Source organism: Pedobacter paludis, from assembly GCF_003173575.1.
GTDB lineage: Bacteria > Bacteroidota > Bacteroidia > Sphingobacteriales > Sphingobacteriaceae > Pedobacter > Pedobacter paludis.
Window position 1 is genome coordinate 807022 of record NZ_QGNY01000001.1, and the last position, 115343, is coordinate 922364.

At 36.0% G+C, this 115343-nt stretch carries 90 protein-coding genes and 3 tRNA genes (1 of these 93 running past the window's edge); 42 read left to right on the forward strand and 51 right to left on the reverse strand.

Features of this window, described 5'->3' with window-relative positions; translation table 11 throughout:
* The 8 genes from DF947_RS03495 to DF947_RS03530 all read left to right on the forward strand — a co-directional run.
* Nucleotides 1-524: the end of a sensor histidine kinase gene (locus DF947_RS03495; protein WP_109928270.1), read on the forward strand. 565 nt of this gene lie to the left of the window's left edge; the window shows 524 of its 1089 coding nt (coding positions 566-1089); its start codon lies beyond the left edge, outside the window; the stop codon is at nt 522-524.
* Nucleotides 525-688: 164 nt separating this feature from the next.
* Complete coding sequence (locus tag DF947_RS03500; RefSeq protein WP_109928271.1) at nt 689-1450, forward strand: LytR/AlgR family response regulator transcription factor; 762 nt, start codon at nt 689-691, stop codon at nt 1448-1450.
* A gap of 130 nt (nt 1451-1580) precedes the next feature.
* Nucleotides 1581-1943 carry a response regulator gene (locus DF947_RS03505; protein ID WP_158526222.1) on the forward strand — a complete coding sequence of 121 codons (363 nt, stop codon included), beginning with the start codon at nt 1581-1583 and terminating at the stop codon, nt 1941-1943.
* A 5-nt stretch (nt 1944-1948) separates the two neighbouring features.
* Nucleotides 1949-2578 carry a hypothetical protein gene (locus DF947_RS03510; protein WP_109928273.1) on the forward strand — a complete coding sequence of 210 codons (630 nt, stop codon included), beginning with the start codon at nt 1949-1951 and terminating at the stop codon, nt 2576-2578.
* Nucleotides 2579-2762: 184 nt separating this feature from the next.
* A complete protein-coding gene (locus tag DF947_RS03515) occupies nt 2763-4136 on the forward strand; it encodes an exonuclease domain-containing protein (RefSeq protein WP_109928274.1) in 1374 nt (457 codons plus the stop codon).
* 261 nt (nt 4137-4397) lie between these two features.
* On the forward strand, nt 4398-4733 hold the full coding sequence (locus tag DF947_RS03520; RefSeq protein WP_205940727.1) for an MmcQ/YjbR family DNA-binding protein: 336 nt from the start codon (nt 4398-4400) through the stop codon (nt 4731-4733).
* A 98-nt stretch (nt 4734-4831) separates the two neighbouring features.
* Nucleotides 4832-5248, forward strand: a complete 417-nt coding sequence (locus DF947_RS03525) for a VOC family protein (RefSeq protein WP_109928276.1) — start codon at nt 4832-4834, stop codon at nt 5246-5248.
* 42 nt (nt 5249-5290) lie between these two features.
* On the forward strand, nt 5291-5722 hold the full coding sequence (locus DF947_RS03530; protein ID WP_109928277.1) for an SRPBCC family protein: 432 nt from the start codon (nt 5291-5293) through the stop codon (nt 5720-5722).
* 381 nt (nt 5723-6103) lie between these two features.
* On the opposite strand, the gene bioA is transcribed toward DF947_RS03530, so the two are convergent.
* From bioA to DF947_RS03545, 3 genes are read right to left on the reverse strand one after another with little or no spacing between them, the layout of a single operon-like run.
* Nucleotides 6104-7402, reverse strand: coding sequence for an adenosylmethionine--8-amino-7-oxononanoate transaminase (gene bioA, locus DF947_RS03535; RefSeq protein ID WP_109928278.1), 1299 nt, complete (start codon nt 7400-7402; stop codon nt 6104-6106).
* 5 nt (nt 7403-7407) lie between these two features.
* Entirely contained in the window at nt 7408-7863 is a 456-nt protein-coding gene (locus DF947_RS03540; RefSeq protein ID WP_109928279.1) for an NUDIX domain-containing protein, read from the reverse strand.
* Nucleotides 7850-8836, reverse strand: coding sequence for a cation diffusion facilitator family transporter (locus tag DF947_RS03545; RefSeq protein WP_109928280.1), 987 nt, complete (start codon nt 8834-8836; stop codon nt 7850-7852). Before DF947_RS03545 ends, DF947_RS03540 begins: the two co-directional genes overlap by 14 nt.
* 113 nt (nt 8837-8949) lie before the next feature.
* On the opposite strand from DF947_RS03545, the gene DF947_RS03550 reads away from it, so the two are divergent.
* Nucleotides 8950-10146, forward strand: a complete 1197-nt coding sequence (locus tag DF947_RS03550; RefSeq protein ID WP_205940728.1) for a pyridoxal phosphate-dependent aminotransferase — start codon at nt 8950-8952, stop codon at nt 10144-10146.
* A 207-nt stretch (nt 10147-10353) separates the two neighbouring features.
* On the opposite strand, the gene DF947_RS03555 is transcribed toward DF947_RS03550, so the two are convergent.
* Complete coding sequence (locus DF947_RS03555; RefSeq protein ID WP_109928281.1) at nt 10354-11595, reverse strand: ABC transporter permease; 1242 nt, start codon at nt 11593-11595, stop codon at nt 10354-10356.
* 200 nt (nt 11596-11795) lie between these two features.
* Here DF947_RS03555 and queA point away from each other — a divergent pair, with 200 nt between their 5' ends.
* Nucleotides 11796-12845, forward strand: a complete 1050-nt coding sequence (gene queA, locus DF947_RS03560) for a tRNA preQ1(34) S-adenosylmethionine ribosyltransferase-isomerase QueA (RefSeq protein WP_109928282.1) — start codon at nt 11796-11798, stop codon at nt 12843-12845.
* An 84-nt stretch (nt 12846-12929) separates the two neighbouring features.
* Nucleotides 12930-13595, forward strand: coding sequence for a 2-C-methyl-D-erythritol 4-phosphate cytidylyltransferase (locus DF947_RS03565; protein WP_109928283.1), 666 nt, complete (start codon nt 12930-12932; stop codon nt 13593-13595).
* Nucleotides 13596-13705: 110 nt separating this feature from the next.
* Here DF947_RS03565 and DF947_RS03570 read toward each other — a convergent pair whose 3' ends face one another.
* The 6 genes from DF947_RS03570 to DF947_RS03595 form a co-directional block, all read right to left on the reverse strand.
* Nucleotides 13706-13864: a lmo0937 family membrane protein gene (locus tag DF947_RS03570; RefSeq protein ID WP_109928284.1), complete on the reverse strand. Its 159-nt coding sequence runs from the start codon at nt 13862-13864 to the stop codon at nt 13706-13708.
* Between the two features lie 188 nt (nt 13865-14052).
* A complete protein-coding gene (locus DF947_RS03575; RefSeq protein ID WP_010603503.1) occupies nt 14053-14274 on the reverse strand; it encodes a DUF2795 domain-containing protein in 222 nt (73 codons plus the stop codon).
* Nucleotides 14275-14359: 85 nt separating this feature from the next.
* A complete protein-coding gene (locus tag DF947_RS03580) occupies nt 14360-14908 on the reverse strand; it encodes a cob(I)yrinic acid a,c-diamide adenosyltransferase (protein WP_109928285.1) in 549 nt (182 codons plus the stop codon).
* Between the two features lie 89 nt (nt 14909-14997).
* Nucleotides 14998-15756 carry an ABC transporter ATP-binding protein gene (locus DF947_RS03585; protein ID WP_109928286.1) on the reverse strand — a complete coding sequence of 253 codons (759 nt, stop codon included), beginning with the start codon at nt 15754-15756 and terminating at the stop codon, nt 14998-15000.
* 53 nt (nt 15757-15809) lie between these two features.
* On the reverse strand, nt 15810-16100 hold the full coding sequence (gatC, locus tag DF947_RS03590; RefSeq protein ID WP_109928287.1) for an Asp-tRNA(Asn)/Glu-tRNA(Gln) amidotransferase subunit GatC: 291 nt from the start codon (nt 16098-16100) through the stop codon (nt 15810-15812).
* A gap of 1 nt (nt 16101) precedes the next feature.
* Nucleotides 16102-16827 (reverse strand): lysophospholipid acyltransferase family protein, encoded by a 726-nt coding sequence (locus DF947_RS03595; protein WP_109928288.1) that lies wholly within the window; start codon nt 16825-16827, stop codon nt 16102-16104.
* Nucleotides 16828-17445: 618 nt separating this feature from the next.
* Between DF947_RS03595 and trpS the strand changes: the two genes are divergently transcribed.
* The 4 genes from trpS to kdsB all read left to right on the forward strand — a co-directional run bounded on the left by trpS (nt 17446) and on the right by kdsB (nt 20236).
* Nucleotides 17446-18444: a tryptophan--tRNA ligase gene (gene trpS / locus DF947_RS03600; RefSeq protein ID WP_109928289.1), complete on the forward strand. Its 999-nt coding sequence runs from the start codon at nt 17446-17448 to the stop codon at nt 18442-18444.
* 116 nt (nt 18445-18560) lie between these two features.
* Nucleotides 18561-19175 carry a deoxynucleoside kinase gene (locus tag DF947_RS03605; RefSeq protein WP_109928290.1) on the forward strand — a complete coding sequence of 205 codons (615 nt, stop codon included), beginning with the start codon at nt 18561-18563 and terminating at the stop codon, nt 19173-19175.
* Between the two features lie 72 nt (nt 19176-19247).
* Nucleotides 19248-19445 carry a DUF5808 domain-containing protein gene (locus DF947_RS03610; protein WP_109928291.1) on the forward strand — a complete coding sequence of 66 codons (198 nt, stop codon included), beginning with the start codon at nt 19248-19250 and terminating at the stop codon, nt 19443-19445.
* 2 nt (nt 19446-19447) lie between these two features.
* The gene (gene kdsB, locus DF947_RS03615) at nt 19448-20236 is read left to right on the forward strand and encodes a 3-deoxy-manno-octulosonate cytidylyltransferase (protein ID WP_109928292.1); all 789 of its coding nucleotides are present in this window, start codon (nt 19448-19450) and stop codon (nt 20234-20236) included.
* Nucleotides 20237-20287: 51 nt separating this feature from the next.
* Here the strand turns inward: kdsB and DF947_RS03620 are convergent, their stop codons facing one another.
* Nucleotides 20288-21241 carry a bifunctional helix-turn-helix transcriptional regulator/GNAT family N-acetyltransferase gene (locus DF947_RS03620; RefSeq protein WP_109928293.1) on the reverse strand — a complete coding sequence of 318 codons (954 nt, stop codon included), beginning with the start codon at nt 21239-21241 and terminating at the stop codon, nt 20288-20290.
* 111 nt (nt 21242-21352) lie between these two features.
* Here DF947_RS03620 and DF947_RS03625 point away from each other — a divergent pair, with 111 nt between their 5' ends.
* The 8 genes from DF947_RS03625 to DF947_RS03665 all read left to right on the forward strand — a co-directional run bounded on the left by DF947_RS03625 (nt 21353) and on the right by DF947_RS03665 (nt 31886).
* Nucleotides 21353-21925: a DUF3575 domain-containing protein gene (locus tag DF947_RS03625; RefSeq protein WP_109928294.1), complete on the forward strand. Its 573-nt coding sequence runs from the start codon at nt 21353-21355 to the stop codon at nt 21923-21925.
* A gap of 37 nt (nt 21926-21962) precedes the next feature.
* Nucleotides 21963-22535, forward strand: a complete 573-nt coding sequence (locus DF947_RS03630) for a DUF3575 domain-containing protein (RefSeq protein WP_158526223.1) — start codon at nt 21963-21965, stop codon at nt 22533-22535.
* Nucleotides 22536-22573: 38 nt separating this feature from the next.
* A complete protein-coding gene (locus DF947_RS03635; protein ID WP_109928296.1) occupies nt 22574-23116 on the forward strand; it encodes a hypothetical protein in 543 nt (180 codons plus the stop codon).
* 117 nt (nt 23117-23233) lie between these two features.
* On the forward strand, nt 23234-23728 hold the full coding sequence (locus DF947_RS03640; RefSeq protein ID WP_167397992.1) for a glycosyl-4,4'-diaponeurosporenoate acyltransferase CrtO family protein: 495 nt from the start codon (nt 23234-23236) through the stop codon (nt 23726-23728).
* Nucleotides 23729-24019: 291 nt separating this feature from the next.
* On the forward strand, nt 24020-25636 hold the full coding sequence (locus DF947_RS03650; protein ID WP_109928298.1) for a CTP synthase: 1617 nt from the start codon (nt 24020-24022) through the stop codon (nt 25634-25636).
* Between the two features lie 20 nt (nt 25637-25656).
* Nucleotides 25657-27450: a membrane protein insertase YidC gene (gene yidC, locus DF947_RS03655; RefSeq protein WP_109928299.1), complete on the forward strand. Its 1794-nt coding sequence runs from the start codon at nt 25657-25659 to the stop codon at nt 27448-27450.
* A 190-nt stretch (nt 27451-27640) separates the two neighbouring features.
* Nucleotides 27641-30496 carry a S9 family peptidase gene (locus DF947_RS03660; protein ID WP_109928300.1) on the forward strand — a complete coding sequence of 952 codons (2856 nt, stop codon included), beginning with the start codon at nt 27641-27643 and terminating at the stop codon, nt 30494-30496.
* Nucleotides 30497-30605: 109 nt separating this feature from the next.
* Nucleotides 30606-31886, forward strand: coding sequence for a nucleoside recognition domain-containing protein (locus tag DF947_RS03665; RefSeq protein ID WP_109928301.1), 1281 nt, complete (start codon nt 30606-30608; stop codon nt 31884-31886).
* Nucleotides 31887-31965: 79 nt separating this feature from the next.
* On the opposite strand, the gene DF947_RS03670 is transcribed toward DF947_RS03665, so the two are convergent.
* The 3 genes from DF947_RS03670 to DF947_RS03680 all read right to left on the reverse strand — a co-directional run bounded on the left by DF947_RS03670 (nt 31966) and on the right by DF947_RS03680 (nt 35339).
* Complete coding sequence (locus tag DF947_RS03670; protein WP_109928302.1) at nt 31966-32208, reverse strand: hypothetical protein; 243 nt, start codon at nt 32206-32208, stop codon at nt 31966-31968.
* A gap of 100 nt (nt 32209-32308) precedes the next feature.
* Nucleotides 32309-32749 carry a PaaI family thioesterase gene (locus DF947_RS03675; RefSeq protein WP_109928303.1) on the reverse strand — a complete coding sequence of 147 codons (441 nt, stop codon included), beginning with the start codon at nt 32747-32749 and terminating at the stop codon, nt 32309-32311.
* 133 nt (nt 32750-32882) lie between these two features.
* Nucleotides 32883-35339, reverse strand: a complete 2457-nt coding sequence (locus tag DF947_RS03680) for a TonB-dependent receptor (RefSeq protein WP_109928304.1) — start codon at nt 35337-35339, stop codon at nt 32883-32885.
* 159 nt (nt 35340-35498) lie between these two features.
* Here DF947_RS03680 and DF947_RS03685 point away from each other — a divergent pair, with 159 nt between their 5' ends.
* Together DF947_RS03685 and DF947_RS03690 are read left to right on the forward strand one after the other, a co-directional pair.
* The gene (locus tag DF947_RS03685) at nt 35499-35948 is read left to right on the forward strand and encodes a Fur family transcriptional regulator (RefSeq protein WP_240615314.1); all 450 of its coding nucleotides are present in this window, start codon (nt 35499-35501) and stop codon (nt 35946-35948) included.
* Between the two features lie 107 nt (nt 35949-36055).
* Nucleotides 36056-36129: transfer RNA gene (locus DF947_RS03690), tRNA-Arg, on the forward strand.
* 135 nt (nt 36130-36264) lie between these two features.
* On the opposite strand, the gene DF947_RS03695 is transcribed toward DF947_RS03690, so the two are convergent.
* Nucleotides 36265-36483, reverse strand: coding sequence for a hypothetical protein (locus tag DF947_RS03695; protein ID WP_109928305.1), 219 nt, complete (start codon nt 36481-36483; stop codon nt 36265-36267).
* A gap of 283 nt (nt 36484-36766) precedes the next feature.
* On the opposite strand from DF947_RS03695, the gene DF947_RS03700 reads away from it, so the two are divergent.
* Nucleotides 36767-37165 (forward strand): hypothetical protein, encoded by a 399-nt coding sequence (locus DF947_RS03700; RefSeq protein WP_109928306.1) that lies wholly within the window; start codon nt 36767-36769, stop codon nt 37163-37165.
* 165 nt (nt 37166-37330) lie between these two features.
* Here DF947_RS03700 and DF947_RS03705 read toward each other — a convergent pair whose 3' ends face one another.
* The 19 genes from DF947_RS03705 to DF947_RS03795 form a co-directional block, all read right to left on the reverse strand.
* Nucleotides 37331-37564 carry a hypothetical protein gene (locus DF947_RS03705; protein WP_109928307.1) on the reverse strand — a complete coding sequence of 78 codons (234 nt, stop codon included), beginning with the start codon at nt 37562-37564 and terminating at the stop codon, nt 37331-37333.
* Between the two features lie 138 nt (nt 37565-37702).
* Entirely contained in the window at nt 37703-38872 is a 1170-nt protein-coding gene (gene uxuA / locus DF947_RS03710; RefSeq protein ID WP_109928308.1) for a mannonate dehydratase, read from the reverse strand.
* Nucleotides 38873-38963: 91 nt separating this feature from the next.
* Nucleotides 38964-39788, reverse strand: coding sequence for an SDR family oxidoreductase (locus DF947_RS03715; RefSeq protein WP_109928309.1), 825 nt, complete (start codon nt 39786-39788; stop codon nt 38964-38966).
* A 24-nt stretch (nt 39789-39812) separates the two neighbouring features.
* Nucleotides 39813-41291: a glycoside hydrolase family 30 protein gene (locus tag DF947_RS03720; RefSeq protein ID WP_109928520.1), complete on the reverse strand. Its 1479-nt coding sequence runs from the start codon at nt 41289-41291 to the stop codon at nt 39813-39815.
* Between the two features lie 23 nt (nt 41292-41314).
* Complete coding sequence (locus DF947_RS03725) at nt 41315-42073, reverse strand: ThuA domain-containing protein (protein ID WP_109928310.1); 759 nt, start codon at nt 42071-42073, stop codon at nt 41315-41317.
* Nucleotides 42074-42078: 5 nt separating this feature from the next.
* Nucleotides 42079-43203, reverse strand: a complete 1125-nt coding sequence (locus DF947_RS03730; protein ID WP_109928311.1) for a glycoside hydrolase family 18 protein — start codon at nt 43201-43203, stop codon at nt 42079-42081.
* 2 nt (nt 43204-43205) lie between these two features.
* The gene (locus DF947_RS03735; RefSeq protein WP_109928312.1) at nt 43206-44381 is read right to left on the reverse strand and encodes a glycoside hydrolase family 88 protein; all 1176 of its coding nucleotides are present in this window, start codon (nt 44379-44381) and stop codon (nt 43206-43208) included.
* Between the two features lies 1 nt (nt 44382).
* On the reverse strand, nt 44383-45837 hold the full coding sequence (locus tag DF947_RS03740) for a hypothetical protein (RefSeq protein ID WP_205940729.1): 1455 nt from the start codon (nt 45835-45837) through the stop codon (nt 44383-44385).
* A gap of 101 nt (nt 45838-45938) precedes the next feature.
* Nucleotides 45939-47132, reverse strand: coding sequence for an alginate lyase family protein (locus DF947_RS03745; RefSeq protein WP_109928314.1), 1194 nt, complete (start codon nt 47130-47132; stop codon nt 45939-45941).
* Nucleotides 47133-47136: 4 nt separating this feature from the next.
* Complete coding sequence (locus DF947_RS03750; RefSeq protein WP_109928315.1) at nt 47137-49599, reverse strand: glycoside hydrolase family 2 TIM barrel-domain containing protein; 2463 nt, start codon at nt 49597-49599, stop codon at nt 47137-47139.
* A 12-nt stretch (nt 49600-49611) separates the two neighbouring features.
* Nucleotides 49612-50787 (reverse strand): DUF5009 domain-containing protein, encoded by a 1176-nt coding sequence (locus DF947_RS03755; RefSeq protein ID WP_109928316.1) that lies wholly within the window; start codon nt 50785-50787, stop codon nt 49612-49614.
* A gap of 16 nt (nt 50788-50803) precedes the next feature.
* Complete coding sequence (locus tag DF947_RS03760; RefSeq protein WP_109928317.1) at nt 50804-53392, reverse strand: glycoside hydrolase family 2 TIM barrel-domain containing protein; 2589 nt, start codon at nt 53390-53392, stop codon at nt 50804-50806.
* Nucleotides 53393-53976: 584 nt separating this feature from the next.
* The gene (gene bglX / locus DF947_RS03765; RefSeq protein WP_109928318.1) at nt 53977-56196 is read right to left on the reverse strand and encodes a beta-glucosidase BglX; all 2220 of its coding nucleotides are present in this window, start codon (nt 56194-56196) and stop codon (nt 53977-53979) included.
* A 15-nt stretch (nt 56197-56211) separates the two neighbouring features.
* On the reverse strand, nt 56212-57288 hold the full coding sequence (locus DF947_RS03770) for an endo-1,4-beta-xylanase (protein WP_109928319.1): 1077 nt from the start codon (nt 57286-57288) through the stop codon (nt 56212-56214).
* An 8-nt stretch (nt 57289-57296) separates the two neighbouring features.
* Nucleotides 57297-59126: a glycoside hydrolase family 2 protein gene (locus DF947_RS03775; protein WP_109928320.1), complete on the reverse strand. Its 1830-nt coding sequence runs from the start codon at nt 59124-59126 to the stop codon at nt 57297-57299.
* A gap of 105 nt (nt 59127-59231) precedes the next feature.
* Entirely contained in the window at nt 59232-60995 is a 1764-nt protein-coding gene (locus tag DF947_RS03780) for a RagB/SusD family nutrient uptake outer membrane protein (RefSeq protein ID WP_109928321.1), read from the reverse strand.
* 11 nt (nt 60996-61006) lie between these two features.
* Nucleotides 61007-64105 carry a SusC/RagA family TonB-linked outer membrane protein gene (locus DF947_RS03785; protein WP_109928322.1) on the reverse strand — a complete coding sequence of 1033 codons (3099 nt, stop codon included), beginning with the start codon at nt 64103-64105 and terminating at the stop codon, nt 61007-61009.
* Between the two features lie 38 nt (nt 64106-64143).
* Nucleotides 64144-65838 (reverse strand): RagB/SusD family nutrient uptake outer membrane protein, encoded by a 1695-nt coding sequence (locus DF947_RS03790; protein ID WP_109928323.1) that lies wholly within the window; start codon nt 65836-65838, stop codon nt 64144-64146.
* A 4-nt stretch (nt 65839-65842) separates the two neighbouring features.
* Entirely contained in the window at nt 65843-68908 is a 3066-nt protein-coding gene (locus DF947_RS03795) for a SusC/RagA family TonB-linked outer membrane protein (protein ID WP_158526224.1), read from the reverse strand.
* Between the two features lie 535 nt (nt 68909-69443).
* On the opposite strand from DF947_RS03795, the gene DF947_RS03800 reads away from it, so the two are divergent.
* The gene (locus DF947_RS03800; protein WP_109928325.1) at nt 69444-70457 is read left to right on the forward strand and encodes a LacI family DNA-binding transcriptional regulator; all 1014 of its coding nucleotides are present in this window, start codon (nt 69444-69446) and stop codon (nt 70455-70457) included.
* On the opposite strand, the gene DF947_RS03805 is transcribed toward DF947_RS03800, so the two are convergent.
* A complete protein-coding gene (locus DF947_RS03805; RefSeq protein WP_109928326.1) occupies nt 70454-71683 on the reverse strand; it encodes an MFS transporter in 1230 nt (409 codons plus the stop codon). The two genes, DF947_RS03800 and DF947_RS03805, sit on opposite strands and share 4 nt — an antisense overlap.
* A 170-nt stretch (nt 71684-71853) precedes the next feature.
* Here DF947_RS03805 and DF947_RS03810 point away from each other — a divergent pair, with 170 nt between their 5' ends.
* Nucleotides 71854-72297, forward strand: coding sequence for a MarR family winged helix-turn-helix transcriptional regulator (locus DF947_RS03810; protein ID WP_109928327.1), 444 nt, complete (start codon nt 71854-71856; stop codon nt 72295-72297).
* Here DF947_RS03810 and DF947_RS03815 read toward each other — a convergent pair.
* Nucleotides 72294-74075, reverse strand: coding sequence for a glycoside hydrolase family 9 protein (locus DF947_RS03815; RefSeq protein WP_109928328.1), 1782 nt, complete (start codon nt 74073-74075; stop codon nt 72294-72296). The two genes, DF947_RS03810 and DF947_RS03815, sit on opposite strands and share 4 nt — an antisense overlap.
* A 177-nt stretch (nt 74076-74252) precedes the next feature.
* Here DF947_RS03815 and DF947_RS03820 point away from each other — a divergent pair, with 177 nt between their 5' ends.
* The 4 genes from DF947_RS03820 (at nt 74253) to DF947_RS03835 (ending at nt 88479) form a co-directional block, all read left to right on the forward strand.
* Nucleotides 74253-75089 carry an MBL fold metallo-hydrolase gene (locus DF947_RS03820; RefSeq protein WP_109928329.1) on the forward strand — a complete coding sequence of 279 codons (837 nt, stop codon included), beginning with the start codon at nt 74253-74255 and terminating at the stop codon, nt 75087-75089.
* A gap of 799 nt (nt 75090-75888) precedes the next feature.
* Entirely contained in the window at nt 75889-82497 is a 6609-nt protein-coding gene (locus DF947_RS03825) for a polyketide synthase (protein ID WP_109928330.1), read from the forward strand.
* Nucleotides 82498-82521: 24 nt separating this feature from the next.
* Entirely contained in the window at nt 82522-87771 is a 5250-nt protein-coding gene (locus tag DF947_RS03830) for a non-ribosomal peptide synthetase (RefSeq protein WP_109928331.1), read from the forward strand.
* 12 nt (nt 87772-87783) lie between these two features.
* Complete coding sequence (locus DF947_RS03835; protein ID WP_109928332.1) at nt 87784-88479, forward strand: 4'-phosphopantetheinyl transferase family protein; 696 nt, start codon at nt 87784-87786, stop codon at nt 88477-88479.
* Nucleotides 88480-88484: 5 nt separating this feature from the next.
* Here DF947_RS03835 and DF947_RS03840 read toward each other — a convergent pair whose 3' ends face one another.
* Complete coding sequence (locus DF947_RS03840; protein ID WP_109928333.1) at nt 88485-89651, reverse strand: glycosyltransferase family 2 protein; 1167 nt, start codon at nt 89649-89651, stop codon at nt 88485-88487.
* A gap of 5 nt (nt 89652-89656) precedes the next feature.
* Nucleotides 89657-90568 (reverse strand): glycosyltransferase family 2 protein, encoded by a 912-nt coding sequence (locus DF947_RS03845; protein WP_109928334.1) that lies wholly within the window; start codon nt 90566-90568, stop codon nt 89657-89659.
* A gap of 247 nt (nt 90569-90815) precedes the next feature.
* Here DF947_RS03845 and DF947_RS03850 point away from each other — a divergent pair, with 247 nt between their 5' ends.
* From DF947_RS03850 to DF947_RS03865, 4 genes are all read left to right on the forward strand, one after another.
* Nucleotides 90816-92627 (forward strand): ABC transporter ATP-binding protein, encoded by a 1812-nt coding sequence (locus DF947_RS03850; protein ID WP_109928335.1) that lies wholly within the window; start codon nt 90816-90818, stop codon nt 92625-92627.
* A gap of 2 nt (nt 92628-92629) precedes the next feature.
* Complete coding sequence (locus DF947_RS03855; RefSeq protein ID WP_109928336.1) at nt 92630-93814, forward strand: glycosyltransferase family 4 protein; 1185 nt, start codon at nt 92630-92632, stop codon at nt 93812-93814.
* A 98-nt stretch (nt 93815-93912) separates the two neighbouring features.
* Nucleotides 93913-94926: a UbiA family prenyltransferase gene (locus DF947_RS03860; protein WP_109928337.1), complete on the forward strand. Its 1014-nt coding sequence runs from the start codon at nt 93913-93915 to the stop codon at nt 94924-94926.
* A 77-nt stretch (nt 94927-95003) separates the two neighbouring features.
* On the forward strand, nt 95004-95975 hold the full coding sequence (locus DF947_RS03865; RefSeq protein WP_109928338.1) for a glycosyltransferase family 2 protein: 972 nt from the start codon (nt 95004-95006) through the stop codon (nt 95973-95975).
* Between the two features lie 108 nt (nt 95976-96083).
* Here the strand turns inward: DF947_RS03865 and DF947_RS03870 are convergent, their stop codons facing one another.
* On the reverse strand, nt 96084-97127 hold the full coding sequence (locus tag DF947_RS03870; protein ID WP_240615315.1) for a UbiA family prenyltransferase: 1044 nt from the start codon (nt 97125-97127) through the stop codon (nt 96084-96086).
* 437 nt (nt 97128-97564) lie between these two features.
* A complete protein-coding gene (locus tag DF947_RS22175) occupies nt 97565-97708 on the reverse strand; it encodes a hypothetical protein (protein WP_158526225.1) in 144 nt (47 codons plus the stop codon).
* Nucleotides 97709-97878: 170 nt separating this feature from the next.
* Between DF947_RS22175 and DF947_RS03875 the strand changes: the two genes are divergently transcribed.
* The gene (locus DF947_RS03875; protein WP_109928339.1) at nt 97879-99096 is read left to right on the forward strand and encodes a hypothetical protein; all 1218 of its coding nucleotides are present in this window, start codon (nt 97879-97881) and stop codon (nt 99094-99096) included.
* 142 nt (nt 99097-99238) lie between these two features.
* A complete protein-coding gene (locus tag DF947_RS03880) occupies nt 99239-100345 on the forward strand; it encodes an acyltransferase family protein (RefSeq protein WP_109928340.1) in 1107 nt (368 codons plus the stop codon).
* Nucleotides 100346-100375: 30 nt separating this feature from the next.
* Here the strand turns inward: DF947_RS03880 and DF947_RS03885 are convergent, their stop codons facing one another.
* Both DF947_RS03885 and DF947_RS03890 read right to left on the reverse strand, forming a co-directional pair.
* Nucleotides 100376-102070, reverse strand: coding sequence for a GMC oxidoreductase (locus DF947_RS03885; RefSeq protein ID WP_109928341.1), 1695 nt, complete (start codon nt 102068-102070; stop codon nt 100376-100378).
* Between the two features lie 4 nt (nt 102071-102074).
* Complete coding sequence (locus DF947_RS03890; RefSeq protein WP_158526226.1) at nt 102075-102650, reverse strand: gluconate 2-dehydrogenase subunit 3 family protein; 576 nt, start codon at nt 102648-102650, stop codon at nt 102075-102077.
* Between the two features lie 144 nt (nt 102651-102794).
* Here DF947_RS03890 and DF947_RS03895 point away from each other — a divergent pair, with 144 nt between their 5' ends.
* Together DF947_RS03895 and DF947_RS03900 are read left to right on the forward strand one after the other, a co-directional pair.
* The gene (locus tag DF947_RS03895; RefSeq protein ID WP_109928343.1) at nt 102795-104153 is read left to right on the forward strand and encodes a lipopolysaccharide biosynthesis protein; all 1359 of its coding nucleotides are present in this window, start codon (nt 102795-102797) and stop codon (nt 104151-104153) included.
* 11 nt (nt 104154-104164) lie between these two features.
* On the forward strand, nt 104165-105040 hold the full coding sequence (locus DF947_RS03900; RefSeq protein ID WP_109928344.1) for a glycosyltransferase family 8 protein: 876 nt from the start codon (nt 104165-104167) through the stop codon (nt 105038-105040).
* A gap of 9 nt (nt 105041-105049) precedes the next feature.
* Here DF947_RS03900 and DF947_RS03905 read toward each other — a convergent pair whose 3' ends face one another.
* Nucleotides 105050-105574: a serine acetyltransferase gene (locus DF947_RS03905; protein WP_109928522.1), complete on the reverse strand. Its 525-nt coding sequence runs from the start codon at nt 105572-105574 to the stop codon at nt 105050-105052.
* 146 nt (nt 105575-105720) lie between these two features.
* Between DF947_RS03905 and DF947_RS03910 the strand changes: the two genes are divergently transcribed.
* Nucleotides 105721-106581 (forward strand): glycosyltransferase family 2 protein, encoded by an 861-nt coding sequence (locus DF947_RS03910; RefSeq protein ID WP_109928345.1) that lies wholly within the window; start codon nt 105721-105723, stop codon nt 106579-106581.
* Nucleotides 106574-107365, forward strand: a complete 792-nt coding sequence (locus DF947_RS03915) for a glycosyltransferase (protein ID WP_109928346.1) — start codon at nt 106574-106576, stop codon at nt 107363-107365. The genes DF947_RS03910 and DF947_RS03915 overlap by 8 nt, the downstream gene beginning before the upstream one ends.
* A 1-nt stretch (nt 107366) precedes the next feature.
* Here DF947_RS03915 and DF947_RS03920 read toward each other — a convergent pair whose 3' ends face one another.
* The 8 genes from DF947_RS03920 to DF947_RS03955 form a co-directional block, all read right to left on the reverse strand.
* Nucleotides 107367-108224, reverse strand: a complete 858-nt coding sequence (locus tag DF947_RS03920) for a beta-1,6-N-acetylglucosaminyltransferase (RefSeq protein ID WP_109928347.1) — start codon at nt 108222-108224, stop codon at nt 107367-107369.
* Nucleotide 108225: 1 nt separating this feature from the next.
* Nucleotides 108226-109419 carry a glycosyltransferase gene (locus DF947_RS03925; RefSeq protein ID WP_240615316.1) on the reverse strand — a complete coding sequence of 398 codons (1194 nt, stop codon included), beginning with the start codon at nt 109417-109419 and terminating at the stop codon, nt 108226-108228.
* A 61-nt stretch (nt 109420-109480) separates the two neighbouring features.
* Complete coding sequence (locus DF947_RS03930; protein WP_109928349.1) at nt 109481-110632, reverse strand: glycosyltransferase; 1152 nt, start codon at nt 110630-110632, stop codon at nt 109481-109483.
* 139 nt (nt 110633-110771) lie between these two features.
* Nucleotides 110772-112034 (reverse strand): O-antigen ligase family protein, encoded by a 1263-nt coding sequence (locus DF947_RS03935; RefSeq protein WP_109928350.1) that lies wholly within the window; start codon nt 112032-112034, stop codon nt 110772-110774.
* Between the two features lie 58 nt (nt 112035-112092).
* Complete coding sequence (locus DF947_RS03940; RefSeq protein ID WP_109928351.1) at nt 112093-114231, reverse strand: exopolysaccharide transport family protein; 2139 nt, start codon at nt 114229-114231, stop codon at nt 112093-112095.
* A 17-nt stretch (nt 114232-114248) separates the two neighbouring features.
* Nucleotides 114249-114929, reverse strand: a complete 681-nt coding sequence (locus DF947_RS03945; RefSeq protein ID WP_109928352.1) for a TolC family protein — start codon at nt 114927-114929, stop codon at nt 114249-114251.
* A gap of 214 nt (nt 114930-115143) precedes the next feature.
* Nucleotides 115144-115217, reverse strand: a tRNA-Pro gene (locus tag DF947_RS03950).
* Nucleotides 115218-115269: 52 nt separating this feature from the next.
* Nucleotides 115270-115343: transfer RNA gene (locus DF947_RS03955), tRNA-Pro, on the reverse strand.

Genomic DNA, 115343 nt, shown 5'->3' on the forward strand with positions numbered 1-115343 from the left:
TTAATACCTTAGATTTTATCTATCATAATGCGAGAGAATCATCTCCAATTGCTGCAGAAACTATTCTTTCCTTATCTGAAATGATGCGATATGCAGTAGATAGCAATCAAGATGGAGAGTTTATCTCTTTGGGAAATGAAATTGAACAGGTAGAAAATTTAATCAACTTACATCAGCTTAGACAAAATCATTCGCTACAGATTAGATTTGATTACGATGATGAAGTGAAGGACTTGAAGATTATACCACTGGTTTTAATTACGCTTGTTGAAAACATTTTTAAACATGGTAACCTAAATAATTTAAACCATCCAGCTGAAATAAGTATTAATCAAAATGACCACACCTTGATTATTGAAACTTCTAACTTGGCTAATTTGGTACCAAATAAAACCGGTTTAAACTCGGGAATGGAAAATATTCGAAAGCGTTTAGCATATACTTATAATAATTTAGCTACTTTTGAATACTATATTGATGATAATCAGTATTTTAGAGCAAAACTAACTATTTATAATTCTTAACATTAATTCAAGACAAAAAAATCACCTAAAACGGATTGTTTTTTAAGCTTAATAACACAGAAAGCACATATTCCTTTACCAACTAACTACAATACTTTACCAAATGCGCTAGTTTCAGTATTAGATAATGAAATTGTAATTTTGATTAACCAAAACTAAATTAAATGTCTATAAGTTGCATCGCAATCGACGATGACCCTCACGCTCTAGAAAGCTTAAAAGCATACATGACCAAGTTGCCTGATTTAAAACTTGTTCAAAGCTTTACAGAGCCACTAAAAGCACTCGCAGAAATTTCTGTTTCTAATCCAGTCGACATTATCTTTATGGATGTGGAAATGCCAGCCATTTCTGGAATCGAGTTGGCAGGCTTGCTCAGAAAAAAAACCAAACATCTTATTTTCACAACAGCCCATGCACGTTACGCAATTGATGCATTTAAAGTTGATGCCGATGCATATTTGTTAAAGCCTTATTCTATACTTCACTTTGCAAAAACAATAAACAACCTTTATCCCACAGGAAAAAAAACGCATTTGCCCTTTTCTATCTTTGAAGATCACTTTTTCTATATTCCATTACAAAATGCTGATGGTGATCTGGTAAGAATAGATTTAAACGAGTTGGTTGCCGTTGAAGAGCTTAAAGAAGAAATTCATTTTAGAACGGTTAAAAGTTCGTATTTAAGTTCGAAAATAAACTTTATCAAAATGATTAAAATGTTGAAAAAGCATCCTGCCTTTATCCAGATTAGTCAGTCTGCCATTGTATCTAAGCAACACATAAAGAGCGTGTTAGGAGATCAAGTTGTTTTATCTGGTGGTGTATCTTATGGCTTAACCAGCCCATATAAAGAGGTTTTTACAACTTTCATCAAACACAATCTCCTAAAAAGCAAAACTAAAGCCATTAAAAAAGAAGACTGACCTATTTTCTTCGATTATAAAATCAGCCTCTAAATCAATACAATAGTCAATTCTGCTAACTAAATAAAACATTATCCAATCCAATTTGTATTAGGAGTGTTTATTTGATTAACTAATTGATTATCCTGCTTTGAAAAGAATATTGGTCGTAGATGATGACCCTGATATATTAGAAGTTTTTCAGCTCGCATTAGAGTCTGAAAATTATCGCGTTTATCCCTTATTATCGCCTAGATATATTTTTAAAACCGTTCGGGAGTTCAATCCAGATTTAATCATACTCGATATTATGCTGAATGGCATGGATGGAAGAGCCGTATTTAAAGAATTAAGATCTAATCCTGAAACAGAATCTATCCCTGTGATAATGGCTTCTGCCAGATACGATGAAAATTACATTGTTTCTCAAAAATATCATCCTGATGATTATTTAGAAAAGCCTTTTAATATTGCAGATATGCTGCAGAAAGTAAACTTGTTAACCGAAAATTAAAAAACATGAAATTAAAATTACTAACGGGTGTTATGCTGTTAACGATAGCAATCGCCACAAATGTTAAGGCACAAACCACGAGGCCAGACAAGTTATACTCTATGAGCGGAATTGGCTTTGCTTTTCCTATGGGAGAGACATCCGATTACCTGAAACCTAAATTCTCAACCAGTTTAGGTTTAAATTTAGGATTGGGCAATGGAGGATTATTTTTATATCCAAAAGTAAGTTTACATGCTTTTACATTTAATCAAATTACGCCTGATGCCGGATACACCTATACCTTACAGAAAGGACGTGCAACTACTTATTTGTTAAATGTGGCGCTTGGCTATAGAAAAATTGTAGATAAATGGGCTTTTTATGGTTTCGCTGGCGGTGGCGGTGGATTTATTCTAACACCGCAGGCAGGTGTTAATTCAACAACATTGCAGGTAACTATGGATAATAAAACAAATTCTATGGGCATTGTTGAAGCTGGCGGTGGTATTGAATATAATATTGGTGGTGCTAATTTATTTGTCGAGGCCAGTTATATGTATGGAACGGGCAAAATTCAGAACAGGGTTTTTAATACAGTTCCAATTCAAATAGGCATTAAACCAAATTTAAGTAAATTACTTAGTAAACTTTAAGCAACCTACATACAAAATATTGAAGCGATTACGTTAAAAACGTAGTCGCTTTTTTTTATGAATTTTAAACCGGACTTAAAATCATTCCAATATTTGATTTATATATTTAAGCAACAAAAATGTATGAACAAACACTTTTATTACTAAATATTTTAGCATAGATTTGTATAATAATTAAACTTGAATGTTATACGCAATTGTAGATATAGAAACAACTGGTGGCCACGCTTCTGCAAATGGAATTACTGAAGTAGCCATTAATATTCACGATGGCAATCAGATTGTTGAAACCTATACTACGCTGATTAATCCGAAGCGGGAAATACCCGATTACATTACCGCATTAACAGGAATTGACAATGCCATGCTGGTAAATGCGCCAACTTTTGATGATGTAGCTTTACAGATTTATCAGCTTCTTAATGATAAGGTATTTGTTGCTCATAATGTAAATTTTGATTATTCTTTTCTTAAACATCATCTTTCTTACGCTGGCTACGATTTACAGTGCAGGAAACTTTGCACAGTGAGGTTAAGCAGAAAACTTCTTCCGGGCAAAACTTCATATAGCTTAGGCAAACTGTGCAGCGCATTACAAATACCAATTCAAAATAGACATAGAGCCGGTGGAGATGCTGATGCAACGAGTATTTTATTTAACATGCTCTTAGAAGCCGATCAAGAAGGCGTAATTGCAGAAATGCTTAAGAAAACATCTAAAGAGCAGGTTTTGCCACCGCATTTAGATAAAAAGGTAATTTTAAAACTCCCAAATCAGCCTGGAGTATATTATTTCAAAGACAATAAAGGCAAGATAGTTTATGTAGGAAAAGCAAAGGATTTAAAAAAACGGGTAACTAGTCATTTTACAGGAAACAAGCCAAATAGACAGCGACAGGATTTTTTACGAACCATTTATAATGTTGATTATGTGGTTTGCGGTACCGAATTAATGGCGCTTATTTTAGAAGCAAATGAAATTAAGCGTTTATGGCCCGAAAATAACCGGGCCATGAAACGATATGAACACAAGTACGATTTATATGTCTTTGAAGACCAAAACGGTTATCTCCGCTTAGCAATTGATAAGCACAAAAAGAATAACAAAGCATTGCAAAGCTTCAATAACTTGTTGGAAGGGTACAATTTTTTAAACCAGCTGGTGGATAAATATCAACTCTGCGCCAGACTTTGTTATTTACAAAAAACAGCTACAAAATGTACCGCACATGAGAATGGTCAATGTTTTGGTGCCTGTAGTGGAATTGAAACGGTCGCTATTTACAATAAAAGATTAAACAATGCTCTACTGGAAATTCAGAATATGCAACCCAGCTTTGCATTAGTAGACGAAGGTAGGAAAGATGAAGAATTTAGTTGCTTAATTGTAGAAAAAGGCAAATTTTATGGCATGGGCTATTTTACTGATAAAACCTATTTATCTGACGGACTTGCGCCCATTAAAGAAAATCTTTCGACCTATCAATCTAATAGTTACATATTAAATTTGATCTTGAATCATGCTGAGCAACATCCGCAAAAATTGTACAAGTTATGAGTCATAAGCTTAATTTAATGTTATTTAAATTACTTGTAATCTTAATTTATCAATTATTCATCCTTACTGCTTTTGCCCAGAAAAGTGAAACTGCTACTGTGGATTTAATCCAAAAGAACATTGGAAAAGAAAGTTAAAATCTAATAAACTTTATTATAAATCTAAAGAAGGAAAAGTATCTACACAAAAAATCGGTGCTATTTTACCAAAGATGTTATGTAGTGACGAAGCAGGGTGTATTGAAATAAAATTGACAATCTGATGAATTCAAAAATCTTTATAAAACTCGCATTGTCTTTTAGCGAATCCATCGAACAGCCTCACTTCGAAAAAACATCGTTTAGGGTAAATAAAAAGATTTTCGCAACGCTAGATTTTGTTAATTTAAGAGCGTCCTTAAAACTCTCCGAAATTGATCAATCTGTTTTCTGCGATTTTAGCCCAGAACATATTTATCCTGCTAAGGGCGCATGGGGCAAACAAGGCTGGACAATTTTCGAAATCAACCATTTAAAACCCGAAATGGTTCAAGATGCCCTCACCCTATCCTATTGCAATATTGCGCCTCAAAAACTTTCTGATAAATACAAAATGTAATTTTATCTTGTCTTAAATGCCCCTTCAAAATTTCGCTTTTGGCAAGCCGTACTCAACATTCAGAATACTATCTTTACATACAACAAAATATAAACGTTATGACAAAATCACTTTGGATCAACCTGCCGGTTAAGGATGTAAGTAAATCAAAAGAATTTTTTATCAAATTTGGCTTTAAACTTAATCTTAAGTTCGGAAGCCATGAAGATTCAGCCTGTTTTATGATTGGTGACGATAATTTTATCGTTATGCTTTTTGAAGAACCATTATTTGAAGGATTTATTGCAACAAACATAGCTGATCCAAAACTGGGCACCGAAGTTTTATTTTCAATTGATGCAGAAAGCGTTGAAGAAGTGAATGAAATGGCAAAAAAAGCTGTAGATGCAGGCGGAACGCTGTACGCAGAACCGGGCTTTAAAGATGGATGGATGTATGGTTGTGGCTTTATTGATTTAGATGGACACCGTTGGAACATTCTCTATATGGATACAGCTAAAATGCCACTTGGCTAACCGCAATCCTAATTATATATTTTTTGACCAAAAGTTATAAATATGAAAAACGATCCAGTTATAGTTGAACGAGTTTATAATGTGCATACAAAAGACATTTGGAATGTTTTAACCGATAACAATGAAATTAAAAAATGGTATTTTCAGTTAAAAGATTTCAAACCAAAAGTTGGTTTTAAGTTTGATTTTCTTGGTGGAGCGGATGAAGGTCCAAAGTATTTGCATTTATGTGAAATCACAGAAATTATTGAAGGAAAAAAAATTGCTTACTCTTGGCAATATGATGGTTATTCTGGGAATTCTATTGTAAACTGGGAATTATTTGATCAAGGTGATAAAACTTTGGTAAGAATAACCCACACAGGTTTGGAAACCTTTGATGAAAATGGAAAGGATTTCAGCAAAGAAAGTTTCCGAGGTGGCTGGACTTATTTTTTAAATGATGCATTGAAAAACCATTTAAGTAAGGAATAAAAACACATTCGCTTAACCTTGTACTGGTCTCGTAGCGTTTCGCTACGACCTATAACAGTACAATTGTATTAAAGTCTTAGCGGGACGCTAAGACTAGTTTTGGTAATGCATTGAAAAACCATTTAAGTACGGAATAAAAACACATTCGATTAACCGTGTACTGGGTCTCGAAGCGTCACGCTACGACCCATCACAGTACAATTGCATTAAAGTCTTAGCGAGACGCTAAGACTAGTTTTTGGACTAGTTTTGGTATTTTCAAGAACTTTCGTCATTGTTAGGTACGAAGCAATCTACTATAGATTGTAACAAACGCATATGCTTCATGCCGCAATGACGAAATAGTTTGGCCTTAGCAAGAGACTTTACAACTAATTCCCATTATATTTCTTCCAGCGCTGATTTTATAGCAGCGTAAACGTAATCTAAATCGTCGTTGCTGATGATGTAGGGTGGCAAAATGTAAATGATATTGCCAAGAGGTCTTAAGATGATTCCCTTATCTAAAAAATACGCATAAAGCAGATTTCGTAGATTACTTAAATACGAGGTTTCGTTTCCTGTTTCCCATTCAATAGCAATGATAGTTCCCGTTTGGCGAACTGCTTTTACTTTGGCATGTGTTTTTATCTCGTCCAAAAAAACCGAATGTTTAGCTTCAATTCTTTTAATATTCTGCAGAGTCGTACTTTCTAAAAGGATATCCAAACTCGCCAAAGATGCTACACAAGCAATTGGATTGGCCGTAAATGAATGTCCATGATAAAGTGTTTTAAGCTTATCGTCGCTTAAAAAGGCATTGAAAATTTCATTGGTACAAGTGGTTACCCCTAAAGGCATGGTTCCACCGGTTAAACCTTTGCTCAAACAGAAAATATCTGGTTTGTTCGTTAACTTTTCGCAGGCAAAGTATGTTCCCGTCCGACCAAAACCTGTCATTACCTCATCGGCAATAGTCAAAATATTATTTTGTTTACACGTATCAATTAAATCATCAAGATGTTTAGCCTCATACATCTGCATTCCACCAGAACCTAAAATCAATGGTTCGAAGATGAAGCAGGCAACTTCGGATTTTAGATTTACGATTTTGGATTTTAGATCAGAAATATTATCATCATTTGGCAAATCGATAAATTCCACATCAAATAACAGGCTATTAAAAGCATCTGTAAAAATACTTCGCCCACTTACAGACATTGCACCAAAAGTATCGCCATGGTAAGCATTTTTAAAGGCCAAAATCTTAGTTTTTGGTTGCTGTTTATTATCCCAATACTGCAGACACATTTTTAAGGCAACTTCAACCGCGGTTGAACCATTATCGGTGTAAAATACTTTGTCCTGTTGCCCAGGAAGGATTGGCAACAATCTCTCAGCCAATAAAACTGCAGGTTCATGGGTAAATCCAGCAAAAATTACATGTTCCAAAACGGTTAATTGCTCAGCCACTTTTTTTGCAATATAGGGATGTGCGTGCCCATGAATATTTACCCACCAAGAAGAAACGGCATCAATATATTTTTTACCATGCTCATCAAAAACATAAACGCCCTCTCCCCTAACAATTGGGATATGTGGTAATGCGTTTTTCATCTGAGTATAAGGATGCCAGATTACGTTTTGATCTCTTTCTGTTAAATTGAGTTTAGCGTTTTGGGGATTTAAAGAATCGGACATGAATGTTATAATGATGGATCTGAAAATTGTTTTTTTAAAAGTTTGGCAACCGTTTTATCAGTTCGAAAAGTAATTTCTTCAACGGATAAATCTTCAATTTTTACCCATCTGAAAGCCTGAAGTAATTCTCCATCCCCATCAAAATCATATATTTTGGTTTTAAAGGCCAACTCGAGCGGTGCCTTCTCTTTTACCAAATAATATATGCTTATTACCTGACTATCATTGAACGAAGACTTTTCAAAAAAATCTGTGGTATAAAAATGAGAAACAACTTCGATTTCAGCATTGCATTCCTCAACAAATTCACGTTTAAGTCCGTCAATAAGTCCTTCTCCAAATTCTAATCCACCGCCTGGAAATTTGCTAAATCTTACACCGTATTCCTCTTCATCACTTACTAAAACTTCGTTGTGTTGATTAATAAGCAAACCATAAACGCGAACATTAAAGTAACTCATTCTCGAAATGTTTTTTGTTTTTAATTACAATTTCAGGTGTCCAGACAATTTCCTTTCTGAATGCTTCTGCTCTTACAGGACATTCGCTCATGTGGCAATAATGGCAACATTCTGGCAAACAAGGATCTGCATGGATAAAAAGTTCTGCCTTTCTAAAACCGCTTTTGTTAATCAGTTCATCAATCTGAGATATTTCTCTATGAACTTTATTTAAATCAAAATAATAAGGCAGTGTAACGTGGCAGTCTATGTGGAATTCTGGCCCATACTGTTGTGTACGAAGGTTATGAACATCAATCCAAGGGTTATGTCTGTTCTTTTGCAAAACATCAACCACCTCTTCAACCAAAGTAAAATCACTCTCGTCCATTAGTCCCCCAACAGAGCCACGGGTTAGTTTATAACCAGAGTAAACAATATAAAAACCAACCAAAACAGACAGCAGGCTATCCATCCAGATTATGCCGGTAAGCTGAATTAAAACTAAGCCGATAACAATTGCAATACTCGTATAAGTATCGGTGAGCAAATGCTCTCCATCTGCCTGTAAAGTAATGGAATGCTGGTCTTTTCCTACATTAATAAGATATAAGCCGACAATCATATTAATTAATCCGGTAATGCCGATAATCAGTGTACCTTCTAACAGATTGCCTACTTCGTGCGGATAAACCAAGTTGTAAGAAGATTTAAAGATGATAATCACCCCTGCAATTAAAATCAAAATCCCTTCAACAAAGGCAGAGAAGAATTCTACCTTACCATGCCCATAAGGATGATTTTCATCGCGGGGTTGCGTGCTTAAATAAATGCTGTAAAATGCAAAACTGCCCGCAATAACGTTTACAATACTTTCGGCAGCATCGGTTAAAATCGCGTTGGATTCAGTAATAAAATATGCTACAAATTTGGCTAGCATCAACACCACACTCACCACCAGCGAGATTACAATTGCTTTCTTTTTAACCGTCACAAGGATTTTTTTTTCAAAAATACGGTTATCAAATAAATTAAATAAGAAAAACTCAGTCTTTTTTAGTGCAGAATAATATTTGGTTTATATATTTGCGCACAAAGTAATTAACCATGAGCACCTTATCCAAAAGAATCAACAGTCTATCAGAATCTGCAACACTAAAAATGACCAAACTTGGCCGTGAATTATCTGCCAAAGGCGTTAATGTTATTAGTTTAAGTGTTGGCGAACCCGATTTTAATACGCCCGATCACGTAAAAAATGCCGCTAAAACAGCATTAGATGAAAATTACACCCGCTATTCGCCAGTTCCAGGATATCCCGATCTGCGCCAGGCAATTGCAAATAAGTTTAAGACGGAAAACAATTTAGATTACGATGCTTCACAAATCGTGGTGTCTACCGGTGCCAAACAATCGCTTTCAAACGTTATCTTAACTTTGATAGATCCTGATGATGAAGTAATTATCCCTACTCCTTATTGGGTTTCTTATTCGGAAATGGTTACGTTGGCAGAAGGTAAATCTGTTTTTATCGATACAGATTTGGAAAGTAATTTTAAAATTACAGCTGAGCAACTAGAGGCTGCCATTACGCCGAAAACGAAATTATTTATGTTTTCTTCGCCTTGCAATCCAACTGGTTCAGTATACAGTAAAGAGGAACTTGCCTCTTTAGCAAAGGTTTTTGAAAAACACCCTAATATTTTTATTTTATCGGATGAGATTTATGAGCACATCAACTTTGTTGATAAACATGAATCTATTGCTCAGTTCGATAGCATTAAAGACCGCGTAATTATTGTAAATGGCTTCTCTAAAGCATTTGCCATGACAGGCTGGCGCTTAGGCTACATCGCTGCAAACAAGGAGATCGCTGCTGCAAATGATAAGTTGCAAGGCCAAACAACTTCTGGAACATGTTCAATCGCTCAGAGAGCTGGCATTGTAGCTTACGAGCAAGGTTTGGAAAGCGTTTTGGAAATGAAAAAAGCCTTTTTACGCAGAAGGGAACTTGTTTATAATTTATTAAACGAAATTCCAGGCGTAAAAACAAATCTTCCAGATGGCGCTTTTTATTTCTTCCCGGAAATTAGCTCTTTCTTTGGTAAAAAAGATGCTGATGGAAATGTAATCAAAGATTCATCAGATTTATCACTTTACTTATTAAATGTTGGGCACGTGGCTACAGTTGGTGGCGATTCGTTTGGAAACAACAACTACATCCGTTTATCTTACGCCGCATCAGACGAGAGTTTGGTAGAAGCGCTTAAAAGAATAAAAGAGGCATTGGCAAAATTAAGTTAATCAGCCAAAAACTTTAAACCAAAAATCCCTCGTTAATTTATATTAGCGAGGGATTTTTTTTTGAAAACGAAAGCAAGAATTCCATTTGAGCATTTGCCCTTCTTTCCGTTGCAAGTCCTCAGCAATCGTTCCTCATGCCTCCGGGCTTTTCACTTCAATAAGGTTTATTAAATAAGAACAGTGCATAGAAACTAAAACTGCAAATATTTAGCTTCGTATAGCTTCAACCGGATCTAACCTAGAAGCAGAATACGCAGGCCAAAAACCAGAAATTGTTCCAATGATAACCGAGATTCCTATCCCTAAAATAATATTATTTAAGCCTAAAATTACTTCGAAGCCAGATACAGCCGTGATAACTTTGGCAAAGAGAAACACAAAAAACAGTCCGAGCAATCCGCCTAAAATACAAAGCGAGATCGATTCGAAAATAAACTGAAGTAAAATAAAGTAGTTTTTTGCACCCAATGATTTCTGAATACCTATAATATTTGTACGCTCTTTTACAGATACAAACATAATATTTGCAATGCTAAATCCACCCACAAGAATAGAGAAACCTCCTATTACCCAGCCTGCAATGTTTACCATATTAAACATGGTATCCAACTGGTTAGAAATCATTGTGGTTTTATTTAATGCAAAGTCATCTTCCTGTCCGGGTCTAATCCTATGAATAGAGCGCATTAATCCGGTTAGTTCACTTTCAACTTCTTCTAAAGAAACTTTTGTTGAACCTCTAACGGTAATTTGAGGGTTATATCTTTCGTTTTGAATGTCCAAAATCCCTTTGGCAAAATTAATTGGAATATTTACGCTTTTATCCAGTGATGTGCCAAGCATATCCTCACCTTCTTTTTTAAATACACCAACTACCGTAACTCTCCTACCCAAAATCTGCGCTTGTTTACCTATTGGGTCTTCGCTACCAAATAAACCTTCGGCAATATCGGCCCCCATTAAACAAACGGGAGATCCATTTTTGCTCTCATTATCGGTAAAATATCTTCCAGCCTGAAGCTCAAAACTCCAGGTTTTGTTAAAATCCTGCGATGCTCCTGTAACCGAAATCCCTTCAACAGAACTACTTCTATATTTAATGGTCCTGTTCCCTGTAGAAATTTCGAAAGTAATTCCGTCGGCATTTTCCATCCTATCGCGGAGCGAAGCAAAATCTCTTAACGATGGCTGAGGACGATTCATATATTTCCACCAAGGATAATCTCCGAAAATCCATGGCCATTTTTGAACGTAGATTGTATTAGAACCTAACTTATCTACACTGGACTGCAGTTTTGCCCTAAAACTATCTACAGCCGAAAACACTGCGATAATAGTAAAAATACCAATTGTAATCGCCAAGAGCGATAACATGGTACGCAATTTATTTTGACGCAAAGCATCAAACGCAAAACGGAAACTCTCGCCTATTAGCCTAAAGATTATCATAATTAGGGTTTAGACACAAAGGAGTTAAAAAGGTTACAGCTCATTTTCAAAACTAATTAATTTTAAACGACGGAAGCATAATTAGATTCAGTTTTTTAACGAAAAAACGATCAAAACATAATATAGTATAATTGCGTTTGATAAAATACGGAAAAGAAAAATTAAATTCGTATTTTTGCACCTCAAAAAATTCATCAGGAATGAAATTATCACAATTCAAATTCAACTTACCAGAATCTCTTATTGCCAATAATCCGGCCGAACAACGCGACGAAGCACGTTTGATGGTTTTGCATAAGGACAGCGGTAAAATTGAGCATAAAATATTTAAAGATGTTTTAGGTTATTTCGATGACCAAGACGTAATGATATTAAACAACACTAAGGTTTTTCCTGCCCGTTTATATGGAAACAAGGAAAAAACAGGTGCTACAATCGAAGTTTTCTTGTTACGTGAATTAAATAAAGAGCTTCGTTTATGGGATGTTCTGGTAGATCCAGCTCGTAAAATCCGCGTTGGCAATAAATTGTATTTTGGTGATGACGATTTATTAGTTGCTGAAGTTGTGGATAACACCACTTCTCGTGGCCGTACCATCCGTTTCTTGTTCGAAGGAACTGACGAGGAATTTAGAAGAAACGTAGAAATTTTAGGAGAAACACCTCTTCCTAAATACATTAAACGTAAAGCCACTGCCGAAGATAAAGAACGTTACCAAACTATTTTTGCCAAACATGAAGGTGCTGTTGCAGCTCCAACTGCTGGTTTACACTTCAGCCGTGAGTTGATGAAACGTTTGGAGCTTAAAGGAATCAATTTTGCCGAGGTTACTTTACACGTTGGTTTAGGAACTTTTAGAACTGTAGAAGTTGAAGATTTGACTAAACACAAAATGGATTCTGAGCAATTTATTATTGAGCAAAAAGATGCTAATATTGTAAATAGGGCTTTAGAAGAAAAAAGAAAAATTTGCGCAGTGGGTACCACATCTATGCGTGCCATAGAATCTGCAGTTTCTGCCAACAGAACTTTAAAATCGGCAAATGACTGGACAAGTAAATTTATTTTCCCTCCTTACGATTTCAGTATTGCCAACTCGATGATTACCAATTTCCACACACCTGAATCTACTTTATTGATGATGGTAAGTGCATTTGGCGGTTACGAAAACGTAATGAACGCTTATGAGGTTGCTGTAAAAGAAAAATATAAATTTTATAGCTATGGCGATGCCATGCTAATTATCTAGATTAGATTCAAGTATTAAGTATCAAGTATCTCGATTAAGCTCTACTACTTGCTACTTGATACTAAATACTTGGTTTTTTTGATAATGAAATACTACGCTATAATTGTAGCAGGCGGTTCTGGTAATCGGATGCAGACTGAAACCCCAAAACAATTTTTGTTGCTTAATAACCTTCCGGTTTTAATGCATACCGTAAAAGCTTTTGCATTAAGCGATTCCCAACCCAAAATTTTAATTGTCTTAAATCAAGAACAGCATAATTACTGGGCTAGGTTATGCGAGGAATTTAATTTCCGCATTCCACACCAAGTTATTGCAGGAGGCACAGAACGTTTTCATTCTGTTAAAAATGCAATTGACTCTATTGAGGAAGAAAGTTTTGTTGCTATACATGATGCTGTTCGTCCTTTAATTTCAAAAACCCTGATCGATAGCTGTTTTAACAAGGCTGTAGAATTAGGAAACGTAATTGCAGCTGTTCAATCTAGCGATAGCGTAAGGATGCTTAGGGCAGATAAAACCTCTGCCTTAAAACGCAATGAAATTTATCTTGTACAAACTCCACAAACTTTTAGTTTGCCTGTTCTAAAAGAGGCCTATAGACAGGAGTTTAATAACAGCTTTACTGATGATGCAAGTGTAGTAGAATCAATAGGTTATGAAATTAACATTATAGAAGGCGAACGCAACAATATTAAAATCACCTATCCGATAGATCTGGAGTTGGCAGAATTGCTTTTAAAAAAATAAAACAAATGTATCTAACATAAAAAAAGGGAATCCCATAACTGAGATTCCCTTTTTAAGTTTTATTAATTTCAAGCTGGGCTTATAAATCAATAATGCTCGCTTTTATATTCTTATGTTGCTCTGCCTATCACTTTAAGCAAGATTGCAATTACTGCGATCACCAATAAAACGTGAATTATTCCGCCCACATCGCCGAAGCCGTGAAACACAAATCCTATGACCCAAAGTATTACCAATACTACTGCGACCAAATACAATAAATTTCCCATAGTGTTAATTTTTTTAAGTAATTAAGTTTGATGTATTAACACGCAGGTTTAAACTTTGTTTAAAAAATGTAATAAAAGTTAATAATATTTTTTTTTGATAGAGCTAAAAGAGGTAAAAAAATATAATGAAAAGAGCAAAAAAAAGCCTTCCAATTTTCTGATTGGAAGGCTCTTATCTTTTTTAGATTTTAGTATTCATCCTCGTTAAAGAAGAAATCTTCCTTAGTTGGATAATCCGGCCAAATCTCCTCAATTGTCTCATAAGGCTCACCGTCATCTTCTAATGCCTGTAGGTTCTCAATAACTTCAACCGGGGCACCAGAACGGATACCGTAATCAATTAATTCATCTTTAGTTGCAGGCCATGGTGCGTCTTCCAAGTGCGATGCTAATTCTAATGTCCAATACATATCTTCAATTCAATTAAATTCTTGTTCTTAATAATGCGCAAAGTATATTAAAATTTTTGAGCAAAACAAACTTATTTTTCAACTATTAAATACGCGGTATCCAAATGTTTTCTTCCACGTTAAAATCATAGTTCAGTTTTCGTGCCAAAACGAATAAATAATCACTCAATCGATTCAAATAAATGGTTACACGTTCATCTACAAAGCTATTTCCAGCAAGTTCTACCGTTAAACGCTCTGCTCTTCTACAAACACAACGGGCTATATGGCAGTAAGAAACTACCGTATTTCCACCAGGCAAAACAAAATGTTTTAACTCAGGTAATGTTTCATTCATGGCATCCATTTCATTTTCTAATAATGTGATGTCTGTTTCATGAAGATCTGGAATTTTCATTTTGGATTTTTCAGGGTCAGTAGCCAAAGAAGCGCCAACTGTAAAAAGCCTATCCTGAATTTCTTTTAACAACAGCTGATGGTGGGTATCAATTGCTTGGCACATAATTAAACCAATATAAGAATTGAGTTCGTCTACGGTTCCATAAGCCTCTATGCGGAGATGATATTTTGATACACGGGTTCCACCAATTAATGATGTTTGCCCCTTGTCGCCCGTTTTAGTATAGATTTTCATTTAAAAAGTTTAAGGTGAAAAGTAAAAAGTTAAAACTTAAAGCTTCAGCATACAAATCTTTAAACTTTTCACTTTAAACTTTCAACGCTTTAATTAATTTTTTCCCAATCGCTTCCACTATCTTTTAGGGCCTGCAGGCGTGGAGAAACTGATTTTACCTCATCATTTTCGTAATCGTTTTCGATCAATCCATCACGCATTCGCACAATGCGATGTGCATGTTGAGCAATGTCCTCTTCGTGTGTTACCAAAATAATTGTATTCCCTTTACTGTGAATTTCTTCAAGTAAAGCCATAATTTCGATTGAGGTTTTTGTATCTAAATTCCCCGTTGGTTCATCGGCAAGGATAATTGAAGGATTATTAATGAGCGCCCTTGCAACCGCCACACGCTGGCGCTGTCCGCCCGAAAGCTCATTGGGTTTGTGATCCATACGATTACCCAATCCAACATTTTCTAATGCTTGCGATGCCCTGGCATCTCGATCTTTTTTACTTGCCCCAGCATAAATTAATGGAAGCGCAACATTATCTAAGGAAGTTGATCTTGGAAGTAAGTTAAATGTTTGGAATACAAATCCGATTTCCTTATTTCGAACTTCAGCAAGTGCATCATCGCTCATATGGCTTACATTGGTTCCGTTTAAGATGTATGTACCGCTGGATGGAGTATCCAGACAACCCAAAATATTCATCAGTGTTGATTTACCCGAACCGGAAGGACCCATTAAAGCCACAAATTCTCCTTTGTTAATATCCAACGAAACAGATTTTAAAGCGTGTATCACTTCTGTTCCAATTACATATTTACGACCAATTTCTTTTATAGTAATGAGCGGTTTCTCCATGTTTTTTCTTTTTTAGACAAGCTGAATGGTCGAGATGTTACAGGTAGGTTAAATTACTTTTCAATAATTTTGGGAACCATGAAAAATTGATCGGTGTGTTTGGCTGAATTTTTTATTCCATCTGCAGTTGATATTTCTTGTTTAACAACATCTTCTCTCCAAACATTAACAGATTCGTTCATGTAAACCAGGGGTTTAACATTCGAGGTATCAAGTTCGTTTAACTTTTCCATGAACGACAGAATTTTATTCATTTCAGGAATTAAAGTATCTACTTCTTTTTCATCGATATGAATTCTTGCCAAATCGGCTATTTTGTGAATTGTTTTTGCGTCTAAATTCATGTTAAATTAACTTACTATCAATCAGTTGGAAAACTTTTTCTTTTAACACGTCCGAATCCACATCTGCCAGTTCCGAAGTATCAATGGGTTTATGGACGTAAATATCGCAAATTCCCGGCTTACTTCCATACTTGGCACCGTCATCCCAGTTTATTTGCCAAACGTTTACAATACTTACCGGAACCAATGGAATGTTTTTATCGATTGCCAAGCGAAAAGGTCCATTTTTAAACTCTCCTAATTTGGGCGGATAATGATCATCTATTTTTCCTTCTGGAAAAATGATCAGACTCATCCCCTTTTCTAAATTTTCACCCGCTTTTTTAAAGGCACGAAATGCAGAAATTTTACTGTCCCGATTTACCGAAATATCGATGGTTTTAAAGAAGATGCCCAAAACTGGGTTATTCAGCAATTCATCTTTTCCCATAAAATGGAATTTCCCGTGGCACATGATGCAAAAAACCATTATATCCAGGTTAGAGGTATGGTTTGCGCAATAAATATACGTTTGATTATAATCTAATTTTTGCTCGTATTTATAATTGAAAACTACTCCAGAAAAAAGACTGCACAAAAAACTATTGGCTTTTCTGCAAAAATTAAGTAGAGTATAATACTTAGGATCTCGCGATGTGAGATAGTACATCGGATAAAAAAGAATGAAGAAAAAAAGTATCCAGAATAAAAACCATATTCGGTGTACTTGCCTTAGAAAGTGAATCATAGATGTATCAAAAATATAAATTAGTTTGATATTTAATAACCCGGATTAAATGAGGTGCATTTTTTACTTAGAAATCCTGCATTCGAAGTTTTTTTTTATTGATGAGACTAACGAAGTTCCCCGAAACACCGCCCTTCGAAACTTCGTAAGTCGATATGGAAATTAAACCCTCCAAGTTTTAAAGAGATTTATTTGACGAGACTGACGAAGTTCCTCCCGAAACACCGCCCTTCGAAACTTCGTAAGTCGATTTTGAGATCCCCAAGATATAAAAAGATTTATTTGATGAGACTGACGAAGTTCCCCCGAAACACCGCCCTTCGAAACTTCGTAAGTCGGTATGGAAATTGAACCCTCCAAGTTTAAAAAGATTTATTTGACGAGACTGACGAAGTTCCCCCCTAAACACCGCCCTTCGAAACTTCGTAAGTCGGTATGGAGATTGACTCCCCAAGTTTTAAAAGATTCATTTGACGAGACTGACGAAGTTCCCCGAAACACCGCCCTTCGAAACTTCGTAAGTCGATATGGAGAATCAACTTCGTAAATTCATAGAAACTGATAAAATTAAATCTATAATATACTTTGCTTGCTTTTTATTTTTAATTTCGTGCCATTATGAAAGAAACAGTGGTGAGTGGCATTAGGCCAACAGGAAAGCTACATTTGGGTAATTATTTTGGTGCGGTAACCAATTTTGTAAAGATGCAGTACGATTACAACTGCTATTTTTTTATTGCAGATTTACATTCTTTAACCACACATCCAACTCCCGGCGATTTACATGGTTACGTAAAACATGTTTTAGTGGAGTATTTGGCTTGTGGAATTAATCCAGAGGAAACAACAATTTATGTACAATCTGATGTTCCAGAGGTTTCGGAACTTTACTTATACTTAAATATGAATGCATATTTAGGCGAGTTGGAGCGCAGTGCATCATTTAAAGATAAAATCCGTTCTCACCCTGAGAATGTTAATGCTGGTTTATTAACGTATCCAACGCTAATGGCCGCAGATATTTTAATTCACAGAGCTACGAAAGTACCCGTAGGAAAAGATCAGGAGCAACATTTGGAAATGACCAGAACTTTTGGGAACCGTTTTAACAGATTATACAATGCAGATTATTTCCCTGAATCATTTGCGTTTAACTATTCTGAAAACTTGGTAAAAGTACCAGGCCTGGAAGGCAAAGGAAAAATGAGCAAATCAGATGGAGATGGAAACTGTATCTATTTGGCAGATAGCCCTGAAGTCATTCGCAAAAAAGTGGCTAGAGCGGTAAGTGACAGCGGACCAACGGAAGAAAATCAAACTAAACCTGAAGCCATTCAGAATTTATTTGATTTAATGAAAATTGTTTCTACAGCAGATACAATAGAACATTTTGATAACCTGTACAACAAAATGCAGATCCGTTACGGAGATTTGAAAAAGCAGTTGGCAGAAGATATGATTATTTTCAACACACCAATTCGCCAGCGTATTGAAGAGTTATCAAAAGATGAAACTTATTTGCGTCAAGTAGCAAAACACGGTGCATTAAAAGCACGTGAAAGTGCTCAAAAAACCATTAGAGAAGTACGTAACTTAATCGGATTTAAAAGTTTTTAATAATTTTAATAGATTTGAGAAGATAGAAGTTAGATATTAGACCTAAAGTTGAAACAAATTGCTAACCTTCAGTCAAAATTCTAACATATCATATCTCATATCTCATATCTAAAAATATGCACATAGCAATCGTAGGAAATATAGGCGCTGGCAAAACTACTTTAACAGGTTTGCTGGCAAAGAATTATGGATGGGAAGCTTTATACGAAGCTGTGGACAATAACCCTTATCTGGAAGATTTTTACAGCGACATGAAACGTTGGAGTTTTAACCTCCAGATTTATTTTTTAAACAGCCGTTTCCAACAAATTACAGAAATCGAAGTCAATAAAAGAAACGTTATTCAGGATAGAACCATTTATGAGGATGCGCATATTTTCGCTGAGAACCTGCACGATATGGCTTTGATGACGACTAGAGATCATGATAACTATCGGGCTATTTTCGACAATATCACTTCGTTTATAAAACCGCCAGATTTATTGGTTTATCTACGTGCATCAGTACCAACTTTGGTAAATAACATTCAACGCCGTGGACGCGAATATGAGGCCGGAATCCGTATCGATTACCTTTCTAAACTGAACGAAAAATACGAAGCTTGGATTAAAGGTTATAACCTGGGCAAATTATTAATTTTAGATAAGGATAAATTAGATTTCACCAACAATCCTGAAGATTTGGGTACTGTAATTCAAGCCATTGAAGCTGAAATTAACGGTTTGTTTTAAGCCCCCCATCCCCCTGAAGGGGGAGCTACACGCAAATTGGAAATGCAAAACTTTAAATTTATAGGCTAAATAATGGAAAAAGACTTTCAACAAGAAAATTCTGAAAACTGGAAGTGGGGTTTTTTCTATTATAATGTAAAAGACCCAAGAATTTTTGTGCCTAAACGCTTAAAATTATTTGGATGGACATTAAATTTTGCTAAACCAGTTTCCTACCTTATAGTTGGATTAATTTTGGCATTCATTGTTTATGCACGTTATCAAAAATAAATATGAGTGATAAAAATTCAAAGTCTCTTTTAGGAGATTTAGGTATTATTGGAATTATTCCAGCTCGTTATGCCTCTACCCGCTTTCCGGGCAAACCCTTAGTTGATATTGCTGGAAAAAGCATGATACAAAGGGTTTATGAGCAAGCCATGAAAGCAGAAAGTTTATCAAAAGTGGTTATTGCTACCGATGATGAAAGAATTGCAGAAGAAGTTAAAAGGTTTGGTGGAGAATATATTTTTACAGCATCCACACACCAAAGTGGTACGGATAGATGTGCCGAAGTTGCAGAGCAATTGCCTGAATATGATATCGTAATAAACATACAGGGCGATGAGCCTTTTATTGAGCCTGCACAGATTGATCTACTTGCAAGTTGCTTTACCGAAGAAAAAGTACAATTAGCTACCTTAATAAAATCAATAGAAAGCCAGGAAAGTGTATACAATCCAAATAGTCCGAAGGTGGTTATTGATGTAAACGGAAGAGCAATTTATTTTAGCCGAAGTCCGATTCCTTTTATCAGAAATGGAGAACCGGGCGTTTGGGCAGAAAAACACCAATTCTATAAACACGTTGGCATTTATGGCTACAGAAGCGAATCTTTAAAAGCCATTACCAAACTACCACCATCATCTTTAGAAATTGCGGAGAGTTTGGAACAGTTGCGCTGGATAGAAAATGGATTTTACATTCAAACCAAAGTAACCGATTTGGAAACTGTTGCCATTGATACGCCTGAAGATCTTAAAAAATTAAACAAGCTATTAAAAGCTTTGAAATTAGAGTAACTATAAGAGATAATTGCAGATTTACAAGTAATAATGTAAATCTGCTGTTATTTACTTCATAATATATTCCATCTGAATGTTGCATCGCGTGTATGGCGTTGGCTTACCTGCAACTTTTTGAAAACCCAACTTATTGTACAGATTAATTGCAGGCTTTAAAATGGTATTGCTTTCCAAATAAACTTTTGATGCACCTAAAGATTTGGCTCTTTCCAAAACTGCGCTTGCCAACATAAAACCAATATTTTTTCCCTGTGCTTTGGGCGAAACGGCCATCTTCGCCAATTCATAATCATATTCGTTATCGTCCATTTTAATCAGCGCACAAACACCCAATGGCTCTCCATTATACAATGCGATTAGGATATAACCGCCTTTATCCAAAATATAACCCTGCGGATTATCCAAAGCCTTGTAATCTGCATCTTCCATGGTAAAATAGGTAGATATCCATTCTTCATTTAGTGCCTTAAAAATCTCCTGATATTTTGGTTGATAATCAATGATCTCTACATTTATGCTGTCTCGGTCTTTTTTCTTTTCCATAACTCTTCTTAAAAGCGTTTTTTGCTCCAGCAAAAATTCCCATTCACCAATGGCTTCCCAAAGCTTATTGCGGGTTTGAGCAGATAATTCCTCAATTGCTGCATTTACATCTATAAGTTGATCCTGAATTTTGACCGCAACCTCCTGCCCTTTTTTAGATAAGCTTACAACATTTCTCCTGCCATCAGTTTTATCTTTTTTTTCTAAAACATATCCTCTTTGCAACATCTCGCTAATAATTTTACTAACAGATGGGTGGGAATGCCCAATCGCTTTTGCCAACTCGGTTATTGTTTTTCCCTCGCCTTTTGATAAAGAATAAAAAACGGGAAACCATTTGGGTTGCATATCTATATCGTAGAGTTTATAAATTTGAGATGCATCTTCAGTAACCTTATCCGTTAACATCCTTAACCTACTTCCTATAGCTACCTTACCGGTACTTTCAAAAAAATCCATAAAAAATTAATTACGTAATCAATTACGCAAATTTACAATCATCTATCAATTTATCAATACTCATTTTTTGGATTAATTTATTTTATATTTTAGGACAGCTTATTCCTTGGTATGAAAAAAGTATTCCTGATATTTATCTGTACTTACATTACAAATTTAGCTTATGCCCAAGAGCAAAGTGGATTAATTGTTAGAACCAACATTTTAAATTTAGTAGCCAAAAGACCGTCTATATCCGTTGAAAAAACATTCTCGAATATATATGGCCTGGAATTATCCTATTCATCAGGCGAATTTCGACATACGTTTTCGAGGGATTATTATGAATATGAAGGTTTCTTACTTAGAGCAAAAAAGTATTTGGTTCTAATTGAAAAGCGAGAAGCAAATGCCTTTTATGGCCTTTACGTAGGTTCTTTACAAAAAACGATTCAAAATCAAGGTCGAAGTGGGGAAGGTTTTTTTGATACCTCAACGGCTACTAGAGATTTTACAGCGAACTCGGTTCGTTTTGGTGGAAATTTTGGAGTGATGTTTATTCCTGCCAAACATTTAACGTTAGAAGCATTAACGGGTTTTGGATATGGAAAATACTTCAATATGAAAAGTAATCCAATTTACAGCGCACCTCCAAAAGGCTATGTAGATTTCCAATTGTGGCTTTCAGTTGGATATTATTTTTGATGAAAATATTATTAAAGCTAAATTAGAAATTTTAGAAATGACAAATTTCCCGCTCCAGAACTATATCATAAGTTTCATTCTATTCGTAATTTTAATCTCTTCGGTGAAGGCACAAGAGCAGAGTGGATTCTTGCTTAAAACCAACCTATTAAATTTGGTTGCTAAAAGACCAACAATCTCCATCGAAAAAACATTTGCCAAAAAATATGGCTTGGAGTTATCATACACTAGTGGAGAACTTAATATTGGCCACTACTATAAATACGACGGCTTTTTATTGAGGGCAAAAAAATACACTCGTGAAATAAAGACAAGGGATGCTATTCCTTTTTATGGTGCTTACATAGGCAATTTAAACAGAAAGATAGTTAGAGATGGCTATTATGAATCGTGGCTTTTTAACCAAAAAGAGAAGAATTTTGAAGCAAGCTCAGTAAGAGTAGGTGGAAATTTTGGCATTTTATTTATACCTGGAAAAAGATTTGCATTAGAAGGATCGACCGGAATTGGTTACGGAAAATACATAAGCACAACCAATTATACCCAATATGCTATCCCAAAAGGCTACTTCGATTTCCAATTATGGCTTTCAGTTGGATATTATTTTTGACGGAATTATTATTAAAGCTAAAATTAGTAGTTTTGAATATGAGAAATTTTTCGCTCCTGATTATTATTTGCCTATTTGCATTAACTGCTTGCAATTCCAACAACAAAAAAGATGCAGGCTCTATTGAGTTTAAAAATGTTAACCAAAGCATTACCAAATCTTTTTCGAGCTTAAAAACGCTTGATACGTTTAAGATAGAATTAACGGGCCGAACACCAGAGGATATGGTTTTGAATTTCACCATAAAAAATGTTGAAGGAAAAGAAATATACAGTACGAAAATAAAAGGCACTGAATTATTGGGAAGCACCGATCCAAACGTAGATTTAACCAAAGAAAAAGATCAGATTATCTTTTTGAAAACCATTGCCGATGATTTTTTTAGTGATGATAATTTTCTTGAACCTGCCGTAATGCCAGAAGATAAAGCAGATAATTATGTTCCCGATAAAGCGCTTTACGAGGAGCTTAAAAAATCGGGGTTAAATGGCTTCAAATATCGTTTGGGCAAGGAAAATAACCTTTATATTGCCTGGAGTGAAAAAGAGCATAAAGTTAAAATCTATTACAATTGCTGTTAATCACTGAACATAAATAGCTTAAACTCTGCCGAGATGGCTAACAGAAATTTATCTAGCATATATTTATTAACCAGCAAAAACTAACCAATTGCTTTGCATTGTTAGATTAAAATATAAATGATCGTTAAATATTTAACTTTTGGAATCTCAATAACATTTATTTCCTGGATAGTCGGGATGATTATTAATGCTTTTTTAATTAAAACAACATTCTACGATAAAAATTTAACCTCATTAAATTTTATTAAAAGCAAAAAGCTGAACAAACGAATTGGGATTGGAATTGTAAAATGGATTGTAAAGAATACTTTCTTTAAATTTTTCAATCCAAATCTTAAAATGAAAAGGAAAATCGAACTTTCCGAATTAGATCAATTACGGAAAGAAATGACCTTAGCTGAGATTAACCATCTAATTGCATTTGGCTTCGTGGCGATTTTTGCAATCGTGGCGGTTGTAAAAAGCAACTACATGTCTGCGTTGATTATGATGTTGGTAAATATCCTGATGAATTTATATCCTTCCCTATTGCAGCAAGAAAATAAGCGTAGAATTGATAAGCTAAAGCTGGTTTTTAATCGAATTAACCCTTCTTTCAAACAACAGGCTTAAGTTACTAAACCCGGTTGTAGCGGTATACTTTTTCGAAGTACAAACTTGGATTTTGCAATTAAAAATTGCGAAAAAGATTTAGCGAAAAACGGGACTTGTGTTGCCAAAAGCCTCAAACTTTAATTTTCTTACCTATATTTTTTTTGTTTTATTTTTTAAAATTCTGATAAACACAACATTATCATTTTTAAAATATGTTATTTTTAAATCAGCAGAAATGAGGAATTTTCTTACCTTTGTATCCCGTACAAAAAGCAGCAATTATTACATCAGCTGTAAAAAATCACAATCATGACAAAGTATATTTTTGTTACGGGCGGTGTTACTTCCTCTCTTGGAAAGGGCATCATTTCCGCTTCTTTAGCTAAACTTTTACAGGCACGTGGCTACCGTGTAACCATTCAAAAATTCGATCCGTACATTAATATCGATCCAGGAACTTTAAATCCATACGAACATGGCGAGTGCTTCGTTACCGAAGATGGTGCAGAAACCGATTTGGATCTTGGTCATTATGAGCGTTTCTTAAACGTTCCAACTTCTCAGGCAAATAACATCACCACTGGCCGGATTTACCAAAATGTTATCAATAAAGAACGTAAAGGCGAGTATTTGGGAAAAACCGTTCAGGTTGTGCCGCACATTACCGATGAGATTAAACGCAACATGCGTATTTTAGGTGAAAGTGGCGATTACGATATTGTAATTACAGAGCTTGGCGGAACAGTTGGAGATATTGAATCTTTACCTTTTATAGAAGCTGTACGTCAGTTTAAATGGGAAGAAGGCAGTACAAATGCAATTGTGATTCATTTAACATTGGTGCCTTATTTAGCTGCTGCCGGCGAATTGAAAACAAAACCGACCCAACACTCGGTTAAGGCTTTGTTGGAATACGGAATTCAGCCAGATATATTGGTTTGCCGTACCGAACACCACATTTCTCAAGATATCAGAAAAAAAATTGCATTATTTTGTAACGTTAACATCAATGCAGTAATCGAATCAATGGATGCATCTACCATTTATGATGTTCCGTTGCTGATGTTAAAAGAACAATTGGATAAAACAGTTTTATCAAAATTAAAACTTCCAACTAAAAACGATCCGGATATGGAAAGCTGGAAAGATTTTCTCGGTCGTTTAAAAAACCCAACAGCCGACGTAAAAATTGGTTTGATTGGGAAATATGTAGAATTGCCTGATGCTTACAAATCGATTATCGAATCTTTTGTGCATGCAGGTTCTAAAAACGAATGCAAAGTTCGTGTGGAATACATTCATTCTGAAGGACTTTTCCCAGATAATGTTAAAGAAAAATTAGGACATTTACATGGTGTTTTAGTCGCTCCCGGCTTTGGTAGCCGCGGTATTGAAGGAAAAATTGATGCCATTAAATACGTTCGCGAAAATAATATTCCATTCTTTGGTATTTGCTTAGGAATGCAATGTGCCGTAATTGAGTTTGGCCGTAATGTTTTAGGGCTGAAAGATGCACACACTACAGAAATTGAAGAAAATGCTGCAAATCCAGTAATTAATATGATGGAAGAGCAGAAGAAAATAACCAATAAAGGTGGAACCATGCGCTTAGGTTCTTATCCATGCGACATTAAAAAAGGCACGAAAGCTTTTTCTATTTATGGAAAAGCCCACATTAACGAGCGCCATCGCCACCGTTACGAATTTAACAACGATTATTTAAAGCAATATGAAGAGGCTGGAATGATTGCTTCGGGTATGAACCCACAAACCAATTTGGTTGAAATTGTGGAGCTTAAAAACCATCCTTTTTTCGTTGGCGGACAGTTTCACCCCGAATTAAAATCAACAGTTGCAAATCCTCACCCACTTTTTGTTAAATTTGTGGCCGCTGCAATGGAGTTTGCGAAAAAGAAAACGAATTAAAAGCAGTATAAACATAAATAATGGATAGAAATACCTTTACAGGATTGTTCCTGATCATGATCATTTTGGCAGGATCATTCTACTTTTTTAAGCCAAGTGAGGCTGAAATTAAAAAGGCCAAAGAAACAGAGCGAGCTGACTCTATAAAAAAAGCTGGCGTTGTTGCCCCTAAATTAGATACTACAAAAACTGCAGCCGTAACTCAACCAGCTGTTGATTCATTAGCCTTAAAAGGTCCTTTTGGTACTGCTTTAACCGGCACAGAACAAAATGTAACTTTAGAAAATGAAAACTTATTAATCACTTTTAGCAATAAAGGCGGTAAAATATCCTCAGTAGAAATTAAGGGACAGAAAACATTTAATGGTAAGCCATTAATTTTGTTTGATGGAAACCAGAACAACTTTGGATTAAACCTTAACGCTGCTGGCAAAGTAGTTAACACAAACGATTTATTCTTTAAGCCAACAAAAGCAGGAAATACTTTAACCATGCGTGCCGATTATGGTGCAAATGCCTATGTAGAATATGTTTACGACTTAAAAGGCTTAAGCAACAAAGTTGGATTCAACATTAATCTTGTTGGCTTACAACAGGTTATTTCTGGAAACAGCATTGGCTTAAACTGGGAAACTGTTTTATTGCAGCAAGAAAAATCTATTGAAAGTGAACACCGTTACTCTGCCCCATACTACAAATATCTGGACGGAGATGTAAATCACCTAAGTGTATCTAAAGATGAGAAAGAGGATTTAGCTAAAGGCAAAATCCAGTGGTTCTCTTTTAAACAACACTTTTTCTCGGCTTCTTTAATTGCAAAACAAGCCTTTGAAAAAGGCAGCTTAGAGGTTAAGATACCAACCGCTCCTGGGCAGGTTAAATTTTATGGTGCGCACATGCAATTGCCATATGCGCATACTGCAAATCAGGTGTATGAAATGGAGTTCTACTTTGGTACAAACAAATTCTCTGCTTTAAAAGCTCAAGGTTACGATTTAGAGCAACAGGTAGATATGGGTTACTGGCCGTTAAAATACATTAACCGGTTCATCGTATTGCCTGTATTTAACTTCTTAAACAGTTTTGGCTGGAACTATGGTTTAATAATCCTTGTACTTACCATCCTGTTAAAAGTTGCTTTATCTCCATTAACATACAAGTCATACTTATCGATGGCTAAAATGAGGGTTTTAAAACCAGAAATGGATGAAATTAAAGCTAAAGTTGGTGAAGATAATCCTACTCTAGTACAACAAGAATATTTAAAGCTCTATAAAAAAGCAGGTGTAAATCCGCTCGGAGGATGTTTACCAATGGTTTTACAACTGCCGCTGGTAATGGCTTTCTTCTTCTTCTTCCCGAATTTATTCGAGTTAAGAGGCGAAAGTTTCTTATGGATGAAGGATTTGTCTACGTACGATGAGTTTATTCGTTTTGGTGTTAAGTTGCCATTTATTGGCGATCACTTAAGTTTAATGTGTGTATTGATGACGATCTCTACATTGATTATGACTTATTTTAACAATCAGGTTTCTGGTGCTACAGGACAAATGAAGTATATCGGCTACATTATGCCAGTTATTTTCTTAGGTGTTTTAAATAGCTACCCAGCCGGATTAAACTATTATTACTTCTTAGCCAACTTAATGACTTTCGGTCAGCAGTTCCTGATCCGTAAAATGGTTGATGATGAGAAAATCCACGCTTTAATTCAACAGAATAAAGCTAGGCCAGTTGACGAGAAAAAGAAAAAATCTAAATTCCAAACACGTTTAGATGATTATATGCGTCAGCAACAGCAAGCAAAAAAATAATTTTATTCCATTAACGGCGTAATTTAATATTGAAGAATCCCGATTGTTTTAAAACAGTCGGGATTTTTTTATTTAACCCCAACCAAATTCCTTTAAATTGTAATATTTGGCATACATGTTTCATAATCTTCCAAAATTTTCCAATTTTAGAAGATTAATATCATAACCAACAAATTAATTTATCCTTAAAATGCAAAAAAGACTTACAATAATTCTGTTATTCGTTGTTAGCTTTGCTTACGCACAAAAAAAACCTTTAGATCATTCTGTTTATGATACGTGGGAAGCTGTAGGCATTAAGCAATTATCAAACAATGGCCAATGGGCTTTGTACGGTGTGGTACAACAGGAAGGTGATGCAAAACTGTACATCTCTAATTTAAAAACCAATACCAAAATTACAATTCCAAGAGGTATAAATGCCGAGTTTAGCAATGATTCTAAGTTTGCGGCATTCAACATTCGACCTTTTTACAAAGATCTGCGCCAGGCAAAAATCAAAAAGAAAAAATTGGATGAAATGCCTAAGGATACTTTAGGAATAGCAAATTTAACCACAAATGCCATTATCAAAGTGGCTCGCGTTAAATCATTCAAGTTTCCAGAAGAAGGTTTTGGGGTTATGGCCTATCAATTAGATAAGTTAGATACAGCTAAAAAAGCACTCGCCCCTCAAAAAAAAGACAGCGAAATTGATTTTGCAGATGATGAACCGGGCGCTGGTTTAAAAAAGGAAGAAGGAACTGATTTAGTAGTTAGAAACCTGCTAACCGGTACAGATAAAACCTATAAATTTGTTACTGATTATACTTTTAGTAAAAATGGAAAGCAATTGGTTTTTGCCTGTAGCGGATCAAAAAAAGACAAGTCCGCAGCTCAAGGTGTATTTTTGCTTGATACTGAAAAAGGAACACTTAAATCTTTGGTAAAAGGAAAAGGCTCATTCAAAAATTTTGTATTTGACGAAGAGAGTGAGCATGTTGCTTTTGTTGGCGAGCAAAGCCCAGAAAAACAAGAAATTAAAAACTATAACATTTATTACAGCTCGTTAACTTTAGATACCGCTCAAACCATTGTTGACTTTGACATGCCTGGCCTGCCTGCAAAATGGTCGGTAAGTGGAGATGGGCGTGTAAATTTTAGCAAGGACGGCAAAAAATTATTCTTTGGCATTGCTCCTATCAAAAAAGCTAAGGATACTACCATTGTAGATTTTGAAGTAGCTAAAGTAGATGTATGGAATTATAAGGATGATTATCTACAGCCAATGCAACTTAAAAATGCAGATCGAGACAGCAAAAAAAGCTACCTGGCCGTAATAGATGTTTACAGCAGCGATCCAAAAGTTGTTCCATTAACTGATTTTAACTTGCCAGATGCCAATATGGTTGGAGAAGGCGATGCAAACTTTGTTTTGGCATCTACAGATTTTGGTCACCGCATTGAATCTCAATGGAGCGGTTCTACCAATAAAGATTATTATTTGGTTGATACCAAAACCGGACAGCGCAAAAAAATAATCGAGGGCTTAAATGGTTATGCAATGGCTTCTCCTGGTGGCAACTATGTTTTATATTTCGATAGAAAAACAGCTAACTGGTACACTTATAATGTGGCCACCGCAAAAGTAACCACTTTAAACTCGGGCTTAAATGTAAAGTTTGTTAACGAAGAAAACGATGTGCCAGATTTACCAACACCGTATGGCGTAGCAACCTGGACGGAAGATGATAAAGCTGTTCTACTAAATGACCGATATGATATTTGGTCATTTTCACCAGATGGAAAAACGCAGCCTAAAAATATTACAGCAGGTTTTGGCAGAGCGAACAAAATTACTTTCCGTTACGAAAGAACTCAAGAAACCAATCGTTTTGAAAGAAACCTGGATAATAAATTCGTAAAATCCAATGAGCTGGTTTGGCTGGATGGTTTTAATAACCTGACAAAAGAAAATGGTTTTTATCGTACAAATGTTGGTTCTGTAAAAGCACCGGAGTTGGTTGTAATGGCAAAAACAAAATATTCTAATTTGTTAAAAGCAAAAGACGCTGATGTTTATATTTACGATAAGGGCAATTATGTAGAATCGCCAAATGTTTATGTAACCACAGATTTTAAAACCGAAACGAAGTTAACAAGCACCAATCCTCAGCAACAAAACTACAATTGGGGAACTGCAGAACTGGTTAAGTGGACTACACCAAAAGGATATCCATCTGATGGTATTTTATACAAACCAGAAAATTTCGATCCGAATAAAAAATATCCCATGATTGTTTATTTCTACGAAAAACTATCAGAAGGTTTATATTCTTATCAGCCACCTGCACCTACTCCATCACGTTTAAACATTTCTTTTTTCGTAAGTAATGGTTATTTGGTTTTTGCACCCGATATTAGTTATGAAACTGGCCATCCGGGTCAATCGGCAGTAGAATTTATCAATTCTGGAGTAGAGAACTTAAAGAAAAACAGTTGGGTTGATGGTACCAAAATCGGAATCCAAGGGCAAAGCTGGGGCGGTTATCAAGTTGCTTATTTAATTACGCAAAATAACATGTATGCTGCTGCCTGGGCAGGTGCTCCGGTTGCAAATATGACTTCTGCTTATGGCGGAATTCGTTGGGAAACCGGTGCAAACCGCCAATTCCAGTATGAGAAAACTCAAAGTCGAATTGGTGCTACCCTTTGGGAAAAACCAGAACTGTACATCGAAAATTCTCCTTTGTTTATGTTCCCGAAAGTGAACACACCAGTTGTCGTAATGGCGAATGATGGCGATGGAGCTGTGCCTTGGTATCAAGGAATAGAAATGTTTACAGGATTGCGTAGATTGGGTAAACCTGTGTGGCTTTTAAATTATAATGGAGAAGCTCATAATTTGGTTCAACGTCAAAACCGTAAAGACATTCAGATTCGTGAGCAGCAGTTTTTTGATTACTATCTAAAAGGCGCAAAAGCTCCTGCTTGGATGACGAGTGGCGTGCCGGCAACCGAAAAAGGAAAAACCTGGGGTTTTGAACTCACAGATGATAAACCGTAATATAGTCTAAAGTTAGGAGTCCGAAAGGCGGAGGTTTATAAGACTAAACTTTGGCCTTCGGACTCTGGACTAAATAAGCTATTTTACATTCTCAAACAAATATAAGTCAATGGCATTAAGTAGAATTTGGTCGGCATTTGTTATTGTTGCTATTGTTGTAGCCAGTATTAAATGTTTCTTTTTCGGACAAAGTGATATTTTTAACTGGATGGTAATCGGTAAATCTGATGACCCTGCAAATCCGTTAAAATTAGATGGAATTATTCAAACCTGTTCTATTGCGGTAACATTATGTATTGATCTGGTAGGTACTTTAGCCCTATTTATGGGGTTTATGGCTATTGCAGAGAAAGCTGGTGGTATTCGCTTATTATCAAAAATTATAGCCCCTTTCTTTTCAAAACTATTTCCAGAAGTTCCAAAAGGCCATCCATCTATGGGGCACATGATTATGAATTTTTCAGCAAATTTATTGGGACTGGATAATGCGGCTACCCCGTTCGGAATTAAGGCAATGGAAAGCCTGCAAGAGTTGAATCCAAATAAAGATACGGCGAGCAACGCACAGATTATGTTTTTATGTTTGCACGCTGCAGGCTTATGCTTAATTCCGGTCAGTGTAATCGCTATCCGTTCAACCCGTAACGCCTCCGATCCAACAGATATTTTTATTCCCTGTATGATCGTAACCTTTGTAGGAACAATGGCTGCCATGCTGATTGTTTCGTTTAAGCAAAAAATCAACATCATTCAACCGGTTATTTTACTTTGGGTGCTGGGGATATCATCAGTAATTGCAGCAATGGTTTGGTATGTAAGTACTTTAAACACGGCTGGCATCACCTCATTTTCAGGTCTACTAAGCGGTGGACTTATCCTATTCATATTTCTGTTAATTGTATTGGGAGCGCTTTATAAAAAAATAGATGTGTTCGATGCTTTTGTAGAAGGCGCTAAAGGAGGTTTTATGACTGCAATCAAAATCATTCCTTATTTGGTTGGAATACTTGTAGCCGTTTGTATGCTTAGAACCAGCGGAACCTTTGATGTGGTTATGAACGGGATTAAACATCTTTTTATTCTTTTTGGGGCAGATACCCGTTTTGTTGACGCACTGCCAACAGCATTAATAAGACCGTTAAGTGGCGGCGCTGCAAGAGGTATGATGGTCAGCACAATGATTGCGAATGGCCCTGATTCATTTGCGAGCCGATTATCGGGTGTATTTCAGGGTGCATCGGATACGACCTTTTATGTAGTTGCCGTTTATTTTGGCTCTGTGGGAATAAAAAATACGAGATATGCAATCGGCTCGATGTTGCTGGCCGATTTGATTGGCGTAATTACAGCGATAACAATGGCCTACTTATTTTGGCCCACCTTAAAATAAGAACCAAATAAAAGCCTGTTGAAATATTTTCCAACAGGCTTTTATTTTTATGAGCATTACATTAAATGAATAAATGGTTTTAAGATAGTTGCGCAGGCAGGGAAATTCGATTGATAATTTCATCAATCGCATCAGGATCAATCGCTACGTTTTTTGATGAACACCATTTTTCATTTTTGTTATCCAGCCAGATACAAAAAGAATGGTAGCCATCTAAAACAACAGCATAAGTTTCATGAAAATCGTCTTGAATGCGCATGCAAAATCCTTTAAAAATTTTGCCTCTAACAATAAATTGCAGGGTTGAATAATTTTCTAACATGGCTCATTATATTTTTGGTTAAGTTACAACAACCTATTAACGAGAATGTTTTGTTAATTTTAAGAAATTAATAAATAATTCTACCGCTTTAAACTTCGGCTTAACCTATGTTTAACATGTTGGAGTAACCTTTGGCTATTAAACGTTTTTTAGCAGGTAAAAATATCTCACACTGTAAATTTAAAATTGTCTTGCCACGTTTTACAATTGAAGTTTCTGCAACAATTTCATCGCCTTCAGTTGCTGGTGCAAAGTAATCTATATAATTATTTACCGTTGTAAAACGATCATTTAAACCCATCGTAAAAACTGTTGCTCCTATCAGATCATCGATAATTCCTGCAGTTACGCCTCCGTGTAAAATCTGATAGGGATTTGTCATTTCCCTGCGAACGGTATACTGGCAAACCAAAACTCCATTTTCGGCCCTGATTAATACTGGCGCAAGCCAATTCATGAAGTTTGATGGCGAGTTGGTAATCACCTTACCAATGGATTGCCTTAAAAAATTTAATCTTTGTTCGCTTAATGATTCTTCCATTTTTATGTAAAATGTATTGAGTTAAGATGGATGAGGTAAAGTTAATAAAATATGGATGATGGAAAATGTAATATAGAATTTGTTGCATTTAGTATGTATCAATAATGGATTTCACATTTTCTATCTCACCCTATTAAAATGGTACAATTATTTTAAAACTCATGTTTCTGCCCATATTGTAAATTCCAGATTTTCCATTTGGAGATGCATTGTAATATTCGAAATATTTAAGCCGATTTAAATTAGACTGATAGCTTTTGTTAAAGATGTTATCTACCTGAACAAATACATCACAAAGCGTTTTGCCTGCTTTAGATTTTAAAGTAGAACCTATTCCTGCATTAAGCAAACCGTAACCTGTGGTAAACGTTTCTGTGTTATCCAAGGCATAAAACCTGTTTTGATCAGCATAAAATACACCATCTACCTTAAAGTAAGGCTTATCCAAGATTCCGATGGGTTTCCTGGCGGTTACTTTAATTTCCGATCGGATTTGCAATGTCGGTATAAATGGTAAATATCTGGCATCTCGACCATGCTTAGCCAAAAGTTCCCCGTTTTTATTCAAGCCAACTACATAAGCCAAACTATTATTAACCGTGAGCCATTTTAATTTTGAGGGGTGAAGATTCACGCTGATTTCAGCACCGTATAATCTCGCTTTTGATTGTTGATATTGATAGGTTAAATTACCGGGAACAATAACTACAGGATTTCCGTTTGCAGCCGTTAACCGAGACTGGTAAATGTAATTCTGAATCTCATTATTGAACCACTCAAAACTCAGATCTGCATCCTTAAGGTAAGCAATAATGCCGAGGTCTTCCTGAAGGTTAAATTCGGGCTTGAAACTTCGATTGCCTAAATAAACAATATGGGCGCCGGGATCCAGTCCGTTGGAACCAATTTCCGTAATGTTGGGTGCACGATAACCCCGAGCAATATTTGCTTTAATTAAAAGTTTCTCAGAGATGTTGTAGGTTAAACCCAAACTTCCCGATAGGCCATAATAATTCTTTTTAAAAGCAGGAAATTGAAAATTAGCACTGGGATAATTTGCTTCTACCTGTTTGCCGAAGCCGGTTTGCGGATTGGTACCCACATAAAAATCGTTCCATTGGATATTCCGCCGATCTATTCGAAGGCCTCCGGAAACATCAACCTTACCCATTGATTTCTTGGCGAAATAAAAGGCGCCAACATCGAAAAGGTCGTAATCAGGAATGGGAAAATCAGTGGCATCCTTACTCCTATTTCCCTGCAACATTCCATTAATACCAAATGTACTTTCAATTCCAGCAAAGTCTGGCAGATTATATTTAAGATCGTAATTTAGTGTGTTTAAAACCACGTACAATCCTGCCTGCTGTGGTGCAGTTGGGTGATTATATTCCCGACGAACACTCTGTTGCCCACCAATGAGTACATTTAAATCGCTATTACCCAATTTAAACTGAGTGGTGTTGTACAATCTGTAATGTTGAATGTGCTGATGAAGCGGATTGATCGAATAGCTTTTTAAATCATCATCAGGAACAATCGGCCGATTTTTTATATCATCGGCATAATCTGAAACCTGTTTGGTAAATTTTCTGGATAAGGAATCCCGACTTCCATCCGGGATTTCCATTAGGTTGTTGTAATATGTAATGGCCGTTTTGGAGAAACCCCATTTTTGATCCACCCTTGCCGAGGCAGACAGGTTGTATTCGCGAAAGGCAGTTCCATAAACCAAACCATCTATTTTATTGTAATAATTGTGGGCTGTTTTCGCGGTAGCCCTAATGACATATTTCCAATTCTTTTTAATGTAAGCCAAGCCAATGGAAGCCCCAATCATTCCGTTATTGGTTTGATAATTTGTGGTGAAATCACCTTTAAGTTTACCTTCCTCAAAATTTGGGCTGTAAGGAATCATGTTAATTACTCCTGCCAAAGCATCCGATCCGTAAGTTAGACTCGCAGGCCCCTTAACCACTTCGGCCCTTGTAATACTATACTCATCAACCTCAATCCCATGTTCATCTCCCCATTGCTGGCCTTCCTGACGCAAACCATCGTACAACGTTAAAACTCGATTGTAACCTAAACCGCGGATGAAAGGTTTTGAAACATTTGGTCCGGTGGTGACCGCTGTAACGCCTGGAACCCCTTTTACAATGGCCTCTATTAGATTGGTGTTTACGTTTTGGTCCATTGATTTTTTAGACAGAACCGCTATTGGCACAGGACTTTTCCGCAACTGAGTTGCCCGGTTTACACCTGTTATAACCACATCATTTAAATTAGATTCTGAATCTAGAAGATCAACATTTAGCATTGCAGGCTCATTTGTTAAAACAACAGTTGCTTTTTTGGTTTGATAACCAATGCCAGAAAAGATTAAGGTATAATTTCCAATCGGAAGATTTTCTATTTGATAATTTCCTGTTTGGTTTGTTCTGGCCGACTTACTCTGACCAATAATTTTTACTGTGATGTTTTCAGCCAATGCATTATTTGATTTTACCTGACCTTTAATTGAACTATTTTGGGCAAGAAGCTGATTTGCAAAGAAAATAAAGAGAAAAGATGGGATGAGGTATTTCATATCGTATTTATCTAAATATATTTTTAGACAAATCTAAATTTAATTTTATACTTATCAAATAAAATAATTAGAGCATAATAAAATATGTAATTAGGAATTTTAAAAGACATTAAGTTGCAATAAGAAAGCCTTATATTTGTAAAATATTAATCAATAATCATGTCTTCTGTTATGGAAAATCTTCAGGTTAAGAAATATGAAGACCTTTTGGTTCACAATGGCTTAAAGAGGACGGGTGCGCGGATTCAGGTTTTAGAAATTCTTTCGAACAGAAATTCTGCTACTTCACAACCTTATTTAGAAACTGTAGTTGGCAAAGAAATCGATCGGGTTACTTTATATCGAATTTTAAAGGCTTTTGAGGAAAAGGGAATTATTCATAAAGTTATCGACAATCAGGGAACGGCGAATTATGCAATTTGTTCGGGAGCTTGCTCGGCGCATCATCACGATGATGGACATGTTCATTTTAATTGCAGTACCTGTTTAAGGGTTTATTGCCTTGACGAAGTCAAGATTCCGACGCTTAAAATGCCGAAGGGGTTTGAAATTGGACAGGTAAACCTGATTGTTTCTGGAATATGCCAGGATTGTAATTCTTCTAATTAACTTATCCTGAATTACTTAAAATTATAATAGAAATACCCTGCAAATAGTTTAAAATATATTTTTGCTTATTCAATAGAACTTCTATATTTGCAGACATTAAAAAATGAGCCTCGGTAGCTCAGCTGGATAGAGCGTCGGTTTTCTAAACCGAGGGTCAGGGGTTCGAGTCCCTTCCGGGGTACATTTAAAAAGAGCTGTCTATTTTTAGACGGCTCTTTGTTTTTTAAGACTTTTTCCAAGCCAATATTCATTTACAAAATACCAATAGACAACTAATCTAATCGTTAAATTAAACTGGTTTTCATCTTAAGTAATATTATTCGTTGTTCTCTTTTCCGACATTTTGATCTGCATCGGCATCACTTCCCTTAATCTGTTCGCTCAAATCGCCTAAGTCTTTTTCATCCTTCCCTTCTTTTGAAGATACGGGTCCATCAGTGGCTTCAGACTTGTTTGAATCATCCTGAAGATTTTTAGTTCCTTCTGCATCCGTTACGTTCAATTTGGTTTTTTCGAACTGTTCTTTGTTTTCCATTTCCTTATCGTTTATGATCTGCAAGTACAACACCACTAAATTGAAATTTGTTCAAGAAAGATTAATCGCTACTAGATAAATGCCACATCAGTTAAAACGCTACTATGCCTTAACTGTGCTTATACCACGGGGATGTGGTAAATGGAATACGCTTAGGCTATAGATGAAGAAGGTATTTACATCAGAAACTTAAAAAGTTAATTACGCCATAGGATTATCTCACTAATCCACCATACAACTTAAAGTTGTGAATATTTCGTAATTTTGTAATGATTTAACACACATGGCATTTCAAGAAGGGCAAATTAAACTTGTCGGTAAAATTGGTGATTTAAGTTTTTATAAGCGCGGCTCCGATTATCTGGTGCGGGCTAAGGGAAATTTTAATGGTGAAAGGATTAAAACTGAACCTCAATTTGAGGAAGCTAGAAAAAATAATTCAATTTTTGGTCGTGCCAGTCGTGCCAGCAAAATGCTTCGGGAGGCCTTTAGGCCATTTCATCCAAAATTTCCGGAAGGTGCTCTCCACAATCAGCTCACGAAGATTTTCATGGAAGCCATTCGAAGGGACGGAGAAATTACTTCAAAAGTTATTGAGGAGTTGAAAGGGTTAAGTTTTTTTGAGGGAAACTCTGACTGGGAAAAATTTCTTGCAAGTACCGATTTGAGTAATCTTGTTTAATGGAAATGTAAAGCATTTTTGATTAATTATTAAAGTCGAAAACCCTTCACACAAATCCTTATGCCGTATATGCATTGCTTACTTTATTTATTTCAATCGGCCTTTAATTAAATCTTTAGACTTCCCATCTATATTCAATTTGGGCAACGAGAAAACTATGCTTAGTTAAGCATCTTCACCATTCCAAACATCATCATCGGCATGCTTAATTTCATCGTGGCTTCCAGAAACAGATCGAAATTCTTCGTGATGATAATTTCTTTCTGGGTTTTCTGGTAATGCATCATCATGATTTAAGGGCATTTTACGTAAATGCTCCGGTTTTTTAACCTCTGGTAAATCATCATGTACAACTGATGGCTTTAGGATTTTCTTTTCAGGGATGTTGCTGTTTTCCATACTCAAAGCTAAACAAATTTTAAGCCAGTTTGGACTTAATCTATTTTTATCGAGATAAAAGGCTTGCGAAGTAGGCTTAGCATAAAAAAAGGTCTGCTCTTTGAAAAAGCAGACCTTTTTTAAATGAATGTAGAAAGATTAATAATTTCCGGTCACTCCTACTTCTAAACCTCTCAGTTCCGCTAAACCTCTCAATCTTCCAATTGCAGAATAACCCGGATTGGTCTGTTTGGCTAAATCATCCAACATTTGGTGGCCATGATCTGGACGGAATGGGATTGATTTGTCTCGAAGGGCATTTTCTTCTGAAACTGCTTTCATAATTTCGTACATATTTACATCGCCACCCAGATGATCTGCTTCGTAGAAACTGCCGTCTTCATCTTTGGTTACGTTGCGTAAATGAGCAAAATAAACTCTTTTTTTAACTGCTTCAAAAATTTCTAAAGCATTATTCTTCATCCCTGCGCCTAATGATCCCGTACAGAAACAAACACCATTAAATTCCTGATTTACTTCGTTAATGATGTATTTAAAATCCTCCAGGGTGCTGGCAATTCTTGGCAAACCCAAAATTGGATAAGGCGGATCATCTGGATGAATCGTCATTTTGATGCCTTCCTCCGTGCAAACATCGGCAATTGAAGAGAGGAAATATTTCAAGTTTTCTTTTAAGCCCTGCGTACCAATAACCTTGTATTCGCTAATGCTATTGCGAAGCGTTTCCAACTCAATTTCCTTTTCGTTTGGAATACCCATTAAAACATTTATTCTTAAATCGTCCAGATCTTGTGCTGTTAATTTTGAATATTTATCGATCGCTCTTTGAAGAATGGATTGTGAATAATCATTCTCAGCATCTTCTCTCTTTAAAATATATAAATCGAAAATCGCCAAATCAATCCAATTGAAATACAAAGCTTTAGAACCATCGTGCATTTCCAAATCCAACTGCGTACGCGTCCAATCTAAAACGGGCATAAAATTGTAGCACACAATCTTGATTCCACATTGTGAAAGGTTGCGGAGCGAAGTTTTATAATTTTCGATATACAGATCTGCGTCTGCCCTACGTGTTTTAATGGCCTCGTGAACAGGCACACTCTCCACAACAGACCAAGTTAAGCCTGAGGCCTCAATAATTGATTTCCTTTCCTGGATATCTGCCAATGGCCAAACTTCACCATGCGGAATGTGGTGTAAGGCTGTTACAATTCCGGTGGCACCAGCCTGTTTAACATCTTGTAAAGAAACGGGATCATTTGGTCCGTACCAGCGCCAGGTTTGTTCTAATTTTTTGTACTTCATTTTAAAATTGAAATTACACCGTTATTCCAGATTACTCTTTCTAAAGGGTGTTTAAGGTTCTATGGTTTTCAGTTTATTTATATTAAAAGTATTAAACTCCAGAGAAGGCACTAAATCCACCATCTACTTTAACGTTTTCGCCATTCACAAATTTGGATGCATCACTTAACAAATAAACCAGTGCGCCAATTAATTCCTCAGGATTACCGAAGCGCTTAAATGGTGTTTTTGAAATAATGGCCTGTCCGCGACTGGTTAATGATCCATCTTCATTGGTTAACAAGGCCCTATTTTGGTTTGTAATAAAGAAACCCGGAACTATGGCATTCATCCGAATTTTATCTTCGTAACGATTTGCTAATTCTACGGCCATCCATTTTGTATAACTATCAATCGATGCTTTTGCGAGCGAATAACCTAAAACTCTTGTAAGCGCCTGTGTTGCCGAAACCGAAGAAATGTTTACAATGCTGCCTCCGTGTTTGGCTATCTCCTTACCAAAAATCTGGGTTGGCATTATGGTACCAAAAAGGTTAAGATCAAAAGCCTGTTTAAGGGCGGATACATTTAAATCGAATACATCATTACCAGGTTGAACAACGGCTTCTGCCACGTTTCCGCCTGCAGCGTTTACCAATGCATCTATTTTTCCAAATTCATTTAGAATTGTATTTTTTGCATCGATTAAGTTTTGTTCATCCAACACATCTGCAATAATGTAAATCGATTTGCAACCTGCATTTCTTGCTTCTTCTACCCTTTGCTTGGCCACATCTTCATTTCTGCCAATTACAACAATTGTTGCACCAGCACTGCATAGTCCATTTACAAAAGCCTCTCCTAAAACACCTGTAGCGCCGGTAACCACTACAACTTTGTCTTTTAAAGAAAATAGGCTTTCTACTTCTTTTATCATCTGATTTTTATTTTGAGCGTTTATTTATTCTACTACCAATGTGGTGATGGAATGCGGTAAACTTGTTGTTGTTGCCGCCTGTCCTTTTATCCACAAGCTGTATTTTAATTTATCGTCAGATTGGTTCATTACCACCACAGCTAACTTTCCATCGGTATTTAAGAAAGCTGTTGCCTGCAATTTATCACGGCTAGATGCCGAACCAATTCTTTTTGCACCCGGACGGATGAATTTTGAGAAATGGCCCATGTAATAATAGGCATTGGTATAAATCAATTTATCGTTTTTAGTATCTGCATGTACAGGTGCAAAACAGAAGTTGCCAACATGGTTTGGTCCACCTTTTTCATCTAAAAGAATGTTCCAATCTGTCCAGGCCGCTGTTCCGCTGTTAAAATCGTTAATCATCGAATTGCCGTAGCGTTCGCCTAAGGTCCAATCGTCTAATTTATTTACGTCGTATTTTTCTTTACAGCCTTCAGTAAAAATCAAGGCTTTATCTGGGTATGCATCATGCGTTTGGCGAACGTTGCCAAATTGCATTTCGCTTCCCGTCCATGTTTCGTACCAATGGAAGCCAATGCCCCAAACATATTTGGCTGCATCCTTATCATTTAAAATGGTGCTTGCTCTTTGGAAAATCTGATCGCGGTTATGATCCCAAGCGATTAGTTTTTTTGATGCCAAACCTTGTTTTTGTAAAGTTGGTCCTAAAAAGTTTTTAATAAAATCGCGTTCCTCTTCTGCTGTGAACACACAAGATTCCCATTTCTGTTTTGCCATTGGTTCGTTTTGAACACTTAAGCCCCAAACTGGAATGCCCATCGCCTCGTAAGTTTTGATGAATTTCACATAGTGGTTTGCCCAGCTCTGGCGAAATGCTGGCAATAAATGTCCTCCTTGAATTAAGCTGTTATTGTCTTTCATCCATGCTGGTGGCGACCATGGACTTACAAAAAGTGGCAATTTGCCACCTGCAGCTGCGATTGCCTGCTTGATTAAAGGAATCTTGAATTCCTCATCGTGCGCTACACTAAAAGTTTTCAAGTCTTTATCGTTGTCCTGAACATAGGTATAACTTCCGCTAGAGAAATCGCAACTGGCAATGTTTGTACGGGCTAAGGTATAGCCGATTCCTTTATTTGGGCTATAATAAGCGGTTAACAATTCCTGTTGATTTTTTTTAGAGAGTTTGGCAAATGTTTCTGCCGATGCATCCGTTAATGCGCCACCTATTCCTACCAGTGATTGATATTTTACTGTTGGATCGATAAAAATACAAGGCTCTGTTTCGAAGGGTTGTTTGTTCTCTGTAAAACTTAACGTTTCGGTTTTGCTGATGCGGTAATCTGTTTTTTCTGCGGTTGTGTAAACCGTTACTTTCTTATTGCCAACGGTGTAGGTTTGAACCGTTTTTGCAACAGGCTTAGTTGCTTTTTTAGTTTGGGCAGATACACCAAATGCTGTTGCCAAAAGTAAAAGAATACTGAGATTTTGTTTCATTTTATTTTGCTCTATTAAGGTTATTATTGTGTTTTGGAAGCCCAAAAAATGGCATTCGTAAACAATGTTTTATAAGCCGAATTTCCGAATAAATCGGGCGAATGACCCATAAAAATGTAAATATTTCTTCCTTTTATTTTTTCATTTGTCCATATAACGGGATGATCGCCCATAACAATGTCAGACTTAGGCTTATACGATGCCTCGTTTACATTCGCTAGAACCTTAACATTTGTTCTTGGGCTTTTGTCATAAGTATACCACTCGTCTTTATCAACGATAAATTTCTTCGGAAGGCCTTTCATAACAGGGTGTTTTGAGTCCTCGATATTGACTTCTGCCTGCGCAAAACCTGCGATGTAATTTTTAAATTTGATGCCTCCCATAAAATCAGAAAACCAAGGCCACATTTTATAGCCATCAAAATCGCCTAAAAGTGTTGCATGATGAAAACCGATCCATCCGCCTTTTCCTTGTGCCAAGTATTTCTTAAAGGCTTCCATTTCTTCAGGCGCCCAAGCATATGGCGGGTAATCTAGCTGAATAAGCAACTGATATTGACTCAAAAATGCATCCGTAAACATCTTAGTGTTCTGAACATAATCGATTACAAAATTGCTATCAATTGCCAATTGGTTTAACCAAATTTTAGCTGCTTTAGAATACGCTACATGATGACCACCATTTTCTGCAATGGCAAGCACCTTAAATCTCGGCTTTTTCTGTTGAGAAAAAGCTGCAAAATTTAGTGTAAGCAAGAAAACAAGCATCCATCTTTTCATGTAATCTATTTTAATGTTTTATTAATCTGATTTAATAAATAGCCATTCAAATCCGCATCGTATTCCCAAAACATTACACCTCCCATTTTATTTTTTATTACATATTCGCACTTTTGCTGAACGGATTTTTCGTCATCATAAGTCATGTATTCTCTAGTTGTGGGATTATAAATGTAAGATGCCTTTGCTTCTTTATCGTGATAAGCCGTGAAACCCTTTTGGTTGATTAAACTGTCTTTAATAAAAGTATAACCTTTTCCATATCTGCTGCTTAAAACCGAATCACCTAAACCTTTTATTGAGTTTTCTTTTAAGGTAAACGAACGACTGTAAAAAGCAATTCCCATAACCAGCTTACTGGCTGGAACACCTGCTGCAACAAATTCTTTAAAGGTTTTATCTGCATAATTTTCTGCCGGATGTTCTTTTGAATTATAGAGGTTTGTGTGATGACCTGCAAAATCTCCATTATAGAAATCGTAAGTCATCAGATTTACAAAATCAAGATACTGTTGGGCCTTATCCATTTCGGTGTGGCGAATAAAATTGGTAAATCCTCCAACCGCTACCGTTAAAAGCTTCTTAGTTTTGGTATTCTTTTCCAAACTATCCAACTCCAAACGCAGCTCTTTGAGCATTAAGGTAAAGTTCTGTTTATCTTCCGGTCTATAAATATTCCCTTCTTCACCAGAAATCGCTGGATATTCCCAATCGATATCTACCCCATCTAAATTAAATCTCTCAATAATGGCTACGGCACTTTGAGCAAATGCTTTTCTTGAAGTATCGGAAAGTGCAACATCCGAAAAATTCTCGCTCCAAGACCAACCACCAATAGAAATTAGAATTTTTAAGCTTGGGTTAACCTGCTTTAGTTTATTTAAATTTTGAAGGTTTAACGTATCGGTTGCTTCGCGATTTAAGAAAGCCCGATTATTCTTTACGTTTACAAAGGCATAATTTATATGCGTGAGTTTTTCTGCAGCAATTTTCGAAACATCAACCCATCCTTTATAGCCACCAACGTAACCAATAACAACTTTGGTTCTGGGCAAATTTTCTGAACGAAATGCCATGATCGCAATTGCACCGAAAAGTCCGATGAAGAATAAACGTTTAACAGTCTTCATATTTATTTCTTGCTTCGTAATAAAGCCTCTAGATAGTAGTAATCTGCATAATTAATGGGTACATCTATTTCTGACTTGGCTGGACGATGACCTGTACTGTGTTCTAATATGAAACCATAATTGGCCCCTGGTTTACTTGCATATTTCGTGCTTAACGAAACCAAGATCTTATCGGCAGCCATTTTGTATTTTTTCGCATCAGCTTTATTGTATTTTGCCAATTCGTAAAGTGCAGAAGCTGTTATCGCCGCCGCCGAAGCGTCTCTTGATACATTTGGAATCTGTGGATCGTTGTAGTCCCAGTAAGGAATTCCATCAGCAGGCGTAATTTTACTGCTTAATATAAAGTTTGCAATTCCGTTTGCCTGTTTCAAATAATTTGGATCTTTGGTTTCTCTAAAACACATTGTATAGCCATAAAGCGCCCAAGCCTGACCTCTGGCCCATGCGGATTCGTTTGCATAACCCTGGGCTGTTAATTTTTGCAAAACCTTTCCCGTTTCAGTATCGTAATCAATTACATGGTAAGAACTAAAATCTGGACGGAAGTGATTTTTCATTGTGGTATTGGCATGTGTAACCGCAATTTTATAGAAAGAGGAATCGCCAGTTAACTTGGTTACTTCAAATAGCAGTTCCAGATTCATCATATTATCTATAATTACCGGGTATTTCCATTTGTCGCCATTATGATCCCAAGATTTTAAAACGCCTGCCATAGCGTTAAATCTGGTAGAAAGCGATTTTGCGGCCTGAATAATTACTGATCGGTAAGCGGTATCTTTTGTTAATTTATAACCGTTACCGAACGGACAATAAATCATAAAGCCCAAATCGTGCGTGCCTTTATTAAACTGTTCTTTCTTAATGTCTTCGGTATATTTTCTTGCCAGATTTAACCACTTCTTATCTTTTGTATACTCGTAGAAATACCAAAGCTCTGCCGGGAAAAACCCACTTGTCCAATCTTTGGAGATTACCATTTTAAACTCTCCCTTTTCTACCGTTCTCGGAGAAACCAACAGGGGCTTGACCAATCTTGCTGAATCTACATTTTTAATGAGTACTTCGGTTTGCTTTTCTGCTGATGCAAATGCCTTTGCAACCTCTACCTTTTGTGCCTTTACCAAACTGAAAGACAATAACATTAAGGCCGATAACTTAATTTTTAAATTCATATTAATTTTTGCTTTCTTCTACCTGTTTTAAATATAACGATGAAGGCTTTAGTCCCTCCTTATTCTGATTTTCCCAAACCCCGATTGGTCTGCCCTTTAATCGACCTTCCGCTTTTTCTGCATGCACACCTATGGCGTAATTTAGCCCACTTACATAAGGATTTTGAACGGTAACTTTTGATGCCGTACAATTCCAAAGCACCTGATTTACGCCCGACCAACCATGTCCTGTTCCCCAATTGCCGCGGTCCTGAATGTTGATTTCTCCATCTGTGGTGATGTTATCGTACAGCGTACCCATTGCCCAACGGTGGTGCGGGCCAATATCAGCTTTTGCATTTTCAGATTTGCAGTTGTAAAATACGTTTGGTCCGCACACTTTAGCGCCCGTTACGTAATCGTGCCGACCTTCTGATGCATAGCAGTTTTCAAACAAATTCAGTTGCCCATCATTATTAAAGGAATATCTTCTGCCTCCAATAATCTGAGATTTCGGCGCTAGGCATTTACTATCTTTAACGGTAATCTGCTTACTATCGTGCGATAGATTTACGCATGAATAACCAAAATATCTACTCGTTACATTGCTCACCCAACTGTTCTCAATTTTATTGAATGAGATTGCATCCCAGCCATGTTCTTCATCGGTGTCGCCATTATATTCTGATTCTAACAACAGGTTTTCGATTCCAACTTCAGAAATTCTGCCATCAAAGGCACATTTATAAATTTCGCCACCCCCATATTGATCTTCCATAGCCATTACAATTGGGTTATCAATCGTAATCTGATTTCCATTTATAGCGGTAATGATTCGTTCGAATTCAAAATTATAATCTTCTGGTGTCCATTGGATTGTTCCGGTTCCGGGATCAATCTGATCCATTTTTAAATCGTGAATCCAATTGGTGGTTGCCGGACGATACACGACAATTTTATCTCCAATTGCCAATCCTTTTGCTGAAGTAAGATTCAAGGATTTGGTTCCTACAGGCACATAGTGATCTGTAATTTTAACTCTTGTTCCTGCAATTTCAATAAGCTTTCCTTCTCCAGAGGCCATAATTGTCTTCCTTTTACCTATTCCAGTGGCGATAAGTTTTGTTTCTTCGCCTTCGCCTCGAAGCACGATTCCGCTTGAAGAGATTTTAAGGCTTCCAGGGATTTTATAAGTTCCTTTTTTTAACAATATCGCACCACGAATCCCATTTGCATCTGTTTGTTTTTTGGCCAGTTCATTAATGGCTTGCTGGATTTTAACTTCATCGTTTTCACCTGTGGCAGATAATGTTGCTACCACCTGAACCTGAGGAATGGTCTTCTGATTTTGATGATAACCAACATGGCTAAAATCGGGAATGGTATTTCCTTTTTGATCGGCAATGTATTGCAAATGACCATCCTTTTTAATTTTAACGAATTTAGACTGCCATTCTTGAGCTAAAGTAATCTTCACGTTAAAACATGTAACAAGCAGAATACAAGATATTAATCTAAAAAAATAAGTAAAACTTATTTCTTGATCGAGACGACGGATCATTAATTTAAATGTTCTCACTATAACCAGATTAAAGGGTTGCGTACTGGAAGGTTACGAATAACTTCTTCTACCTTCGGTTTATGATCTAACTTTTTCCATGTGATAAACCAATCGTTTTTATTGTACTGAATGGCGCCGAAGAGCAGGAATGGCTGAGCAACAGGCCAGCTCTCCCAATACATTACATCGGGTTGCAAAGTCCACTTACTTTTATCGGCAATGAAAGGGTATAGATAGGAAATTCCTTTTTTAATCGATTTGCCATCAGCTGTTTCGAAATCCCATAGATTATCTTTTGGTGTTGAAAGAATTTGACAAAGCATTGTCATTGCATCTAAATTAAAAATTGCATAACCATAAGGTTTTGTCCTTGCCATCTCTAGCGGGAAACTGCCATCTATAGCCATTTGGCTTGGCAACAAAATGGTTTTATAACTTGTACGCAAAGAATCGAGCATGTTTTCATCTTTACAGAGTTTGGCAAAAGATGCTACCTGCATTGCCCAGCAGGTTGCATGGTTATTTTTTACGGTTTTCTCCTGTATGCCGGGTTTACTTGTATTAAGCCAGAGAATATAATCGGCAAACCATTTTTTTACGCCCTTTGCCGTTTCCTGATCAAAGGCCTTTGCCTTTTGCATTATCAAAGCGCCTTGAGCCACTTCCATTAAGTGAATGGTATCGATAATGCCGTAATTACGGCCTGTAAATTTTCCTTTTACGGCTTGAGCGAAAAGCAGATTTGGGTTCATAATGGTCTCTGCCTTTACAAACCATGCTCTTAAATGCTTTACGGCCTGTTTTACATATTTTTCATCGCCCGTAATTTTATAGGCAGATGCCAACGCTCCAATAATTTTACTGAAACGAACCATCGCCTTGCGGTGTTCTAAAAAATTATCGGGATTAGTTAATCCATCTCGATTAATATAAGGCCCATCTGGATTTTTCGGATCAGGCCAAAAATAATCCGCTTCTGAAAAGAAATCGTGCTTGCCTCCAGCGCTTCTAGGCGATGATGAAGCCGTAACGGTGATTGGGCTTTGTTGCATTGCCCACAAAGCGTCTTGCAAAATCTGCTTTTTTAACAAGGCTTCTGCCTGCGTTTTCATGCTCACCGGCTGAATTTCCCTCACGGTTTTAAATTTAGAAAAACCGGTTCCAATGAAATAGAATAGCGTTAATAAGAAAATAGGGATGATTCTTTTCATAATATTATAATTCGGTAAATACAGTTTTTAATCCTTCAGAAAGCACAGAAACTACGCTTTTACCCTTGTTTAATTTTACTTTAATAATTGCACGACCGTTATAAGCCTGTACTTTTCTTGATCCTGATGAAGTACCTTGGTTATCAATTAGTTTACCATCGCCAGTTAAACCAAAATTTATCCAATTGATGGCATCTAAGCAGCGTACGTTTTTCTCATCGTACAACATAACTTCTACGGTGGCGATATCCTCTTGTTGATCAATTTTCTTTAAAACCAATTTCGCGGGCTTACCCCATTTATCTGTTTGATAAATAAATTTGATTTCATCCGTTACGGTTTCTTTTCCTTTTTTAGCGATTACTTTTACGGTGTTTTCGCCCTTTACAAATGGAAGGTTCCAACGTAAACCTGCTGAGGGATAATCCTGACTGTTCCTTTTTTTAGTGCCAAAGCTTTTGCCATTTAAGAAAATTTCGGCATCGGTACAATTTGAGTACACTTTTACCATTTTTTCTTCACCCTCATCGCCCCAGCGTACTGGCCAGGTGTGACCATAGATGTGCGCCATAGGTTTTTCTGTCCAATAAGACTGAAAAACATAATAGGCTTCTTTTTTGGTGAAGTCTCTTTCTACCACACCTTTCTGATTCATGTAAGGAACTGGATTATCGGGACGAATGGCTGTAGAGAAATCTTTAAACGGCCAATATGCTGTTCCGCTTAACCAAGGCATGTTCTCCTGTTCCTTTAAATGCCAGTCGATTAGATTAGCCACGTATGATTCACTCCAATCGCCATCTTTAGAAATTCTGGCCGCGCCACCATAAAGCGAAGCATCGCCAGCTCTTTCATCTGCGCTTCCACCTGTTTTAATTTTACTGAGTGCCTTATCTGGATTTTCCGAATGGCGTAAGGCATGACTATCGCCACCCCATTCTACGTGAATAAAGCGTTTAACTTTTGCAAATTCTTCTTCCGTGGCTTTTTTGTAGTCGGTATAAGCACCGCGATACCAGCCTGCCCAAATGGAAGGCGAGTACACATCGACAATATCACTACAAAAATCACATCGCCTAATTGCGGTATAGCGAGAAGCATCAAGTTTATGCGATAAATCGTTCAGTTCTTTCATAAACGTTCTGATTTTTTCCTTATCGAATTCTGGAAAATCTCCCGGCCAATCGTTTTCATTGCCCAAGCCCCAAATGATAATACTTGGGTGGTTATAATGTTGCTCAATCATGTTATTGAGCATTCTGCGGGCTTGTTGTTTGTAAATTTCGCCTCCCAAACCGCCACGGCACCAGGGAATTTCTTCCCAAACGAGAATGCCCAAACTATCGCAAAGGTTTAAGACAATCCTGGATTGTTGGTAATGACCCAGGCGAATGAAGTTAACGCCCATATCCTTCATCATCTGCATTTCCTGGCGGACCATAGGTTCCGTCATTGCCGAACCAACGCCTGCGTGATCTTCGTGACGATGCGTGCCACGTAAAAGCAGACGCTTGCCGTTTAAATTGAATGGACCTTTTTCTACGAAATCTATATTCCTAAAACCGATCTTTTCTTCGCCTTTGAAATTTCCTGCTGAAGAAATGATTTCATAGTTTAAAGTATATTGGAGCGGTTTATCGGTCGACCAGCGTTGAGGTTTTTTCAATTCCAAACTCCACAAATCCAAATCACCCGATAATCCATTCAACTTCTTTTCTGATTTATAAACCAATTTTCCCGTTGGATCGATAAGTTTCATTTGAACAGAGGCATCGCTCATCCCCTTTGGGTTATAAAAGCGGGCCTTAACAGTCAACTTACCAAGTTTTCCCTGTGGATCTACTTCGGCCCTGGCAAACATTTTATCAACGGAAAGTGCTGGTGTATAAACCAGATTGAGGTAACGATAAATTCCTCCATAAACGTTAAAATCAGATAAATCAGAAGGAATCATTTCCAAATCCCTAGTATTATCGGTACGGATGGAAACTGGAACCTTGCCCTTAAACTGTTTTTTATAAACTTCTGTCTTTTGAAATTCTGCAACAGCATCGGTAATATCAACCGTCCATTCATCGTAACCCCCTATATGGGCGCCAACTTTTGTGGTATACACATACACCTCAGTTTTTTGTCCGGCACCCTCAAAATGCAAAATGGTTCTTCCGGTTTTATATGGGTTATTGATGGCCAGTTGGGTGCGGTACCAAGCTGGACCCTGATAATAATTTACATCGGGATCTACAGCATCTAAAGCATTAACACAATGTGGAAGGCTAACGTTCTGCCAAAGCGGAACGGCCTCCGGATTGCCTACTCCAACCGGGCGAACCGCTTCCCAGATCCCTCCTAAATCCTGTCTCAAAAATTCCCAGTTATTATTTAGCCGAGTAGATTGTTGCGCAAACAATAACTTGCTTGTTAACAATACAGTTACTAAAATTATATATCTTACTTGCTTTAACATAAATCAATATTCTTAAACCTTTAAACGCAGGTTTTTCTTCTCTAAAATGGATACCAAAAAAATAACTAAAAAGGCCATAAAAAACGATCTCATAATGCCTCCAACACCATTGCTTAAAAAATGTGGAAAGCGAAAATGAATCAGCCAAAAAACAGAATACAATAAATAAGGAATCAGGTAGCAGGTAAGCGTGCTCGTTCCCGCAGGTTTAATAAATTTAAACCAGTTGCTTTTTCCTTTTATATCAACTAAAAAAATAAGAATTTCGAAAACCAGGATGGTGATTCCCATACAGATAAATACCCAAGCTGGCGTGGCATATATCTTCGAAATTCCCCCTGCGTATGGTCGGATAAACATGCCAAAAGCAATAGAAATTAATCCAATTAAAGCCAACTGGATCCAAAAGTCCTTGTAATCTTCATTTTTTACAAAACGTGTATAAAGCGAAGAAATCAGGATTCCGCCCATCATTAACGTAATGGATGATGCATCTCCAATTATCCAGAGGTGAACATGGAGCAGATCCATATGGCTACTGATATTGATGCCGGCAAAAACGAGAAAGGCTAAAACTAAAATCCATAAATTGCCTTTGCTGAGTACATAAACAAAGGCAGAAACTAAATAAGCCCAGCCAATGATGCCCAATATGCCCCACCAATGAGGTTTTAACCCTTCTGGTTGTTCGGTGCTTCCTCCTTTATATAGAAATGCCAAGATTGCCAACAATAGTATACCTCCAATAATAAACCGGATCTTTTTTGTTTTCGAAAGCGTTTTAGGATAATCGAGCCAAATTAAAAAGAAGGAAATGGTGATGAGTATGGTATAAACTGCATAAGGCAATAGCGCTGTTTCGCCATTATAGTTTTCTAAATTTACGTGAAAAAAGCCCATTGCAATAAGTGCTAAAGCTCTTAATAGAATATAACCTGCTATAGAAATAAATGATTTTCCTTTTGCTATCCGGCTTTGAATTGCAAATGGCAGGGATAAACCTACAATAAACAAAAAAGCAGGGAATATTAAATCAGAAAAGCCCATCCCATCAACTTCAGCTTTGGTATGTTCTATCCACTCGGGAATGTGGTGTACGCCTGCCACGTCATTAACGAAGATCATCAAGAACATGGTAATGGCTCTTAATACATCAACTGATAAAATACGTGCAGGGAGTTTTTTCATCTTGTATTTTTCTATTCTAGTAGATTTTTCTTAATTGAATGGCATTTAAAACCGGTTTTCCTTCAATGGCATTAAAATCGATAACGATACCTTTTCCGTTCTGAACCGTTATGGTCGTTTTCTTTTTTACAGCTGTGGTGTATCCAAAATCTGTCGCGATATTGAGCTTGCCCATAAAAGGAGCGCCGTTAATTGCAACATCAAAAATGCGTTGCTCTACCACTTCCTTCTTGTGGTTATTGTCTAAATTATAAGCAAGTGCTTCTTTGGTTTCGCCCCCAACAAGCTCGGCAAAATGCAACGAAAGTTCGTATTCACCATCAGGAACATCAAACTTAAACTGTTTAATGCCAACCTGTTGTGTTTGATAAACCGGATCGTTATCGGTGCCCAGAATATTTTTATCACTTCCATAAGTGATGCGGTTATTTGTGCCTTTGAATGGTTCGCCACCAATCCAGCCCCAGCTTCCCGCTCTATAGGGTTGATCGGGAATCCAGAGTTGGTGTTCCTTTTCATCAATATAAAAACGCTTAGAACCTAACAGCACATTTACATCTGTAAATTTAATCTGATCTGCAAAGCGATATGGCTGAAGCTGAAAGTTCAGATCCGTTTGATCACTATTATCGCCGGAAACCGCCCTTAACTGATTTTTTCCATCTACAAAAGGAACTTCCCATTGGCAAATGTGATCTATCGCATCTTTAATCCCTAAACTTTTTCCATTTAGAAACAGCTCAACTGATTTTAAATTTGTGGCGACCTGAATTGGTTGCTTCGAGGTTGATGATGCAGAATCTGCAATACCCGCTCTATCTTTCCATTGAGCGGAAGTAATTTTGAGATAAGGTTTATTTGCCAAATAGGCCTGGTAAAGAAAATAAGTGTCTTTTGGCTCCCGACCAATGGTTAATAAACCTTTGTTGTTAATATGAGGCATGGTTTCCTCACGGGTTTCAGAATTAAAATCAGCTAAATTCCAAGCCATTCCACCACTTACAAATGGTCTACTTAGCATGGCGTTTAAATACACCTGATTAAACTGAATGCCATATTCTACACTTTTATCAAAGCGAACAGGCAAAAACGATCGAATGCGAGGATCGGCATCTGCGCCATACTCCGTTACCAACATGGGCTTATCGGCTAATTCCTTATGGTGGCGATCTAAAAACTTTGCAAAATCTGCCGGTACTCCCGAGTACCATCCAGAATATAAATTCCAGCCCACGATCATTGGAATTTTAGTAAGGCCCACCCGATTGTAAACATCAAATGCACCATGATTAACCAATAAAGTGTATCTCGAAGGATCTTCTTTTCGGGTTAAATCATCTAGCTTTTGAGCAAGCTCACGGATGTGGTCGTAATAAATCTGCTGGCGGGGCTTATCATTCGTAAACTTAGGGCGAAGCAAAATTTCATTCATATAAGCCCAAATGATGATGCTTGGGTGATTGAAATTCTGTTTAATCATTTCCGTTTGCATGTTTAAACAGTTCGCTGTAAACGCCTCCGATTCGGTAATGGTGTTTACAACCGGGATTTCTACAGAGGCCAAAATACCCAACCGATCGCAAGCTTCGAGAATTAATGGGTCTTGAGGATAGTGTGCAACCCTTAAAAAATTGCCACCCATGTTTTTCAGCAATTCAATATCGCGGGTTTGAAGCGCATCTGGAGTTGCATTACCTAAATTTTCATAATCCTGATGACGGCTTGCGCCAATCAATTTTAGCGGTTTGTCATTTAAAAAGAAGCCCTGATCTGCATCAAACTTAAACCATCTAAAACCGAGCGGATTCGAAACTTGATCAAGTGTGGCTTTCGTTTTAACATCAATAATCTTGGTTACAACCCGGTATAAATATGGATTTTCTGGCGACCATAATTCAGGTTTCGAAATCGACTTAATATCCTGAATAACAATCATATTGCCTTTAACTAAGTTAACAGCAACTACTTGATTGGCTACTTTAATCCCTTTAGCATCGAATACCGTAGTTAAAACCTGAACTTTTTTGGCAACATTTGAGTTATTATCAATAGAACTTTTAATCTGTACACTTGCGGTAGAAGCTGAAACCTGAGGTGTGGTAATAAAGATGCCCGAACTTCCATTTTCCTTTTGAGAGAAATGTACAGGGTTTGTAATCAGCAAAGTAACATTGCGATACATGCCGCCAAAAAAAGTAAAATCGGCTGTTAAGGGCGGAATATCTTCATTGAAACGATTATTTGCCCTTACTTCAACAACATCATCTTTATAGTTTAAATACTGCGTAATCGGAACAATAAAGTGCGTATAACTTCCGATATGTTTACCTACAGATTTTCCATTTATGAGTACTTCCGCTTCTTGTGCAACACCATTGAAAACAAGAAAAATTTCCTTTCCCTTGGCACTTTCATCCAGTTTAAGTTTGCGTTTATAAATGCCTAATCCACGATAATAGCCTGCCACATCGTCCAAAACGTCTTTATCATTCCAAGTATGGGGAAGGTTAACCTTTTCAATTGGTCCGTTTTCTTTTTGAAATTCCCATTGATCGTTTAAGCTTATCGCTTTGCGGCCACCATCCTGAGCATAAGAATTTATCATCCAAAAGGATGTGAAGAGGAGTAATAAAGTTGATTTCAGTAGTTTGTTTGATTGTAACATTTTATCTTTTTTTTGATCTGTTCAGCCACAAATCGAGGCGGTTAATATTATTTTCTAACCGTTTAGGTTAATCAGGCTATTATTTGGAAAGCAGTGCCAGTACTTTTGGTTAATTCAGTCCCGTTCCAAAGGAATCCATATAGGGCTATCCCTCCAAGCACAATGAAAATTGTGGCTTTCCGTACTATCGGATTTAGAGAAATTGGCAAGTACAAAAACTTACTTTTCCGGGTATTCGTGTTAGAACCTCCCCTTTGCCCCCTCCAAAGGGGGATAGCATAGTGGCCATATCTAGCGTAGCCTAATTAAATTCCCAACTTATATTTTCTTGTATTTCTAATATGGTAGATCATCTAATTCCTCCCCCTGCCCCCACCAGAGGAGGATAGCATGGCGGCCATATCTAGCATAACTTAATTAAATTTGTCAGCTTATATTTTCTTACATTTCTTATATGGTGAAATTATTCTTTTAAGATTCCCTCCTGCGCGAGAATGACGGTAAGGCTTAAGAACAAGCATAAGTTATTCAACCAATGCAAAATCCTTTTCTAGTTTTATATTGTTAGAGGCCGTACCGATCATCAATTTAAAGTCTCCAGCTTCCGCTCCCCATTTAAGTTGTTGGTTGTAAAAAGAAAGCTTTTCTTTATTGATTAGAAATGTAATTTTCTTGCTCTCTCCTGCTTTCAACATTACCTTTTGGAAATCCTTTAGCTCTTTAACAGGACGCACAACGGATGCAAACTTATCTTGAAGATAAAGTTGAGCAACCTCTTCTCCATCATATTTTCCTGTATTTTTCAAGGTGAAGCTCACTTCTATTTTACCATCCATTTTAAGCTCTGTAGCACTTAAAGCTAAATCAGCATATTCGAATGTGGTATAGCTTAAGCCGTAACCAAATGCAAACTTAGGGCTGTTAGGTAAATCTAAATAAGCCGAACGATAGCGTGTGTCTTTATCATTTTTAGCTGGCCTACCGGTACTTAAATAGTTGTAATACACCGGAATCTGACCTTCATCGCGAGGAAAGGTCATTGGAAGTTTTCCGGCAGGATTATAATCGCCAAACAAAACATTGGCCATAGCATTGCCAGCTTCGCTTCCCAGCCACCAAGTGTACATTATGGCCGGTACGTTATCCGCAGTCCAATTGAAAATTAGAGGTCTGCCCGCCATTACGAGCACTACAACAGGTTTACCTGTAGCTTGGATGGCCTTTATCAAGTCTTCCTGCACCCCTGGAATGTGAATATTTGTTTTACTTTTGGCTTCACCGCTCATATCTAATGCTTCTCCAACAGCCATCACGATCACATCTGCCTGTTTGGCAACTTCAACAGCTTCGGCAAAACCTGTTTTAGAAGAATCAGAAATTTCGCATCCCTTGGCATAAAGCAGTTCTGTTTTATCGCCCAGTTTATTTTTCAATCCCTGATATAAAGAAACAAGATTGTCTTTTTCCCAAGCGATGGACCAAAAGCCTTGCATGTCTTTTTCAGATTTGCCCAATGGACCGATCACCGCAATTTTCTTTAGGTTTTTAGCAAGCGGTAAAACCTGATTGTTGTTTTTTAACAGCACGATACTTTTTTCGGCCATTGATAAAGAAGCCTTTCTATTTTCTGGAGAATTCAATTCCTTTTCCTGACGGGCCTCATTGCTAAAGCGATAAGGATCATCAAATAAACCCAGTTCGAATTTCTTGCGAAGAACTCTTCTAACCGCATCATCAATTAATGCAACCGGAACTTTTTTATCGGCAACCAACTTGGCTAGATTTGGCAAATAGCTTCTGCTTTCCATATCCATATCGCTTCCTGCTTTAATGGCAAGTTCTGCAGCCTGAGTTTTATTTTTAGCAAAACCATGATCAACCATTTCACCGATAGAACCCCAATCACTCACCACGAAACCCGTATATTTCCATTTGTCTTTTAAAATATCCCGTTGTAAATAAGCATTTCCAGTTGCCGGAATACCGTTTAAAGTGTTAAAAGAATTCATAAAGGTTGCAGCGCCGGCATCAACCGCAGCTTTAAACGGTGGAAGATAAACTTCCCAAAGCGTATGATCACTCATGTCTACCGCGGCATAATCTCTTCCTGCAATGGCGGCGCCATATGCAGCAAAGTGCTTGGCACAGGCCATAACTGCATCTAAATTACCCAAACCTTTACCCTGAAAACCCTTAACTCTTGCAAAGGCAATTTTGGAACCCAGATAAGTATCTTCTCCGGCACCTTCCATTACCCTTCCCCAACGCGGATCGCGGGCAATATCAACCATTGGTGCAAAGGTCCAATGCACACCTGATGCAGCCGTTTCCCTTGCTGCAACACGAGCTGCGTTTTCCATGGCAGCCAAATCCCAGCTTGCAGCTTCGGCAAGCGGAATTGGAAAAGTAACCCGGTACCCGTGGATTACATCCAAACCAAAAATCAAAGGAATTTTCATTCTCGATTGCATGGCAACTTCCTGTACTTCACGCGTTTCTTTTGCACCCCGAACATTTAACATAGATCCCAACTTTCCATCTCTAATGTCTTTTAGTTTATTCGGATTATTGGTAATCGGGCCTGTTGCATCGCGGTCTCCGGTATATTGATTTAGCTGACCGATCTTCTCATCCAATGTCATCAGTTTTAAAACAGAATCAATTTTCTTTTCTATCTTCTGATTTTGTGCAGCAGCAGAAAACGATAGGGTTAAAACAAAGGCTAATGGTAAATAATATTTCATCTATATGTTGTATTTCTATTTTATTCCTTCTAAAATTGCCTGGTATCCTGACTTTCTTTGATATTGCGCATCAAATGGCAATGGCCAATCGGGTCGGTTATAATTGGAAGGAATCCAACTATCCGCATCCGTTACATTCCAGGTTGTAATTCCAAATTGCTGACTCTTAGGAATTGCGTTATACGTTTTCACAATAATTTTATATTTCGCAGCCTGTTGTTCGCCGAGTGCCGAAGTGTAGGTTAAGCTTTGGTTGTTATCCGGGTTTAAGGCAATATCTAGCTCGGATATGTGAATTTTTAAACCTGTGGCAGCCGCAAGATTAATGGCATTAACCAAATTAGCATCGCTTTGTGTTACCCGAGTATGCATTTGTAATCCAATTCCATCAATTGGGATTCCTTTATTTTTTAAACCCGTAACTAAATTTAAAATGGCTGTTCTTTTTGTGGGGCCGAATTCATGGCCGTAATCATTATAAAACAATAAGGCATCGGGATCGGCTTCGTGTGCATACTGAAAAGCCCGACCAATGTAATCTGCACCTAGTTTTTGCAACCAAATGCTATTTCTCATGATTCCATCTTCGTCAATTGCCTCATTTACAACATCCCAGGAAACTACTTTCCCTTTGAAATGACCAACAACGGTTTGAATGTGGGTTTTTAATAAATTTTCCCAATCGGCGGTAGTTCCCTGAAAGTTATTTACCCAATCTGGTAAAGATTTATACCAGTTTAAAGTATGGCCATGAACTCTTTTACCATTGGCTTTTGCAAAATCGATCAGATAATCCGCGTCAGCAAAATTGTAAACATCTTTTGATGGATGAACGGATGCAAATTTCATTGCATTTTCAGCCGTGATGCTGTTGAATTCCTTTACAACCAGATTCCGGTAATTGGAATTGCCTTTAAGCAAACTCACATTTACCGCAGCCCCCATGGGAAAAGGCAAGGCAGCTTGCAAAGTAATTTCTGCAACAGGTAAAATTGGCGTTGGCTCAATACTGGTCGCTTTATTTTTTGCGCAAGAAAAAGTCAGTAAAGACACTGACAGGATAAATTTGGCAACTGTACTGACTTTTTTCATTGCGATTCTTATTTATACTTAGCCTGCATTTCTGCGTAAAAATCTTTCAGCACAAAAAAGGCTTTCTTCTTTTTACCTGTTTCACTGATTAACCCTTTACGGTTCCAAAAATTTTGATAAATAGGATGTTGTCTTCTTGGTGATCTAAAATCTGCTAAAATCCAAGGGGTCATACCACGTAAAGCGCCAATTTTAGTTAGCATTTTTATTTGGTTTTTGTAAAGTGCCTCCTGGTATTCCTCGCTCCAACGGGTATTTTCATCGGCATGGAAACCGCCTAAGGCATCGCCACCAAATTCTGTGATGACAACGGGTTTTTTATATTTGATGTCGAAATTATACTTGCTAATTTCTGACGGACTTCCGCCCCAATACCAACCTGCGTATTCATTAAAGCTTACCAAATCTATTTTTTCGCCCAGTGGATCATTTAAAATAATGTTATTGCCATCGCGATGAACCTCTAAAGCGGCAGCAACCAAGCGGGTATCATCTAAAGATCGAGCGGTCTCAGCCAGATTGCTCATAAAACTTAATCGTGGATCGCTTAAAGGTGTTTCGTTTCCGATTGACCAAACGATAACGCTTGCCCGGTTCTTATCACGGACAATTAAATCGGTAAGTTGCTGTTTGGCATTTGCATAAGTTGCAGGATTGGTCCAGCTGATGGTCCAATACACCGGGACTTCGGCCCAAACCAATAAACCCATTTCATCGGCTAAGCGAATCATTTCTTCATTGTGCGGATAATGAGCTAGGCGAACATAATTGCAATTCATATCCTTTGCCCACTGCAACATCATGCGCATATCGCCTTCGGAGCGTAAACGACCAGCTAAAAGCGGGTTTTCATCATGAATGGAAATGCCTCTTAAAAAAACCGATTTTCCGTTTAACAAGATGCTATCACCATCAACCTGAATGGTTCTAAAACCAATCTTATCATTAATATCTTCTTTATCTGTTTTAATATTTACAGCATAAAGTTTAGGGCTTTCTGGCGACCATAGATTTAGGTTATTCCAAACAAATTCATCTGCGATTTTACCTTCAGAATCGGTTTTATATTTCTTTTCTAATTTTAATTCGGGAATGGATAAGGTTACTTCCTGATTGGAAGTGGCATCAGCAAGTTTTACAGAAAAGTTTAAAAGGTTTTTATTTCCCTTAACCAATTGAAGTTTATAATCGCTAATGAAATGATCTGGGAATTCGGCCAGATAAACATCACGTGTTATTCCACCATAGTTCCACCAATCGGTATTAACTGTTGGAATTTCGTCTTGCTTGCGGATGTTATCAACCTTAAGTACGATAGAGTTTTCGCCAACTTTCAAATTATTGGTTACATCAAACTGAAATGGGGTAAAACCACCTTTATGAACACCCAATTTTTTTCCGTTTAGATAAACATGGGCCTCATAATTTACGGCACCAAAATAAACGTAATATCTTTTGCCCTTTTCTGGCTTGGCATCGAACTTTTTGCGCAACCAAATATTACCTTCATAAAGTTCCAGTTTTTCTGATTGAGAATTCCAATCGCCTGGAATATTCATTTGTGGAGAATGATCGAAATCATACTCGATTAATTCTGATTTGTCTTTTTGAACTTTATCGTCATAGTAACCACCTGTTCCGGTTTTAGATTGATCGAAGGGATCGTGTCTATAATCGTAATAACCGTTTTCGTATGGATCGATAATGTAGTTCCATTTGCCGTTTAGGCTTAAAATTTTGCGTGCCTGAATGTTTTGTATAGAGCTAACTTGAGCGTAACTGATTGATGAAAGAAGCGAAAAGCAGATTAAAAATACTCTAAAGGTCGATTTTAACATAAGGTGTGTTTTTAGCTATAAATTAATTGATTGATAAAACTAACAATTAATTAACGGTCGGTGTTTCCACCGACCGCCTAAATTTGAGCAAAATTTAGTTTTCTTTTAATATCCAGGGTTTTGCCCCAATTTCGGTGCCCTGTTCAATTCATTTTGAGAAATAGGGTACAAATAATTTTTAGCTGTGAATACTCTGTTTTCTACCGTAAACGGTGTGTATGTAAATGTAGTTGCGCTGGTTTGTGTAATTCTCATACCGGTAACTGGCTTGTTAAAGGTTATTTCTCCTTCTTTCCAACGGCGAACATCATAAAAACGGTGCTCTTCGAAGCAAAGCTCTACCCTACGCTCGTTGCGAATTCTTTTACGGAATTCTGCCTGTGAAGGAATTACATATCCGTTTCCGGCAGCATTTGTTGTTTGTAAAAGAGGCATCTTAACACCAGTTCTATCTCTTATTAAATTTAAGACTCTTAAAATCTCGGTTTGCGCACCAACGCCTTGAGCCTCGTTTAAAGCCTCGGCGTAATTTAACAGCACCTCAGCATATCTAAAAAAGATCCATGGTCTACGTACATTGGCTACAGTACCCGCCCATACAGCACTTTCGCTTAAATATTTGCGCATGTAATAACCCGTTTTGGTTGCGTTTACATTCAAGCCCAAACCATCTTTACCGCCTACAAAGGTTTCAACAGGTTTTGATTTAAATAATGTGGCAACGTATAAAGCATTGCTGCTGAGTGCAGGCTGAATGGAGGCTGAATTAAATAATACGGTAAAACCTAATCTCGGATCGCGGTTTGCATAGGGATTTGTTGCCACGTAACCCGAAGTTGCATCGCTAATTGGTTTTCCGGTTGTTTTCATTTCGAAGGCATCTACCAATTCCTGTGTTGGGTTGGTACGGCCATTTGCCGCATCGTAACTTATTGGTGCATTGTTGGTTTCTATAGCAACGGTATTCAAAGTAGAGGTTGCAAAAATAGTTTCTGAATTGAAAGCCCCATTGTTCCATAACCAAATGTTTGGGTAAGAAGTATAAATAGCATGTTTATTGGTATCCATAATTCTTTTGGCTGCATCAGCTGCTGCCTGCCATTTGGTAAGATCGTTTGATGGGTTGTACTGCGGACTGGCTGCATACAACAATAATCTAGCTTTAAGTGCCATTGCAGCTGTTTGTGTTGCTCTACCTCTATCGGTAGTTCTCCATTCCGTTGGAGAAAGTGGCAATCTTAAAATGGCTTCTTCGCAATCTGCAGAAATCTGTTTGGCACATTCATCAAAGCTATTTCTTGGCAAATCCAAATCATCGGTAACGTTAAGTGTTTTTGTTACGATTGCAAAACTTCCGTAGCGTTTAAGCAATTCGAATTCGAAGAAGGCCCTGAGAAAAAAGGCCTGACCTTTCAAACGATCTACCTGAGCAGCATAAGTTTGATTTGCCGGCACGTTGGCCGGAAGAACCTCATCAATTGGGATAATTGCACTGCCATCTACTTTCTCCAAAAACATATTGGCTTTGCGTATTCCCACATACATGGCGGCATACACATCATCGAATGTTTTGGAAGGACTCCAAGTTCCATTATTCAGGATATTTATTGAGGAGTTTAAGTTCGAATTTACGGCTTCATCTGATCCGGATGCCAATAATGCTCCATCATCTAAATTATAACGATCAGATAAGACCGAATATACGTTGTTTAAAAAGTTTCTCGAATAATCGGGATTGGCCCAAAGCTGTGCCTCGGTAATATCATTTGTTCCACTGAAAGAACCATCCTGAAGGAAACTATCTTTTTTACATCCAGCCACATAGATAGCTACAATGGCAAGAACTAAATAGAATATATTTTTTTTCATTGTCTTATCTCTTAAAATTTCAAATTCACACCAAAAGAATATATTTTCATATATGGATAGGATGCACTTGATACACCATTAATATTTGAGTTGTAACCCGATTCTGGCAATTCTGGATCAATAGGTAGTCCATCAAGCTGATCGAATGTTAACAGGTTTAAGCCACTTACGTAAAATCTAAGCTGACTTAATTTTAGCCTTTTAACAAATGCCGCAGGTAAAGAATAACCAAGCTCTACATTTTTTAGTCTGATGTAATCTCCAGAACGAATCCAGAAATCAGAAGCTGCAGTGTTGTTTCCACGATCTGCCAAAAGCAATCTAGGGAAAGCTGCACCCGTATTGGTTGGTGTCCATCTATCTACACTAAATTGGTTCAAGAATCCGTTGTTTGTTGTACCTGCATTAACCAATTGCTGTATGTAAATTGAGCGGCCACTTGTTCCCTGGAACAAGAAATTCATATCGAAATTTTTAAAGCCTACTGATGCGCCAAAACCAAAATACGCTTTAGGCACAAAGTTGAAATCGGTTCTTACCCGGTCTAGATCGTTAATTACACCATCGCCATTTTGATCTACGTATTTAATATCTCCTGGTCTAACGTCTTTCGATAAAATCTGTTGCGGTGAAGCATTAATCTGTGCCTGACTTTGAAAAATACCATCAGAAATTAACATGCTGCTAATGTATCCTGCCGTTGTGGAAGCTGTTGCAGAAGGTGCAATAACACTGCTAATTGGATGACCCAATGTTTTTTGATAAGCAGGCAAATTCGCGGCCTCATTAACAGCCAAAATTTTGCTCACATTATACGTATAGTTTCCAAAAACATTTAAATTAACATCACCCAATTTTTTATTGAAATTGATTCCAGTTTCGAAGCCTTTGTATTCTGCCTCACCCTCATTAACATAAATTGCAGTTTGACCTAACAAACTTGGGATTTGAGATGCTGTGGCTAAGTTCTTTCTATCTTCATAAAAATAATCGGCGCTGATGGATAAGGACTGTTTGAACAATCTTGCATCGAAACCGATACTTGATTTATAGGCTTTTTCCCAAGTTAAATTTGGATTGGCAGCCGCTAACTGAGCCGTACCGCCTACACCGGCAAATGTTGTTCCGAAGGTATAACCGGTTGTGCTTCTGCTGTAAAAATCATTAAAAGCAAATCTTCTTGCATTACCCAGGGCATCGTTTCCAACCAAGCCATAAGATCCTCTGATTTTTAAGAAATCAAGAAAGTTTGAAGAACCTTTCATGAAGCTTTCATCAGACAAAATCCATCCGGCAGAAATGGCTGGAAAGAATCCATAACGTTTACCTGGAGCAAAGTTTTCTGAACCAGAGTATGCGCCTGTAAAATCAAGAAAATAACGTTGATTGTAGTTGTAAGATAAGCGGTTCGACCAACCTTCGCGTCTTACATCCAAGCTGCCAAATGAAGCATAGTTTTGTCTAGAAACTCTTGTGGTAAATTTAATATCGTTTTTACCGAAGGTTCTATTGTAATCAAAGCCAGCCCAAAATTCACTTTTTCTGATGTTGCCAGAAAATGCATTTGGCAAATAATCTACCTTGGCCGCTGTTCCATAGGTTTGATAAACACTGGTTGGCAACAACTCCGAAGTCGAATAACTTTGGGTAAATCCAGAGCGGTACAAACCGAAGATATCATAGGCATAAAATACTTCGCCGGATAAGCCTTTTAAAATACCGTCCATTTTTTGTTTAGCGCTAATGGTTGCGATCATATTTCTAACCAAATCGGTACTTGCACCATTTGCCTCAAGCATGGCCTGTGGATTGGCACTTGGAAAGATCGAGGTGCCACCATAAGATCCATCGGCATTTAAAACCGGGAAAGCGTTAGGAGGTGTTGAATATACAGCACTTAAAAAGCCACCTGTACCCACTGCCGGGAAATTAAGGTTGGTGATACGACCACCGATATCCAATGCAACATCTAAGTTTTTATTTACATGCAAATCAAGATTTGTTCTCAAGTTATATCTTGTAAAATCTGTATTTGCATTGTAAGTATCGTTATGACCGCCCTTGTAAAAACCACCTTGTTGATAGGCACTTAGTAAAGTATAGTATTTAATAAAGGCGTTACCACCCGTAACTGTTGCTACATAACGTTGTGTGGGTGCCACTTTCTTGGTAAAATCTCTTACAAAGTTATTGTTTGGGTATTTATAAGGATCTGATCCATCCTGATAAGCCTGAAGTGCTGCCGGTGAATAAACCGCAGCCCCACCACTATTTACAGAAGCTTCGTTATACAAGGTTGCATAGGTATAAGAATCTAATGGGCTTGCCACCTGAAGTGGTGCCTGTAAACCTGCCTGTGCGTCGAAAGTTACCTTTGTTGATGTTGCACTTCCTCTTCTTGTTTTAACATAGATTACGCCATTTGCCGCATACATACCGTACCAAGCCAATGTTGCCGCATCTTTTAAAACACTCACACTTTCAATTTCACCTAAATCCATTGATCTAAAATCGCGTTCGATACCATCAACCAGAACCAATGGATCTTGATTGCTATTATAAGAAGAGCGACCACGAATTAAAAAGCTGGAAACATCGTAACCTGGTTGCTGAGAACCACTTGGATAAATGGCTAAACCCGGTAAACGGCCAGCAAAAACATTCGTTAATGATGATGAAGGGATTTGAGGAAGGTTTTCTGCCGAAACAGTACTTATAGAAGCGGTAACCTCTCTCCTTTTTCTAACTCCGAAAGGAATATAAACGTCATCATCGTCTCCTGCATCTAGTAAGGTTTTCTTTAATACAACCTGACCATTGTTTATTTCTGAAGCAGGTTTTAAAACCGTACCATAGCCTACAAACTTAAATACCAATACATCAGTTGTAGTTGCCTCAATGCTGAAAGCTCCATCGCTACCTGTATTAACTGTTTTATTGCTTTTATCCTCCTGGATTGAAATAACCACTCCCGGAATTGGATTTTTATCCTGATCGACAACTTTTCCTTTAATTGTTAACAGTTCATCAGGTGTTTGCCCGTAAACCTTTAGCATACCCGCCAAGAAAAAGAGCAGGCAAACAATATATTTTGATTTTGATAATTTCATCTTGAATAAATCTTTTTAGCGTTATATTGATTAAGCAACTATTCCCAACCTGGATTTTGAAGTAATATTCCTTTACTTTTATATATCTCTGCCCTTGGGATTGGATATAGGTTCTGTTTTTCTGTCCATGTTTTTTGGAAAGTCTGGCTTAGCACAAATGGTGTGTATACAAAAGTTCCGTTAGTTTGCTTAATTACGTCCATGCCTTTCATTGGCACAGCAATGGTTGTCGATCCAATTTTCCAACGCATAATATCGTACCAGCGGTGATCTTCAAAAGCCAATTCGATTGCACGCTCGTGTCTAATCACCGTACGCATTTCATCGGCAGTCATGTTTGCTTTTAAGCCATAAAGATTATCCGCACCAGCCGTAATACCTGCACGTTTACGAATTGCAACCAATTGTGCGTAAACAGAAGCATCTGGTCCAACGGCTTCATTTTGTGCCTCCGCATAGTTTAACAATACCTCTCCATAACGGAAATAGATGTAGTTAAGTAAGGTTGTGCTTCCACCAACGGTACGGTAAACCTCTGGCCAGTATTTTTTGCAGTAGTATCTAGTCGCTGTATAGGTAATCGTTGTGTTGTAATCTAAAGCGCCAGCTGGGCTAGACCACATTTGTATTTTTCTACCTTGCCAATCCAAATCATTGTAAATGATATTGTTATAGAAACGAGGCTCGCGGTTGGCGTAAGGTTTTTGAGGATCATAACCCGATGTTGGATCTGTAATCGCTTTTCCATTCGCCATCTCATACATATCAACATGGTTTTGGGTTGGATTCATTTGTCCTTGAGCACCACCAGAACCTGGAGACATAGAAAAATCCTGCATCATTTCTCCGGCAAGCGGTGTTGGGCCTTTAATCCTTATCATAATGTATTCTGGAGAACTTGGAAGATTTAACAAATCGCCATAGGTTGGCTGTAAAGTATATCTACCATCCATAAGCACTTGTGCGGCATCAGCAGCAGCTTTCCATTTGGTTTTATCGCCAGTTGGATTGTTTAATGGACTTGCAGCATACAAAAGAACACGGGCTTTTAAAGCTTGTGTCGCTCCTTTTGTTGGTCTGCCGTACATAGAAGCAGTATAATCGGCATCGTTGCCTAATTTCGTTACTGCTGCATCCAACTCGCTAACAATAAATTTGGTAACCTCATCGAAAGAATTGCGTGGAAAATTCACGTCGTCGTTTACATCAAAAGCTTGTGTTATAAGTGGAACGCCACCGAATCTTTTGGTGAGTTCAAAATAAGATAAGGCACGTAAAAATCTCATTTCACCTTCTACCCTAACAGGATCAAAAATTGGAACAGTTGCCGGTGGTGCTGGCGGAACTTCTGCCAGTCTGGTTAGCATTTTATTTTCAATTGCAATACCAGCGTACATTAATCTCCAAACTCCATAAATATCATTTAATGATGGGCCTGTTGAATGATCGTGATATAATCCGCGGTTTAAAGACGTAACAGATCCTTCAGAGTTTCCTGAAACGGCTTCATCAGATGCCTGCGCAGTACAGCCACGGTGATCATTAAATCTTACGTATTTGGTAATAACATAGTTATAGGCATTATCGGCAAATCGGGCAGCCTGTGCAGGATCTGAAAAGATCTGATCTTCATCTAAGGCTACACCTGGCGTTCTTTCCAAATAATCTTTCTTACACGATACCGAGAAAAGTGTTAATAAAAGAATTGTTATATGTATAGTATATTTTTTCATTATCTTAAAAATTAATGTTCATACCAAAATTGAAGACCTTGGAAGTTGGGTAAAGTGCTTGTAATGGGAAAGCCGTATTCACCGTATTTACATTTTCCGGATCTACATACATTCTGTATTTGGTCCAGGTATATAAATTTTGTCCATTTAGGTAAACCCTTACATTACTTAGTTTTAGTGCAGCAGACCATTCTTTAGGTAAAGTCCAAGAAAGCTCTACGTTTCTCACTTTTAAATAAGCAGAATTTTGAAGGGTAAAATCGTTTAAAGCATAATTTAATGAAGCTGTTCCCCTTGCGTGTAATGCTGGCCAAGTTGCGGTTGATGCATTTGCAGGCGTCCAAGAATCTAACATGAATGGATACATTTGCTGTCCATTATTTTGCTCAGTTAAAATTACGTTTGAGCTTACATTGGCAACACCTTGAAACAATACCGAAAGTGAAATCCCTTTATACGTAATTCTAGGACTAAAACTGTAGATATATTCTGGGTTGTTGGTGTAACCAATTGCCTGTTGATCTAAAGTTGTAATCTGTCCGTCGCCATCCAAATCCTTCATTTTTAAATCGCCCGGTATAGGCGTATAACCCTGTTGTTTTGGAGATGCTGCAATATCTGCTGCCGATTGATAGAAACCATCCGTTACATAACCAAAAAACTGACCAACACTTGTTCCTTTTCTTACTGATGATGGTGGCAATCCGTCTGGTTCATCATTTTCTACAATTTTATTTTTAGCATAGCTGAGCTGAGCATTGATTCCTAGTGTTACAGCGCCAACCAGTTTTTGGTAATCTAGTTCTACTTCGTAACCCTTATTGTACACTACTCCTTTATTTAAATTTGGATAAGTATGTCCAAACAAGGCCGAGCCGCTTAACGTAGGGGTTAAAATATCTCTACGGGTTTCATCAAAGAAATCTACATTTAATTTTAGGGCATCTTTAATAAAACGTGCTTCTAAACCGATGTTCCTTTTTGTACCCGTTTCCCATGTCAACTCATCATTACCCAATGCGTTTGAAACGTTTGCAAATTGAGGATCTGGAATCCAGATGGTTGGAAAGTTACTGATGGATAAAGGGTTACCGAAAGGTGCCGACGTATTTGTAGCATAACTTGTAAGATATAGGAAGCGGGAATCTGATACCCGATCATTACCTACCAGACCATAACTTCCTCTAATTTTTAAATAGGTTAAAGCATTATTCTTTTTCCAGAAAGGTTCATTGGTTAAGGTCCAACCTGCAGAAACTGCCGGGAAGAAACCATAACGTAAACCTGGTGCAAAGTTTTCTGAACCATTGTAGGCTGCATTGAATTCTGCGAAATAACGTTCGCCGTAGTTATAAGTAACACGACCAGCAATACCTTGAGATGCTCTTGGTGGTGCAGTAAATGCGGTTCCACCTGTTGAACGGATTAACTGACGTGTACCTAAAGCTAAAGCAGATATGTTGTGGCTTCCAAAACTGCGATCGTAATAGAAACCAGTTTGGAGATTCATGTTTGTGCTACCAGAAGTAACACCACCACTTTGAACCTCGCCTAAAGGTTCATCGCGATTTCTTGTATCTGTTGATAAAGTTGCTGTTCCAGTTGCTGCATTATAAACATATGCCGCCCAGTTTGCATTTCTTCTCGCTACGTTATTGTAATAAGAATCGTAACCAAAATTGGTTTTGAATGATAATCCTTTGGTAATAAAACCTAACTTATAATCTAAGTTGAAGGTACTTTCAATTGTATTTATATCATCGTTACGCGTTCCAAAACGCGTTAATACTGCGTATGGATTCCAGATGTTTGTACCAATATTTGGATTTGCCGTTATTCTACCATCAGGAAGCGTTACCGGATAAGCATAAGCCGGTACCTGCAGAATACGAGATATCATACCTTCTATGGTATCGTAAGAGAAAGCCGAAGAAGATAATAATCCAGCAGGTTGATAACGATCTGCAAAACGACCGCCCAATTTAATTCCTACCGTAAAATCTTTATTCAAGTTTAAATCAACGTTCGAACGGAAGTTGTAACGGTTGTAATTTGGTACCGTATTGATTCCGTATGGAGAATCGAACTTTTTGAAAATCCCATCCTGAAAAGCATAGCCAGCCGAGACAAAATATTTCGCAATTTTAGTACCTCCGTTAATGTTGATGTTGTGCTGTGTTTGCGAATAGAATTTTTTAGTCAGATAATCGAACCACTTCACATCTGGATGACCAAGCGGATCGGAACCATCTTGAAATTTCTGAATATCCAAATCTGTAAAAAATGGTGCTTTGCCATCATTCACATACGATTGATTTAAAAGTATTGCACTATCATAAGCTCCAAGTCCAACCGCTAAGCCTGTATAGGTTTGCAAGGCATAATTACCGGTGTAAGTAACCTTTGGTTTCCCTATTTTACCTTGTTTGGTTGTAATTACGATGATACCGTTTGCACCTCTAATACCATATATGGCTGTAGAAGCGGCATCTTTCAAAACAGTTACTGTTTCAATCTCACTTGGATCAACATCTGAAAAACTTGGGCGCTCTATTCCATCTACAACAACAATTGCGGCATTGTTTACCCCATATGTAGCAACTCCCCTAACTTTAAGCGATGCTCCATCGGCACCCGGCTGACCACTCGTTTGTACTGCAAGTAAACCAGGCAATCGTCCGATTAAACTATTTGTTGGGTTCGGTGTTGGAGATTTCATAATCTCTTCTGCACCAATTTGTGCCACAGCACCGGTAAGTGTTGATTTTTTTTGTGCGCCATAACCCACAACAACCACCTCGTCCAATCCTTGCGAATCTTCGTCTAAGCTTACGTTGATGGTTGTTTTGCCGTTTATTGCAACCTCTTTATTAATATAGCCCACATATACAAAAACTAAAGTACCTGTGGTAGATGCAGCCCTAATGGAAAACTTTCCATTATCGTCGGTAACTGCACCCGTTTGTGTTCCCTTAACTCTAACACTTACGCCCGGTAAGGTTATGCCCTTAGCATCTTTCACCGTACCTGTAATTGTTGTTTGTGCAATTGCTACAAGTGAAAAAAGCATTAGGAAAGTTAATGAATAAAAGATTTTCCCCCTTTGAGTGGCCTCAAATTTAAAAAATGGTAAAATCCTTTTCAAAATGTAAAGTCTATCCATAATTATTAAAAAATTAAATCTATTTGGTTGAAATTTAATGCGTAGTTAATGCCGATGGGAGAAGCTTGGATAACACCATTATTCTGCAACAGTTGTGAGACAGAGCAAATGAATTTCCTCAGTTTTTCAGATCGGATAAATTGAAAAAAGATTGTACGATTTTGTCTTTTAAACGTAATAATCAACCAACAGAAAATGATTGGTTTTACGAGAAATAGAATGATCAGTTACGAGTATTTTTAAAGCACTCGGGGCTGTAAGTAAAGATTCCTTCATATTTATTTGGTTAGTTGGTTTTAACGAATACGAATGTAGAAAGTTGTCTAGATAAAAATCATTATTAAAATGGTTACAAAGGCACAAAATCGACTAGAATACCATTTCAAACGTTTGAAATAATTGAGAAATTTTTCTTATCTATGCATAGAGATTGGAAAAGAAGATGCAAAACACCCCTATTACGCTTAAATTCTTGGCTGAAAAGCTAAAGATGTCAGTATCAACAGTATCTAAAGCCCTTAATAATTACCCCACAATTAATGAATATACGAAGAAGCGTGTTCAGGAAATGGCCCGTGATTTACACTTTACGCCAAACAAATCTGCCATTAATTTAAAGGAAAGAAAATCGAGAATTATTGGAATTATTTTGCCCAATCTTTTAGATTATTTTTTTACAAGAAGCATTTATGGCGTAGAGCAATTTGCCATGAAGAATGGGTACAATGTAATTATCAGTCAATCTCACGATGAACTTGAAAAAGAAATTCAGCTGGCCGATATGCTCTTGAAAAGTCGTGTTGATGGTTTAATAGTTGCAATTTCTAAAAACACCCAGGATTTTAGTCATTTAGACCAGTTTGAAAACATGGGCATTCCTGTAGTTTATTATACCCGAAACCCAAGTTTTAATTTAAGCTGCCACAAAGTTTTGGGGAATACATTTCAGGGCTGTTATCAGGCAACCAAGTTTTTGATTGATCGAGGACATAAAAAAATAGCCTATCTCGGCGGACCAAAAATGATCAACTTTACCCACGATCGCTTTAACGGGTACATTAATGCGTTAAAAGATAATAATGTACCTTTTCAGGCCGAATTGGTTGCTTATACAGATTTTGATAAGGAGAATACGGTTTCAGCAATTCAGAATCTTTTCAATAATTCAGAAAATATGCCAACGGCCTTGGTTGCCTTTAAAGAGCCAATTTTATTCGATGCCATTAAATATCTCAAATCTATAAACCATCCTAAGTTCAATGAAATTGAATGTATTGGTTTTGGCAATACGCCTTTTATCAGTTATCTAGATTCTCCTCCCATTGCTTCTATTGAGGAAAATCCAGAATCGGTTGGGGAAAATGCAATTAAGTTATTACTTCAACTGATTAATAGAGAAATCGAAATTCAGGATTACCAAAAAATAATGGTGGATTGCCAATTGGTTGTGCATTAACTCATCGAAACTGAATTTTGGCGAACATCTATTTTATGCTTTTCGTAATATACATAGGCACCAACGATTAATAGACCTGCAACACCTTCAAAAACAACAATGGTTTGTGTACCAAACCGATGGGCAAAAAACCCCATTAATAAACTGCCTATGGGCAAAACACCTTGATAAGCCATAATGTAATAGCTTAAGGTTCTGCCACGCATTAAATCATCTGCATGGGTTTGCAGATAGGTATTAATGGATGATGTTTGCGCCATTAATCCAAGTGCGGCCAAACCCGTACAAATTAAAGCTAAAATCAAGGATGGCGATATTGCCAGTGCAATTACCGAAACAGCGAGCAACAGCGCAGAAAAGATGATAATTTTTTGAAGGTGCTGGCCTGCCTTTAAGGTAGCCATATAAATTGCACCAAAAAATGCACCCAAACCCGCTGCACTCTCAAACCAGCCAAATGTTGTGGCGGTTCCGCTAAAAATATCCTTTGCAAAAACTGGAAGCAGGGTTGTAAAGGGGATAACCAACAAACTCGATGCTGCCATCATTAAAATCATCGAGGCTAAATCTGGAGAGGTACGCAAATATTCGTAACCTTTCTTTAGATCGATCCAAATATTTTCTGTTGATTTTTTGTGCTCCGTTAGATTTAATTTCATCATTAACAAACAGATCAACACGGCAATAAAGCTAACAAAGTTGAGCAAAAAACAAACATCTTCGCCCAGTGTACTTAATATTACGCCGGCCAACGCTGGGCCAACCAGTCGGGCTGCATTGAAAACGGAGGAATTTAATGCAATTGCATTTGGCAAATCTTCTTTATCTTCTACCAAATTAACCATTAAAGACTGTCTTGCGGTTACATCGAAAGCATTTACCAAACCTTGCACCAGCGAAAGTGCCGCGAGCCAAAAAACGTCATAATGTTTAAACCAGATCATTAAGGCAAGTGCACCAGCCTGAAACATCAAAATAACCTGGGTGATAATTAAAATTTTAAACTTATTGTGTCGATCCACATAACTTCCGGCATACGGCGCCAGCACCAGCGATGGAATTAAGCTTAAAAAAGTAACCAAGCCCAGTAAAAACGCAGATCCGGTTAGGCGGTAAATTAACCAGCTTACCGCAACACGCTGCATCCATGTGCCCACCAATGAAATAGATTGGCCCGTAAAAAATAACCTGTAATTATAATGCCTTAATGAACGAAAAATACTCATGTTTAAAATAGTAAAGTAACTTTACAAAAGTAAAAAGAATTACGGAGTAGTTAAAACCCATATTGTAGAATTATATCATATTTAAATCATAAAAACGATAAAAATTCAGTATTAATTACAAGACATCAAATAAATATCCTTTATATTTGTAAAGTTTATTTACCATATTTATGCCAACCCAAACACAAGAAATTGCAGCTAGACTAAGAAGCACGGTTACCCGTTTAACCAGACAGTTGCGCAAGCAAAATGTAAGCTCGGAGTTTAGCAATGCAGAATTGTTAACAATGTCTCTGCTTGAGCAACATGGCAAATTACTATCTACAGAACTGGCAGATATGGAAAGGGTTTCTAAACAGGCAATCTCTCAAATTATAAATAGACTATCTGATGCGAAGTGCGTAGAAAGATTTCCTAGTGAGGAAGACAAACGAAAAGTATTTATCGGCTTAACAAAATTAGGCGAGAAACACATTGTTGCGACAAGAAAAATTAAGGAGGAATGGCTTAGCCAAACGATGGAGAAAATATTTTCTGTAGAAGAAATTAATTTAATCCAAGCTTTTTTACCCCTTTTAACCCGTTTAGTAGAATATAACGGAATTCGCGTTTAGTTTTCTTTTACCATTGCTGTAACCGCCTGAAGAAACCATGCCGCATGTGGCAACCATTGTTCTGTCCATCGCCATTCGTTTCCCTCTGCTTCTCTTTTAAAATCTATTCCAGAACCATCGGGACTTCCATCTTTTCCGGTGATGCCGTTGGATATTCCCCCTCTTTCTGAACCATGCCCATAATTTGAATGCATATAGGGAACATTGTTTTGTCCAAAACCATACATAAAGCATGTTAAATATGGATTAGCGCCTAATATCCAGGAAATTTGCTGAGCAACAAAATCTGAATTGGCCTTTGTGGTTTTCCAACCCGTTTTACTTGGTTCTGTAAGTCTACCACCGATCAAAGCAGCTGTAGCCAAACTGGCTAAGCGGGCATTTTCTCCCTGCCACCACCATCCGGTTTCATTTTCGTGAGGAATAAAAAAACCTTTTTTAATTGCATTGTTAAATCTGAAACTCTGTCTTGCGTAACCAAATGGATTTTCAACTTCGTTTGTTATCGAAATATTATAATCGATATTCTTTTTTACAACAGCCAAAGCGGTTTTTCTGAAAACAGGATCCTGCTCTAAATCCAGATAGCGGGTTAAAGCCAAAACCGGAAGGCCAGCATCGGCAGCATGCCAAAAAGGACGATCGCCATCATCAGCAATAAAATAACCTTGATCTGTAATCCTCTTCCTTAAACTTAATACTCTTTTTCTGGCTTCTTTTCGGTATAAATCCTCACGGGTGACATACCACAACTCTGTTGATGCCATTAACGCACAGTAATCATCAATAATATTATCCTTCCCATCATCTGTATATTTATTGTTATTAATTAGCAGATGAGCAAAGGCCCTCTTGGCCCCCTCAAGGTATTGCTTTGATGTAAAATCGCCACTCCTGCCCCACTTGGAAATTCGGGCTAAAGAAGCAATTGCCATTCCCGCACCTTCCCTAAAAGCGCTTTGATACTCATTAGTGGTTACGCTGTTGGCATGTAGCCCAACTACTCTTCTTGCCTTTGGATCTTTGGTGAAATAACTAAAAACTATCATGTAGAAATAATCATTTTTAGAAAGCGAGCGCATCAAATAATCTGCTCCCCATAATGCCTCATCGGCGATAGAATCCTGCAGTTTAAGTTCCTTGATTAGATTTGGAACACGCTCTGCAGTATTAATTAAAGACCAGGTTACCAAGGGTATTTGCTGTGGAGAAACAAAATTAGCACAGGCTAAATGTGAAAAATACTTACTTACATCGCCAGATGCATCGCACCACCCTCCCCTTAAATCTACCGTTTCATCACTGCCAAATAATTTAATCTGCTTATCGGCACTTAACTCTATTTCCGTATTTGCCCTTTGTTTTCTGTAATAATGCAAAATGGCGGGGATGGTTATTTTAGCTAATGCCTTATCTCCAATCTCAAATTCTGATGAAGAATATTCCCTACTATTAATCATGATTTGCAATTTGTAATGACCAGATTGAGTAAGCATAGAAAAATCTGCCCGATAAAATATTTTAGCAACATTCCATTCGTTTATTTTAAAGGGCCCAGTAATCGAGGTTTTTAAAATTGTCTTTTTCGTTTTGACATCAACAATACTAAAAGTGGTTTTACCAGATAACCTTTCATCTACCCCGATAACCGCAATTTTTGATCCTTTGCTGTCATAGGCAATTTGATTTACGTAAATTATGGGTTCGGCAAAACCCGATAAAGCACACAAAAGAAATAGAATACATAAGGAGCATAAACGCTTTGGCTGACTGAACATTTTATTTGATTAGAGGTGATGGTTAATCTGAAAATTAAAGATATGCAGAGAAATAAAAAAAATAGCAAACAGAAAAGACAGATGTATATATTACCACAATCAAAAGCATTTCAATCGTTTTAATTAATTCACATTTTTTGTAGTCGACACAAATTAGCCTTATCTTGCACATCGAAAATGGCATTATATTTTACATCTATAAATTCGGGCAGTAATGGAAACTGTTACTATATTGGCAACGACAATGAGGCCATTTTGGTTGATGTTGGCCTAACCTGCAAGGAAGTAGAAAAACGGATGCTGAGACTGGGTTTATCCGTTAACAAGATAAAGGCAGTTTTTATATCTCATGAACATAGCGACCACATAAAAGGGCTAGCCGTTTTTGCGAAAAAATATAAACTTCCGGTATACATCAGTACGGATACTTTACGAAACAGTAAATTGGTTCTGGATGAGCATAATGTTTACTCACTGAGTCACCTTCAATCAATTAAAATCGGGAATTTAAAAGTAGCTGCCTTTTCAAAACATCACGATGCGGCAGATCCTTATAGTTTTACCGTAGAATGCAACGATGTTAGAGTTGGGGTTTTTACAGACATTGGTTCCGTCTGCGATCGTTTGATCTACCACTTTAAAAACTGTAACGCGGCTTTCTTAGAAGCAAATTACGATACTGAAATGCTGCAAAATGGCCATTACCCCTATTTCTTAAAAAGAAGAGTCACCAGTGGAAAAGGCCATTTAAGCAATGCAGAGGCTTTAGATTTGTTTCTAAAACATAAGCATGAACATATGAGCCATTTATTGCTAGCTCATTTATCAAAGGATAACAACGACCCACAATTGGTTGAAACCCTATTTAAGGCTGTGGCCGGAAATACTTTTGTAAAAGTAGCATCGAGATATGAAGAAAGCGAGGTGTATTTTGTAGCCCGTGAAATTAACGATATGGATACCTACAGTTTTAAGCCAGAATTATATCGCCCAGCACAGCTTAATCTTTTCTAAAAATTGGATGCTGCAAAAAATACCCAAATGTTGGTATTGCTTCGACCATAAAATTTAAACAAGTTTGTTCTGTTAGAATTAAATCAACGGGACGATTTAGATTAACATCAAAAAAGGGATTAATTTATTTTAATCTCTTTTTTTTTAAAACAATTTTTTAGGCTCTTGGTTATACTATTACTTCATAAATAGTTTGTTTGGTTTAATGGGGCTTATGGATTTAAGCCCCTTTCTCTTATCCAAAGAAAACACTTACATATACCGAATTCTCGGTATTGCTATTGTAATTGTGTAATCGCATTTTTACAAAAAAAATAATCATTCAATTAAAACTTTTAAAGGTCGTTTTACACGAAAAAAGAATAAAATTCTTAATCAAGAATTCAATTTGTTGTAAATTTCCTCATACAAAGTCAAATTTTGACACACAACACGTAGTAAAAATACGTACGTTTTGTTATATTTGAATTGTAGTTAAATTATAAGTTTATGAAGGTATTTGTATGATTTTAAGGCCATTACACCTTTATAGCATATAAATTAATTATTTTTAACTAATCGTTGCCCCTATTTAATAATCAATCTTTAGCCTTGCCTTGGCAATAAACTAAAGGTTATAAGTATGCTCTTATGCCAAACAATTCTAATCCCAATATCAATACCAAAAGGTATAATAATCACTACCAGCATAATTCATCAATAAAAAATCTGGCTTTTATCACTTGTTTTTCAATAATACTAAGTAAAAATTAATTATAGCCTATTTTGATTAATAAATATTATCCCTATTGATTTTAATATGATGACCGGAAGTACAATAAATAATATTTTTTCTGCACAAGCTAAAGCCACGCCGACAAATATTGCTTTAGTACACAACGATATAACCATAACCTATTTAGAATTAGAAGAAAAATCTAACCAGCTTGCCCATTACCTTAGATTTAAAGGTGTTAAGGAAGATACACTGGTACCCGTTTTCATTAATCGTTCTGTTGAAATGATTATTAGTTTGATGGGGGTTTTAAAAGCCGGCGGTGCCTATGTTCCAATTGATCCAGAATATCCTAAAGATAGAATTGAATATATACTAGAAGATACAAACAGCAAACTTTTAATAACCGATCGCTCTAGCCACCAGTTGTTAAAAGATTTTTCTTTTAATGGAGAAATTATTGATGTAGAAACGGATTGGTTAAGCATTGCTGAACAGCCAAATTCAGTTCCCGTTACGGATTTAACATCCAACCATTTGGCTTACATCATTTATACTTCTGGTTCTACCGGCAAGCCAAAAGGCGTTATGATCGAACACCACAATGTGGTTCGTCTGTTCTTTACCGATCAACCCTTGTTTGATTTTAAAGAAACCGATGTTTGGACCATGTTCCATTCATATTGCTTTGATTTCTCGGTTTGGGAAATGTATGGAGCACTTTTGTTTGGAGGGAAGCTAATCATCGTTCCAAAAGAAACGGCTAAAAATGCTCGGGCTTTTGGCGATTTACTTGTTAAAGAAAATGTAACCGTATTAAACCAAACGCCTTCTGCCTTTTATATTTTACAGGAATATATTCTAAATCAACCACATATAGCTTTACAATTAAGATATGTAATTTATGGTGGCGAGGCTTTAAATCCATCCAAGTTAAAAGTTTGGAAAAATCGTTTTGAGCAATGCAAGCTCATTAACATGTATGGCATTACCGAAACGACTGTACATGTAACTTTTATAGAAATAACAGATGAACATTGTGAAAGCAGCAAAAGTGTAATCGGGTCTCCCATTCCTACGCTTTATGCTTACGTATTAAACGATGCACAGGAAAAAACTGCACTTGAGGAAGAAGGTGAGCTTTACATCGGTGGCGAAGGATTGGCAAGAGGCTATTTAAATCTACCAGACTTAACCGCCTATCGTTTTATTAAAGATCATTTTAGTGATGATTTAAATGCCCGGCTATATAGAACTGGAGATTTAGCCAAGTCGATGCCCGATGGAAGCTTTGAATACATGGGCAGAATTGACGATCAGGTAAAAATTAATGGCTATCGCATTGAACTTGGAGAAATAGAGACCAATATAAACCACTTTAATGGGATTGAACAAAGTGTGGTTTTGGCCAAAGAAAGTTCTTTCGGCGAGAAAAAACTTGTTGCTTATATTAAAACCGGCAATAAAATAGATCAGCAATTGTTGATTAAGTTTTTGCAGAAAAAAATGCCTGATTATATGGTACCAAGAATTTTTATCAAAATTGATGAAATTCCGCTAACCAGTAATGGCAAAGTAGATAAAAAAGCACTTAACAAAATCAAGGTAAACAGGCCCGATCTTAACACCATCTATAAAAAACCAAAAACACAAACTGAAGAAAATCTTTATACCGTTTGGAATGAATTTTTGGAAATTGAAAAAATCGGTATTAACGATAATTTCTTTGATCTTGGAGGCAATTCATTGCTGGCGCAAAGAACAGTTGCAGAATTAAGGCACAGGTTTGCTTATAATTTGGGCGTTACCAAACTGTACCAATATCCAACTATATCCGATTTAGCTAAGTTTATCGATAAAACGAGTGCAAGCCACAATGCCAAAAATTTAAGGATTAAAAGCTCATCAGCATCTTCGGATATTGCCGTAATCGGCATGTCTGGCCGTTTTCCCGGTGCGGATACCATTGAAGATTTTTGGGATTTAATTTTAAACGGAAAAGAAACGACTACATTCTTCAAATCATCAGAAATTGACGAAAGTATTCCAGAAGATATAAAAAATGATCCATCATATGTAAAAGCTAGGGGCATTATTAATGATGCAACTCAGTTTGATCCTGCATTTTTCGGCATTAATCATAAACTTGCCGAACTCATGGATCCTCAGCAAAGGGTGTTTTTAGAAATTGCCTGGGAAACCTTAGAAAAAACTGGTCATTTACCAAGCAAATACGAACACAAAGTTGGTGTTTTTGCTGGCTTTGGAACCAATACCTATTATGAGAACAATGTTCTTTCGCATCAAGATAAAATAGAAAATCAAGGTAAAATTCAGGTTTTATCGGTAAATGAGAAAGATTATGCTGCTTCAAGAACAGCCTATCATTTAAATTTAAAAGGACCAGCAGTAAGTGTAAATTCTGCTTGTTCAACCTCGTTACTGGCCATAACACAAGCAGTAAATAGTTTGAGAGCAGGCCAATGCGATGTCGCTTTAGCAGGAGGTGCAAGCATCACTTCGCCAATTCATAGTGGCCATATTTATCAAGAAGGAAGCATGTTAAGCGAAGACGGACATTGCAAACCCTTTGATGATTCTGCCACGGGAACCGTATTTAGCGATGGTGCAGGCGTTGTACTTTTAAAAAGATTAGATGAAGCGCAAAAAGACGGTGATACAATATTTGCCATAATAAAAGGTGTAGGCATAAATAACGATGGCTTGGGAAAAGGCAGCTTTACTGCTCCAAGCACAGAAGGCCAATCTGACGCGATTGCTTGCGCTATTGAAGATGCAGGAATTGATCCTTCGGAAATTAGTTATGTGGAAGCTCATGGAACAGGCACGCCAATCGGAGATCCAATTGAATTTGAAGGATTGGTAGACGCATTTGGAGATCAGGATAAAAAACAATATTGTGCAATCGGATCTGTAAAAAGCAATTTCGGCCATTTAACCCAGGCAGCCGGCGTTGCTGGTTTAATTAAAACCTGCTTGGCACTTTATTATAAAAAATTGCCTGCCTCTTTAGGCTATACAACGCCTAATAAAAACATCGATTTTGCAAATAGTCCATTCTTTGTTAATCACACACTAACCGACTGGGAAACTGATAACAAAAGAATTGCAGGTGTGAGTTCTTTCGGCGTTGGCGGAACAAATGTTCATGTTATTTTAGAAGAATATGAAAATGAGTTTCAGCAATCTGATCCTGATTCTAAGCAAACGCTGATTACCTGGTCTGCAAATTCTGATGCGAGCAGAGAGAATTACGCATCAGCGCTGGCAAAATATATAGAGCAAAATCGGACAGCCAAGCTTGCAGATATTTCATATACATTAAATAAATCAAGGATTGATTTTCGGTACAGGAGATTTGCCGTTGCATCATCAAAAGAAGAATTATTAGAAACGCTGGATAAGGCTCCATCTGCTAATGCCAACTTTCTTTCCGAAACGCCCAGCGAAATTGTTTTTATGTTTCCCGGGCAAGGTGCGCAGTATTTAAATATGGGCTTACAGTTATATAACACTGAACCTGTTTATAAAACTGCTGTAGATGAATGTGCCGAAATTCTGCATAAATACATCAATCAGGATATTAGAGCAATTATTTTCCCTAAGGAGGTTTCTGATCTTGCAAGTGATCAGCTAAAAGACACCAGATGGACTCAACCTGCGCTGTTTGTAACAGAATATGCTTTGGCAAAACTTTGGATGAGCTTTGGAGTTGAGCCTACCCTTTTCTGCGGTCATAGTATTGGCGAATATGTTTCGGCTCATTTGGCTGGGATTTTTTCTTTGGAAGATGGCTTAAAACTGATTTCTACCAGAGGTTCGTTAATTAGTGGTTTACCTACTGGCGATATGCTTTCCATTAGAGCATCTGCAGATATTGTTACCAACCATTTAAAAGACGATTTGTGCATTGCGGCGGTTAACAGTCCACAATTAGTTGTCGTTGCAGGACCTAAAGAACAAATTGATGCCCTAAGTAAAACACTCAACGAAAATGAAATCGTAAACAAGCTGCTATTTACGAGCCATGCTTTTCACTCTTCAATGATGGATCCGATTTTGGACCAATTCAGGGAGGTTGTGCTAACCGTTAAACTTTCAGCGCCAACAACACCAATTGTATCAACTGTTACGGGGCAAATTTTAACAGATGAAGAAGCTTTGGATCCAATGTACTGGACACTGCATTTACGCAAACCCGTAATGTTTGCCAAAGCTGTTGAACAGATTCTGAATAATTATTCTCCATTATTTTTAGAAGTTGGACCAGGCAATGTTACCGCCACCTTAACAAAACAAATCGCTGCAGCTTTATCAAAACCCGCTAAGGCCATTTCAAGCATCAGCGCTAATCAGGATGATTATGCTTCCTTTTTAAAAGGTTTAGGCCAGTTGTGGATTTATGGTGCAGAACCAAATTTGGATCGTCCTTTTGAAAATGAGAAAAGAACTTTTTTAAATCTACCAACCTATCAGTTCGATAGAAAAAAATATTGGGTTGAAATTTTAAGCAAAAAAATAGACACAACAAACCAAATTATAAACGATACCGATTTAACCAGTCAAGAAACGAAATTAAACACTCATATTATGAGAAAAGATAATCTTACAGCGAAAGTTAAACAAGTGCTCGAAGATGCATCGGGCATTGAAATGGATGGAATAGAATCAGATGAAAACTTTTTAGAGATCGGCTTGGATTCTTTACTACTCACTCAAGTAGCAATTTCTTTAAAGAGAGAATTTGGTTTGCCCATTACATTTAGAAAATTAAACGAAGAATATCCAACAATTGCATCTTTAGTAGATTACTTAGATCAAAATACCCCACAAGATATCGCTGCAGAAGCACCTTATAATTCTGTACAAGCTAATGTTGCCCCTATACCATTTTCAACTACTCAATATAATGGTTCAACAACTTTACCAACCAGCGATAGTGCTTTAGGTCTTATTGCTCAACAGTTAGAAATTTTATCAAAACAGGTTATCCTGATGCAGGGACAAGTACCCGCATCAGTTCAGAAACAACAGGTAAATTTTACAACATCAGCACCAAAACCAGTTCAGGCTGTAAAAACCAACGATGCTGATCTTTCTGTAGAAGAGAAAGCTGAAATTCAAAAACCCTTTGGTGCTACCCCAAAAATCGAAAAGCAGTCTACTACTTTAAACCCAAAGCAAGAGAAATTCTTAAAAGATTTAACAGAACGATACAATAAAAAAACATTCAAAAGTAAGGCGTATACGAGCGAAAGTCGTCCGTATATGGCCGATCCAAGAGTGGTAACCGGATTTAGACCAGCAACTAAAGAGCTTGTTTACCCCATCGTAATCAATAAATCCAAAGGGAGTAAAATGTGGGATTTAGACGGAAACGAATACATTGATGTGCTGAACGGCTTTGGCTCGAACATGCTTGGCTACCAACCAGATGTAATTAAAAACGCCATGCATGATCAGATTGAGAAAGGTTATGAAGTTGGTCCGCAACATGAACTTGCAGCAGAAGTAAGCAAGTTAATTTGCGAATTTACCGGTTTTGACCGATCGGCTCTTTGCAGCACGGGTTCTGAAGCTGTTTTAGGTTGTGTAAGGATTGCTAGAACAGTTACTGGAAGATCGCTAATTGTAGCTTTTACTGGTTCTTATCACGGTATTGTTGATGAAGTTTTGGTGAGAGGCACCAAGAAACTAAAATCTTTCCCTGCCGCAGCTGGTATTATGCCAGAATCTGTTCAAAACATTTTAGTTTTAGATTATGGTACCGATGAAGCTTTAGCCATTATAAAAGAAAGAGCAGATGAAATTGCAGCCGTTTTGGTAGAGCCCATTCAAAGTAGACGACCAGAATTTTTGCCTGTAGATTTTTTAAAGGAGGTAAGAAAAATTACCGCTGAATCTGGATCTGTTTTAATTTTTGATGAAGTAATTACAGGATTTAGATTTCACCCAGGAGGCGCTCAGGCAATTTTCGGCATAAAAGCCGATCTTGCATCATACGGAAAAGTTGTTGGCGCCGGAACGCCAATAGGTGTTATTGCGGGCAAAAGTTACTTAATGGATGCATTGGATGGTGGAAACTGGAATTATGGTGATGCCTCCTATCCAGAAGTTGGTGTAACGTATTTTGCGGGAACATTTGTTCGCCATCCTTTGGCACTTGCATCTGCTAAAGCCTCTTTAACTTATATGAAGCAAAGAGGACCAGCTTTACAAGAAGAGCTTAATGAAAAGGGCAAATACATTTCAGAATTACTAAACCAAGAATTCGAAAAAAGGCAATTGCCTATATTTGTAGGTAATTATGGTTCTTTATGGAAGATAAAATATCAGGAAGAAATTCCATATAGCGAGCTTCTATTTGTGTTGCTAAGAGAGAAAGGCATCCACATTCTTGATGGCTTCCCTTGCTTTATTACTGAAGCAACATCTTATCAAGACATTGAAAAAGTTATAGAAAGCTTTAGCGTAAGTTTAAATGAAATGACAGAAGCCGGATTTTTTCCAGAAATAAATCAGGCCAATAAATTATTTGACCCAACTGCTGTTGTATTTAGTGCAGACAACCCACCAGTAAAGGGTGCCAAATTAGGAAAAGATAAAGAAGGAAATCCTGCATGGTTTATTAAAGACGATGTTAATCCGGGCAAATACCTTCAAGTGCAGTAATAAATTAAACTATAAAAAATAACCATGCAGAGTTTTATACCTGTAGACTTTGACCCATTTGGGGAGATTAAAGAAATAGAAAAAATTACCCTTACTAACGAATCTCAAAGAGAAATTTGGTTGGCGTGTGTAATTGGGGGTAACGATGCAAACTTATCTTATAATGAATCCGTTTCGCTAGAGCTAAATGGTCATTTCGATTTTGATGCATTTAAAAAATCTGTTCATGATCTTATATTACGTCATGAGGCCCTTAGATCAACGATAAGTCCGAATGGTGAGTCTTTTATTATTTACAAAAATTATCCGATAGACTTAGAATTAGAGGATATTTCTACAATTGATGACCAAACTGAATATTTAAGGAATTTTGTAAAAAAGGAAATGGAGATTCCTCTAAATCTTCACGAAGGACCTTTATTTAGAGTTTTTATTCAAAAATTAAATGACACAAAGCATTATTTCACCTTAATTATTCATCATGCAATCGGTGATGGATGGTCTATAGGCATCATTTTAGAGGATCTGGCTAAATTTTATAACTTATACATTCAAGGTAAAAAGAGCAATCTCGAAAAACCTGCTCAAATAAGTGATTTTGCTATTTCGCAAACAAAATTTCAGCTTAGCAAAGAATATCAAGAAACTGAAGATTTTTGGTTAAACCAATATAAAGAAAGTGTGCCTTTGGTTGATCTTCCTGTTGATTTCGAACGTAAATCTCCACGATCACATAAAGGAAATAGAATTGATTATCCGATAGATAGAGAATTTGCCAACAAAATTAAGCATGCTGGGGCTAAAGTAGGAAGTAGTTTGGTAACAACTTTACTTACAGCATTTGAGGTATTTATTTATTCTAAAACCAATAGTAAGGATATTGTGGTTGGACTGCCTGCTTCAGGGCAACAATCATCAGAGCTTTATGATTTAGTAGGCCATTGTGTTAATTTGTTACCAATAAAAAGCAAAATTGATCCTCAAAAATCTTTTATAGATTACCTTAAACAAAGAAAGGTAGAAGTATTGGATGCTTACGACCATCAACGCTTGACTTTTGGCGAACTTATCAAAAAACTGTACATCCCGAGAGACTCTTCAAGGGTTACGCTTGTTCCAATTATTTTTAATATTGATATGGGCATGGATCAGGCTGTACATTTTGAGGGCTTAGATTATAAACTAATTAGTAATCCACGAGCCTATGAAAATTTTGAATTATACTTAAACATTACCGGATCAAAGGAACATTTCACTTTGGAGTGGTCTTACAATACCGATTTATTTAAAGAAGAAACCATAAGAGATTTCAATAATTTATATTTGGATATCTTAAGGAAAATAGTTTCAGAACCAAATTTTATAATTGGCGATTTGAAATCTAATTTGTTAGAAGACCGCTATAGCGAACCTAATGTTAATCAGACACTTAAATTAGATTTCAATAGTGACAATTCTAATCGATTTTCTTTAAAAGATTTTGACCTAGTAAAATTAATGAATCAGGTTGCTATCGATTACGCTGATAAGACAGCAATTTCTTTTCATAACACCAACCTTTCTTTTGCATCCTTAAACGAAAAATCCAATCGGCTAGCCAACTTCTTAAAGCAACAAAATATAGGGATTGGTGATATTGTTGCGGTTTCAATAGATAGATCTGTTGAAATGTTGGTATCCATGGTCGCTATTATCAAATCTGGCGCTGCTTATTTACCTCTAGACCCTGAATATCCGGTAGAAAGAATTGAGTTTATGCTCGAGGATTCAGTTGCTAAAATGCTTTTTGTTTCCAAAAAACATCAAGGTAAGCTTAACACTACAACTCAGGAAATCGTAATTGAGAACATCTTAGAAAATTTAGAACAATATTCAGAGACTTTAGTAAACGATGAATTTGACGGGCAGTCTTTAGCGTACATTTTATATACATCTGGTACAACAGGCAAACCAAAAGGAACTAAAATTACCAAGCTAAATCTTCTTAACTTTTTACTCAGCATGAAAAACAAGCCGGGTATATCAGAAAGTGATAAGGTTTTAGCCATTACCACCATTTGTTTTGACATCTCCGGTCTAGAACTATTATTACCCTTAATCTCTGGAGCAGAGGTCGTAATTGCCGATAATGAGGCCGTGAAAGATGGTAGGATCTTGCTAGATATGATGGAGCAGAAAGCCATTACTTTAATGCAGGCTACACCATCAACCTGGCAAATGATTTTAGATTCTGGCTGGGATAAACCTTTACCAATTAAAGTTTTATGTGGTGGAGAAGCGCTATCTAAGCAACTTTCATTAAGATTACTTAATAATTGTTCAACGTTATGGAACATGTATGGACCAACCGAAACAACAATTTGGTCTACAATTAAGCAGATTACCCAAAATGATGAAACCGTTACGATTGGCAGACCAATAAACAACACACAGATTTATATTCTGGATCAAAATAAAAACCGTGTTGGAACAAATATAGAAGGTGAAATTTTCATAGGTGGCTTAGGTGTTGCTCAAGGTTACCTAAATAGAGATCAGCTTACGTCTGAAAAGTTCATTAATGATCCATTCTCATCGCAACCATCAGCTAAAATGTACGGCACTGGCGATTTGGGCAAATTATCTCAGAATGGAGATTTTATCTGCCTAGGAAGAATAGATCATCAAGTTAAAATCAGAGGGTACAGGGTTGAATTAGGTGAAATTGAAGCTTGTTTAACGCAGGAATCTGGAGTTAGACAGGCTGTTGTTAATTTGCAGGAAGATAAAAACGGAGATAAAAAACTGATTGCTTATTTAACCGTTAATGCATTAAACTCGTTAAAAAAAGAAACGGTTTCCTGGTTGGAGAGATGGAATATTATGTATGATGCAGGCATAAGCTCTACTGCAAAAGAAGAGATTGCATCAGAAAGCAGCATTACCAAATCTATATTAAAGCAAATTACCAATTCTAATGAGTACGATGCACACTCAGAAGAATGGATTACTGAATCCATAAACAGAATTAAAGAAATTGGAGCAAAAAGAATTGTAGAAATTGGTTGTGGTGATGGGCAACTTATTACTGAACTTTCCCCATCAACCGAATTGTATATTGCTACTGATTATTCGCCGGTTGCAATAGATTATATCAATAAAAAAATTGAAGCAAATCCTAATAAGTGGAAAAATGTTTCTGCATTGGTGGCCGAGGCGAATGATTTTAGTCAGATTGCTAAAGTATCACCAGATCTAGTTTTAATCAACAGTGTAGTTCAATATTTTTCGAGTAGTAATTATTTATTAGATGTTATAGAGAAAGCAGCAGCAACGATCACTTCAGGTTGTATTTTTATTGGTGATGTTCAAGGGAAAAAAACACTGAAAATGCATCATGCTGGTGATCAGTTTTTGCATAGCCCTGATGATTTGATTATTGGCGATTTTGAAGAACGGGTTAAGAGAAGAATCGATATTGAGGATGAATTGATGATTGATCCCGATTTCTTCTATCTCATTAAAAAAGAACTGCCAAAGATTAGCCATGTAGAAATTCAACTCAGGAAAGGCAAGTATCTGAATGAAACAACCAAATATCATTATGATGTCTGGCTCTACATCAACTCAGATATTGAGGTCATACGCCCGCAAGAAACGATTGAATGGGCTAACTTATACGATTTCTCAGAATTTGAGCAGAAATTAGTAACACTGCCATTACGTTCCATATTTTTGAAAAATATCCCAAATTTAAGGCTAAGGCATGATTACCAATTGCTGGAACAATTAAAAACCTTGAACGCTTCGAATACAGTTGGTGACCTCAGAAAAACTTTAGAAAACAAAGAAATTGAAGGCTTTGAGCCAGGGATATTTTGGGAATTAGGCGAAAAATTAGGCTATCAAACCCATGTAAGATGGTCTAACGACGGAACAGACGGAAACTTTGAAGTCGTGTTTGTTCCCAATACAAACAAAACAATCGGGACACCAATGCCAAGTAAACTTTTGGCTGTGGATTCTAAAGTTCAAGAGTATGAAGATTCTGTCACCATTCTCGGTACTTCCGACAATAGTGAAATGATTAGAACATGGAAAAAAAACCTTGCTTCCACCTTACCAGAATATATGGTTCCGAGTGAATTGGTAATTTTAAACAAAATTCCGCTATCGAATGCAGGTAAAGTTAATCGAAAGGAATTACCCTATATTAACTTCTCTTCAGTTGATAACAAATCTGTATTTGTTGAACCAAGAACCCCTTCAGAAAAAATAATCTCACAAATTTGGAAAGACATCCTAAATCTTGGAAATATAAGCATCAAAAGTGATTTTTTTGAGCTCGGAGGTCATTCATTGCTGGCGGTAAAAGTTATGATTGCGATAGAAAAAGAAACACAAAGGCGTTTGCCTCTTGCAACCCTTTTCGAAAACTCGACAATTGAAAAACTAGCTAAAATGATTGATATTGATGAGAAGGAAATCAAATGGGATTCTCTGGTAGCCATCAAGAAAACTGGAAAGAAACCTCCCATTTACTTAGTACATGGAGGAGGATTAAATGTGTTGGTTTTTAGCTCATTAGGCAAGTACATGGATAATGATCAACCTGTTTATGGCATGCAGGCATTAGGGCTAGATGGCAAAACAGAATTCAGATATTCTATTGAAGAACTTGCTGAGAGATATAATTCTGAGATAATTAATAATGATCCTGTTGGTCCGTATGCCATTGCAGGTTATTCATATGGTGGCCTAATTGCCTACGAAATGGCTAGAAAGTTACAAGAAATGGGCAAAGAAGTTAAAATGCTTGGAATTTTAGATACCAATGCCGCAGGCAGAGATTTTGAAAACACAAAGTTGCAAAAAATAGTTAAAAAACTTTTTAGGCAATTTAGCAAGTTAATCTTCTTTAGTAAGTCATTCATCGTAAACCCCCAAGAGGTATACCTTTATCAAAAGAAATCGATTAAATATAAGCTAAAAGCTTTAATTGGATCTAAACCGCAAACTAAGAAAGAGGAGTATGATTTTAAGGAGGAGATTGTAAAAAGTTATGAGATTGCCTATCAAAACTATTTCATGAAGCCTTTAGATATAAAAGTAGATTTGTTTAGAGTTAAAAAAAGAATTTACTTTTTAGATGATCCAGTATTCTTGGGTTGGAAAGATTATGCCTTAAAAGGCGTAAATATTCATGAAGTTCCGGGCGATCATAAAACATTTCTTTTCCCTCCGAACGATAAAGATTTTGCAGAAATTTTGCAGAAAACACTGGATTCTAAATAAAGATTTTGTTTAATGAATCAGTTATTAATTGATCATATTGATTGGAAAAAATTCCATGAAGAAGATGTAAATTGGAATGAAACCCATGTTTTCAATATTTTGATTGATGAATACTTTGAGAAAATACAAGATTATAAATCCGTTTTAAGTAACGAAGAATTAGCAAATAGCAATAGATATCAGCACTATAATTCAAAGATTACATACATCACAAGCAGATATTTTATTCGGAAAATATTATGCTTGTTTAAGGGTGAGAACGATCCTTCGAGCGTTTCCTTTTATTATAAAGACAATAAAAAACCTGCTACAATTGGTGCAGAGTTTAACATCTCGCACAGTGGCAATCATTTGTTAGTCGCTGTTAATGTATCAACAATTGGAGTAGATATTGAATTAATCAAAAAAGATTTCAATTTTGAATCGATTTTGGAAACCTGTTTTAATCCCAATGAAATTGAAGTAATTAATCAATCCGAAGACAAATCATTAAAATTCTATAACCTGTGGACAAGAAAAGAAGCGCTGTTAAAAGCTACAGGAGAAGGCTTGGTTGATAATCTTTCAGCGATAGACTGTTTATCAAATCCGGTTTCCAGAAATGGCTCGGGCTATCGAATTAAAAGTTTTATGCTTGATGGAAATTATATCGCTTCTTTAGCAATACTCAGCAGTTCCACTTTAAACGTTAACTACTGGAAGTTCTAAAAATTTTATTTTCTTTTTGATTTTTCCCAAGCTGCGCTCTGGTTTTTCTTAGCATATCTAAAAATCCCTGCAACTACGGCATAGTTCATCACACAGAAATAGTAAGGAATAAAAAAAGCTTTAATTTTAATGTTTCTTCTTTCGAAGAAAAGTCCAAGCAAGCTCAGTGCGTAAAATGCTATTTGCGCAAGTAATAAAGCTTTGTAAAAGAATATATCGGTTTGTACAACGATTAATATATTTAATAAAAAAGCGAGTACTAATAAAAATGGTGTAATTGTCCATCGCAAAACCCTATGCGAAATGTATTGAAAAGTAAGCAGGGGATAATGAAAAGGATTGGCGGCCTTCTTTAACCTAAAAATAGATTGGATTCCGCCCGCTGCTATTCTAATCTTTCGCTTTAGTTCCTCTTTCGTATCAGCAGATGCAGTTTCCATGGCATATGCATCAGGTTCGTAAGCAATAATATATCCGTTTTCTGCAATGCGCATGGCAATCATGTGGTCATCAATTATGGTATCGCTTTCAACAGGTTGATAAAGGGCTGTTCTGATACTAAACAATTCACCAGCGGCACCAACGTTTGAATACAGTTCGTAATCCCATTTTTTAAGTCGAGATTCATATTTCCAATAAAAGCCTTCGCCAGCAGAACTTGCATCAGCTTTTTCATCAACCAGAATTCTCTTTTCGCCGGCTACGGCCCCCACTTTTTCATTTTGGTAATGTTTAACCAATTCTTTTATTGCCGTTTTATTTAAGAAAGTATTGGCATCTGTGAAAATCATGATTTCTCCCGTTGCATAAGGAATTGCACGTTTAATTGCGGCCATTTTCCCCGTACGCTCGTTATTGTGCAACAACTGCACTTCGGTAAAAGGCTTTATGAGTTCGGGAGTTTGATCGTTAGATCCATCCGTAATAAAAACAATCTGAAGTTTATCTTTTGGATAATCGAGGCTCAGTGTATTCTGAATTTTCTCTACAATGATGCCTTCCTCATTATAAGCTGCAATAAGTAAGGTTACAGTAGGCAGATTTTCACTGTATTGAAATTGAATCGGCTTTTTAAAAATTCTTTTAATTCGGATAACAAAATAGAGCAAAAAGCCATAACCCACAAACGTGTAAACAATTAAAAAAAGTGCAATCCAGAGCGCTATTATCATCAATATTAAATTTTAAAACCTAAATTCTTACTGTTTTTTGAATGTGCGAAATTCCATAATACGCCTTTATAAACCCATTTTACAAGGTCTTTTCTTCCTTTAGATAAATAAGCAAGAACATCTCTAGTGCATACAAGAAATATAAAGTACAGGCTGAAACAAATTGTGTTTAAAAAGCCAGTATTGCGTCTTATAAAAAGCATCCTGTTGCGCGTCATAAAGTAAGTTTTGATTTTACTTTCTTTACCAACACTCATAGATTCCTTATGGTAAATTTTGGTTTTGCCCGTAAACCAGATTTTTTTTTCTGCCTTTTTAAATTTCTCGCACCAATCTAGCTCTTCATAGTAAAGAAAAAATTCTTCGGCCATTAAGCCAACATTTTCCAAGTCAGATTTTCGGCACATCATAGCAGCGCCATGGCAATACCCAGTTTCTCTACTGTCTTGATCATATTGCCCATTATTGGTTTGCATGTTACCAATCCCCTCGTTTCTGCAGGTTAAGTAGTTCATTTCAGAAAAACCAGCATACTGAATGGTGTTGGGCTCATCATAATATAAAATCAATGGAGAAATTAAGCCGATTTCAGGATTGGCTTCCATTTCATCAACCAAAACATCAATCAGGTTCGTGGTAATTTCGGTATCGTTATTAAGCAATAAAAGATATTTGCCTTTAGCAGCATGAATTCCGAGGTTATTTCCACCGGCAAAGCCCAGGTTTTTGTCAGATCGAATATAAACCAGCTCGGGATAAATCTGTTTATATTCCATTTCGTGTTCTACCAAGCTTCCATTATCAACGAAGACAACTTCAAGCGGGTGCTTAGAATTGGACGACTTTACCGATTTTAAAAAATCGATATTCACCTGATGTTGATTGAAATTTACGGTAATAATTGAAACGGGATTCATTTTGAAGTAAAAGTAATCAATCTATGTTATAATTTCATACAACTAAACTCAAGAAGATAAAAACACAGATTATTTTATTCAAAAAAAATTAGACGGAATAAAATATAATAAAATAGAATTAAGGTTTCCCTTATTCGTACACATTATTACTTTTTTCATTTTTTTAAGCCTAAAATATTTACCTTTATGAGGTTGGAATCTTTTTAATCAACACCCCTATTGTATTATATTGTATCGGAAATTCTAAATGATTAACATTTTTACTGAAAAAGTTAAAAAGATAACAACCAATCTCAATCTAAAAAAAACAATTCTTTTAGTTTTAAACGCATCAAAGGGTTGGCTTATACTTTCGGTGGTAATGATTCTCGCCGAAACAATTTTGTTTTTAGGCTCTATCTATGCGCTTAAAATTTTAGTTGATAAGATTTCTCACATAAACTTTTCAGATAAAAATTCGGAAAGTGAAATTATAAAATATGTAATCTTTGCAGCCGCTTTAGCTATCGGTTATGCGGTAGCGAGGGCAATATCTGCCTATATTATAGAAGTGCAGGCCACGAAAGTAGCACATCATATAGATGAAAAAATACACCTTACCGCTATATCTTTAGAACTTTCATATTTTGAAAGTCCGGATTATTACGATGTACTCAGTAGGGCAAAAGAGGCGGGATCAGATCGACCAAATCTGGTAATTACAACTATGCTCGAAATCGCTAAAAACATATTAAACTTAGCTGCTGTCGGATCACTTATATTTACCATAAACTGGATTTTACTTCCTCTATTAATTGCATTTGTTTTACCTACTCTGTTTGTACGTATTTATTTCGCAAACAAGCAAAATTTGTGGCGCATTAAACACACACCATTAGAAAGAAAATCAGCATACCTAAGCAATTTACTTACTGCTGATGTATCTGCAAAAGAGATAAGGGTTTTTGGTTTAGGCGAGTATTTAAACAACTTATATAAAAAAATAAGAGTCGAAGTTTTCGAACGAAACCTTAATCTCTCTTACAAAAGAACTTTAAGCGAGGTTTTAACCACCTCTTTGGCTAGCATGGGTTTCTTTGCTTGTATAGGATACATTGCAGTTGGAACGGTTAGGGGCACAACCAGTGTTGGCGATATTGTGCTTTTTTTGGTAATCTTTCCACAATCGTTTACCATAATCCAAAATATTTCCTCAGGCATTTCGATTCTGTATCATAACAATATTTTCATTAATAGCATATTTGAATTGTTCGATTTAAAAATTGAAGAGAAAGCGGACGAAAAGTATATAGACCTCCCTAAAGATCAAGGAATCACTTTAGAACTTAAAAATGTTTCTTTTACCTATCCTCATGCTATAAACCCTACTCTAAAAAATATAAGCATAACCATTCCAGAAGGTAAAATTATCGCAATTGTTGGATTAAACGGAGCTGGTAAATCTACTCTAATTAAACTTTTATGCAAGCTGTACAAGCCTAATCAAGGAGAAATTACCATGGGTGGAACAAATATTAACAGTTTTAACGAATTGGAATACAGGAGCCAAATTAGTCCCGTTTTTCAGGATTTTTCTAAATATAATGTAACTGCTGAAGATAACATCCGATTTGGTGATATTTCCAAACCTTATTCTGAAGATGATATTATCGATGCCTCTAAAAAATCAGGTGCACATGCATTTGTCGAAAAATTTCCTCATCAATATAAAACAATGATGGGCCGTTTATTTGAAGATGGACATGAAGTAAGTATTGGGCAATGGCAAAAACTGGCAATCGCTAGAGCTTTGTTTAGCTCGGCTAGAATATTGATTTTTGATGAAGCTACAAGCGCCTTAGATGCGGTTGCCGAAAAAGAACTTTATGATTCGTTCCGTAAAAGAATCAGTAACAGAAGCGCAGTTATAATTAGCCACAGGCATTCTGCAATTAAACATGCCGATTATATTTATGTGCTTTCTGGTGGTACAATCTTGCAACATGGCACAGACGAAGAGCTTTTGAACATGGATGGCGATTATGCAAAGCTTTTTAAAACTCCAAATCCATCATCTTAATTATGGCTGAAAATAAAAATAGATTAGCGATAATAACCTGTTGCCTTGATGACTGGGGAGGAAGTGAAGAACTCTGGGCAAAAAGTGTCCCCTATCTTTTGGATAATGGAATCCGAAACATTACCGTTTATAAAAACGAAATTAACAAACAACATCCTGAATTTGTCAAACTCATTAATAAAGGTATTTCTTTAAAAGAATTGTGGCCACAAACCAGCTTAACAAAAAAGGTTTACCTAAAACTTGCCGATTTAGTTTATCAGTTTAGGGGAAAACTAAATTTAACGCGTTACCAGCCAAATCGTGTTGCCAATCAATTGGTTAAACAATTTAAGAAGAACAAACCCGATTTTGCCATCATATCCCAAGGCATAAATTTTGATGGGTTGGCGTTTGCATACGAGTGCCTAAAATTAAATATCCCTTACATTATTGTTTGCCATAAGGCTGTAGATTTTTATTGGCCTGATGAAAGCGACCGCAATTTTATGCGGGAGACTTTATTAAAAGCAAAAAAATGCTTCTTCGTTTCGCAACACAATCTTAAACTTACAGAAGAGCAATTTGGAGTTAGACTTACAAATAGCAATATCGTAATTAACCCTGTTAAGGTTGAAGTAGATCCCCAACCCTACCCAGATGTTTCAAAGGGGCTTAAACTCGCCTGCATTGGTCGTTTGTTTGTAATTGATAAGGGGCAGGATATTTTATTGCGGATTTTAAATCAACCGAAGTGGCGAGATCGAGAGATCTCAGTTTCATTTATTGGCAAGGGACCAGATCAAGATGGGATTTTAGAAATGGCAAGGCTTTTAAATGTTCAGAACATTACCTTCGGTGGATTTAATGGAGACCTTAAAGAAATCTGGAATCACCACCATGCATTAATTTTGCCTTCCCGAAGTGAAGGTTTACCATTAACCATCATCGAAGCCATGTCTTTAGGTAGGGTTTCCATTGTAACAAATGCTGGTGGCAATGCCGAAGTTTTGGAAGAAGGCGTTACCGGATTTGTTGGTGAATGTAACGAAAAGGAGTTTGAAGAAGCAATGGAAAGGGCTTGGCAAAAAAGAGATGAATGGGAAGCCATGGGAAAAAAATCTGCTGAATATATAAGCAAAATTATCCCTGAAAATCCTGAGAAAATTTTTGCGGATTTGGTTGTTGATGCCATGAATATAGAATAGAATTAAAATATTTCAACAAAAAATAAAGTAATTAAACCAAAGTTTATTGCTTAAAGAATAATATGAAGTAAAAAATTTTAGCAGAAGAAGGTAGATAGATGAGATTACTAAAATTTACTCGATATGGAGAATGGTGGGAATATAAACTGGTGCCACTATTATTTGTTGGCTATGCCACGGTAATGTTCAACAATTATCCATTAGAAAGAGCAGGCCTACGTATTCTTTTTTTATTGGGTGCAATTGTAACAGGCGCCATTTATGTAAGTGTTGTAAACGATGTAACCGATATTGAGGAAGATGCAATAGCTGGCAAAAAAAACAGAATGGCCAGTCTTAAACCGATCTGGCGGGGTGTAATTTTAACAATTTGCCTTTTAATAGGTGTTATTTTTGGTTATTTTATTTATCCAGATGTAGTGTCGCTAACGTTGTACATTCTTGCTTATGTAGTTTTTACCATATACTCTGTCCCTCCTATTAGGTTAAAAAAAAGAGGTTTTTTTGGGCCGATGTGCGATGCAATGGGTGCACACTTTTTCCCCTCGTTATTAATGACAACAAATTTAATCTTCTTTTGCAAGGTTGATTTCAATATAATATGGGTTTCGGCAATTGGAATCTGGTCTTTATTTTATGGATTAAGGGGGATTTTATGGCATCAGTATTATGATCGAGAAAACGACATCTTATCCAACACCGAAACGTTTGCCGTAGCTATTCAGCCAGAAAATTTTAAAATACCGGAGAGAATTATTTTAGCAGCAGAAATCATTGCATTATGCACCATCCTATATTATATTTTCAATATTTGGATTTTCCTGGCGGCTACATCTTATTGTGTACTGGTTTTTATCAGGCATTTAGCATTTAAATACAAAATCTGCATTATTATTTGCCCAGTTTCTGCACCATATGAACTAATATTTAATGATTTTTATTTAGTTTTTGCCCCAATTTCATTACTTTTAGCGCAGGCCATAAAAACTCCATATGGTTGGCTCATTTTTTGCTTACATCTTCTTTTATTCCATCAAAAATTAATTTTTGTACTTCAAGATTTGCTTTACTTTTTAAAAACAAATATTTCCAACAAACATTCAAAAACTTGAAATCGGTATTAATATGATATAATGAAATAAAACATCGTAACCTGTAAATAAAAGCATCCAAACATCCGTCTTCCCTAATGATCATCCCATCCAATTTAGTTACCGTAATTATTCCAACGTATAATAGAGCAGATAAATTACCTGATGCAATTAAAAGCGTTTTTAATCAAACTTATCCTAATATTCAGATTATAATTATAGATGATGGCTCTACAGATAACACTGTTGAAGTTTTAAAACAATTTTCAGCAATAGAATATTATTACAAGGAAAATGGAGGTCAGGCTTCTGCCAGAAATTTAGGGTTACAACACTCAAAAGGTTCTATCATTGCAACTCTCGACTCCGATGACATATGGTATCCAGCATTCTTACAACGCTGTGTAGAAAAACTCGAAACAGAGAATCACGATTTTGTATTTACCAATTGGGATCAAGATACTAAGGATGGCGGATCGATAGACTTTTTAAGAAATGATGATACGCTGATTCCATATAATGGCAAAGAGAAAAATAACTGGATAAACATGGATAGTGAAGAGTTAAGAGAACTTTATATCGAAACCTGCCCTTCACCCTCCTCTTCTGTCGTGATGCGAAAATCATCAATAATTTCTGGATGGGATGAGCGAATTAATATAGGTGATGACTGGTGCTTATATCTGGAAACAATTTTATCAAAAAAAAGTAGTGCAGCTTATACTTTAGATCGCCTCTGGAGAAAAAGAGTAGATCAGATTAATGTTTACGATGGCCGTAAATGGAGCGAAATACTAGAATTTCTTTTTATAGCTGATGTAGAAATCAAGATTGAAAAATTTAAGGACGTACTTAGAAAAAATGAGTTGAAGATTTTCCAGAAACGCTACATGGAAAGCCTGGTAGAATTGGCCAAACACAATTTTCTTCGTGAATTTGAATTTGCGCATGCAATAAAATTACTAAGAAGGTCTTTTAAGCTGGATGTTGTTTATACATTTAAAGCCATGCCAATAGTGTTTATGCGAGCATTTAAAAGAAAAGTGTTAGATAATTTCAAAAAAGCATAAACGTTTTATTTCTTCAGTGCGTATAAAGGAATTAAACAAAATCAATCTCAGCTTCGCAAGATTTTTTAAAAGTTCTTATTACCTATTGTAATGGTTTTAATATCAATGTTAATAGTTGTTCGCATTTTTTAGAAACCAGTGAAGCCATGGAATATCAATAAATAATAAGGCGCATAAAAGAACGACGAATAGCAGCAAGTAAAGCATAAACCATTTTCTGGTGTAAAGCCTAGCCGATCCCTGCACAGGAGATTCGTTTAATAGACCAATGCGCAAGTACCATGAAAATAATAATGCAAAAAAAGGGAAAATCACAATAAGCTCGATCCTTTCCTTGACTAAAAAGATACCCATAAAAAATGCGCAGGTGATTGCGTAAAAAAACATCGAAACCAACAAACTGTTTTCATTGTATATTTTGAACGATTTACGATAAAGGCCAGCAACATGTGGATTGTCAATTAATCTAAATTCAGCAAATCTTTCAGTTGCCATTAAAAATGCCCCACCCATCCAATAAGCAATCATTATGCTCACTGGTGGAAATGTATTGATCCAATTCAAATCCCATTTACTATTCGGGATGCCCAAGGCAGGGCTAAAAATAAACCAACCTGCAATAAATCTGATTGGATTATTTATAGATTCACTCAAAACATCCAGAAAAACCCGATCCTTGCTTCTAAAAGGCCTTACGTTATAGATAATGCCCAATATCAGAAATACTGTTGTAGCGAATAGAAATTTTGCAGATATAAAATAACCCAACACTAGTCCAATTAAAGCCAAAATACCATACTCACTATAAATAATCTTAGGGTTAATAATGGTAATTACGGATGACCTTGTGTGTTTAAGAGGATGATATTTATCAAAACCTGCATCCAAATATTCGTTTATGACGTAGTTTGCCGAAGCAATTAAACATATACTTAATAATCCAACTATTATTTTTACACACAAAAGAAACGAAAAGGGCGTATGGAAAACAGAAAAGGCAAACAACATCCCGGGTAACATAAAAAGATTTTTGATCCAGTTGTCTACTCTTGCAATGGCTACATATTCTTTTAGCGATGCAGGTCGCATTTCTCTTGCGTCCGAATCGTCTAACGAGAAAGCATCGTCAGGTAAAGTAAATTTGTCAGTCATAATAGGGATAGCTTAACTTTCGTTAAGTAGATTAAATTGAGCGTTGCTTATTTCAAAATGGCCTAATAAGTATTCAAATAAATAAAAATTTATTTAATATTTACATAGCATTCTTTAACAATCTAATATACGGCAATAAATATTTTTTGATGCTTCTAATTTCAAATAACCGTATACAGCCAATAGCTAACCGTTTATTAAATAATCTTGAATAAAGATGTAAGCATTGTCATTTTGATACCAAAAGGCTCAGCTAAATCCTAATTATAGATTAAACAAATTTCTTTAGCACTAGAATTTAGAGTTTAAAAATAATTTTTTAATTGGAGCTGAATTGTTTATATAGCTCATTTTTCAATAATCATTATTAAATTTCTTGAGTTTTGTGAATTAAAAGTTCCACTAAATATTATTTCCAATTATTTAACGAAATAGAATTAATCAATAGCTACATTTAAATTTATATATTCATTTGAGGCATTTAAAACCCAACGAGTAACTTCGATACTCAAAAAAGAAGTGCCACTTTCCATAAGAGCAATTATTAAATATATGTTTTTAAAACCAGCAGAAAACAACATTTTTGTCTAATTGTTTTTACAAAATAAAAATAAAGACCAAATATTTGATAATTATCAACATAATTCTGCCAAATTTATTTTATTTGTTCATCATTCTACTATCTTCGAGTAATATAAAAATATATGTTGCGTTAATGAGCTAAAGAAATGTAACATTAAAATTACTTATTATGAAAAAAAAAATGATCCCTTTTTATTTCCTTTTGATTTCGTTTGCTGGCTGTAAAAAGAGGGATGTTATAGAAGAAATTAATACTCCCATTGTTGTGGCTCCAACTCCACCGATAATTCCAGTTGCACCACCAACATTACCAACTGTTGAGATTGGAACAGGCTCTGGAGCTCTAATATTAAAAGATCAAGTGGGCAAAAACTTCATCATTAAACCCGGCAGCTATTCGAATTTTCAGTTCGATAACTTAAAAAACTGTACGGTTAGTGGTGCTAATTTGGTCAAAATAGTTGGTGGTAATGTTAGCTTAACAACTATGAACGGTGTTACCATAAGCGGAATTTCCATTGAAAACAGCACTTATAGAGCTTTTAATTTCTTAAACGAAGCAAATGATTTAATCTTAAAGGACATTACATTAACTAATATTGGTGATGTTTGTATGGTATTTTCTATAAATAAAAAATACGATGGAACACCTGCAAGTTATTCGAATAACATCCAACTACTAAATATAAAGGCAAGTAATATTTCTACTTTTTTCGGAGGAGCGGGATCATTAACGAATGATGGATTTACAGGACTAATTAAAAACTTCAAAATGAGCGGTTGTAGCATTACAAACTCACCAAATTTATCAGATGGTGTGTTTTTAGGCTTAGCTGAAGATTATGAAATATCCAATAATGTAATAGATAATGTGAATACAGTAAATGGAAATCATAATGGAATATTTCACTTAATTGGGAATGGAAAAATTTTCGGAAATAAATGTACTAATCATCAAGGAAACCTTGTTAGAGCTTGGGTATGTAGCATAACAAAGGATGCTGGGGTAGAAATTTACAATAATATAGTATGGAACTCAACCCGTTATGGTGCTTTCGAGGTTCAAGTTCCACCATATATGAAAGCAATATCAACATTTAAACCAGGCACATCAAAAATCTACAATAATACGGTTGGCAAATTAAACACAGGCCTACCCAAATATTTTGAGGGTCGATTATTAGATGTATATGATACATATAGTACCATTGAAGTTTATAATAATCTGCTCTTCAATAATGTAGATGGCTTAATTTTGAATCAAATGTCTAGCAACACTACAACAATTACTCGTAATTCTGATAATATCTATAAAGCTAATGCTTTAGACGCTGTTGAAGACCTTACCTCATTCAAATCTTTAATTCCAGGAATTGGAAAACAGTAATTAATAGTTTTTTATTAGACAAAAGCGATAGGGATCTATCGCTTTTGTCGTTTATTTTAATCAAGGGTTGTCTTAATATTTTATTTATAAACTTTATTCAAGCAAATTCTTATATCTTTATCAAATCATCCTTGCTCTTATAATGAATCAAAAAAGAATTTATCAAATTGACTTGTTTAGGTTTTTAGCAGCCTTAGCTGTTATGATTTTTCATTACACTTTTAGAGGTTTTTATTCAGGCAAGTTAAGCATAATTGATTATCCAAGCATTTCTTGGCTAACCAAATATTTATATCTTGGAGTTGATTTATTTTTCATCATTAGTGGGTTTGTTATTTTCATGTCTATGAAAAATTCAACACTACCCAAATTTATCGTTTCTAGAATCTCAAGGATATATCCTGCTTTTTGGGTCGCTGTTACTTTTACATCTTTAGTGATTTTATTTTCTAAGGACCCAAAATTTATAATTTCTACGAAACAATACTTTGCTAATCTTACTCTTTTCAACTCTGCTGTCGGGATTGAAAACATTGATGGTGTATATTGGTCTTTGATAATTGAGCTAAAGTTTTACTTTTTAATGGGCATTTTACTCTTGCTAAATGGAATGGATAAAATCAAAATTTTGATGATTTCTTGGCTTTTATTATCGTTCATAATGTATTTTACTGGATCAAACATTTTAATTACGAAGATATTAAAGACCATATTTTTTCCTCAATACAGCTCTTATTTCATTGCAGGAATGATTTTTTATTTAGTTTACGATAAAGGAAATTCAATTGTTTATTTTATAATGTTGTTTTTCTGCTATGTACTTTCGGTTCTTACTTCTTTGGAGAGAATAGTAGATTTCTCTCACGATTTTAATTCGCCTTTTAATCCAACAATCATTATTCTATCCATTACTGCTTTTTACCTATTGATGTTAGGTGTAAGCATAGGCAAACTGCAATTTCTTAATAGAAAGAATTTTGTTGTCTTAGGCGCCATTACATATCCACTTTATCTTATTCATCAAAACATTGGCTTTATAATTATCAATAAAATCAATTACAGTATGAATAAATATTTATTACTCATTTCTCTTACATTGGGAATGTTGATAGTTGCATACATGATGCAAAAATATATTGAAAAGCCATTCGCAAAGTGGTTAAAAAAGATTTTATCGAAGAACATAGAACCTAAAAAATCAGCCCTAAGCTCCTTGGCAGATAATACCATGATGAATTCAAAATCCTAAATAGAAAGAAATAATCTATTTAGGATTTATCTAAATCTTGCCCTCTTTTACCTGTTGATAGGCAAAATCGCAAGCTCTTGCTGTCATGGCCATATAGGTTAGTGAAGGATTTTGACAGGCTGAAGAAGTCATAAAGCTCCCATCCGTAATAAATACATTTTTCACATCGTGAAGTTGATTGTGCTCATTAAGCACTGATGTTTTTGGATCTCGACCCATTCTCGCAGTACCCATTTCATGAACTGTTGATCCACCCGGTTTTTTATAATTAAAAGCACTCACGTTTTTGAAGCCCGCTTTTTCTAACATTTCGGCAGATGTACTTTGAATATCGTTCATCATTTTTTCTTCATTATCTTTAAATGAAAAATTGATATTCACCAGCGGTTGCCCCCATGCATCTTTCTTATTTTCATTCAATGAAATTTTGTTTTCAGCATAAGGCAAACACTCGCCCCAGCCTGCCATCCAAACAGTCCAAGGCCCTGGGGTAGTTAATTTGTTTTTGAAATCCACTCCAAACCCTTCTATATTTTGAAAGCGATCTGGCCATTCCTGTCTTTCTCCGTGGCCTTGTAGATTATAACCGCGTAAAAAGCCCAAATCTGATTTTTCACCATTCAAATTTCTATATCTAGGTATTAAAAAACCAGCGGGCCTCCTACCCCTATAATATTGGTCTTTAAAATTCTCATGCATCCCTTCAGCGCCCGCTGAAGAATGGTGATCCATAAGGTTTCGACCAACTTGCTGACTATCATTACCCAATCCATCAGGAAAGCGGTTAGATTTGGAATTTAACAAAATAGAAGCGGTGCCAATTGTAGAGGCATTTAAGAAAATAATTTTAGCAAAATATTCATATTCCTGCTTTGTAATTTTATCGATTACCCTTACCCCTGTTGCTTTTTTTGTACTATCATCATAAATAATTTCTGTCACAATAGAAAAATCTCTAAGTGTTAAATTTCCCGTTGCAAAACCCGCAGGTAAGGTTGAACTATTACTGCTAAAATATCCACCAAACGGACAGCCTCGAGAACAAAGATTTCTGTATTGACATGGGCCTCTATTGTCCCAACCTTTAGTTAAGTTGGCCACCCTTGCAATGGTAAGGAGCCTATCTCCATTTTTAATTGATGATGCGAGATGTTTTTCAACACAATTTAATTCCATGGGTGGTAAAAAATTTCCATCCGGAAGCTGCGATAAATTTTCTCTTTGACCACTAACCCCAATGTATTTTTCTACATAATCATACCAAGGTGCAATATCTTTATATCTAATTGGCCAATCTACACCGTGACCATCTTTTAAATTGGCTTCAAAATCCAAATCACTTAATCGGTAGCATTGCCTTCCCCAAGTTAAGGAACGTCCACCAACTTGATAGCCCCGTATCCAATTAAATGGTTTTTCCTGAAGGTATGGATGTTCAGAATCATTAATAAAAAAATGTTTATCTCCCGGGTCGTAGTTTGAGCTTTGAATGGGGCTTTCGCTCACATCTTTTTGGGTATTGAAGAGTCCATTTTTAAATTCCCATGGCTTTAAATTAGCTGTGGGATAATCTATGATGTGTTTTACATCTCGTCCTCTTTCGAGTACTAAAGTTTTCAATCCTTTTTGCGATAGTTCCTTTGCAGCCCAACCGCCGCTAATTCCAGAACCAATTACTATTGCATCGAATGTATTTTCTAAATTTGAACCTTTATTGATATTCATTGTTTTATTTTGTTGCCCAAGATTTTTGATTGGGTTGGATAGGAATGCATGCTTGATAAGCACCTGGTATATAATCGTAAGCTAAGCCTTCTGTTGCACCTTGAAGAGAATTGCAATAACCGATAACGGTTAAGGCTTTTAGCTTAACAAAAAATGGTTGACCTAATAATTTTTGATTAATTTTATTTAAAATCCCAATTTTATAGAGACTCTTTTCTTCAAAATACTGCAATACGTCTATTTTCTGCTTTGAAGAACAATTGACGAATTCTTTCTGAAAATTTGATTGACAATAATCCTGTACATCATCCAAACCATCTAAAAAGGTATTCTGCTCAGGCACAGACGAACAATTGGTGATAATGTTAATGATAAAATCCTGAACATTGGCCTGTTTGGCTCCTGGAGTATCGGTTTGCGGAATAATGGTTTCTGCTAACTCAGCAATTAAGTTTTTATAATTATAAATTTCCTTTATGTTCGCTTTTTTAAAACGGCTATAATATTTGTATCCAGAAAAACCAGCCACAGATAAAGCACTAAGTGCAAGCACATTTTTAATGGCATTTCTTCTATTCACTTCGGGGTTTGATTTATTTGTTATAAATTTAAACTTTATTATGATAAATATGATAAGCTCCCTATATAAAAGCCTAAATTGATTATGAAATATCTTGTAAACATCCCTAATCTTAAAAGATACCAAAGATAATCAAGTAAATTAATGAACATCATCTCCAAATTAAAAAATGTCCATTTTCTATCTTTATTAGGAACTGGTGGCATGTCTGTATTGATCTTTGTATTTACCGCAATACTTTATAGATCTTTAAGCGTTAAAGATATTGGAATTTGGTTCTTTTTCCAAACCATGCTTTCCTTTTTAGATACTTTTAGGCAAGGGTTTTTAACAACTGCCTTTATTAAATTTTATTCAGGGACTACAGAAGAAAGAGGCAGGGAGGTTATTGGATCAACATGGTTTATCGCCTCAACAATAACACTTATATTTATTGTAGCAAATGTTCCTATTTTATTTTTTCTAAGCAGGATTACCGATGAAAGCTTGAACTACTTCTTGAAATATTTCTCATTAAATTTGCTTTTCTCTCTACCAATGATCATTGCTATGTGTATTACCCAAGGAGAGCTTCGATTTGACAGGTTATTATATATCAGAGTGACACAAGTTATGATATTAATTTTATCTCTTTTGGGATTAATCTATTTTAAAGCCAACAATTTACATAATTTAATGATGGCTAATCTTGCATCATCGTTAATCACCAGCTTGTTAACTATATTTATGGGTTGGTCTGGCATTAAATTCTTTTTCGCAAAAAGCAAATCGTGTATTAAAGAGCTCTTTGATTTTGGGAAGTATACAGTTGGTACATCTATAAGCAGCAATCTATTTGGTGTTACCGATACTTTTGTGATAAACTTTATGCTCGGCCCCTCCTCTTTAGCCATTTATAATTTAGGAAGAAGGTTAATGGAGGTAGTAGAAATTCCCCTTCGAAGTTTTGTTGCAACGGCTATGCCTTCCCTTTCTAAAGCCTACAACATTGGTGATAGAGCGCAAGTGATTTACATCATGAAGAAATATATCGGTATGATTACAATTGTTCTTATACCCATTTCTATAATTGCCTATTTTTTTGCTGGTGTTGCAATGAGTTTAATAGGTGGAGGGCAATATAAAGGCACTATTGCAGGTTTAGAGGCTGTTAATATTTTTCGAATCTGCATTGCATTTTCCTTATTTTATCCATTGGATCGGTTTATGGCTGTGACTTTGGACGCAATTCACAAGCCTCAGGTTAATTTTGTCAAAATTATCGTGATGCTCATCGTAAATTTTCTCTCCGATATTATCGGAATTTACATTTTTGGAAATATTTATGGAGTTGTAGTGGGAACAGTCTTCCCAATACTTGCAGCCGTTATTATTTCCAATTACGTCATTCAGAAAGATTATCACAAATTTTCTATTATTGATATTTATATATTGGGATATAAAGAATTGACGGCTTTAATATCTAGCACATTAAAAAACTTTAAAAAACAACAAACTCTTTAATAATATTTGGCATGAAAAACGAGGAAACAATAACCCTAGTAACCGTTTGTGATAATCAGTTTGTTGTATTATTGGCTGCATTACTAAAATCCATTGAAACCAATCATAAGACCAAAGAGCCCATAGATTTATATATTGTAAATGATGGAATATCGAAAACAAACCAGCAAAAACTCATTACAAGCTTATCCACAAATAAGTTAAATATTATTTGGAAAACCATGGAAGAAGCGATCCCTAAGGATTTAAAACTTCCTTTAGATAACACTACTTTTCCAGCAAATACATATGCCAGAATCTGTATTCCTTACTTTATTCATCCTGAAGCAACTAAAGCCATTTATTTAGATGTAGATATGATTGTTTTGGAAGACATTTCCAAACTTTGGAATACGGATATAGGAGAATTTTCGATGGCTGCAGTGAGTGATCGATCTGAAGTAGTGAGCTCTCCCTGGGGCGGTATAAAAAATTACAAGGAGCTCGGGCTTGACCCGCAAAGTAAATATTTTAATTCTGGATTATTTATCTTAAAGCCAAAAGAATGGAGAAGTTTAAATATTCCAAAAAAAGTATTTGAATGTGCAGAACAAAACATCAGCTATGTCAATTTTGCTGATCAATACAGCCTCAATGTGGTTTTTAACCAAAAATGGTTTGAATTAGACCGTTTGTGGAATTGTTATGCACAAAATGAAATCAAAAGCCCTTACTTAATTCATTTTACTGGCATGAAACCTATCTATAAAGGATACGAAGCAAATGAAGATTACAAAAACCTGTTCTTCCAGTACTTAAAGCAAACAAAATGGTCTGACCTGAAACCTAAAAGCGATTTGGTGAGATTTATAAAAAAAGCTTACAATAAAATTAAAAAAAGATTTTAAGGTTTTATATTAAAATGATTCCGTTTCTACTTTTTTTATCACCCTTGCCGGATTACCAACAACCACAGAATTATTAGAAATTGATTTAACAACAACAGAGCCTGCACCAATGGAAACATGGTCGTCTATCGTAATATTTCCAATAATTACTGTATTACAGCCTATATCTACATGATTTCCAATTTTTGGAGCCAAGCCTGAATATGCTCCATCTATATCTTGTTTTACACCAATAGTGGTACATTGCCGAACACTACAGTTCGCTCCAATTATAGTATTTGGATGAATTACTAGGCCTGTACCATGCCATAATTGAAAGTTTGGGCCTATTGACGTTTTCCAGGAAAGTTCAACACACATGAACCATTCTACCGTAATTCTGTAAAAAAGTAAATACCAAAAAAAAATAACTTTTGTAAATTTACGCTTAATAATTAGTTGCGCAATCCTAAATAATACAATTATATATTTACCTTTTGTTGGATTTACAAGGTTGGCGTGCCAATCTTGTAAGATATATTTTCTTATCCCCATAACTTTAAGAAACAAAATTAAGTTAAAAATCACCATTAATCTTTATTTGGATAAATTAAATTGAAAGTTGCCAATTTTTTTTTGAAGGATATAACCCGAGCCAGTAAAAGATTTATATTTTTACACAAAATCAAACCCTATCAAAAATGTTTATACTCCATAATCCAAAATGGATATCACAATATGACTTCGCTTTTAATTGTATAGAGGAAATTCCAAATAAAATATTTGATAGCATAAATTTAAAACTTGATGTGCTACAAAGCCCCGAACCTGAAGTTAGTATTTTAATTTCTGCTTGGAATGAAGAACTTAATATATTAAAAACAATTGCAAGTTTGGCCGACCTAAAAACGGATATAGGGATCGAAATAATAGTGGTTAATAATAATTCAACTGATTCTACGCAGGAAACTTTGAATAAACTCAAGGTTAAAAATTATTTTCAACCTATTCAAGGATGGGGACCTGCAAGACAAATGGGATTAGAGAATTCTAAAGGTAAGTATATATTACTAGCTGATGCTGATTGCATTTATCCAGAATGCTGGGTTGATGAAATGCTTAAAGTTTTAAAAAAACCAAATGTTGTTTGTGTTTACGGAAGATATTCATTTATTGCTGAAAAGGGATATCCACGATGGAAATTGTTTATCCTCGAAACCTTAAAAGATATTATTGCTGAAATAAGACACTTTAAAAGACCTTACTTAAATGCTTTTGGAATCAGCCTTGGTTACATTAGAGAATACGGAATAAAAATTGGATATGTTATGCACAAAATAAGAGGAGAAGATGGCAGAATGTGCTTTGATCTAATGCAGTACGGTAAAATCAAACAGGTGAAATCCAATAAAACACGAGCTTGGACAAAACCAAGAACTCTACAAAAAGATGGAAGTTTTAGTCAGGCTCTTTTTTCTAGAATAAAGTTAGAATTAAAACGCTTTTTTTCCATGTTTACTTCCCTAGCCCCTCACGATACAAAAACCAGTAAGAATGAATAATTTATCTTTAAATACTTTTCCTTCAATATCTCTACTTGTTACACATTATAATAGAAGTAAGTCTTTGGAGAATCTATTAAATTCTTTTAAAGACTTAAATTGTTCCTTTGGAGAAATTATAGTTTCTGATGATGGGAGTGAGGAAAAACATATCATTAAACTTAAAGAATTAAGTCAAAAATTTACGTTTAATCTTGTCACAACTGTTAAAAATAAAGGTCTGGGGAATAATATCAATAAAGGACAAGATGCGGTTTCCAAAAAGTATACTTTATATATACAAGAAGATTTCGTACCGAGTCCGTTATTTCCATCAAAATTAAAAGATGCATTGTCTTTCATAGAAAATGATGCAGAACTAGATATTGTAAGGTTTTACGCCTATTATGCATACCCTTATTTGAGGCCATTCAATGAAGATTTTTCTGAAATGTATATTGATAAATTTGCATCAAGGTATGATAAAATTTATTACTATAGCGATCATCCCCATTTAAGAAGATCATCATTTTTCAATAAATTTGGCCGTTATCCTGAGGGATTAAAAGGTGATATTACTGAATATAAAATGTGTATTTCTTTTATCCAAAATAAAGGAAAAGGTTTGTTTTATAATGACTTTGCAAATCTGATTCGACAAGAAAACCCAGAAGATGAACCAAGTACCATGCAAAGAAGCAATTGGAAACAGAATCCGAATTTTGTGATTAGAATAATGCGGGATGTATATCGCCAGATCAAATATAATTACGATATTTTGATGATGAAATCTCTTAAAAGCTAGCTTATTTTAGATTTTCTTGATCAATTAAATCCAGAATTTTTGAATCTATCGTATCATCAAATTTTCTTGCAAAAAGCTTATCTGATTTTTTTATTGCTTCAAAATCAGCTGAAATCAAAACCCGTGGGTTAGCTAAACCATCTTGCCAGGTTATAAACCGTAAATTGTTATTTACAATTTGGTTGTTAATTTTTGAGTTCATTAACACCGTGGCGGCTAAAAACTCATCGGCACCCCAAGTGTATTTCATGAAATCCTTAAGTTTACTATTTTGATTCATATAGTCAACATAATATTTGGCCGCCTCATGAGAAATGCTCCACCAACTCGAGATCGAACTTCCATAAAGTTTTAGAGGAACCGGGAACTTTCTTTTGGGCAAAAATTTATTTAATAGCGCCTGAATAAAATACCTCCCCTTAAAGCTTAAATCTGTGAAATGGTACATTTCAAATCGAGTTACTGCATGTGCCCACCAACTCTGATCTCCATCTTCCCGGTAAGAGACAAAGGATTTACCCACATTCTCCTTATAAAAATTATAGATTTCTGTAATGGGTTTTATTGGATAATCCTGAGCACTCATGAGATTATAAAAGTCGAATCTTGGTTGAGTGGATAAAATTTCTTCTAAAGATGTTAAAATAGCATTTACAAAAGAAAAGCCACCCCAATTACATAACACCCGAGTATTAATAAATTTTACGCGATCTAATTCTTTCAGATAAATAAATTGGTCTATACTTATTTTTTTATCCAGATGTATAAAAAAATAAAAATCAGGGTGATCCATAGCTTTAATCATCCTTTCCAGCTGAGCTGGATTTTTATAGGCCATTATTAAATGCGCAACTTTCATTTTAACTCTTTAATGTGTGATCTATTGCTTTGTAAATTAAATCGACCGAATTCTCCCAACTGTGAGACAATGCAAATTCTTTTCTGGCCTCAATTAAGGCAGTGTTATTGCTTTCGAGCAGTTTTTCAATTGCAGGAATATATCCATACTTATCATCCACAAGAGAAACATAATCCTTAAATACATCCATAGATTCTGTTCTAGTGGCTACTGTAGGTTTACCCATTGCCAAATATTCATCTATTTTTCTTGGGTAATTCCCTATAGTTAAAGGGTTAATCGCCTGAGGGTTAAAGCAAACATCAAAGAAATTAACGTATTTAGGTAAATCTTCTGGCGCTTTTGGCCCCAAAAAATAAACATTGCTAAGCTGATGTAAATTGCTTTTTTTAAATTCATCATCTTCTGGACCAACCAAAACAATGTTCCATTCGGGTTTATTAGTAGCAATATAACCGATTAAATCAATATCCAAGCGTGCAGAAGTAAGTACGCCAACATAACCAATAACCGGAGATTTTATTTTTTTAAAATCCTCTATTTCTGAATCTTCATGAAAATCATTGAAAATACTCAAATCGCACCCCTGGCCAACATATTTAGAATTGGCATTATACTTTTTGCAATAGTTTTTGAGATATTCGGAATTAGCGGTACATAAATCATTATTCGCAATAATCATTGGTTCTAATTTTAATCCATGCTTACGATAATAATCAGTTGCAATCATATTATCCCGTGAATAATATATACCTAAAGATGGCTGAATTAAATCCTTAAGATAAAAACTCCGAAAGATATCACTATCATTAAATAAAATGTAATCTTTAAATGCAAGCTCATTTATGGCAACTTTAATACAGCTTGCAAAACGTTTATTATTTAGTTTATTAAATAAATCAAAAATAAAATCTCCAGGAATCCAGTTAATGGATTCAATGATTTTATCTGGGTTTAGGTTATATAAATTATCCTTAATCTGTTCTAAACCTTTTTGTACCCCAGCAATAACATTTAATCTTTTCTGAACTTTTGGATCAGATTTTCCACGAAATTTCGTAATCCGATCTAGTGGCGGATTTACATACAAAACGCGATTTGCTTTGGAAAATTCTAAAGCAATATTTTTACAATTACTGCCTATTTCAGTATCCCAAGCCTGCTGTCCAACGATTATAATGTCTCTATTTTTCAAGATGATTTAACTTAAAAGGTTACAATATTGTTCATTTTAATAAATAGCTACTTTATCTTCATCAATTAACATTATGTTTCGTTGCTACAGATCGTTCATTGGCTTTTTTTGAGTATAGTAGAGAAAGCAATTGAAAATATATAAATCTTGGAATGTTAATTAAAGACTTATATATACGAGGATCAGCAGAATGATATTTTAATGAAATCCAAAAACTTAAAATAAATAATGCGAAAGCCATAATCCAAATGATTAGCATACTAACGCTTAAGAATATATTGGCAATAAGGCAAAGTCCAGATAATAAAATAAAAATAAACAATGGCGGACGGATAAGAACCAAACCAAAAAGCAACTGATTTAGGTTCAAATTTTTCAATCCACTAAACATAATTGTAAAACCGAATTTGGAATATTTAAACCATGTGTTAATCCATCGAGACCGCTGACTAACCAGTTGTTTAGAATTGGTTGTTTTTTCATCATACACAATGGCATCTTCTACAAATGCAATCCTTTTGTTCATTAAAAGAATTTTTGCCTGCAATACCTTATCAAATCCTGCACCGGTTAAATCATGATCCTTAAAACAAGATTTATATAAATCGGTTTTAAAAGCCATCCCCGAACCTGATAGCGTAGCGGATGAACCTACATTAAATAAAACCTCTCCATCATAAAAATGATAATAAAGATCTCTGGCTGCATCTAAGCAAGCATAAGTTGTATTGAGGTTTTTAGCGTTTCTGATGCCCTGAACAGCTTCAAAACCTTTATCAAAATAGGCGTTGAGCTTATTGATATATTCTGGGTCAGTTAAATTATCGCTATCTATAATGGTAAGAATTTCATGTTCTCTTTTAAAGTTTGATATGGCGTACAAGTGAGATCTTGTGTTGCTGGCCAAAGTAGTTTCTGGTCTTAACAAGATTACTCTTGGATCTTCAAATTTCAGATTTGAGATATCACATTTATCTGCAACAATGTATATCAGATAATTTGAATAATTAAGCTCAAGTATAGATGCAATTGCTGGATGAAGTAAGTCTGTTTGTTCGTAGGCGGTAACAATAATTGCATAATCATAGTTACTGAAGGCTTGAACAGGCTGTTTTTTCTTTTTTAAAGACCAATAAACAATAAATAATACAAAAGGTAATACGAGGTTATACCCAATTAAAATTTGAAAAGCCAACCATACATAGTGGATCATAGGGATAAATTTCTGTTAATGATTATTACTTTCTTCTTCTTCAGCAATTTGATCATAATATTTATAGCCTTTTACGAAAGCGAAAATCAAACAGATGATACCAGGAACTATAAAAATTTCAAAAGGCATAAATTAAATATTAAGACAATAATAAACTTTGTTCCTTACGCTCTAATTTTGGTCCTATAGCGATAAATACCCAAGATAAATAAACCACGATAGAGGTAGGCATGATATTAATTACTTCATTGCCATAACTACAAACTAAAACTCCAGCAAAACCGGAAGTAAGCGCAATCATTTTTATTTTCAATGTCTTATCCTGAATTCTCCAGGTAATGCCACAACATTTACCCAAAATAAACATCATAATACAAAACCAAATGGTAAAACCTACTATGCCGTACATTGCCCAAAGTTTAACATAATAACTATCAGGCTGGACAGTGGATAAATATTTATCAGAGTTATATAGAACTCCATTATAACCAATCACTCCTAGACCTCCACCAAAAGGTAAATCCTCCATATATAATCTTAAATTCCTCTGCGTAGTCATTCTAACATTTAATGAAGCATCCTCTGGATTCAAAGCAGTTCTTAGTCTGTATATCTGATAGTTGCCGTCTCCAATATGTGTGAATTTTAAAACACACAGAAAACTTACCGCTACCATGCCACCAATTAAGATTGCTTTAATATTTCTACTTAACAATATGGCCACCATAACTCCAGCTACCAAAGCAAACAATGCTCCCCTAGTACCTGATATCAGCATTCCATAAAGATTAAGGAAAGCACAAATAATAAGAGCCAGTCTTTTCCAACGTTTCATCGGTATAAAGGATAAAATTAATGACATTACACCAATATGTGCTTGAGCAGCACCAAACTGACCCGCATCCGAATAAAAAGAAAATACCCTTAACCTTCCCCACAAAAGATGTGTACTTGCATTTTGAATTAAAAAAGCTTGCTCTCCTCTTGAAAGACCTATGTACAACTGCTTAATCCCATTTAGAGAGGCCAAGGTGGATAAACTAATAATGAGGATTAAAAATACATCAAGATCTCGATTGGTTTTAAAAATTAAAAATCCCATCATCACCATCAACAATGGATAGAGGGCTGTAGTTCTGATTTCTGCTAACCAGCCTATAGTCGCTGACCCCGGATTTAAAACCTCAAAAACACTTATAATAAACCAAAATATAATCAGATAGAATATATCTTGGTTTAAATCACTCCAATCGTCACGAGATGATTTTATTGAAGCGATAATAAAAATAATAATCAACAATATTTCTATAAAAATCCCTACAGGAATTCCTCCAATCTCACGTCCAATAATACCGTATAAAAAACAGTAGGCAACTAAAGTAAAAAGTAAACTTCTATGCATTATGATCTAAGAAATTTGTTTTGATTTTTATCCAGTGCGTAGATAAAATAGTTGTTCATTACTTTGAGTTATTTACTCTGTTTAAAATCCAGCCTGAGAAGTCCGGTAATTCCTTTATGTATTCTATCAACTTCATGTCATTTGCAGCAAAAGCTTTTCCAGACTCGAATACGGCTATATTTTTTTCAGTAAACAGCAACCATTCTTTAGCGATATTAATATCTCTTAAACTGTTAACATCAACTAAAATGATGTCAAACTCTTTCCTTAATACCTCAAAACCACCTTTTAAGCTTTCCATGCTTTGACTCTCTAAAAGTGAAGTTCGGGCGGTATTTTTATTCATTACCGTAATCAGATCCTCAGTTTGAATTTGTTTCTTTATTAGGAAAGTCTGAAAATTTTGACTGGTTGCCAATTGTTTACTTTGGGCCTGCACAACGGGCAGTTCATCAGCAATTAACAATACTTTTTTTCCAATGGCAGCAAAGGCATAAGCTAAACTATAACATATAAAAGTCTTTCCTTCACCCGATCCCAAACTGGTAATGCCAACGATTTTACTATCATCTTTTTCAAGCTGTTTAGTAATTTCAAATCTTATCGATCTTAGCAAATCTCGATAAACCTCATAATTTAAATTTTCGCTTTTATCATTCCAGATATCCCGAATATTTCGTTCGTCTCCCTCAATTTTATTTAGAAAACCTATTGATTTCGATTTTGTTAACCGCTCTAATTGTTGTATTGTAGTAATCGAATTATCAGCCATAAACAAAAGAAAAATAGCAGATAAACATAAAGCAAAACTACCGATACCTGAGCCGGCTAGATATAAAATCTTTTTTGATGGCAAAGGATTTCCAGGCAAACCTGGTTGTTCAATTTGCATATGCAAACCTAAATTCTGATCGGTTTTACTTTGATTAAACTGTTCCAGCGCTGCTGTGTAATCCTTTGTTGCTAAATCTGCATCTCTTTCATAGTTAGAAATATCTGCATCGAATGGAACCATGTTGCTGTATCTGGCCCGCAAAACAGACAATTCTGAATTAATTGAACTTAGACTACTTTTAGCCTGTTGCATTGCAATTTCCAGATTAATTTTTTGCTGCACTAAAGCTTGCTTAGATGCTCGGGGATCCAACACATTTTGATCTTCATTATCTGCGCTTTTAGAACTGATAATTCTATTTAATGAGTCAATTTTTTTCTGATCAGACTGTTTAAAGCCACCATCAACATACGCATCACTTGCTATTTTAAGTTGTCTTTTTAAATTAATGATTTCACGGTTATCAGATCTGCTGCTGCCTCCAATATAGGCATCGCTGCCTCTTAATTTTGCCTCGATTGTTGCAATTGCACCTTGGTTGGATTGCATTTGTCTAATCGCATCCGTACGCTGAGCTTCATATTGAGAAATCTGAGCATAAACGGTTGCAGATTGCTCGTTTAGGTTAAGAACGCCCTTATTTTTTTTGAAAGAAGACAGGGCCGCATTCTTCGCATTCATTGTGACTTCTTTAGATTTCAATAAGGAATCTAACAAAATGATGGAGTTCGTTTGATTTACGTTAACGTCAGCACTATAATTACTTATAAATTCGGCCGCTAGCGTATTAACAACATAAGCAGAAAGATCTGGATCTTCAGAAGTATATTCTACATTGATGTAATCACTATTATCGGCATGTGTAACACTTAGTTTTTTTAATAAGTCATCTTCCCCGTATCCCATTGAGCCAACAATATCATAAAGTTTATATTTCCCTTTATTGTCTGCGAGCGTAAGAACTGATTTAGTAGCTAATTTTTCTTTCAGAATTTGTATAACTTCTTGTTTTGAAGATGAATTAAGAGAATCTACTTTCTTACTGTAGTACCTAAAAGATTTCTTAGGTTGCTCCAAATCATGCAATATTAAATTGTAGGAAAGTATGTTGATGATTTTTTTCATCTTAAACTTTTCCATAATACTACTAAACTGTTGGCTCACCTTGAAAAAGTCGACAGTCTCCGTACTGATCACTTTTTTCGAAGGATCCAAAATTCCTGTTGAGATTTGAACTTCTGAAGCATATTGTTTTGGTAATTTTTGTACTAAAAAGTAGGTTATCGTAACAGCAATAATGGGTACTAAAATTAGAACCCATTTATATTTATTAACCAGCTTTAAAAAAGACTTAATATCCATCTATAAATTTTGATAGTTTATTTAATATCCGAAAGTTTCTGTCCAACAATTTCCTCTAATAAATCCTTAGCTTTTAAATAACTGCTTTCAGCTTGAATTTTGGATGTAAATGCATTGGTTTGATTAATTCGTGATTGGTTATAGGCTTCTAGTGTGATTTCGCCTTTCTCAAACTTATTTCTCAAGCTCTCCGCTACACTTTTACTATCCTGAGCACTTTGAGTATAAATTTTGAGCGCTGCTATTTGTTGGATATAATCATAGTATCTCTTTTTCACTTCTAATGTTACTTGAATCTCGTTATCTTTTTGTTCTAACTGAGCAACCTTGTAATCTAGCTTAGCTTTCCTTGCTTGGAATGGCTTCTGTAAATAAGCCCCTAAATTCAAATTAATTCCCGCTTGAAATCCATTAACATTATATGGATTTACTGGATCGATAACTGTTTTACCAGTAGGTCTGTAAAAATAAGAACCATTAAAAGGATCTAAATATGAAACCGCAGCAATGGGAATAGCAGTTTTAATGCTTTCGGTTTTAGCATCCTGAATTTTCATTTTGATGTAGTTTTGCTTTGCTAAATCAATATATTTTTCTAGATCTGCATATTTAATCTCAGGGATAATAGATTCTTGAGCATAAGATTCTACACTTAAAAGCATTAGAGCAGTTAAAGCGATTTTGAATAGATTTTTCATTAATTAATAATAGGGATTAATAAGATTGTTAAGATGAATTCTCAAATATACAATTAAACTTGTTCTTTTTGAATTATGGTAGAAAAAGTTTAAACAAAAAATGATTATACCAAATACAAAACTAATAATTATCAAATAATTAACAATTGATTTTCACGAAACAAAAAACCCTCTAAATAAATTTAGAGGGTTTTATAAATCTTTCGATTTGTAGTCGGGATGGCAGGATTCGAACCTACGACCTCCTGCTCCCAAAGCAGGCGCGATACCGGGCTACGCTACATCCCGAACTTAGGTATCACCTTTTTTAATCCTTTTGTAAAGTGGATTGAACTTTTTGTCGGGATGGCAGGATTCGAACCTACGACCTCCTGCTCCCAAAGCAGGCGCGATACCGGGCTACGCTACATCCCG

What these genes read in the sequence shown, in the direction of transcription:
- DF947_RS03750 (WP_109928315.1), bottom strand. Translation starts at nt 49,599, where the DNA reads ATGTTAAAGCAAGTAAGATATATAATTTTAGTAACTGTATTGTTAACA.
- DF947_RS03555 (WP_109928281.1), bottom strand. Translation starts at nt 11,595, where the DNA reads ATGATAATCTTTAGGCTAATAGGCGAGAGTTTCCGTTTTGCGTTTGAT.
- DF947_RS03700 (WP_109928306.1), top strand. Translation starts at nt 36,767, where the DNA reads ATGGCATTTCAAGAAGGGCAAATTAAACTTGTCGGTAAAATTGGTGAT.
- DF947_RS03670 (WP_109928302.1), bottom strand. Translation starts at nt 32,208, where the DNA reads ATGTTAGAAAATTATTCAACCCTGCAATTTATTGTTAGAGGCAAAATT.
- DF947_RS03675 (WP_109928303.1), bottom strand. Translation starts at nt 32,749, where the DNA reads ATGGAAGAATCATTAAGCGAACAAAGATTAAATTTTTTAAGGCAATCC.
- DF947_RS03940 (WP_109928351.1), bottom strand. Translation starts at nt 114,231, where the DNA reads ATGGATATTAAGTCTTTTTTAAAGCTGGTTAATAAATATAAATGGGTT.
- DF947_RS03530 (WP_109928277.1), top strand. Translation starts at nt 5,291, where the DNA reads ATGAAAAACGATCCAGTTATAGTTGAACGAGTTTATAATGTGCATACA.
- DF947_RS03640 (WP_167397992.1), top strand. Translation starts at nt 23,234, where the DNA reads ATGATCGTTAAATATTTAACTTTTGGAATCTCAATAACATTTATTTCC.
- DF947_RS03660 (WP_109928300.1), top strand. Translation starts at nt 27,641, where the DNA reads ATGCAAAAAAGACTTACAATAATTCTGTTATTCGTTGTTAGCTTTGCT.
- DF947_RS03830 (WP_109928331.1), top strand. Translation starts at nt 82,522, where the DNA reads ATGCAGAGTTTTATACCTGTAGACTTTGACCCATTTGGGGAGATTAAA.
- DF947_RS03775 (WP_109928320.1), bottom strand. Translation starts at nt 59,126, where the DNA reads ATGTTAAAATCGACCTTTAGAGTATTTTTAATCTGCTTTTCGCTTCTT.
- DF947_RS03755 (WP_109928316.1), bottom strand. Translation starts at nt 50,787, where the DNA reads ATGAAAAAACTCCCTGCACGTATTTTATCAGTTGATGTATTAAGAGCC.
- DF947_RS03680 (WP_109928304.1), bottom strand. Translation starts at nt 35,339, where the DNA reads ATGAAATACCTCATCCCATCTTTTCTCTTTATTTTCTTTGCAAATCAG.
- kdsB (WP_109928292.1), top strand. Translation starts at nt 19,448, where the DNA reads ATGAGTGATAAAAATTCAAAGTCTCTTTTAGGAGATTTAGGTATTATT.
- DF947_RS03525 (WP_109928276.1), top strand. Translation starts at nt 4,832, where the DNA reads ATGACAAAATCACTTTGGATCAACCTGCCGGTTAAGGATGTAAGTAAA.
- DF947_RS03665 (WP_109928301.1), top strand. Translation starts at nt 30,606, where the DNA reads ATGGCATTAAGTAGAATTTGGTCGGCATTTGTTATTGTTGCTATTGTT.
- DF947_RS03585 (WP_109928286.1), bottom strand. Translation starts at nt 15,756, where the DNA reads ATGGAGAAACCGCTCATTACTATAAAAGAAATTGGTCGTAAATATGTA.
- DF947_RS03805 (WP_109928326.1), bottom strand. Translation starts at nt 71,683, where the DNA reads ATGAGTATTTTTCGTTCATTAAGGCATTATAATTACAGGTTATTTTTT.
- DF947_RS03800 (WP_109928325.1), top strand. Translation starts at nt 69,444, where the DNA reads ATGCAAAACACCCCTATTACGCTTAAATTCTTGGCTGAAAAGCTAAAG.
- DF947_RS03580 (WP_109928285.1), bottom strand. Translation starts at nt 14,908, where the DNA reads ATGAAAATCTATACTAAAACGGGCGACAAGGGGCAAACATCATTAATT.
- DF947_RS03610 (WP_109928291.1), top strand. Translation starts at nt 19,248, where the DNA reads ATGGAAAAAGACTTTCAACAAGAAAATTCTGAAAACTGGAAGTGGGGT.
- DF947_RS03605 (WP_109928290.1), top strand. Translation starts at nt 18,561, where the DNA reads ATGCACATAGCAATCGTAGGAAATATAGGCGCTGGCAAAACTACTTTA.
- DF947_RS03790 (WP_109928323.1), bottom strand. Translation starts at nt 65,838, where the DNA reads ATGAAAAAATATACTATACATATAACAATTCTTTTATTAACACTTTTC.
- DF947_RS03845 (WP_109928334.1), bottom strand. Translation starts at nt 90,568, where the DNA reads ATGAATCCCGTTTCAATTATTACCGTAAATTTCAATCAACATCAGGTG.
- DF947_RS03825 (WP_109928330.1), top strand. Translation starts at nt 75,889, where the DNA reads ATGATGACCGGAAGTACAATAAATAATATTTTTTCTGCACAAGCTAAA.
- DF947_RS03920 (WP_109928347.1), bottom strand. Translation starts at nt 108,224, where the DNA reads ATGAAAGTTGCGCATTTAATAATGGCCTATAAAAATCCAGCTCAGCTG.
- DF947_RS03630 (WP_158526223.1), top strand. Translation starts at nt 21,963, where the DNA reads ATGACAAATTTCCCGCTCCAGAACTATATCATAAGTTTCATTCTATTC.
- DF947_RS03770 (WP_109928319.1), bottom strand. Translation starts at nt 57,288, where the DNA reads ATGAAAAAAGTCAGTACAGTTGCCAAATTTATCCTGTCAGTGTCTTTA.
- DF947_RS03930 (WP_109928349.1), bottom strand. Translation starts at nt 110,632, where the DNA reads ATGATCCACTATGTATGGTTGGCTTTTCAAATTTTAATTGGGTATAAC.
- trpS (WP_109928289.1), top strand. Translation starts at nt 17,446, where the DNA reads ATGAAAGAAACAGTGGTGAGTGGCATTAGGCCAACAGGAAAGCTACAT.
- DF947_RS03855 (WP_109928336.1), top strand. Translation starts at nt 92,630, where the DNA reads ATGGCTGAAAATAAAAATAGATTAGCGATAATAACCTGTTGCCTTGAT.
- DF947_RS03785 (WP_109928322.1), bottom strand. Translation starts at nt 64,105, where the DNA reads ATGAAATTATCAAAATCAAAATATATTGTTTGCCTGCTCTTTTTCTTG.
- gatC (WP_109928287.1), bottom strand. Translation starts at nt 16,100, where the DNA reads ATGAATTTAGACGCAAAAACAATTCACAAAATAGCCGATTTGGCAAGA.
- DF947_RS03515 (WP_109928274.1), top strand. Translation starts at nt 2,763, where the DNA reads ATGTTATACGCAATTGTAGATATAGAAACAACTGGTGGCCACGCTTCT.
- DF947_RS03870 (WP_240615315.1), bottom strand. Translation starts at nt 97,127, where the DNA reads ATGACTGACAAATTTACTTTACCTGACGATGCTTTCTCGTTAGACGAT.
- DF947_RS03935 (WP_109928350.1), bottom strand. Translation starts at nt 112,034, where the DNA reads ATGCATAGAAGTTTACTTTTTACTTTAGTTGCCTACTGTTTTTTATAC.
- DF947_RS03500 (WP_109928271.1), top strand. Translation starts at nt 689, where the DNA reads ATGTCTATAAGTTGCATCGCAATCGACGATGACCCTCACGCTCTAGAA.
- DF947_RS03945 (WP_109928352.1), bottom strand. Translation starts at nt 114,929, where the DNA reads ATGAAAAATCTATTCAAAATCGCTTTAACTGCTCTAATGCTTTTAAGT.
- DF947_RS03815 (WP_109928328.1), bottom strand. Translation starts at nt 74,075, where the DNA reads ATGTTCAGTCAGCCAAAGCGTTTATGCTCCTTATGTATTCTATTTCTT.
- DF947_RS03575 (WP_010603503.1), bottom strand. Translation starts at nt 14,274, where the DNA reads ATGTATTGGACATTAGAATTAGCATCGCACTTGGAAGACGCACCATGG.
- DF947_RS03550 (WP_205940728.1), top strand. Translation starts at nt 8,950, where the DNA reads ATGAGCACCTTATCCAAAAGAATCAACAGTCTATCAGAATCTGCAACA.
- DF947_RS03905 (WP_109928522.1), bottom strand. Translation starts at nt 105,574, where the DNA reads ATGGGGATAAGAAAATATATCTTACAAGATTGGCACGCCAACCTTGTA.
- DF947_RS03780 (WP_109928321.1), bottom strand. Translation starts at nt 60,995, where the DNA reads ATGAAAAAAAATATATTCTATTTAGTTCTTGCCATTGTAGCTATCTAT.
- DF947_RS03725 (WP_109928310.1), bottom strand. Translation starts at nt 42,073, where the DNA reads ATGAAAAGATGGATGCTTGTTTTCTTGCTTACACTAAATTTTGCAGCT.
- DF947_RS03730 (WP_109928311.1), bottom strand. Translation starts at nt 43,203, where the DNA reads ATGAAGACTGTTAAACGTTTATTCTTCATCGGACTTTTCGGTGCAATT.
- DF947_RS03540 (WP_109928279.1), bottom strand. Translation starts at nt 7,863, where the DNA reads ATGAGTTACTTTAATGTTCGCGTTTATGGTTTGCTTATTAATCAACAC.
- DF947_RS03715 (WP_109928309.1), bottom strand. Translation starts at nt 39,788, where the DNA reads ATGATAAAAGAAGTAGAAAGCCTATTTTCTTTAAAAGACAAAGTTGTA.
- DF947_RS03705 (WP_109928307.1), bottom strand. Translation starts at nt 37,564, where the DNA reads ATGGAAAACAGCAACATCCCTGAAAAGAAAATCCTAAAGCCATCAGTT.
- DF947_RS03685 (WP_240615314.1), top strand. Translation starts at nt 35,499, where the DNA reads ATGTCTTCTGTTATGGAAAATCTTCAGGTTAAGAAATATGAAGACCTT.
- DF947_RS03820 (WP_109928329.1), top strand. Translation starts at nt 74,253, where the DNA reads ATGGCATTATATTTTACATCTATAAATTCGGGCAGTAATGGAAACTGT.
- DF947_RS03735 (WP_109928312.1), bottom strand. Translation starts at nt 44,381, where the DNA reads ATGAATTTAAAAATTAAGTTATCGGCCTTAATGTTATTGTCTTTCAGT.
- yidC (WP_109928299.1), top strand. Translation starts at nt 25,657, where the DNA reads ATGGATAGAAATACCTTTACAGGATTGTTCCTGATCATGATCATTTTG.
- uxuA (WP_109928308.1), bottom strand. Translation starts at nt 38,872, where the DNA reads ATGAAGTACAAAAAATTAGAACAAACCTGGCGCTGGTACGGACCAAAT.
- DF947_RS03745 (WP_109928314.1), bottom strand. Translation starts at nt 47,132, where the DNA reads ATGAAAAGAATCATCCCTATTTTCTTATTAACGCTATTCTATTTCATT.
- DF947_RS03510 (WP_109928273.1), top strand. Translation starts at nt 1,949, where the DNA reads ATGAAATTAAAATTACTAACGGGTGTTATGCTGTTAACGATAGCAATC.
- DF947_RS03595 (WP_109928288.1), bottom strand. Translation starts at nt 16,827, where the DNA reads ATGATTCACTTTCTAAGGCAAGTACACCGAATATGGTTTTTATTCTGG.
- DF947_RS03635 (WP_109928296.1), top strand. Translation starts at nt 22,574, where the DNA reads ATGAGAAATTTTTCGCTCCTGATTATTATTTGCCTATTTGCATTAACT.
- DF947_RS03760 (WP_109928317.1), bottom strand. Translation starts at nt 53,392, where the DNA reads ATGATAAATTCTTATGCTCAGGATGGTGGCCGCAAAGCGATAAGCTTA.
- DF947_RS03650 (WP_109928298.1), top strand. Translation starts at nt 24,020, where the DNA reads ATGACAAAGTATATTTTTGTTACGGGCGGTGTTACTTCCTCTCTTGGA.
- DF947_RS03835 (WP_109928332.1), top strand. Translation starts at nt 87,784, where the DNA reads ATGAATCAGTTATTAATTGATCATATTGATTGGAAAAAATTCCATGAA.
- queA (WP_109928282.1), top strand. Translation starts at nt 11,796, where the DNA reads ATGAAATTATCACAATTCAAATTCAACTTACCAGAATCTCTTATTGCC.
- DF947_RS03850 (WP_109928335.1), top strand. Translation starts at nt 90,816, where the DNA reads ATGATTAACATTTTTACTGAAAAAGTTAAAAAGATAACAACCAATCTC.
- DF947_RS03795 (WP_158526224.1), bottom strand. Translation starts at nt 68,908, where the DNA reads ATGCTTTTTTCACTTGTAGCAATTGCACAAACAACAATTACAGGTACG.
- DF947_RS22175 (WP_158526225.1), bottom strand. Translation starts at nt 97,708, where the DNA reads ATGTTGTTTTCTGCTGGTTTTAAAAACATATATTTAATAATTGCTCTT.
- DF947_RS03620 (WP_109928293.1), bottom strand. Translation starts at nt 21,241, where the DNA reads ATGGATTTTTTTGAAAGTACCGGTAAGGTAGCTATAGGAAGTAGGTTA.
- DF947_RS03625 (WP_109928294.1), top strand. Translation starts at nt 21,353, where the DNA reads ATGAAAAAAGTATTCCTGATATTTATCTGTACTTACATTACAAATTTA.
- bglX (WP_109928318.1), bottom strand. Translation starts at nt 56,196, where the DNA reads ATGAAATATTATTTACCATTAGCCTTTGTTTTAACCCTATCGTTTTCT.
- DF947_RS03895 (WP_109928343.1), top strand. Translation starts at nt 102,795, where the DNA reads ATGAACATCATCTCCAAATTAAAAAATGTCCATTTTCTATCTTTATTA.
- DF947_RS03520 (WP_205940727.1), top strand. Translation starts at nt 4,398, where the DNA reads ATGAATTCAAAAATCTTTATAAAACTCGCATTGTCTTTTAGCGAATCC.
- bioA (WP_109928278.1), bottom strand. Translation starts at nt 7,402, where the DNA reads ATGTCCGATTCTTTAAATCCCCAAAACGCTAAACTCAATTTAACAGAA.
- DF947_RS03880 (WP_109928340.1), top strand. Translation starts at nt 99,239, where the DNA reads ATGAATCAAAAAAGAATTTATCAAATTGACTTGTTTAGGTTTTTAGCA.
- DF947_RS03570 (WP_109928284.1), bottom strand. Translation starts at nt 13,864, where the DNA reads ATGGGAAATTTATTGTATTTGGTCGCAGTAGTATTGGTAATACTTTGG.
- DF947_RS03840 (WP_109928333.1), bottom strand. Translation starts at nt 89,651, where the DNA reads ATGATAATAGCGCTCTGGATTGCACTTTTTTTAATTGTTTACACGTTT.
- DF947_RS03910 (WP_109928345.1), top strand. Translation starts at nt 105,721, where the DNA reads ATGTTTATACTCCATAATCCAAAATGGATATCACAATATGACTTCGCT.
- DF947_RS03865 (WP_109928338.1), top strand. Translation starts at nt 95,004, where the DNA reads ATGATCATCCCATCCAATTTAGTTACCGTAATTATTCCAACGTATAAT.
- DF947_RS03915 (WP_109928346.1), top strand. Translation starts at nt 106,574, where the DNA reads ATGAATAATTTATCTTTAAATACTTTTCCTTCAATATCTCTACTTGTT.
- DF947_RS03695 (WP_109928305.1), bottom strand. Translation starts at nt 36,483, where the DNA reads ATGGAAAACAAAGAACAGTTCGAAAAAACCAAATTGAACGTAACGGAT.
- DF947_RS03860 (WP_109928337.1), top strand. Translation starts at nt 93,913, where the DNA reads ATGAGATTACTAAAATTTACTCGATATGGAGAATGGTGGGAATATAAA.
- DF947_RS03720 (WP_109928520.1), bottom strand. Translation starts at nt 41,291, where the DNA reads ATGAAACAAAATCTCAGTATTCTTTTACTTTTGGCAACAGCATTTGGT.
- DF947_RS03810 (WP_109928327.1), top strand. Translation starts at nt 71,854, where the DNA reads ATGCCAACCCAAACACAAGAAATTGCAGCTAGACTAAGAAGCACGGTT.
- DF947_RS03875 (WP_109928339.1), top strand. Translation starts at nt 97,879, where the DNA reads ATGAAAAAAAAAATGATCCCTTTTTATTTCCTTTTGATTTCGTTTGCT.
- DF947_RS03565 (WP_109928283.1), top strand. Translation starts at nt 12,930, where the DNA reads ATGAAATACTACGCTATAATTGTAGCAGGCGGTTCTGGTAATCGGATG.
- DF947_RS03900 (WP_109928344.1), top strand. Translation starts at nt 104,165, where the DNA reads ATGAAAAACGAGGAAACAATAACCCTAGTAACCGTTTGTGATAATCAG.
- DF947_RS03885 (WP_109928341.1), bottom strand. Translation starts at nt 102,070, where the DNA reads ATGAATATCAATAAAGGTTCAAATTTAGAAAATACATTCGATGCAATA.